General features: G+C 37.5%; 97 protein-coding genes. 11 read left to right on the top strand and 86 right to left on the bottom strand.

Annotation, left to right across the window (positions count from 1 at the left end; genetic code table 11):
* Nucleotides 1-206, bottom strand: a 206-nt coding sequence (locus DEX24_RS09800) for a hypothetical protein (RefSeq protein ID WP_146192981.1), incomplete at its 3' end; no start/stop codon positions are given.
* Nucleotides 207-702: 496 nt separating this feature from the next.
* Complete coding sequence (locus DEX24_RS09795; protein WP_170112907.1) at nt 703-3,744, bottom strand: glucosaminidase domain-containing protein; 3,042 nt, start codon at nt 3,742-3,744, stop codon at nt 703-705.
* A 504-nt stretch (nt 3,745-4,248) separates the two neighbouring features.
* Between DEX24_RS09795 and DEX24_RS09790 the strand changes: the two genes are divergently transcribed.
* On the top strand, nt 4,249-7,257 hold the full coding sequence (locus DEX24_RS09790; RefSeq protein ID WP_109306250.1) for a hypothetical protein: 3,009 nt from the start codon (nt 4,249-4,251) through the stop codon (nt 7,255-7,257).
* A gap of 36 nt (nt 7,258-7,293) precedes the next feature.
* On the opposite strand, the gene DEX24_RS09785 is transcribed toward DEX24_RS09790, so the two are convergent.
* The 3 genes from DEX24_RS09785 to DEX24_RS09775 form a co-directional block, all read right to left on the bottom strand.
* Nucleotides 7,294-8,850 (bottom strand): glucosaminidase domain-containing protein, encoded by a 1,557-nt coding sequence (locus tag DEX24_RS09785; protein ID WP_109306249.1) that lies wholly within the window; start codon nt 8,848-8,850, stop codon nt 7,294-7,296.
* Between the two features lie 211 nt (nt 8,851-9,061).
* Nucleotides 9,062-9,406 (bottom strand): hypothetical protein, encoded by a 345-nt coding sequence (locus tag DEX24_RS09780; RefSeq protein ID WP_109306248.1) that lies wholly within the window; start codon nt 9,404-9,406, stop codon nt 9,062-9,064.
* A 32-nt stretch (nt 9,407-9,438) separates the two neighbouring features.
* Nucleotides 9,439-10,383 (bottom strand): nuclease-related domain-containing protein, encoded by a 945-nt coding sequence (locus DEX24_RS09775; protein WP_109306247.1) that lies wholly within the window; start codon nt 10,381-10,383, stop codon nt 9,439-9,441.
* A gap of 260 nt (nt 10,384-10,643) precedes the next feature.
* Between DEX24_RS09775 and DEX24_RS17015 the strand changes: the two genes are divergently transcribed.
* Nucleotides 10,644-11,369 (top strand): hypothetical protein, encoded by a 726-nt coding sequence (locus DEX24_RS17015; protein ID WP_146192980.1) that lies wholly within the window; start codon nt 10,644-10,646, stop codon nt 11,367-11,369.
* A 33-nt stretch (nt 11,370-11,402) separates the two neighbouring features.
* Here DEX24_RS17015 and DEX24_RS09770 read toward each other — a convergent pair whose 3' ends face one another.
* The 4 genes from DEX24_RS09770 to DEX24_RS09755 all read right to left on the bottom strand — a co-directional run bounded on the left by DEX24_RS09770 (nt 11,403) and on the right by DEX24_RS09755 (nt 15,991).
* Nucleotides 11,403-12,950, bottom strand: a complete 1,548-nt coding sequence (locus DEX24_RS09770) for a glycosyltransferase (RefSeq protein ID WP_109306246.1) — start codon at nt 12,948-12,950, stop codon at nt 11,403-11,405.
* A gap of 22 nt (nt 12,951-12,972) precedes the next feature.
* Nucleotides 12,973-13,764 carry a teichoic acids export ABC transporter ATP-binding subunit TagH gene (tagH, locus tag DEX24_RS09765; RefSeq protein WP_109306245.1) on the bottom strand — a complete coding sequence of 264 codons (792 nt, stop codon included), beginning with the start codon at nt 13,762-13,764 and terminating at the stop codon, nt 12,973-12,975.
* 20 nt (nt 13,765-13,784) lie between these two features.
* Nucleotides 13,785-14,594, bottom strand: coding sequence for an ABC transporter permease (locus DEX24_RS09760; RefSeq protein WP_109306244.1), 810 nt, complete (start codon nt 14,592-14,594; stop codon nt 13,785-13,787).
* Between the two features lie 227 nt (nt 14,595-14,821).
* Entirely contained in the window at nt 14,822-15,991 is a 1,170-nt protein-coding gene (locus DEX24_RS09755) for a CDP-glycerol glycerophosphotransferase family protein (protein ID WP_109306243.1), read from the bottom strand.
* 269 nt (nt 15,992-16,260) lie between these two features.
* On the opposite strand from DEX24_RS09755, the gene DEX24_RS09750 reads away from it, so the two are divergent.
* Both DEX24_RS09750 and tagD read left to right on the top strand, forming a co-directional pair.
* Nucleotides 16,261-17,418, top strand: coding sequence for a CDP-glycerol glycerophosphotransferase family protein (locus tag DEX24_RS09750; RefSeq protein WP_109306242.1), 1,158 nt, complete (start codon nt 16,261-16,263; stop codon nt 17,416-17,418).
* A 74-nt stretch (nt 17,419-17,492) separates the two neighbouring features.
* Nucleotides 17,493-17,891 carry a glycerol-3-phosphate cytidylyltransferase gene (gene tagD / locus DEX24_RS09745; protein ID WP_109306241.1) on the top strand — a complete coding sequence of 133 codons (399 nt, stop codon included), beginning with the start codon at nt 17,493-17,495 and terminating at the stop codon, nt 17,889-17,891.
* Between the two features lie 246 nt (nt 17,892-18,137).
* Here tagD and DEX24_RS09740 read toward each other — a convergent pair whose 3' ends face one another.
* From DEX24_RS09740 to DEX24_RS09700, 9 genes are all read right to left on the bottom strand, one after another.
* Nucleotides 18,138-19,661 carry a glycosyltransferase gene (locus DEX24_RS09740; RefSeq protein ID WP_109306240.1) on the bottom strand — a complete coding sequence of 508 codons (1,524 nt, stop codon included), beginning with the start codon at nt 19,659-19,661 and terminating at the stop codon, nt 18,138-18,140.
* A gap of 12 nt (nt 19,662-19,673) precedes the next feature.
* Complete coding sequence (locus DEX24_RS09735; RefSeq protein ID WP_109306239.1) at nt 19,674-20,840, bottom strand: CDP-glycerol glycerophosphotransferase family protein; 1,167 nt, start codon at nt 20,838-20,840, stop codon at nt 19,674-19,676.
* 12 nt (nt 20,841-20,852) lie between these two features.
* Complete coding sequence (locus DEX24_RS09730; RefSeq protein WP_109306238.1) at nt 20,853-21,977, bottom strand: CDP-glycerol glycerophosphotransferase family protein; 1,125 nt, start codon at nt 21,975-21,977, stop codon at nt 20,853-20,855.
* Between the two features lie 3 nt (nt 21,978-21,980).
* Entirely contained in the window at nt 21,981-23,006 is a 1,026-nt protein-coding gene (locus tag DEX24_RS09725) for a ribitol-5-phosphate dehydrogenase (RefSeq protein ID WP_109306237.1), read from the bottom strand.
* The gene (locus DEX24_RS09720; protein WP_109306236.1) at nt 23,003-23,719 is read right to left on the bottom strand and encodes an IspD/TarI family cytidylyltransferase; all 717 of its coding nucleotides are present in this window, start codon (nt 23,717-23,719) and stop codon (nt 23,003-23,005) included. Before DEX24_RS09720 ends, DEX24_RS09725 begins: the two co-directional genes overlap by 4 nt.
* Before the next feature lie 240 nt (nt 23,720-23,959).
* A complete protein-coding gene (locus tag DEX24_RS09715; RefSeq protein WP_109306235.1) occupies nt 23,960-25,117 on the bottom strand; it encodes an aminotransferase class I/II-fold pyridoxal phosphate-dependent enzyme in 1,158 nt (385 codons plus the stop codon).
* Nucleotides 25,118-25,685: 568 nt separating this feature from the next.
* Entirely contained in the window at nt 25,686-26,414 is a 729-nt protein-coding gene (locus DEX24_RS09710; RefSeq protein ID WP_109306234.1) for an amino acid ABC transporter ATP-binding protein, read from the bottom strand.
* Nucleotides 26,415-26,429: 15 nt separating this feature from the next.
* Nucleotides 26,430-27,095 (bottom strand): amino acid ABC transporter permease, encoded by a 666-nt coding sequence (locus DEX24_RS09705; RefSeq protein ID WP_109306233.1) that lies wholly within the window; start codon nt 27,093-27,095, stop codon nt 26,430-26,432.
* Nucleotides 27,096-27,187: 92 nt separating this feature from the next.
* Nucleotides 27,188-28,006, bottom strand: a complete 819-nt coding sequence (locus DEX24_RS09700; RefSeq protein WP_109306232.1) for a basic amino acid ABC transporter substrate-binding protein — start codon at nt 28,004-28,006, stop codon at nt 27,188-27,190.
* A 311-nt stretch (nt 28,007-28,317) separates the two neighbouring features.
* Between DEX24_RS09700 and DEX24_RS17695 the strand changes: the two genes are divergently transcribed.
* Nucleotides 28,318-28,446, top strand: coding sequence for a hypothetical protein (locus DEX24_RS17695; protein ID WP_281288164.1), 129 nt, complete (start codon nt 28,318-28,320; stop codon nt 28,444-28,446).
* Nucleotides 28,447-28,597: 151 nt separating this feature from the next.
* Here DEX24_RS17695 and DEX24_RS09695 read toward each other — a convergent pair whose 3' ends face one another.
* A complete protein-coding gene (locus tag DEX24_RS09695; RefSeq protein ID WP_109306231.1) occupies nt 28,598-29,041 on the bottom strand; it encodes a transcriptional regulator in 444 nt (147 codons plus the stop codon).
* A gap of 232 nt (nt 29,042-29,273) precedes the next feature.
* Between DEX24_RS09695 and DEX24_RS09690 the strand changes: the two genes are divergently transcribed.
* Together DEX24_RS09690 and DEX24_RS09685 are read left to right on the top strand one after the other, a co-directional pair.
* Nucleotides 29,274-30,848: a hypothetical protein gene (locus DEX24_RS09690; protein ID WP_109306230.1), complete on the top strand. Its 1,575-nt coding sequence runs from the start codon at nt 29,274-29,276 to the stop codon at nt 30,846-30,848.
* Nucleotides 30,845-33,607, top strand: coding sequence for a DEAD/DEAH box helicase (locus DEX24_RS09685; RefSeq protein ID WP_109306229.1), 2,763 nt, complete (start codon nt 30,845-30,847; stop codon nt 33,605-33,607). The genes DEX24_RS09690 and DEX24_RS09685 overlap by 4 nt, the downstream gene beginning before the upstream one ends.
* 357 nt (nt 33,608-33,964) lie before the next feature.
* Here DEX24_RS09685 and DEX24_RS09680 read toward each other — a convergent pair whose 3' ends face one another.
* Nucleotides 33,965-34,360: a single-stranded DNA-binding protein gene (locus DEX24_RS09680; protein WP_109306228.1), complete on the bottom strand. Its 396-nt coding sequence runs from the start codon at nt 34,358-34,360 to the stop codon at nt 33,965-33,967.
* Nucleotides 34,361-34,622: 262 nt separating this feature from the next.
* On the opposite strand from DEX24_RS09680, the gene DEX24_RS09675 reads away from it, so the two are divergent.
* Nucleotides 34,623-35,030, top strand: coding sequence for a YwpF-like family protein (locus tag DEX24_RS09675; protein ID WP_249033885.1), 408 nt, complete (start codon nt 34,623-34,625; stop codon nt 35,028-35,030).
* A gap of 111 nt (nt 35,031-35,141) precedes the next feature.
* Entirely contained in the window at nt 35,142-35,447 is a 306-nt protein-coding gene (locus DEX24_RS17010; protein WP_146192979.1) for a hypothetical protein, read from the top strand.
* 211 nt (nt 35,448-35,658) lie between these two features.
* On the opposite strand, the gene fabZ is transcribed toward DEX24_RS17010, so the two are convergent.
* The 65 genes from fabZ to DEX24_RS09360 all read right to left on the bottom strand — a co-directional run bounded on the left by fabZ (nt 35,659) and on the right by DEX24_RS09360 (nt 98,386).
* Nucleotides 35,659-36,093, bottom strand: a complete 435-nt coding sequence (gene fabZ / locus DEX24_RS09670; protein ID WP_109306227.1) for a 3-hydroxyacyl-ACP dehydratase FabZ — start codon at nt 36,091-36,093, stop codon at nt 35,659-35,661.
* Nucleotides 36,094-36,111: 18 nt separating this feature from the next.
* Entirely contained in the window at nt 36,112-36,399 is a 288-nt protein-coding gene (locus tag DEX24_RS09665) for a DNA-directed RNA polymerase subunit beta (protein WP_246131364.1), read from the bottom strand.
* Nucleotides 36,400-36,423: 24 nt separating this feature from the next.
* Entirely contained in the window at nt 36,424-37,248 is an 825-nt protein-coding gene (locus tag DEX24_RS09660; protein ID WP_109306226.1) for a flagellar hook-basal body protein, read from the bottom strand.
* A gap of 14 nt (nt 37,249-37,262) precedes the next feature.
* Nucleotides 37,263-38,102, bottom strand: coding sequence for a flagellar hook-basal body protein (locus DEX24_RS09655; RefSeq protein WP_109306225.1), 840 nt, complete (start codon nt 38,100-38,102; stop codon nt 37,263-37,265).
* Nucleotides 38,103-38,152: 50 nt separating this feature from the next.
* Nucleotides 38,153-39,145, bottom strand: coding sequence for a rod shape-determining protein (mreB, locus tag DEX24_RS09650; protein ID WP_109306224.1), 993 nt, complete (start codon nt 39,143-39,145; stop codon nt 38,153-38,155).
* A 381-nt stretch (nt 39,146-39,526) separates the two neighbouring features.
* Nucleotides 39,527-40,825 (bottom strand): UDP-N-acetylglucosamine 1-carboxyvinyltransferase, encoded by a 1,299-nt coding sequence (gene murA, locus DEX24_RS09645; RefSeq protein WP_109306223.1) that lies wholly within the window; start codon nt 40,823-40,825, stop codon nt 39,527-39,529.
* 493 nt (nt 40,826-41,318) lie between these two features.
* Nucleotides 41,319-41,561 (bottom strand): DUF1146 family protein, encoded by a 243-nt coding sequence (locus tag DEX24_RS09640; RefSeq protein WP_109306222.1) that lies wholly within the window; start codon nt 41,559-41,561, stop codon nt 41,319-41,321.
* 111 nt (nt 41,562-41,672) lie between these two features.
* Nucleotides 41,673-42,074 (bottom strand): F0F1 ATP synthase subunit epsilon, encoded by a 402-nt coding sequence (locus DEX24_RS09635; RefSeq protein ID WP_109306221.1) that lies wholly within the window; start codon nt 42,072-42,074, stop codon nt 41,673-41,675.
* Nucleotides 42,075-42,098: 24 nt separating this feature from the next.
* Entirely contained in the window at nt 42,099-43,523 is a 1,425-nt protein-coding gene (atpD, locus tag DEX24_RS09630) for a F0F1 ATP synthase subunit beta (protein WP_109306220.1), read from the bottom strand.
* Nucleotides 43,524-43,575: 52 nt separating this feature from the next.
* Complete coding sequence (gene atpG / locus DEX24_RS09625; protein WP_109306219.1) at nt 43,576-44,433, bottom strand: ATP synthase F1 subunit gamma; 858 nt, start codon at nt 44,431-44,433, stop codon at nt 43,576-43,578.
* A 51-nt stretch (nt 44,434-44,484) separates the two neighbouring features.
* Nucleotides 44,485-46,005 (bottom strand): F0F1 ATP synthase subunit alpha, encoded by a 1,521-nt coding sequence (atpA, locus tag DEX24_RS09620; RefSeq protein WP_109306218.1) that lies wholly within the window; start codon nt 46,003-46,005, stop codon nt 44,485-44,487.
* Nucleotides 46,006-46,038: 33 nt separating this feature from the next.
* On the bottom strand, nt 46,039-46,575 hold the full coding sequence (locus DEX24_RS09615) for a F0F1 ATP synthase subunit delta (protein WP_109306217.1): 537 nt from the start codon (nt 46,573-46,575) through the stop codon (nt 46,039-46,041).
* Nucleotides 46,572-47,096 carry a F0F1 ATP synthase subunit B gene (gene atpF / locus DEX24_RS09610; protein ID WP_109306216.1) on the bottom strand — a complete coding sequence of 175 codons (525 nt, stop codon included), beginning with the start codon at nt 47,094-47,096 and terminating at the stop codon, nt 46,572-46,574. The genes DEX24_RS09615 and atpF overlap by 4 nt, the downstream gene beginning before the upstream one ends.
* Before the next feature lie 163 nt (nt 47,097-47,259).
* Nucleotides 47,260-47,475 carry a F0F1 ATP synthase subunit C gene (gene atpE / locus DEX24_RS09605; protein WP_109306215.1) on the bottom strand — a complete coding sequence of 72 codons (216 nt, stop codon included), beginning with the start codon at nt 47,473-47,475 and terminating at the stop codon, nt 47,260-47,262.
* A gap of 81 nt (nt 47,476-47,556) precedes the next feature.
* Complete coding sequence (gene atpB / locus DEX24_RS09600; RefSeq protein WP_109306214.1) at nt 47,557-48,270, bottom strand: F0F1 ATP synthase subunit A; 714 nt, start codon at nt 48,268-48,270, stop codon at nt 47,557-47,559.
* Between the two features lie 34 nt (nt 48,271-48,304).
* Entirely contained in the window at nt 48,305-48,676 is a 372-nt protein-coding gene (locus DEX24_RS09595) for an ATP synthase subunit I (RefSeq protein WP_109306213.1), read from the bottom strand.
* Nucleotides 48,677-49,194: 518 nt separating this feature from the next.
* On the bottom strand, nt 49,195-50,307 hold the full coding sequence (gene wecB, locus DEX24_RS09590) for a non-hydrolyzing UDP-N-acetylglucosamine 2-epimerase (RefSeq protein ID WP_109306212.1): 1,113 nt from the start codon (nt 50,305-50,307) through the stop codon (nt 49,195-49,197).
* Nucleotides 50,308-50,331: 24 nt separating this feature from the next.
* Nucleotides 50,332-50,961, bottom strand: a complete 630-nt coding sequence (gene upp / locus DEX24_RS09585; protein ID WP_109306211.1) for a uracil phosphoribosyltransferase — start codon at nt 50,959-50,961, stop codon at nt 50,332-50,334.
* 344 nt (nt 50,962-51,305) lie between these two features.
* Nucleotides 51,306-51,698 carry a hypothetical protein gene (locus tag DEX24_RS09580; RefSeq protein WP_109306210.1) on the bottom strand — a complete coding sequence of 131 codons (393 nt, stop codon included), beginning with the start codon at nt 51,696-51,698 and terminating at the stop codon, nt 51,306-51,308.
* Nucleotides 51,699-52,100: 402 nt separating this feature from the next.
* Nucleotides 52,101-53,345: a serine hydroxymethyltransferase gene (glyA, locus tag DEX24_RS09575; RefSeq protein WP_109306209.1), complete on the bottom strand. Its 1,245-nt coding sequence runs from the start codon at nt 53,343-53,345 to the stop codon at nt 52,101-52,103.
* A gap of 22 nt (nt 53,346-53,367) precedes the next feature.
* Nucleotides 53,368-53,919 (bottom strand): TIGR01440 family protein, encoded by a 552-nt coding sequence (locus DEX24_RS09570; protein WP_109306208.1) that lies wholly within the window; start codon nt 53,917-53,919, stop codon nt 53,368-53,370.
* A 17-nt stretch (nt 53,920-53,936) separates the two neighbouring features.
* Nucleotides 53,937-54,374, bottom strand: a complete 438-nt coding sequence (gene rpiB / locus DEX24_RS09565; protein ID WP_109306207.1) for a ribose 5-phosphate isomerase B — start codon at nt 54,372-54,374, stop codon at nt 53,937-53,939.
* A 324-nt stretch (nt 54,375-54,698) separates the two neighbouring features.
* On the bottom strand, nt 54,699-55,979 hold the full coding sequence (locus DEX24_RS09560) for a methyl-accepting chemotaxis protein (RefSeq protein WP_109306206.1): 1,281 nt from the start codon (nt 55,977-55,979) through the stop codon (nt 54,699-54,701).
* A 3-nt stretch (nt 55,980-55,982) separates the two neighbouring features.
* Nucleotides 55,983-56,420: a low molecular weight protein arginine phosphatase gene (locus tag DEX24_RS09555; protein WP_109306205.1), complete on the bottom strand. Its 438-nt coding sequence runs from the start codon at nt 56,418-56,420 to the stop codon at nt 55,983-55,985.
* A gap of 159 nt (nt 56,421-56,579) precedes the next feature.
* A complete protein-coding gene (locus DEX24_RS09550) occupies nt 56,580-57,167 on the bottom strand; it encodes a TetR/AcrR family transcriptional regulator (RefSeq protein ID WP_170112906.1) in 588 nt (195 codons plus the stop codon).
* A gap of 145 nt (nt 57,168-57,312) precedes the next feature.
* Entirely contained in the window at nt 57,313-58,347 is a 1,035-nt protein-coding gene (locus tag DEX24_RS09545) for an L-threonylcarbamoyladenylate synthase (RefSeq protein WP_109306203.1), read from the bottom strand.
* A 274-nt stretch (nt 58,348-58,621) separates the two neighbouring features.
* A complete protein-coding gene (gene prmC, locus DEX24_RS09540) occupies nt 58,622-59,485 on the bottom strand; it encodes a peptide chain release factor N(5)-glutamine methyltransferase (RefSeq protein WP_109306202.1) in 864 nt (287 codons plus the stop codon).
* A complete protein-coding gene (gene prfA, locus DEX24_RS09535) occupies nt 59,469-60,548 on the bottom strand; it encodes a peptide chain release factor 1 (protein WP_109306201.1) in 1,080 nt (359 codons plus the stop codon). The genes prmC and prfA overlap by 17 nt, the downstream gene beginning before the upstream one ends.
* A 307-nt stretch (nt 60,549-60,855) precedes the next feature.
* Entirely contained in the window at nt 60,856-61,452 is a 597-nt protein-coding gene (locus DEX24_RS09530; RefSeq protein WP_109306200.1) for a thymidine kinase, read from the bottom strand.
* A gap of 204 nt (nt 61,453-61,656) precedes the next feature.
* Nucleotides 61,657-61,857 carry a 50S ribosomal protein L31 gene (rpmE, locus tag DEX24_RS09525; RefSeq protein WP_109306199.1) on the bottom strand — a complete coding sequence of 67 codons (201 nt, stop codon included), beginning with the start codon at nt 61,855-61,857 and terminating at the stop codon, nt 61,657-61,659.
* A 157-nt stretch (nt 61,858-62,014) separates the two neighbouring features.
* Nucleotides 62,015-62,521 (bottom strand): DUF2165 family protein, encoded by a 507-nt coding sequence (locus DEX24_RS09520; RefSeq protein ID WP_109306198.1) that lies wholly within the window; start codon nt 62,519-62,521, stop codon nt 62,015-62,017.
* A gap of 16 nt (nt 62,522-62,537) precedes the next feature.
* Nucleotides 62,538-62,714 (bottom strand): hypothetical protein, encoded by a 177-nt coding sequence (locus DEX24_RS17195; protein WP_170112905.1) that lies wholly within the window; start codon nt 62,712-62,714, stop codon nt 62,538-62,540.
* 183 nt (nt 62,715-62,897) lie between these two features.
* Nucleotides 62,898-64,184 (bottom strand): transcription termination factor Rho, encoded by a 1,287-nt coding sequence (gene rho / locus DEX24_RS09515; RefSeq protein WP_109306197.1) that lies wholly within the window; start codon nt 64,182-64,184, stop codon nt 62,898-62,900.
* 143 nt (nt 64,185-64,327) lie between these two features.
* Entirely contained in the window at nt 64,328-65,296 is a 969-nt protein-coding gene (gene glpX / locus DEX24_RS09510; protein ID WP_109306196.1) for a class II fructose-bisphosphatase, read from the bottom strand.
* Nucleotides 65,297-65,404: 108 nt separating this feature from the next.
* Nucleotides 65,405-66,685, bottom strand: a complete 1,281-nt coding sequence (murA, locus tag DEX24_RS09505) for a UDP-N-acetylglucosamine 1-carboxyvinyltransferase (protein WP_109306195.1) — start codon at nt 66,683-66,685, stop codon at nt 65,405-65,407.
* Nucleotides 66,686-66,703: 18 nt separating this feature from the next.
* A complete protein-coding gene (fsa, locus tag DEX24_RS09500) occupies nt 66,704-67,351 on the bottom strand; it encodes a fructose-6-phosphate aldolase (protein WP_109306194.1) in 648 nt (215 codons plus the stop codon).
* A gap of 93 nt (nt 67,352-67,444) precedes the next feature.
* Nucleotides 67,445-68,299, bottom strand: coding sequence for a class II fructose-1,6-bisphosphate aldolase (gene fba, locus DEX24_RS09495; protein ID WP_109306193.1), 855 nt, complete (start codon nt 68,297-68,299; stop codon nt 67,445-67,447).
* Between the two features lie 94 nt (nt 68,300-68,393).
* On the bottom strand, nt 68,394-68,753 hold the full coding sequence (locus tag DEX24_RS09490) for a response regulator (RefSeq protein WP_109306192.1): 360 nt from the start codon (nt 68,751-68,753) through the stop codon (nt 68,394-68,396).
* A 161-nt stretch (nt 68,754-68,914) separates the two neighbouring features.
* Nucleotides 68,915-69,571 carry an ABC transporter ATP-binding protein gene (locus tag DEX24_RS09485; protein WP_109306191.1) on the bottom strand — a complete coding sequence of 219 codons (657 nt, stop codon included), beginning with the start codon at nt 69,569-69,571 and terminating at the stop codon, nt 68,915-68,917.
* Nucleotides 69,568-70,488 carry an ABC transporter permease gene (locus DEX24_RS09480; protein WP_109306190.1) on the bottom strand — a complete coding sequence of 307 codons (921 nt, stop codon included), beginning with the start codon at nt 70,486-70,488 and terminating at the stop codon, nt 69,568-69,570. Before DEX24_RS09480 ends, DEX24_RS09485 begins: the two co-directional genes overlap by 4 nt.
* Complete coding sequence (locus DEX24_RS09475; RefSeq protein ID WP_109306189.1) at nt 70,485-71,639, bottom strand: ABC transporter permease; 1,155 nt, start codon at nt 71,637-71,639, stop codon at nt 70,485-70,487. Before DEX24_RS09475 ends, DEX24_RS09480 begins: the two co-directional genes overlap by 4 nt.
* A 73-nt stretch (nt 71,640-71,712) precedes the next feature.
* Nucleotides 71,713-73,188 carry a DUF6583 family protein gene (locus DEX24_RS09470; protein WP_109306188.1) on the bottom strand — a complete coding sequence of 492 codons (1,476 nt, stop codon included), beginning with the start codon at nt 73,186-73,188 and terminating at the stop codon, nt 71,713-71,715.
* A gap of 449 nt (nt 73,189-73,637) precedes the next feature.
* On the bottom strand, nt 73,638-75,230 hold the full coding sequence (pyrG, locus tag DEX24_RS09465; protein WP_109306187.1) for a CTP synthase: 1,593 nt from the start codon (nt 75,228-75,230) through the stop codon (nt 73,638-73,640).
* A 233-nt stretch (nt 75,231-75,463) separates the two neighbouring features.
* Complete coding sequence (gene rpoE / locus DEX24_RS09460) at nt 75,464-76,000, bottom strand: DNA-directed RNA polymerase subunit delta (RefSeq protein WP_109306186.1); 537 nt, start codon at nt 75,998-76,000, stop codon at nt 75,464-75,466.
* 74 nt (nt 76,001-76,074) lie between these two features.
* Nucleotides 76,075-76,233 carry a hypothetical protein gene (locus DEX24_RS17190; protein ID WP_170112904.1) on the bottom strand — a complete coding sequence of 53 codons (159 nt, stop codon included), beginning with the start codon at nt 76,231-76,233 and terminating at the stop codon, nt 76,075-76,077.
* 112 nt (nt 76,234-76,345) lie between these two features.
* Nucleotides 76,346-79,579 carry a fused isobutyryl-CoA mutase/GTPase IcmF gene (gene icmF, locus DEX24_RS09455; protein ID WP_109306185.1) on the bottom strand — a complete coding sequence of 1,078 codons (3,234 nt, stop codon included), beginning with the start codon at nt 79,577-79,579 and terminating at the stop codon, nt 76,346-76,348.
* An 82-nt stretch (nt 79,580-79,661) separates the two neighbouring features.
* Nucleotides 79,662-80,798, bottom strand: a complete 1,137-nt coding sequence (locus DEX24_RS09450; protein ID WP_109306184.1) for an acyl-CoA dehydrogenase — start codon at nt 80,796-80,798, stop codon at nt 79,662-79,664.
* A 27-nt stretch (nt 80,799-80,825) separates the two neighbouring features.
* Entirely contained in the window at nt 80,826-81,956 is a 1,131-nt protein-coding gene (locus DEX24_RS09445; RefSeq protein ID WP_109306183.1) for an acyl-CoA dehydrogenase, read from the bottom strand.
* Between the two features lie 67 nt (nt 81,957-82,023).
* The gene (locus DEX24_RS09440; RefSeq protein WP_109306182.1) at nt 82,024-82,875 is read right to left on the bottom strand and encodes a 3-hydroxybutyryl-CoA dehydrogenase; all 852 of its coding nucleotides are present in this window, start codon (nt 82,873-82,875) and stop codon (nt 82,024-82,026) included.
* 13 nt (nt 82,876-82,888) lie between these two features.
* Entirely contained in the window at nt 82,889-84,073 is a 1,185-nt protein-coding gene (locus tag DEX24_RS09435; protein WP_109306181.1) for an acetyl-CoA C-acetyltransferase, read from the bottom strand.
* A gap of 182 nt (nt 84,074-84,255) precedes the next feature.
* The gene (locus tag DEX24_RS09430) at nt 84,256-86,406 is read right to left on the bottom strand and encodes a (Fe-S)-binding protein (RefSeq protein ID WP_109306180.1); all 2,151 of its coding nucleotides are present in this window, start codon (nt 86,404-86,406) and stop codon (nt 84,256-84,258) included.
* Between the two features lie 233 nt (nt 86,407-86,639).
* Nucleotides 86,640-87,320: an alpha-ribazole-5-phosphate synthase gene (locus DEX24_RS09425; protein WP_109306179.1), complete on the bottom strand. Its 681-nt coding sequence runs from the start codon at nt 87,318-87,320 to the stop codon at nt 86,640-86,642.
* Nucleotides 87,317-87,808 carry an ECF transporter S component gene (locus DEX24_RS09420; protein WP_109306178.1) on the bottom strand — a complete coding sequence of 164 codons (492 nt, stop codon included), beginning with the start codon at nt 87,806-87,808 and terminating at the stop codon, nt 87,317-87,319. The genes DEX24_RS09425 and DEX24_RS09420 overlap by 4 nt, the downstream gene beginning before the upstream one ends.
* 4 nt (nt 87,809-87,812) lie before the next feature.
* Nucleotides 87,813-88,415 (bottom strand): cob(I)yrinic acid a,c-diamide adenosyltransferase, encoded by a 603-nt coding sequence (locus DEX24_RS09415; RefSeq protein ID WP_109306177.1) that lies wholly within the window; start codon nt 88,413-88,415, stop codon nt 87,813-87,815.
* A gap of 17 nt (nt 88,416-88,432) precedes the next feature.
* On the bottom strand, nt 88,433-88,837 hold the full coding sequence (locus DEX24_RS09410) for a bifunctional adenosylcobinamide kinase/adenosylcobinamide-phosphate guanylyltransferase (RefSeq protein ID WP_109306255.1): 405 nt from the start codon (nt 88,835-88,837) through the stop codon (nt 88,433-88,435).
* Nucleotides 88,789-89,382: a histidine phosphatase family protein gene (locus tag DEX24_RS09405; protein ID WP_109306176.1), complete on the bottom strand. Its 594-nt coding sequence runs from the start codon at nt 89,380-89,382 to the stop codon at nt 88,789-88,791. The genes DEX24_RS09410 and DEX24_RS09405 overlap by 49 nt, the downstream gene beginning before the upstream one ends.
* Nucleotides 89,355-90,119, bottom strand: a complete 765-nt coding sequence (cobS, locus tag DEX24_RS09400) for an adenosylcobinamide-GDP ribazoletransferase (RefSeq protein WP_109306175.1) — start codon at nt 90,117-90,119, stop codon at nt 89,355-89,357. The genes DEX24_RS09405 and cobS overlap by 28 nt, the downstream gene beginning before the upstream one ends.
* On the bottom strand, nt 90,116-90,706 hold the full coding sequence (locus DEX24_RS09395; RefSeq protein ID WP_109306174.1) for a bifunctional adenosylcobinamide kinase/adenosylcobinamide-phosphate guanylyltransferase: 591 nt from the start codon (nt 90,704-90,706) through the stop codon (nt 90,116-90,118). Before DEX24_RS09395 ends, cobS begins: the two co-directional genes overlap by 4 nt.
* Nucleotides 90,679-91,764 (bottom strand): pyridoxal phosphate-dependent aminotransferase, encoded by a 1,086-nt coding sequence (locus tag DEX24_RS09390; RefSeq protein ID WP_109306173.1) that lies wholly within the window; start codon nt 91,762-91,764, stop codon nt 90,679-90,681. The genes DEX24_RS09395 and DEX24_RS09390 overlap by 28 nt, the downstream gene beginning before the upstream one ends.
* Complete coding sequence (gene cbiB / locus DEX24_RS09385; RefSeq protein WP_109306254.1) at nt 91,742-92,710, bottom strand: adenosylcobinamide-phosphate synthase CbiB; 969 nt, start codon at nt 92,708-92,710, stop codon at nt 91,742-91,744. Before cbiB ends, DEX24_RS09390 begins: the two co-directional genes overlap by 23 nt.
* Nucleotides 92,711-92,712: 2 nt before the next feature.
* Nucleotides 92,713-94,185 (bottom strand): adenosylcobinamide amidohydrolase, encoded by a 1,473-nt coding sequence (locus DEX24_RS09380; protein ID WP_109306172.1) that lies wholly within the window; start codon nt 94,183-94,185, stop codon nt 92,713-92,715.
* A gap of 8 nt (nt 94,186-94,193) precedes the next feature.
* Nucleotides 94,194-95,180, bottom strand: a complete 987-nt coding sequence (locus DEX24_RS09375) for a FecCD family ABC transporter permease (protein WP_373863550.1) — start codon at nt 95,178-95,180, stop codon at nt 94,194-94,196.
* Complete coding sequence (locus DEX24_RS09370) at nt 95,177-96,133, bottom strand: ABC transporter substrate-binding protein (protein ID WP_246131363.1); 957 nt, start codon at nt 96,131-96,133, stop codon at nt 95,177-95,179. The genes DEX24_RS09375 and DEX24_RS09370 overlap by 4 nt, the downstream gene beginning before the upstream one ends.
* Before the next feature lie 145 nt (nt 96,134-96,278).
* The gene (gene argS, locus DEX24_RS09365) at nt 96,279-97,946 is read right to left on the bottom strand and encodes an arginine--tRNA ligase (protein ID WP_109306171.1); all 1,668 of its coding nucleotides are present in this window, start codon (nt 97,944-97,946) and stop codon (nt 96,279-96,281) included.
* A complete protein-coding gene (locus DEX24_RS09360; RefSeq protein ID WP_109306170.1) occupies nt 97,946-98,386 on the bottom strand; it encodes a YwiB family protein in 441 nt (146 codons plus the stop codon). The genes argS and DEX24_RS09360 overlap by 1 nt, the downstream gene beginning before the upstream one ends.
* Before the next feature lie 215 nt (nt 98,387-98,601).
* On the opposite strand from DEX24_RS09360, the gene DEX24_RS09355 reads away from it, so the two are divergent.
* Nucleotides 98,602-99,684, top strand: a complete 1,083-nt coding sequence (locus tag DEX24_RS09355; RefSeq protein WP_109306169.1) for a GGDEF domain-containing protein — start codon at nt 98,602-98,604, stop codon at nt 99,682-99,684.
* Between the two features lie 447 nt (nt 99,685-100,131).
* Here the strand turns inward: DEX24_RS09355 and DEX24_RS09350 are convergent, their stop codons facing one another.
* Complete coding sequence (locus DEX24_RS09350) at nt 100,132-100,653, bottom strand: YwhD family protein (protein ID WP_109306168.1); 522 nt, start codon at nt 100,651-100,653, stop codon at nt 100,132-100,134.
* Between the two features lie 67 nt (nt 100,654-100,720).
* On the opposite strand from DEX24_RS09350, the gene DEX24_RS09345 reads away from it, so the two are divergent.
* A complete protein-coding gene (locus tag DEX24_RS09345) occupies nt 100,721-100,906 on the top strand; it encodes a 2-hydroxymuconate tautomerase (protein WP_109306167.1) in 186 nt (61 codons plus the stop codon).
* Nucleotides 100,907-101,174: the final 268 nt, after the last annotated feature.

Here is a 101,174-nt window from a genome sequence, read left to right as displayed (position 1 = left end):
AATTTTTTACCGTCTTTGTAGACAAGTTTATTGTATGTTACAAAACCTTTAGCTACTTTACCTGTTTTAGCTACTACTAATTTACCGCTTTTGATCTTGTATTTGCTTGCTGCAGAAGCATCAGTTGGTACGACCACCGCTGATGTAATTACTGAAGCACCAAGTGCTAAAGCTGCTGCTGATTTAACTAGTTTGAAATTTGTCATGTTTTGAAAATCCTCCCTTATTGGATAATGATTAGCATATGCTGTTTTTTTGAACTCGTCAGCTAACCATGCTTAGCCTAATTATCGTCTAACGGCATAAGAATTTCCACTCTTTTTTGTTCCAAAATATTCAACTTTTAAAGGACTATATCATTATATTATCAATAAAATCATTTTTATATTATAGGTAGATACTAGTTAAACATTAATATTATTATGAATGACGGAATATTAATATTATAAATGTGAATTAATTACTATTGATTCATTTTAATGTTTTACCATTTATTTCTAAGTAATTTTCTTTTATAATTCTACACTGTAATATTTGTCATGTTTCTCACCCTGTCCTCATAACCATCCTCTTTAGTTTCTTCCTATTATATAGATCACTTTGATATGACCTATATGCTCGATTATTCACAGTACTGTAATATACAGTGAGCATATATCATAAAAAAAAGAATCTCTCACAAATAGGAGAAATTCTTTTTTTTTATTGAATTTTTATAATTGTGGCACTAATCCAGCCTGTTTTTTTTGTTTTTGGTAGTTGAATTGAGTACCAAATTTGATTGTTGGCATCGATTTTTGTGATGAATTTACCCTGTTGATCGGTCAAAATTTTGATATACGTATTAATTGCTACTGTTTTTAATACTTTTGAACCAACAGTTGTCGCCTGATCTCGTATATTCGCCTCAGTTGTTGTTATAGCCAAATTATCAATTTTCAAACTGTCGCGACTCACCCATGCTTCTTGTCCATTAACGACGACACGCATCCATTTTGAAGCGACATCATTATGCGTACCACTAAGTGTAAGCGTCTGACCGCTCGTATATTTTACTAATTCCTTGCCATATATATAGGGCAGTGCTTTTGCTGCTGTTAATACGGTCGTTTTCGCTGTAATCCCTGCATCAAAATCATGATAAGATGCTGGTTTTAACTGATTAGCTGGAATCGTATTCGTGTAGTTAAAGTTTGGTAATAGCGGATCGATGGTCGATGGTGCCACTTTATCATAGATATTTGCATCATAGGGTTTCATCTCTTGCATAATACGCGCGATTTTTAAAGACCATGTTTGATCCGTAGCATATTTAACATTCATACCGTCTGCTGTCGTACCATTATTGTAAATCGCTCCGACGCGCAAATATTTGCGATAAATCGCATCTGCATAATATTGAATACCATCGGTTCCAGTAGGGAAATACATTGCGCAAGTCATCGCGCAGCTATCATATGCTTGGTAACCAAAGAAATTATTTTTGTATTGCGAAATTTGCGAGCCACCCCAACCGGTTTCCACAATCGCATGCGCCAGCATAAACTGTGCATTGATGCCGTATTTTTTTTGCATATCCAAAAATACTGGAATCGTTTTATACAAATTATTTGTCATAATAATCGATGTTTTTTTTCGTACTAAATACGTTTCCATTTCTTGTTGCGTAATGGGTGATGCTTTTCTCAAATTGACATATTGAAATGGTTCACCGAATTGGTCGGCTCTTAACCAAACGTATTTCGAAGCTAATCGACCATAATAATAGGTGACACCAGCAATCTGCTGTACAGCTGTTGCCGAAAATTGTGCTGCACCATAGTTTGTCAAACTACTATATACGGTATTCGTCGCGCTCGTCGCACTTGGCAAATTCGTCGCGCTCCCTTTACCTGTCAAATAAAGCGTTGTTTTTGTGGTTGAAGCAGGTTTTACTATTGTCGAATTGACAGCCGTAGCTAATACCCAACCGACGACAGTCGTTTTGCCAGCAGTCGATGTACGCGTCAACTCATAGTATTCTTTGCCATTACTTGTCGCAGAACGTGCCATCGAAAATTTTTCTGTCAATTCTGCAGTTGTCGGTACTTTTGTTTGGAGAGTCGTTATATTCGTATACCATAATGTGCTCGCTTTGAGCGTAGCTTGGCGATTATTCGTCGTATAGTTTGGTGTCGTTGGTGCTTCTGGTAACGTTGTCAATGTACGACTTGAAGATACCCATAGTTGTTGACCTGTTGTCGTCGTACCAAAATACCAAGGTGTTTTCCCCACTATTGCCATTTGCGTTACGGTAAATGCTGTATGTTCAAATGCTGTCAGTGGTTTTTGTGTAATATCTTGTGTGCCACCCCATGGAATCGAGTAGCCATAACCACCACCGGTTAAATAGAGATTGCTTTTTTTGGCAGAAGGCGCTTGATAACTATAACTTGTGACATCTTGCTCCGCTATCCAACCCACCTCTTTTATGCCATCCATCAATAAATAATAGTTCTTTTGCTGATAAAATGCTTGTTTTGTCACCGTCAATGAGCGATCAACGAGGGTTTTCGTATCGATGAGTGATTCCGGCTGTTGTATATCACGGAAAATAGCGACCTGTGCCGATGCGATACGTGCAATTTTTGATGTTGCACTTATGACGGGTGCTGCAATTTCTGGTGCTGTCGGTTTATTAGCAGTCGTACGACTTGAAGATACCCACAGTTGCTGTCCTGTCTCTGCTCTACCAAAATACCAGGGCGTTTTCCCTACTGTCGCCATTTGCGTGACAGTAAAAGTAGTATTCTCAAGTGCTGTTAGCGGTTTTAGCGTAATATCCTGTGTACCACCCCATGGTATAGAATAACCATAGCCCTCACCTGTTAAAGTTAAGTTAAGCTTTTTCACAGAAGGCGCTTTATAGCTATAACTCGTGACATCCTCAACCGCTACCCAGCCTATTTCCTGTTTGCCGTCCATCAATAAATAATAGTTCTTTTTATTATAAAGTGCTTGTTTAGTAATGGTAAACGAGCGATTAACTAACGTTGTCGTATTGACCACTGAGTCATTCTGTTGAAGATTCTTTACTAAGCGAACCTTCGTCGATGCAATGCGTGCAATTTTTGATGTCGTTGTTAGCACTGGATCTGGAATCGCTTCAACTGATTGTCGATCAACGAGTGCTGTCGCTGGTAACCAGACAATCTTATTTTTGAATGTTGCTCGATACCAATAGATGGTACCGACCTTCACTGTCATCGTATTGATGAAAGTCTGTTCTTTGTATGCAGCCATATTAGCTAGCAGTATATTACGCGATAAACCACCCGGGCGACTATACCCCGCGCCGGTTCCTTTAATATAACGTGTTTTCTTCGTATTTTTTTGCACTGTATAACTTTGGCGCGTAATGGATTTGGCTTTAATCCAGCCAATAACCGATTGATTGGGGTTCGTTTGGCGACTAATTTGATAGTATGTATCTCCTGTTGGTGCGATAGCTTTCTTCATTATATAAAAGATTTCATGCGTATATTTTGTTGTTGCCGCTATGCTACTTTTTGAGCCCGGTGCTGTATAGATTCTTGAGTTTCCAGATTTTAATTGGCCGAGCTGACTTGTTGCTGATTGTTTATATAGTGTCGTCGCTGCGGTAGCACTGGTTGGTATTGTCTTGTTTATTGGCATAGGTACGACTACACTACTTGTCAATAACGTCAACGATAATGCACCCATGACAAAGCTTTTCTTATTCAAGTTCATCTCTCCTTTTCATTATATGTCGTAATGATAACATAATACGACAGTTTAATAGGTCTTTTGATATTATTTTTTCACATTTATCAGTATTTTTTCAATACTTTAATAGAGTAGGAAGATTATCTAGCAGCACTAGTCGATTTAGTTGAGGTGATTAGACAAGTAGACGTTTGGTCCAACTAGTAAAAGAACTTATAGCTTGGGTAGCGAAATGAGCTATTCTCCTCATCCGTTGTGTAACGCTCATGTTAGACGACTACACTGGTTGAATTTATGTTCAGCAAACGGATCAAATGCACAAATTTGCTTGTATAACAGCTGGTCTTTTTTCACAGTTTCATCGAATATGTCATAACACCATCATTTGACACCCTCCCTATCTTACTACCCATTTAAATAGATGACTAAAAACGCATTAAAATTCTATTTAATGGATTTTTACCTATTTTTCGTTATTTCATTGTATACTAACTAGACAAACAATACTTTTGGAGGTATTATATGATCCGTTATAGGCATTTCAAGCTACGTAAAATGATAGTGATTCCTATTTTAATTATGACAGTGTTTACCTCGGCATCAATTGCTGAGGCAAAAAAAGATACCCCTATCAAAAAATATGATCATCATGTAAAACTCAATGCTAAAAAACAATTGGTTGTTACAAGTAAAAATACCGTCGTAAAAGGTTTTGCACTCTATAAAAAAACACTCTATTATAACGGCACTATTTTCACAGGCACCCTCAACAAAAAGAAATATCATAGGGGTTTCCCTTTCACGGGCCTATCAAAAAAGAAATACTATAAATCCGGTTTTTTAGGTACTGGTCTTTTTAATAAAAAGTACTATAAATCTGGTCTTTTAGGCACTGGTCTTTTTAATAAAAAGTACTATAAATCCGGTCTTTTAGGTACTGGTCTTTTTAATAAAAAGTACTATAAATCTGGTCTTTTAGGCACTGGCCTTTTTAATAAAAAGTACTATAAATCCGGTCTTTTAGGTACTGGCCTTTTTAATAAGAAGTACTATAAATCCGGTCTTTTAGGTACTGGTTTTTTTAATAACTTATTTTATAATCAAGGTCAATTAGTACATGGTTTTCACGATCATACACTGTATATACATGGTGTTGTAGCTACAGGTCTTGTGTCCTTTCATGATTATTGGTACAGTAATTCGCAATTGGCATCTGGTTTTCTTTTATATGGACCACATGACGAGCGTTACTATATAGACGGTTTACACATTACGGATTCCCTTATTATTTTAGACGCACAATTGGCACGTGCACATAAAAAAGCACAGCAATCATTGACGGATTTTGACGTAATCACCAAACAATTGGCTGCTCTAAAAGTAATTAATGAAGAAAGTAATGCCGATAAAAAAGCAGCATTGCTCTCTCTTTTCAATGAGCAATTCCATTTAAATATTACAGATGCCACAGAGATGATTACACAGTTACACATGACCGCACCTCATAGTGCCGATGCTGCTATGCGTGATGTAGTAGCCACATTACAACTGGTCATAGAAAGAAAAAAACAAATTCCTATTTTCTCTAACCAGCAGGAGTTCATTACTTTTTATAGCACGGCCATGCGTGATTTCTTTACACAAATCGGAAAAATAACATACCCTATTGAGCGTAAAGATTTTGATTCCTTAAGTGCCGAACTGGGTCTGACATTAAGCGATCCCTCTTCAGGTGGTGGTTCACCTATTCTTCCATCCACCCCACCTGCTATAAAAAAGAGTTGGGCCGCCATTTTAAATGCTCAAGGTACTTTTGCAGATTTCCAACAAGTTGGCTTAACTAAAGTTCGCGCAATCGACGTTCCACTACTCAATATCCATTTACAAAAAAATCAAGCCAATACCGAAGCTTTAGTCAAAGAACACAGTAAAGTGTTTACATTTGTTCATACGCTCTCTACTATCATCAATTCTTCGACACCCATCACATCAGCGACGGACGTTTCTTCTACTAAAGACTTTCGTTCAGCTGCAATTACTGATGATTTTATGCGTGCATTATTAATCGATATGCGTCTGACAAACACACAAAGTTTTACAGGTCCTTATACAATAGATGCTTTTAAAAAATATTTAGATACACGCTTAACAAAACTTTTAAGCGATACGGAAGCTATGAATACTGTTATATCGTACTATCTTATTAATAATACTAATTTTTTCAATTCTCAAACCAGTATATTGGCTACAGCCGAAGTAATACTCCGTTCACATTACACTGGTTTGTCTCCTATAGAACAGCGCAGCAAGTATTTATCGCTACTGCTCAATTTACAAAACAAGCATTATGACATACGCTTTGATCAGGTAAATAAACATAGCTTGCAAGATTTACCACCGACCGCAAGTCTTTATGCCCTTGCGCAAGAAGCTGCAGTGACAGAACCTATAGACAACACTATTTCGTCACTACTCATTTTAGCCGATGATCAATTAGTATTAGATGCTTATACTGATTTTTCTGTTACAGAAAAAGAAACTTTTTTTAAGGATTTGTTACAATACCACAATCATTTTCAGTATCTACTGGAACAAGTTACAAAAGACCACTTTTACCCTATTAGCGATCTTGCAGCTTATTATGCACAATTTAATGTCGACTCGTTTCACTCTTTTACGGAGGGATTACTACTACAGCAAAATAAATCTATACTCGAATCACAGAAAAATACAATAGAAGAAAATATTATACAAAATAAACTATTTTTTAAAAATTATTCATTGAAGAAAAAACAACATTTATTATTTTATTACAAACATATTAATCCTTTAGAAACAGAAATTAGTAAAATAAATTCTATTTATACTAGAAGCGAAAAGCCCGTACAGATCATTGAAAGATACGGTTATTTTAATAGCGATTATTCATTCAGTATTGACATGCTCGATCAATATAATCCAAAAGCTATTTATATTTCTGATGATCTTTACTGGGTCAATGGTGATATAAACTCTAAACTAACATATGATAAAAAAAATACGCAATTATTCATTCCACCACAATATATTGCTAACGGTACTCTTTTTACAATTATTGATGAAAATGATTATTTCCATACACTCAAGTTAAAGATAATTAATACCACCGAGTCAGCAACACTTTCTTCAGAGATTCGAGCATTTATAAAAAATGTTGAAACATTATCTGCTACTGATTTCTTAACTAAACAAACTTGGGCAGATCATGACTATGTCTATAACTACTCTAACAAGAAAGCATTTAATTTCTTATTTGATGCGAATCCATACGAAAAATCCATACTTGATTCTCTTTTGCAAACGAGTAGAACTGCTTTGCTTAATAAAATAAATACGGTGCCTTCGACTTTAACAATCGAAAATTTTCTTAATGAATTTTCTACTATAACAACGATGTCACCCGCAGATTTCGAGACATTTAAAACAAAGATAGCTCTAGAACAATTTACTACGTACGATGAACTAAAGGATTTTATAAATAATTATTCATAATAAAAACCGTTGAAGACTAGTCTTCAACGGTTTTTATTATTTAAATATAGTGACAAGGTCTGAGCGAATCCAAATCTTTGTTTTAGTAGAACCTGGTTTGTACGCTTGATACCAGATTTTTTTCACCTGATCTTTTTTCGTTACAGGTTTGTCATTTTTTAGAATAAGCTTTATTGCTGTATTTTTCACCGCATTGCCTACCTGTTGATATTTTGTTCCTGCATCGTCACGTAATGTCGCATCAATATTCGTAAAAGCCAGATTGGCAGTCGTTACTTGGTCACTGCGAATCCAACCTTGCCTACCATCAAATGCAATGCGATACCATCTCGATTTACCACCTGTAGCATTGGTAAATTCACGAACATCATGATGATAGGCTTTAATCGTTATTTTTTTGCCTTTTGGATAAGAACCATAACGTGCGCCATATATATAGGGGATGGAATGAACTGTTGCAGCGGAAGCTGTTACTGTTCCAGTCACTGCAGATGGTAACGTGACCATACTGGATGGCTGTGGTTTATTGGCAGGTATTTCACTGCCATAATCAGTCGCCTTGCCCACTTTTTTTATAGAAGATTTTAATTTACTATAGTATTTCGCATCATATGATTTTGTCGATTGCATAATAAAGGCAATTTTTTGTCCCCACTCTTGATCCATTGCATAGCGAACATTCATATCTAATACATTCATACCATTATAATAAGCACCTGTTTTTGTCAAATAGTTATTAACAATTTTTTCAGCATATAATTTTAGACCAGCTTCACCTGTTGGAAAGTATTTTGAACAAGTAATCGGACAAGTGTCATATGCTTGATAACCAAATAAATTATTTTTGTACTGGGCAATTGTTGAGTTACCCCAACCGGTTTCTAAAGCCGCATGTGCAAACATAAATTGTGCATTCACGCCCGTCGATGCCTGTGCTTTTATAAACTCTGGGGCTAAACGATATAAAATATTATCCGGTGATTTTCCTTTTGACAGTAGCAATGCTTGTAAATCTTTTGTTGTCACATTTGACGGTTTCCGAAGATCTAAGCCTACAAAGCCATTATTGGTCAGATTATTATCACGAATCCATCGTGCTTTCGTCGTGCCTGAAATGATTCCTTTATACCAATACGCATTGCCAATTTTTTCATAGCGATTTAATACAACCGTTTTCCCTCTACGAATCTGTAAATTATACGATTGATTGGATGCCGTAGTTGCTGGCATTGTTGATGCAAAATTTGTGCCTAATAAGTACATGGTCTTTTTTTGTGTTGAAACCAGGGTTCTCGAAGTTCGTTTTATATCCTTCGTTGCTACCCAGCCAAGTGATGTTGTCCCTTTTTCAATACGATAATAAGTTGTTTGATCCGCCTTTTTTGATTCTCTCACATAAAATGAACGTTTCAAATCATTGGTAGAAACGGACGTTGCCTGTGATTTTTTAGAAGCTGTTTTATATATTTTTGCTGTTTTCGTTGTAATTGTACCAATTTGATTTACTTTTGCTGCTTTCGCTTCTAACGTATTTGTAGCCACCAAACTTATACCTACGCCCAATATAATTGGTAAAAGCCATTTGAGTTTCATTTTAACAGTCCTCTCTCTTGTACCCTTACCTCATGTATCGGTCAATAGTTCTATACTTTCACATTCGGAATAGGTTTTTTATCATATATTAATGAAATTAACTAACAATCTCTCTTTATAATAATCCCCTATAATTCCTTCTTAAAACTTTTTTTCAGTAATTATCCATCATTTCCATTCATTTAAATCCTTTTATTACTATTTTTAGTGATTATTCAACATGTTCTATAATCACTCGTTCACCTTGTAGCTCCATAGCAACTCGTTCATTTTTTTTCAGATAAATATACATATTGCCCTGTGAATAATCTAAATTCCAACCTTCTTTTTTCAAGATCAGTTTGTACGCGGGATCGATTTTTTTATCTTTCAAATCTTCAATTGTAAAAATTAACTTTTGTTGCTCGACCGAAATCATCTTAGAATTTTTCGGAATTGGAAAATCATCTAACTTTGTTAACTTTGTATATTTTCCATTTAGCTGACTAAACCAAATGAGTGCAGATGCCATTATAATGACGATTAAAACAATTATCGTTTTCATTGATTTTTTCAAAAAAACGCCCCCTCAAATATCCTATTTTTCCATTATATATAATTTCTATGTATATAGCTTGCACTGCGATACTTTCCTAAAGGAATAATTTCTGGTTGCTTCAACAAATGAATCAATTCATTTCTACTTGCATTCACTAGCCATTCTCCAACCTGTTTTTTTGTACAGGCTTTAGGAAAATATAAAAATAATTCATCAATTGCTTCTTTAGCAGCTTCCGAATTTTTCTGTTGGCATACTGTGCAGCGCCATACTCTTTTAATCGGGATCATTGCATTACTATAGCAATAATTGCAAATAACACCATTGGCTAAATCATTTTTCACAAAGGGAAACCTCTTTTGTACATGCACTTTAAAATCATGAATCATTTCATTTTTTAACTGATTTTTCACATATTCAATATGATCGCTATTTTTCAATTCTTCGTGTTTTTTCTCAATAAATTCTTGAATTTCTACTAAGTCGATGATGAACCCTTCGGCATGGTCACCACTAACAATTGAAGAAAGAGCCGGAAAAATAACGATACCATATACGGGCAGCGAGAAATTATTTTGTACAGACCACTTTTCCATCAGTTTAATATATTTATTTATTTGAATGATGGGACTTCTAAATTTATCAACTTTACCATTTACTTGTTTGCGAATCAGTTGCTGTGGGTTTTTAGTTAGCGTAATATGACCAATAATGTTTTTAACTTCTACAATCAATAACATTTTATTCGTTACAATTAAAAAGTCCATTTGAAACAAACCATTCGAGTTCATCATAACGTTATGAAAACAGTGTAAGGTGATTTTTTGAGCAACTTTTTGAATTTGATTAGCGACAATTTTTTCACCTGCATCACCCGCTTCTAAGCGGATAATTTCATTTTGCACCTTGTTTTTCAAAGTCGTATTTCGTAATCTAGCATGAAATTTTTTCAACCTATGTATTTCAGGATTCGGAGTAAAAAGTATATTCTTCATTATCAATTCCCCCTTCTATTCCATGATAGGACGTTTTCAAATTTTTGTAAAATTATCTTTTTTTCACTGAACTTTACTGTCTATCGATTTTTCGATAACTGCTCTGAAATTTACCTTGTCCAGTAGATTTTACAAAAACACCCCTCTATTTATTTTTTTGCGCGTGATCTCAACTTAATAATATATGTCAAAAAATCCTTAATGCCTCCCTTACTCGCGACATCAGTCTTCGTGATCATGCGATTTTTTGCGCGCGGACCATGACGGATACTTTATTTAAAAGTTGTATTTTTAACTTATACAGGTGTTACTTACCGGTTGTGTCGATTTACTTACCGGTTGACCCGCTTTACTTACCGGTTGACCCACTTTACTTACCGGTTAGCCTCTTTTACTTACCGGTTGACCCACTTTACTTACCGGTTGACCCGCTTTACTTACCGGTTGACCCGCTTTACTTACCGGTTAGCCTAACTAGCTTGAATTACTCCCTTACTCGCGGCGACAGTCTTCGTGATCATGCAATTTTTTGCGCGCGGACCATGACGGATACTTTATTTAAAAGTTGTATTTTTAACTTATACAGGTGTTACTTACCGGTTGTGTCGATTTACTTACCGGTTAGCCTCTTTTACTTACCGGTTGACCCGCTTTACTTACCGGTTAGCCTCTTTTACTTACCGGTTAGCCTCTTTTACTTACCGGTTGACCCGCTTTACTTACCGCTTGACCCGCTTTACTTACCGCTTGATCCGCTTTACTTACCGCTTGACCCCATTTACTTACCGCTTGACTCGCTTTACTTACCGGTTAGCCTCTTTTACTTACCGGTTGACCCGCTTTACTTACCGGTTAGCCTCTTTTACTTACCGCTTGACCCCATTTACTTACCGCTTGACTCGCTTTACTTACTGGTTGGCCCCATTTACTTACCGCTTGACCCGCTTTACTTACTGGTTGGCTCGTCTCTAGCTCCGTTGGCATAGAAAAACCCGATCTGGCGTGCAGATCGGGTTGGGTTAAATAATCGTTAGTTTTGGACCTTTGCTTGCTGCGAAGTTCAGTACGTCTTCCCAACGTTTGATATAGGTTTGTTCGTCGAATTGTTCTTCGGCTAATTTTTGAGCTGCTGCACCTAATTTGCTAGCATGTTGTGGATCTAAAATTATCTTTTTCATCGCCTCGGCAAGAGCGTCAATTTGCCCGTTTTCCACGAGGTAACCATTGACATCATTGACGATGTATTGTGCAGGTCCGTAGTTAATATCATATGAAATAACAGGTGTACCATTTAAAAATGACTCTTGCATACAAAGGCTTAAACCTTCTGCTTCAGATGTCATCACTAATGCGGCAGAACTTCGATATATTTCATCTGTTTTATTCGTATAGCCCATTAATTTAACGGCTGCTTCTAGCTGACAATCGGCAATTAATTTTTGAAGATTTTCTTCTTCATCACCAATTCCATAAATAGTCAACTGAATTTCAGGAATGTCCTCAATTAAACTATGAATGGCTTTAATCGCATGTTCAACACGTTTTGCTGGTACTAAACGACAAACCATCGCTAATTGGAATGGATTTTTATCTACCTGCGGTTCGTTTGAATATACAGTATTTGGAATAACATGGATATTACCACGATTCCCGACCTCACTATGAAGATCCTGGCGTTGCGCATCAGTTAGAACAACTGTTGCATATCCCTTTGGAATAGCATCAATAATTGGTTGAATCGCTTTGCGGAAACCGCTACCTTTTGTATAGGGTGCAACGAGATGATTCCCATGAAGGACAAATACTTTGTCGACCAGTTCGTCATCAACTGCTGCTACCCGATCTGCTGTCACAGCCCCATCTACGATAATGATTGGCTTAACTGCTTCTAAGCGACAGAGTTCTGTCAACCAATAACTTTGGAATTCTTGACGATTTTTAAAGTCGAGTGCTTTTGAAAACTTGGGGTCAAATAAGAAAATACGTTGTAAAGCCCCCGTCGTATAGTTAAACCAAAATGTGATAAAACAAAAACCATTTGGTGTAAAATAACGTTCTTGATTTTTTTTGTTATTTGCAGGGTGGAATAAGGTTTCCTTGATTTTGTAACCTGCTATATGAAATTCTTCACGGCTGATACGTACGCGGTTTTCATCAAAATAATCAACAACACGTAAGCTACCATCTTCGTTCCAACGCTTGTATTTTACGTAGCGACCATTGAAGAAATAACGTGCATGGTCCCCAGCATCTTCTACCCAATAGTCGTCTTCAAACTTTTGTCTGCTTTTTTCGAAATGCTGACGCTCTACTTCTGAAATTACGTCCGTGGCAAATTTTTCTCGATAATAATCGAAAATATTGAGAATTTTTACATCAAGATGTAATTGCCCAGTTGCGCGCAATTCATTTTGAATTTCTTTATAGTTTGGTTTATAGTCCATCGTTAGTAAGACTGGTTGATATTTTTTGTTTTTTAGTAAATAGGAACGACGAAGCATTACTTTATTGACGCCACCCTTTTCTACATCCATATCCCACGCAGACATAAATAATGTCTTTTTCATAGAAAATCACGTCCCAACCGTTTTATTGATTCTTACGTTGTGTTGCAAGCTGATCTCTAAATTCTTTTTGCTGATTTGGCGTCAGCTTATTGTAATCTTTCAGAAATGCACTATAGTTGCGCATCACCACATTGGTTGGACCGAATTCACGTAATTTACCGCCTTCTATCCAAGCAATTTTAGTACAGAAATTGCGTACCTGTGATAAATTATGACTGACGAAAAATATGGTTTTTCCTTGTTTTTTGTATTCTAACATCTTGGCTAAGGATTTATCTGTAAATGTTTGATCTCCTACAGATAATGCTTCATCAATGATGAGAATATCGGGGTTAGCGGTTACGCTAATAGCAAAACCCAGTTTTGATTTCATGCCGCTTGAATACTGCTTAACAGGTTGATAGATGAAATCACCTAACTCCGAAAACTCGATAATATCTGGCATAACTTTAGCTATTTTTTCTTTTGAATAGCCCATTAATAAACATTTAAATTCGATATTTTCTGCGCCCGTTAACGCATTATTCAAACCGGATTTAATGGCGATGACATTCACTTCACCATTGACTTCCATTTCACCAGATGTAGCTGGGATGAGACCGCCAATAATATTAGATAATGTGGATTTTCCTGAGCCATTTATACCAACAAGACCTACGACATCGCCTTCCTCCACCGCAAATGAAATGTTTTCGATTGCATGGAAGGAAGAGCCTTTTTTACCTGGGAATATTAAATCAGCAAGTTGCTGTCCCTTTGATTGATACATACGATATGTTTTTGATATGTTTTTTAATACAACTGATTCCGCCATTTTCAGCATCCTCCATAATCTTAAATAAAGTCAGAGAAACGATCTCTAAATTTATAATGAGCTTTTGCTCCAATATATAATAGTACAATAATTAAACCGACATTATACAATGCCAATTGCCAATGATCGACAATATACCATTTTTGCTCTAATAACGCGGCGCGATAACCGTTTGCTAAAAAATAAAAAGGATTAAGTACTAATACTGCTTGTAACCATTCTGGCATGCTACCAGAACGATCCCATAGTATAGGTGAAATAAAAAACATCGCTTGCAAAACAGATTGGATGAGCATTTGTAAATCTCGCACAACGACTGTTAAGGTTGATGTTAATAATGTGATAGAAAAGGCTAATAAATAGGCCATTACTAAGAAGACCAGTAATTCAATATAGTGGATGGATGGATAGTATCCTCCAAAACAAAATAATACAATAAGTGCAGCTAGTAAAACGAGATGTCCATAATATTTCCCCATAATAATATAGCTTGGAATGACCGATAATGGGAAATTCATCTTGGCGACCATCGAATATTTCTGATAAATTGCTTTCGAACCTTGTAGGATTGCTTTGTTAATAAAGAACCAAAAAGAAATACCTGCGAGCATCCAATATACATATGGTATGTCGCCAACTTCCTCATTCCTTCGCATAATATAACCAAATACAAACCAATACATTGCCATTTGGATTGCTGGGTTAATAACTTCCCATAAAAAGCCCAAATAATTGCTTTGGTTGTCGATTCGAAGCTGGAATTTAGCAAGTCGTTGTATGAGATAAAACGAGCTAATTTGCTCCTTCACGATATTAAACATTGCTTTCATTTATAATTCCTCAATTCCGTGTATTTCAATTACTAGTAACGATACATGCAAGAAATAGTTGCATATGTGTCTGAAGCACAAATATATCGTTTATTATATCATATTCGTCACCATCAATAGGTCAAATAAACATGGCTTTCTACTATAATAATGGCGACCTTTTTTATGTGGTATTCACGCGTAAAAAAAGCTCGAGGCATGAAAGTCCTCGAGCTAAAATAATAGTATTATACGACTTCAGATATTTCTTTTTCTGCCATTACGGGCAAGACGGGTGCTGTTTTTGAATAGAGCATACGGTTCACTACACGTTCCGATGAACGGCCATCTTCCCATTCACAGAAGCGGTCTTGGAAACGTTTGAATTGTTCTTCATCAGCATGTCCCTCTTTTAGCGAACGCGTGATTTCGGCGAATAATTCATCTTGCTCTTTCAAAATTTTACCTGGTGCTTCTGCTTCGATATCAAAATAGAAACCGCGTAGGCGATCGCGATAATCTTCTAAATCATACATATAAAATATGATTGGACGATTTAATACAGCATAATCAAAGAATACGCTTGAATAATCGGTAATGAGTACATCACTAATTAAATATAAATCTGCAATATCATAATAGTTAGATACATCTAAAATGAAGTCACCGTATTGTTTGAAGTCAAAGCTTTCGGATACTAAATAATGCATACGCGCTAAAACAACAATATCTTCACCATGTTCTTTTTTCAATTTTTCAATATCAAATTGGAATTCAAAACGATATTTTCCTTTTTCAAAAAATTGATCGTCGCGCCATGTTGGAGCGTATAATACAACTTTTTTCTTGGGATCAATATTCAAGTTTTGACGTATTTTAGCGATTTTTGATGGCTCTGGATTGTTTAACGCATCGTTACGCGGATAACCTGATTCAATAACCGGGCCTTTAAAATGGAAGGCGCGCGCTAAAATTTCTGTTGAGTAAGCATTTGGTCCCACTAAATAACTCCAGTTTTTTGATTCGGTAATAATATTTTTTTTGTATTTAGATGTTTTTGTGCCTGGCATATAGACTTCTTCAATGTCAGTACCTAGTTTTTTCAATGGTGTCCCGTGCCATGTTTGTAAATATGTCGTACCTTTTGGTTTTTTCATCCATTTTGGTAGACGAACATTATTTACCCAATATTGCGCTCGTGGAAATGTTCTCAACCATTTAAATGTAAAACGACGTATATATGGTACGCCCATCTCTTTAAACATCGGTATGCTTCCTTTGTCTACTGACCAAATCAAGTCATATTCCGGACAGTTTTCTTTCATATATTCATAAATTGCCCGTGGATTATCACTGTAACGCTTGCCATGGAAACTTTCAAAAACAACAAGATTTTTAATACGGGGTTTACGTGCCATATAATTGTATCCCTTACGCAGCACTCTTTCTAACTGTTTTTTTATAGACAAAACTCGCTCACTCTTTCATTTATATAATTGGGGTTTTTCAACCTGTTAGTTTAAATTCTCTATTCTTTATAATACCATATTCCTAATGTAACGCTAGATTATTTTTGTGAATTAATGTTGTCAAAAGTCACAATAATTTTTAATCTTATCGAGTCTATTGTCCAGTATGGTATAATATTTAATTATGAATGAAATTTTTCAAAAAATTAGGTGAATATATGACAAAAGAATGGTCTATTAAACTCTTTCTACAAATAAATAAATTACTGTTTTTGACATTTAAATTGCTCCCCATTCGCAAAAAAATGACCTTTATTTGTGACTTTGGTGATAACGCACGTTATACGATAAAAGCATTAAATGACAAGGGCTTCAAAAATATTATTGTTTTGAAAACAACTAAATGCCAGGAAGATTTTAGTGATCTTGATGTGCATGAAGTATTATCTTTTGATTATCAAGATTCGTATGCTTACATAAAAGGAATTTATCATTTAGCTACTTCTTCAAAAGTAATAGTTGACAATTATTTTCCAATATTAAGTACATTACCAAACAATCCAAGAACTGAATGTATCCAACTATGGCATGCAGCAGGCGCTATCAAAAAGTTTGCCTTATCTGATCCAAGTATCGCCTACCGCTCACCATCAGCCATTAATCGTTTTCGTGATGTCTACGAGCGTATGGATAAAATTGTTGTCGGCTCTGAAGCAATGAGTAAAGTCTTCCGTCTTGCTTTTCATAAAGCACCGGACGCTTTTCTGCGCACTGGTATTCCTCGCACTGATTTTTATTTTGACGAAGAAACAATCGCCGCTACAAAACGTCAATTTCTCGAAAGCTATCCGATAATTGACGGTAAAAAAGTTGTGCTTTATGCACCCACTTTCCGAGATTTTGAGTTGCAACAACAAAAGATTCCGCTTAATTTTAAACGAATTGTTCAAGAACTAGGAGCAGATTATCATATTTTGATTAAATTACACCCAGCAGTTGCACAATCGTTCACGCTGATTGACGATGAGCGAATTACAATATTGGAGAATACAGTAGCCATTCATGAAGTTCTGACAGTTACTGATTTCCTAATTAGTGATTATTCTTCGATTCCATATGAGTTTGCTTTCTTCAACAAGCCGCAAATTTTCTATCCCTATGACATCGAGCAATATGCGATGAGCCGTGGTTTTTGGTCAGATTATGCTTCAATGGTACCTGGTCCTGTTGTCGATAGTGATGATGAATTAATTCATACAATTCTACATTTAGACTTTGATTTGCGTATCATTGAAGACTTCTCTGAAAAATGGAATACGTATTCACACGGAACATCTTCTCAAAATTTAGCATCTTATTTATTGCAAAAATCTTAATTATCTTTATTTTTCACTATAGATGTACTATAATTACCGAAAGTATAATACAAAGCTACTTGGAGGCAAATCTAATGAAAACTGTTATTACCTATGGTACGTTTGACCTTCTACATGTTGGTCATATCAACATTCTTCGCCGCGCTAAAGCAATGGGTGACTATCTAATTGTTGCTATTTCATCTGATGAATTTAATGCATTAAAAGGCAAAAAAGCATATTATAGCTTTGCAGACCGCAAAGAAATTCTTGAAGCGATTAAATATGTCGACAAAGTAATTCCTGAAGATAATTGGGAACAAAAAGTGCAGGATGTTCAAAAATACAATGTAGATCAATTTGTGATGGGTCATGATTGGGAAGGTAAGTTTGACTTTTTAGCAGAACATTGCGAAGTTACATACTTACCGCGTACAGAAGGTATTTCAACTACAAAAATCAAAGAAGATTTAATGACACAAGCTCAAAAATAAGGTTCTACGTCAAATGTTGGGGTGGCGTGATTTGGATTTTTCAAATCATGCCACTTTTTGTATTTGTTCATTTCGAACGAATCGGTGGCGTTGTACTTTTTGCGTTACATACCACAAGCACGCGGAAAGTGTCGAACAGAGATGGTATTATTTGAAAACCCCAACAAATCGTATAGAACCAAAAATAATTACTAAAAAACGTCCAATCGGCATATAACCGATTGGACGTTTTTTTAATAACTTAGCTTATTGTAATGTTTGAATCAAATGATGCCACTCATTGTATTGTTTATCGAGCGTATAATTTTCTCGAATAATATTATACGCTTGTTCACCATATTGTTTTACTTTTTCAGGATTATATAACCAATCCGTCATATAAGCAGCCAATTCATCTACATTATTATTCTCAACTAATGCACCGGTTACGCCTTCTTGGTACATTTCTCGAACAAGGTAATTAATTTTAAATGACAGCGCCGCTGTTTTCATCGAAAACGCTTCTAGGCAAGTTAAACTTTGCCCTTCATAGGCTGAAGTATTCACAGTAAATAATGCCTGCGCCAACTTCACTTTTGGTTCAGTCGTATAGCCAATTAAACGTACTTTTTTCGTTAATTTTAATTCTTTTATTTGAGCTAGAAGAGCTGCTTTTTCAACACCTGAGCCGTAAATATGCAATTTTGCGTCTGGTACTTCTTCCGATGTTTTTTTGAAAGCCTCAATGAGTAAATTCAATCGTTTTGCTTTACTCAATCTACTGACAACAACAATCAGATTGTCTTTTTTCTCCACTTCTACTGTTTCTATCGGCATAGCATGTGAAATGACATGAATATTCCATTTCATCTCGGGGAATTGCGCTTCGATATCGATTTTTTGCCTATTTGTCAAAACCACAATTGGCGCTTCTCGATCTTCATTCATTAATACGAGCTCATCATCCGCTTTTAGCTTGCTCCCTAAAGTAAAAGGTTCTTGTAAATGATTGCGATGAATCGTATAAATTTTAGATGCACTTTCTTTTTTCATACGCTGCACTTTTGCACTCGAACCCGGGCCATCGCAAATAACAACCGGTTTCGTATCTTCTGTCGAACAAAGCTCATCTAAAAAATACGAATGAAACTCCAAATTAGTAGAAAATACTCGCGCATTTTGCTTATCTGGACTAAATAACACGACGCGCTGTTGCTTACCGGTTACATGATTAAACCAACGTGATAAGTAACAGAATCCTTCCTTCGTAAAGTAATGCTCCTGGTTAACATTATTATCTGCTGGATGATACGTCATCTTTCTCAACAAATAACCATCTGGATGATATTCTTCTCTTGTTTCACGCACACGCATATCTGAAAAATAATCGACAACAGATAATTTACCATCTTCTGTCCACCGCTTATATTTCACATAACGCCCATTATCAAAATAACGTGCACTCGTACCATCAAAATAAAAGTGATAGCCCGGTTCTTCTTTTTGCATATTTTTATTATAATGTGCGACAATATCCTCATTTATGCCTCCACTCGTAAATTTATTACGATAGAAATCATAAATATTAATAATGGACGATTGCTCATTTAAACGACCGTCATCATGCAATTCACTGACGATTTCAGGGTAATTTAATTTGTCATCCAATGTCACAATATCACTTGAGTAACTGTCGTTATTAAAAAGATGCGTGCGGGAAAACATCACGCTATTAATGCCTCCCTTGTTTACATCAATATCATAAACGACCATAAAAATCTTACGCTTCATTTTACAATCCCCCTATTTACGTTCATGCATGCAAGAGACGATGAGGTCTGCAACTCTTTCAGTCGATTTACCATCAAGATCATCAAAAAATCTCGTGGTGAACTCACTATAATCAACAGAATGATCAATCGTTTTTTTCTGCATCACATCTATTAGCTCCTCCGTATTATACACGATTTCGCCTGGTGTGAACTGTTCATAAGGTATATAGAAATCACGTGAAGAAACATACTCCTCAAGATCAAAGCAATAAAAAATCATCGGTTTATTGAGCAATGCATATTCAAAACATACCGAAGAATAATCAGTAATTAAGATATCGCTAATAAATAACAAATCGTTAACACTTGGATATTTTGTCATATCGATTATTTTATCTTTATATTGCGCAGGTATTTTAAATTTCTTCGACACAAATGGGTGCATTTTGATTAGGAAGAGATCTTGCTCCCCTAAACTATCATAAATTTTAGCTAGTTCTAATTTTTTTTGTGGAAATACTGCACTACTTTGACCATGTCCACGGAATGTCGGTGCATATAATGTAATATGCTTGCCTTCGAATTCTGGGAATTTCGTCATCATTTCTGCATATTTATTTTCCTTATATTGCTCGTCAAAGAAAATATCGGTACGTGGGATTCCCGTTGCCACCACTTTATCTTCCGTAATGCCAAAACCTTCTGCATAAAAAGGCGCGACATACTTAGAACTAACGATGGCTTTCGTATAGTTTTTATGCGCAATAGAAGTTGGTTTTGGGCCACCTGGTTTACCCGAGCGACTAAAGCCAAATGTTTTAAATGCGCCTACTGCATGCCAAATTTGAATAAGGTCCGCATTTTTACGGATTTTTAACGGATAAACCATTGGATAATAATCATCGACTAAAATCACTTTTGCTGTGGCAATATGATAAGCCAGTTTGATTATTTCTATATAACGTTTTCTCGTTTTCACAGATGGTTTTAGTAAAAAGAAATAATCGTAGTTGTCTCTCTTTTGTAATTCCTCATAAACAAAGCGGAAATTATCACTTAGAGAGGCGCGACTGTCGGACAAAATAGCAATTTTCTTTTTCTTTATAGGCATGATTGAAAAGATTTTATAAAGAAGTTGAAAAACCTCTCTCTTGAATTTTTTATCGACGCGTTGTTTGAATGTTAGTTTTTTTACCATTATTAAGAAACCTCACTTTGTTGCAAATATATGCTGAACAATTTTTTGGGATACATCTTCTGTGTTGCCGATATTTTCTTGAACCATATGTGACGTATCCATTTTCTCACCTTTTTTACGTTCAGAGAGCCAAGCAACTAATTGCTGACGATTGGTCAAAATGGCGCCATCTGAAATGTCTTCAATCGGGCGATAAAGACCTCTGTTAGCCATATATTGCTGTAAATCCGGGACATAATTAGCAAGCGGTTTTTCAAATAGGGCATATTCAAAAATGGCTGAGGAATAGTCGGTAACAAAGCAATCTGCATATGGCATCCAATCATTCACATTATGATTGAAATCAATGATAATTTTATCATTTTCCATCAACTTTTCCCATTCCTCTTTTTTAGAATATGGATGTGGAATAATAATCAGTAATAAATGATCGGGAATCTCATCAATTATCGCATTTATTTCTGTCGCCCATTTTAAATCAGATTCACTATGACCTTTTTCAGCACGATACGTAGGGGCAAAAAGCACACTCTGCTTTTGCCTTTGTTGTGTGGTTAGAGGCATTGGTGGTTCTGTTGAGGCTTCCTTTAATTGCTCAATTCTTGGAATACCTAATCCATAAATATCTTCCACTTTCATATTAAATGCTTCCGCAAAATAAATAGCACTTTGTGGAGTTGAGACATATACCTTGGAATAATTACTATGAATTGGAATGATGCTTAAATAGTCATCTGACGGACCAAAATGTGTGTTTTTAGTACTATGGCCAAATTTTTTAAATGCTCCTGCTGCATGCCAAAGTTGAATAATCTCACTTTGTCTACGTGGTTTTATTAAATAACCAGTTAAAAAATAATCATCAATTATTATTTTAGAGGCATCTCGAATCATCCATAATTCTTTAAAAAGACCAAAGCCCATTTTTCTAGATGATTGCCGAACATAATAGTCATTCATTGGCATAGTTGTCGTCATTTCTTTATAAATTTGCAGAAGATTCCCTTCTAATTCGTCCTTTCTATAATGATAAAAAACAATTTTCTGTGGCTTCACTGTTGAAAATATGGTCAAAACTTTATAGAGCGTAGCGACAGTCGCTTTATATATTTTTTGGACGATTCGTTGGATTTTCATACACTATATTTTCCATTCCATCACACTTTTACCCCAAGAGCGCGATAGGTCTTCCTCGAAAGCTGCAATGATATCTTTAACGGTTGTTACCGTTGTAATATTACCGACTAATGTTGATAAATAGTTTGGTATTTCAGGATGTTTTTCATATAAATCCATCGTGTTTTGGAAATCCAAGCTGCCGCTACGGCTACTGCCGAATAAAGTAAGACCTTTTTCCAATACCATACGTGTATTAATTTCGACTGGAAATTCACTGACACCTAGTAAGCCTAATGTACCTTCAGGTTTACAAATGTCGATCATTTGATCAATGGCATATTGACTCCCTTTACCACCTGCACATTCAATTGCATGATCAATTTCATAATCTTGTGGAATATCATTTATAAAAATCGCTTCATCAACAAATGAAAAATGATCCAGCTTATACTGTGTCTTCCCGAAAATAGTAACTTTACACTTTGGATACATGTATTTTAAAAGTAAACATGTAATATAACCTAAATTCCCGTCACCCCAAACGCCAAAACTGCCTCTGCGAGCGATTGCTTTTTTCTCAAAGCGTGAAATAGCATGTGTGGCAATTGTCACCAATTCAGTGAATGCCGCTACCGGCGATGAAATATTATCTGGCACAAATACTAATCGATCACGATTTAAAAAGACATAATCTTGCATAAAGCCGTCATAGCCACTTGAACGAAATTGACTTCCTACACGGTAGTTTTCTGCGACAAACTCATCCTCTTGTGTCGGCATATTTGGTACCATTACTACACGTGTACCTACTGGAATAATATTCTTCGGATCGTAGGATACTTCCCCGATGCCTTCATGAATTAAAGCCATCGGTAGTTTTTTCTTCATAGCTTCTTCTCCACGCTTACCTGTATAATATCGTTGGTCAGCAGCACAGATTGAGAGGTGCGTAGGGCGAACAACTACTTGTTGATCTGTAATTGATCTCTCCTTATAGCTAATCTCAAACTGTCGTGCTGAGACAAGTCTATATATTTGATTGATCATTTTTTATCTAAACTTCCTTTCAATATAGAGTTCGCTACATTTAAATCATAAGGTGTCGTCACTTTAATATTGTAGGTTTCGCCTCTCACTAATCCGACTTTTTCTCCTTTAATAACAAATATTTTTGCTGCATCTGTTAAAATCTCTTTTTCTTCCGAAGTTAAGCCGTCATATAATGATTTTAGTTTCTTAATATTGAATGTTTGAGGTGTTTGTCCTTGATACATTGCACTTCTCACAGGGATATTCGTAATATATTGTCCATCTGTCGATTCTACAATTGTATCGATTGCTTCAATTACAGTATCTACTGCGCCGTTTAACAAACCTTTTTCTATATTTTCTTCAATGATGCGATGTGTTAAAAATGGTCGCACCGCATCATGTGTAATCAAAATATCTTCTTCTGTCGTCTGGAATTCACCTTCGATTGCTTCTATTACTTTCATAATTGTATCATTGCGATCTGTACCACCACTCACAACTGACACACGCGGTATATTTAATTGATGTTTTTTCAATAAATCATTCGTATATTGCACCCAATCTTTTGGCACAGCACAAATAATTTTATCGATTTTACTGTTTAAAATAAATTTTTCAACAGTATGTATGATAATCGCCTTATTTTGTAAAGTTAAAAATTGTTTTGGCATCGGTACATTCCCCATTCTTGTACCTTTTCCACCAGCTAAAATTCCTGCATATATCATACAAAACAACTCCCTTTTAATTTACATTATGACTTCTATTTTCTCATTTTTAGTCATGCAACTGATATTATCATTTTATTAATTTTCCATGAGTATTCGATGAGTTTCGTTACAATCTTCATATTCCCGAAACATTACCGACACTAAACCTTTCCAATATTAATAGAATATATACTTTATGTTACAAAATTAGTGAAATAGTAAAAAACCCACAGTATAAAACTGTGAGGTTTAATCTATTTATATTATTTTTTTCAAAAAAGTTGCCATACGATCCATCGCAACAATCAATGTATCCATTGCATAAGCATACGTTATGCGAATATAACCTTCACCTATTTTTGAAAAAGCCGAACCTGGCACTACACCTACACCGCCCTCTTCCATTAAGCGTGTGGCAAATTCTTCTGAAGTCATACCAAACTTAGTAATCGAAGGGAAAATATAAAAGGCTCCCTGTGGTTTTTGCACGTCAAATCCCATCTCAATAAGACGACCATAAACATAGTCGCGGCGATCAATATAGTCTTTATTCATATCTGCTGGTGTATCTTTTGCAACCGTTAATGCTGCGATTGCCCCATATTGACTTGGGACAGAAGCACATAAAATATTGAAAGCTGATACTTTCACTGTGTGAGCAATCAGGCGCTCATGACCCATCAAGAAACCAATGCGATACCCTGTCATAGCATGTGATTTTGAAAGACCATGGATTAAAAACAAGCGATCTTTTATTTCAGGATAATAACCAAACGAACGATGCTCATGTTCAAATGTATTTTCACTATAAATTTCATCTGAAATAATATATACATCCTGATCTTTTAGAAATTCAACAATTTCATCCATCACGTCATGCGCAATAATTGCACCTGTCGGATTTGTCGGGTAATTAAACATAACCGCTTTCGTATTTGGTGTAATCAACTCTTTTAATCGTTCAACTGATGGTTGAAACTGTGTATCTGTCGTATCCAGATACACGGCTTTTGCACCAAGGCTATCAATTACCGGGACATAACCTGCATACATTGGCGCTGGAATAATCAACTCATCTCCTGGAAGTAGTATCGTCCGTAACACAGCATCCAATGCTTGGCTTGCTCCATTCGTAACCATAATTTCCGTTTGTGGATTATAATGACATTGATATTTATCCTCAAAGAATGTTGCTACCGCTTCACGAAGCTCTAATAATCCCGCATTGCTCGAGTACCCTGTTTGATCGTTGAGTATCGATTGTGCAGCTGCTTCTTTAACCGCCTGTGGTGCAGCAAAATCTGGTTGACCAATTGTTAAATTTAGCGCGTCCGGATAATTCACTAACTTGTTAGAAAATACACGAATACCCGAAATCCCTAAATCTGTTATGCGTTGGTTCATTTGTAATGACATGTACTAGTCCCTCTTTCAATTTTATTGCTTTATAGTTCCTTCATTATACGTCAACCATCGCTAAAAAACATTCATTACTTATCGATTTTCTTGGCAATAGCTACCGTATTCCCTGTAAAGTCAATCTATTCAATCAATCCCAGTCCTTTATCTACTCCCTTGATCGCGACAATATCCTTCGCTATCATGTGATTTGTTGGCGCGGGTGATGGTGATGGTGATGGTTTGATTTAAAAGTAATATTTTTAACTTATACAGGTGTTACTTACCGGTTAGCTCGATTTACTTACCGGTTAGCTCGATTTACTTACCGGTTGGATCGATTTACTTACCGGTTGGATCGATTTACTTACCGGTTGGATCGATTTACTTACCGGTTAGCTCGATTTACTTACCGGTTAGCTCGATTTACTTACCGGTTAGCTCGATTTACTTACCGGTTAGCTCGATTTACTTACCGGTTAGCTCGATTTACTTACCGGTTAGCTCGATTTACTTACTGCTTAGCCTAGATACTTTTTTGATGATAGGAAAAAGCAGCCATTATTGTGGCTGCTTTAGGTGATTATTAATGATTGAGAATTGCTTTGAGGAATTCTTGTGCACGCTCGGATTGAGGGTTCGAGAAAAATTGTGCGGGTGGCGCGACTTCAACAATTTTACCATCAGCCATAAAGACAATATTGTCACAAATTTCTTTTGCGAAACCCATCTCATGTGTTACAACGACCATCGTCATGCCATCATGTGCTAATTTACGAATCGCATCTAAAACTTCTTTTACCATTTCAGGATCTAATGCAGATGTTGGTTCATCAAACAACATCACTTCTGGCTCCATTGCCAATGCACGGGCAATTGCCACACGCTGTTGCTGCCCACCAGAAAGTCGATTGGGAAAAGCATCAAATTTATCTTCAAGACCTAAAGATGTTAATAATTCTTTCCCTCGTTTTTCAGCTTGTTCTTTTGATAGACCCTTCACTTTCATTGGTGCAATCGTCACGTTATCTAATGCGTTCAAAAATGGGTAAAGATTAAAATTTTGAAATACAAAGCCAATATTCGTTCGTGCTATATTAATATTTGTTTGCTTATCATGGATGGAAACACCGTTGACGGAAATTTGCCCGCTATCGATTGTTTCGAGAGCATTAATTGTACGTATTAACGTTGATTTGCCGGCACCTGAAGGACCAATCAACGCAATAACATTTGATTTTGGTACTTCGAGCGTGACATCTGTAAGAACATGATGCTCTCCAAAACTTTTATTGACATTGTTAATTGAAATCATTGTGATTGTCCTCCTCTATTCATTTTTCAACATACGTTTTTCCATAAATCTAATTAACAGCGATAGGCTAAACGTTATGATGAAATAAAGTGTTGCCACAGCAGTCCAAATCTCCATCGGTAAAAACGTACTTGAAACAAGATTTTTTGCTTTTAATGTTAGATCTACACCAGCAATCGTTGACACAAGTGAAGTATCTTTTATTAAGATAATAAATTGTGATGCTACTGGAGGTAATATACGACGAATTGCTTGCGGTAATATAATATAGCGCATTGCTTGGAACTGCGACATGCCAGCTGAACGTGCCGCTTCTAATTGTCCTTTTGGTACACCCTGAACACCCGCACGGAAAATCTCAGCTAAAAATGCACCTTCAAATAGTGCTAAACTGATAATTGACCCCCAGAATGAGCCAACATCAAACATTCTACCTAAACCTAAATAAATCCACATTAGTAAGACTAGAAGTGGTACACCACGCATAATTTCTATGTAGGCGCTTGATAAGAATAATATTACTTTGTTTTTGGAAATTCTTCCGAAACCGAAGATGAGACCGATTGGCAAACTTAGCAACAGGGAAATTGCCGATATTTCTAAAGTCAGTAAGGCACCTTCGAGAAGTATGTCATAGTTGTCCCATATGACACGCCAGTTAAAATTGAAATCAAAATTCATAATAAACCTCCTAAACCTCTGTAACTATTAGTTTTATAAAAGCGAAAAAGAAAGGATAAAATTATCCCTTCTCCTCTGCTAATTAGCAATAATTATTCTGGTTTTTTAACTGTTTTTAACCAGTCACTATCTTCGAACCATTTTTTCTTAGTTGCTATTTCTTCATCAGAGCCAATATATTCTTTTAAGAATTTATTTAATGCATCTAGCATTTTTTTATCATCTTTTTTAATAGCGATACCTAAGCTATCTGTAGCAAGTAAATCTTTTAGCGCTTTGACTTTACCTTCGTTTTGTAAGGCATACACTTTAATTGCTGGTTCATCATAAATGACTGCATCTACTTGGCCTTGTTGTGAAGCGATTGCAGCTGTTGGGAAATCATCAAATTCTTTTACTTCAGCATTTTTGATTACTTTTTTAGCTACGATTGAACCTGTTGTACCAATTTGCACTGCGATTTTAACACCTTTTTTATCGATATCTTCGATTGTTTTGGCATCACTATCTGCTTTTACCATCACTGATTGTCCTGTTTTGTAATACGATTCACCGAAATCCACTGCATTTTCACGCTCTGGTGTAATTGTCATACCCGCAAAAACTGCATCGACTTTACCTGCTTGTAAAGCGGCTATTAGTGAATCAAAGCCATATTGTTTTACTTCTACTTCAGCACCTAATGTTTTTGCGAATGCTTTAGCAACGTCCATATCATAACCGACCATTTCACCTTTTTTATCGATCATTTCAAATGGATAATAACCTGCATTTGTACCGATGACTAATTTTTTCTTTTCTTTTACTTGTTCAACTGTGGAAGTATCTTTACTCGAACCTTTATCTCCCGAGCCACATGCTGTTAACACAACCATCGTTAACATCAAGATAACCGCTAACCATTTTTTCATAACAAAAACCCCTTTTTACTTATTCTCTTACCCTCTATTGTAAGTTGATTATAATTTATTTTTATGCAATTGTCTACATAAAAATAAGGTTTTTCTTATTTTTATACATTATAAAGTCAACATATACCTTAATTTGTATAAAAAAGTACCTTTATATGCATATCCATGTATAAGGAATCTTTTTCTATTCATTGCACCCCTTTCTATAAAAATCGCTTACATACATATTATGTTAAACAACCCAATCATTGCAAAGTTTAAGATGTTTTAAGTTAGTGAAATATATAGATACACGAACAGGAGCTGATAATATGCCTGATAGCAAGGATGATAAACAACGTAAACTCGTTGTTTTTGACAAGGCGATTCTATACTTTGGTATTGTCGTATTAATCGTCACATTGCTAACGTTTTTATTGAAATGGTGGCTCGCTAACTAATGCGCGGTAGTGGACGTTGTATTTCCACGTCTACTCCTGTTCTTACATAGCTATTAACTTCTAAAAAACGACAAAAAAAAGCAGAAGATTGGATGTTGTTAAATCCGATTTTCTGCTCATGGGAATAATGCCATTTGTTATTAACTCCCTCCTATGTTTGAGTAAGTAATTCAAACATTTTTTTGTCGCGATGCTCCAATGCATAATCAATCATGCGCTCACGATTTTCAAGTTCGAGTTCTGCAAATAATTGATTCACTTCTTCATTTACGGCACTATAGGCACTCTCTGTTTCTTTTTCAAGCTCTAAATCGCTTAAAATAATTTGTAAATGATCATGTATATTCGATACGAGCAATAATTGATAAAGTGGTAGGCGAATAAAACGACTGCTCTTTTGGAAAACAAAAACATCAGAAAGATTTTCAATTTGGAGCGTCTTTAAATTTATAATGATTTCTTTACCCTCAACAGGAATAAAGTGAAAAAGTTCATCGTCCTTAAGAATTGAGAAATATTGATATGCAAAGACCAATTTCAGGCGATCACCATCTCTTTTTGTGTAGAATGGCTCAATGCGGCGGATTTTCAACATGATAACCCCTCCTTTTAGGATATAAATTAACTGACTATTAACATCTTCTATCTACTACTATGTTTACCACACCTTAAAAATAACAAACACCCAATATCTCGCAATTTATATAAAAGCGTCTATATAACTCCATTTGTTCACATAAAAAAATATTTTTAGACGAACTATTTCCGTATCTGAGGAAATAGCGATATAATAGAAGGAACGATTTTTTTCGGGAGCGGATGATTTTATGAACATTAATATTGCAGAGATTGCACGAAATCAAGAAGAATATATTCGACACCAAATGGCTCAGTTTTATTCGAGCTTAGACGCTGCTGATTCGAAGACGGATGAGCTTATTCGTCGAGCAGCTTTCCTTGTGCGCCATAACTATGTAAAAGCGCAAGACTATCATTCAGCTAGCGGGCATTTCACACTATCTGTACAAGATGCTAGCTTAGCAAGAGTCACTTTATCTTTCCATGATGATGAACTTATTTGTTCATGTTCCACAACATTCCCATGCCGCCATCAACTGGCTGCTATTTTTTACTTATATCAATATATTGATTCATTATCCTCTTGGTTAGAATCTTTCCGTACACGTGCTACGGCTCAACTGTCATTATTGAAACAGGAACGAACGCCGGAAGCATGGTTACGTTTCGTACAGGACGTCTATAAACGCAATCTTTATCAACAGCAAAATTTAAATCCATATTTACTCGATAGTATCTATTCCGATATGATGGAGCAAATTCATGCGCAAATGCCTTTGGAACGTGAATGGCAACATTTTTATGTTCTCTTTACTCATTTTGCCCTATTATCGCATACTTGGAAACATTTTTCGGCGAATTCATCAGAAGCAGCAACAACATTTTATCGCCATTTTATCGAGGATGAACTTGAGACATTACAGGTTGAAATTACAGCAAATAAACCAAAATCACGTTTATTCGCATTGGATCCTTTTTATAAAGTTTTACGCGAGTTAGCTCATTTCTTCCTATTAAATCAAAATGGTTACGTTGATCAACGTCTCGAAATATATGTTGCATTGTGGAATCTTGTTTTCACTACAAAAAAAGAGCGTGAAGATGAATTGGAGCGTTTAAATACGGCTAGACACTATTCTGAAGATTTATCTTTGGATAGTATTAAAGCTATTTTCCTTGTGATGCTTGAGCGTACGGATGAACTCAATGACTATTTAGTTGATTTACAACCAAAAGATGTTCTATCGTGGATGGATTTAGCTAAAACAGCTGCTTTAAACAATCAACAGACTGTACGTGCTACAATTATTCATCGTATCATACCACTCTTGGAGGAATTCATCACACAATGGTTAGCACCTCAGTTCCGTATGTCCTTTGTCAAACGCTTTGATTTAGAGCGTCAGGGGATTGAACTATCAGAAGAGCAGGAAGAGATGCTCTTTTCTGCGTATGGTAAATATGGTGTACAACCCTATTCCGAATACTTGATTAAGACAGGGCAATATCCAAAATGGGCTGCGTTACATCAACTGTATCCGACATCATTAGCCTTTTTAGAATTATGCGGCTTGAAGACCGTTTTTGAGGACAAGCCAGCTGTATTACTACCACTCTATCATTCCCTTGTTTTAGAAGAAATTAACCAAAAATCACGTCAACATTATAAATCTGCTGTTCGCTTATTAAAAAAAATGAAAGCCGCTGCTAAAAAAAGTGGTAAAAATGAATTTTGGAATGATTATGTTTTAACAATTCGTAAAAATTATAAACGCATGCGTGCGCTACAAGAGGAAATTGAGAAAGGAAATCTGATGCTATGAAGACACCTACTGCTTTCACGAAAAATATTGGTCTGACGATTACTCAAAATCCAAAAGGTTTAATTGAGCTTACTGGTTTCGATGTTCAGGTTGGCCGCCCACTGCGTCTTGATGAATGGACACAACAGCTCTTTTTCGCACACGAACAAAGTTTTTATGGTTTGACGATTAATGCTAAAGACGAAAAAGTTTTTTTAACACCCTTAGAATTTGTTGAAATATTCTCTGAACAATATGCTCATCCCTATGTGAAGTTTAACGGACGCGATGAAGAGGGATCTGCTTGGATTGATGCCGCAAGCATAGCAGCTCGTCACTGGTTTGATAAGGATCTTTGGTCTAAAATTTCCATCGCAGATGACATTGTTTTCAATTTTGAAACCACCTCACAGGTCGAACATTTATTGAAGCTCGCTATCGCTGAAAAACTGCAGGAAGCTGGATTAGGCTTTGAAGATATCCATTCACTCCTACCATTTTTCCGCAACGGCGGTTGGCCCATCACGAAGAAAAATGTGGCGGACGAAGTAATTGTTGGTTTACGTCTACGTGAGCCGGAAGAAGGTTTTGATCATTGGATTTTAGAAACTGTACTACGCAGTACAACAAAAGCAACTTACTGGGCACCACCTCTTCGTAAACGCCCATTACGCATCGAGCATGTACTCCCAACAAAGTGGGTAGAATATGCTGATGGTATTCAAACATTGCAAGAACAAATGATTCACCTACTGGATGCCCATGACTACATGAAAAATGCTGATGAAACTGTGTTATTATATCGCGAACTTGCCGATGCCGATATACGCCAATTTTTACGTAGCGACTTCATGTTACTCCAAGCTTTAGGTTTTGAAATTGTCTTGCCTGCTTGGTTAAAAGAAGTGAAGGAGTCACGTATGAAAGTACGTGCAAGTGCTAGTACTGCTTCCAACTATAAATCTGCAGCCGGCCTTCAAGAAATCCTTACATTTGACTGGAAATTATCGCTTAATGGACAAGAAGTTAGCGTAGAGGATTTTCAACAAATGGTTTCGGATAATCGTGAATTTATCCGTGCTGGGACAGAGTGGGTACGTGTAGATGCTGCATGGATGCATGAAATTCAAAAATTGATGGATAAAGCGGAAAATGAAGACTGGACAGTCAAAGATATTCTATTCCAAGAATTGCCTGCTGAGTTGGAACTCCCGCTCGATGTTGATGATGATGATGATCGTGATGATCCCATTTTACAAATGGAATTACAATCTTCATTACGTGACTATATTCAAAAAATTGTCGATAAAAAAGGATTGCCTGAAGTTCCTATTTCCCCATCATTACAAGCCGATTTACGTCCTTATCAACAAGAGGGCTTTGAATGGTTAGCCTTTATGCGCGAGCAAAACTTTGGGGCTGTACTAGCTGATGATATGGGTCTCGGCAAAACAATTCAGCTCATTTCTTATTTGTTACATGTATACGAAAATAGCGAACCAAACGAACCAACAATCATTATTTGTCCAACTTCGGTACTTGGAAACTGGCAGAAAGAAATTGAACGCTTTGCTCCTTCATTGACGACCCATCTTTTATATGGTCCTAAACGCTTAAAAGGCGCTGCACTAGAAGATTTTATAACAAATACTAATACACAAATTATTTTGACGACCTATGGAACAATTACGCAAGATATTGAAAGTTTAGAATTACTTCATTTTGCGAATATTACATTGGACGAAGCTCAAAATATTAAAAATATGAATACCAAGCAATCGAAGGCAATTCGTCGCTTGCAAGGCTCGCATAATATCGCCTTAACTGGTACACCCGTTGAAAATCGCCTGTCGGAACTTTGGGCAATTTTTGATTTTATTTATCGTGGCTACCTTGGGAGTTTCTCCCGTTTTCAAGAAGAGTATATTGCACCAATCGAGCGCGATGATTCGGAAGTTGTCAAAGAACGTTTACGAAAGAAAATACAACCGTTCTTACTGCGCCGTACAAAACAAGATCCGGCATTACAATTGAATCTACCTGAAAAACTCGAACAAAAAGAATACTGTGCATTAACGGAAGAACAAGCGGTACTTTATGAAAGTTTTATCCAAGAAACCATGCATAAACTCGAAACATTAACCGGCTTTGAACGCAAAGGTCTTATTTTGAAAATGCTCAATAAACTAAAACAACTTTGCAATCATCCAGCTCTCTATTTGAAAGAACCATTTGAAGATGCTTCATCGATGGTGAAACGCTCTGAAAAAATCAAAAATATCGTTTCAATGGGCGCTGAAATTGTGGAAAATGGGGAACAATGTCTCATATTTACTCAATATATCGGTATGGGTCATCTATTGCAGCATTGCTTCTCCGAACTATATGATGTAGACGTGCCATTCTTGACTGGTAGTATGCCTAAACAACAGCGTGATCATTTTGTGGAATCCTTCCAAAAAGGGGAATTCCCCATTTTTATTCTGTCACTAAAAGCTGGGGGTACTGGCCTCAACTTAACTGCCGCTAACCATGTATTACATGCCGATCGTTGGTGGAATCCTGCCGTGGAAAACCAAGCAACTGACCGTGCCTACCGCATCGGTCAAACGCAATTTGTTCACGTGCATAAATTCATTACGACAGGTACTGTAGAAGAAAAAATCGATACTTTGCTAACAGAAAAACAATCGCTTTCCGAAGACCTAATCCAATCTAGTCAATGGATTACAGAGTTAAAGGACGAAGAAATACGCGATTTATTGAGCTTCAACTTTTAACTATACACAACCTACCTCTTTTTATGAGGTAGGTTTTTTTATATAAAATTATCTATCCTATTACTTCTTTTAAAATAATTTTATGGGTTCATTGAAACTATCTGTAGCAAAAGAGGACCGACACCACAATAATCCTTTCTCCTGTCTTCTCTAATAGGATAGAAAAACGAGTATAAAGTAGCCGTATGAGTAAAAAATCAAATACCTCTGTTTATTTCTCATTAGTCCAAAGGCTTTTTTGTGTTTAAAAAGAGGGCTAATCCATAAAAAACCTTGTACTTTACATGCTTTTTTATGGATAGAGGATGAACTAATCATCCTCTAGATCAACAGCATTCCCCCTCAAGATTGCTGTGATTAATCCAATTTCACTTGTTCTGTTAATAATACTGGTAACTCGAAATCAGTCTTTTCAAGCGCTGTAATCTGTTGTGGACTTTTTAAAGAATAAAACTTTACCTCTTCTGCGACGACATCCGTTACATAGACTCTTTTACCCTCGCTGTTATTGTATGACCTCGCATATAAGCGACCGCTCACTCCTATTAATGATCCTTTGCCACAATAGCGCACAATATTTTCCGCAAAACTACCCCAAATTGTACAATAGATAAAATCTGCTTCGACGCCGCCTAATTGATTTTTGAATTTCCTACTAACAGCCAATGTAAAGCTTGTAAGTTTTTTATCGCCTGCTACATATTTCAACTCAGGGTCCTTTGTCACTCGACCAACTAGCGACACATTATTCATGCAATCACCTCCTGTTATTTGATGATATGAGCATATATTTTTTCTGTTTTTTGTGCAAAACCTATTTTTCCAAAAACGGACCCTTATGAGCTTATCATTTTATCAAAACCTACTGTTTCCTATCAAATAGCATAGTCATTATAGAAAAACAGGAAATAAAAATTTCATGGAAATACTTTTTGTAAAAACACAAATAACCCTTATGTTATACTTATCTTAACAACTTCATTTAAGGTAGGTGGACTTTCTGAAAACTTTTAAAATGCTCACTTTAGAACGCTTTGTAGATGACCGTTTTATCTCTTACCCACTCGTTGACGGCATAATTATTAATCAAGAAAATAGCCATCATACATGGATTTTAGAAATGTATGCTGAAGAACAGTACGCTGAAGATTTCAAATCATTCATCGGTACTGACGAGGTAATCGAAGTTCGCGCAATCATTTCATATCCAGACAATGAGCCTGCTGCTTTTCGCGTCGTCGTTAAAGAAATGAAAGTTTTAAACGGTCAAGTTTCCATTTTATTTAAAGGCACATTGAAAACACAACGTCGTCAGTATGCTGAACTACTATTAGAAAAATTAGTTGTCGATGGTTATAGCGGTGAAGATTTAGTAAAACAATTCCGCTCCGACATGATGACTCGCCCACGTATCAAACCATAAAAAAGAACGCTAGCACTAGCGTTCTTTTTTATGGTTTAAAATAAATTCGCTCATATAGATTTATTCTATGTATCTTTTGGTACTACGCATTTTTTAGGATCGGCGATGACGATGATAGGGATTGCTTCATCGAAGTTCGATTACTCCCTTGATCGCGACAATATCCTTCGTTATCATGCGATTTTTTCGGCGTTGGTGATGCTAATTATTTTATTTAAAAGTAATAATTTTAACTTATACAGGTGTTACTTACCGGTTGGGTTGATTTACTTACCGGTTGACCTCTTTTACTTACCAGTTGACCTGATTTACTTACCAGTTGGCCTCTTTTACTTACCGGTTGGCCCAGCTAGCTTGAATTACTCCCTTGATCGCGGCGACATCCTTCGTTATCATGTGATTTGTTGGCGCGAATGATGGCGATGGTTTGATTTAAAAGTAATAACTTTAACTTATACAGGTGTTACTTACCGCTTGGCCTCTTTTACTTACCGGTTAACCTGATTTACTTACCGCTTGGCTCACTAATGCGTCTTAATGGGGGGAGGAGGTGTACTCTTTGGTTGTTGTGGGGTGGACAAAAAGGACAAAAAAAGCTGTTCCGTTGGTGAACGGAACAGCTTGGGTATTATTCTGCTTTGGGTCCGATTGCGAATAAAATATCTGCTTCACATACGAGCTCGTCTCCAACGGTTACTTTACCGTGACCTTTGCCCATGCCTCCACGAATTTTAAGGAATTCTACTTCCATCGTTAAGACGTCACCAGGGATTACTTGGCGTTTGAAGCGGGCATTGTCGATTCCTGTTAGGAAAACGATACGTCCTTTGTAATCATCTGAGCTAAGTAGTGCGATTCCGCCAACTTGGGCCATTGCTTCGATTATTAGAACTCCTGGCATTACTGGATATCCTGGGAAATGTCCCTGGAAAAATTCCTCGTTAATCGTTACATTTTTAAAGCCTTTTGCGCGTTTACCGACCTCTAACTCCGTGATACGATCCACTAATAGAAATGGGTAGCGATGCGGTAAAATTTGTTGAATTTGATCTGCAGTTAACATCTATTTATATCCCCCTTATTACTTATCTTGCGTGCCGTCCATCATATCAAAAACATGTGTCCATGTAGCTGGCTTCAATACATCCATTGCATCGCCATCTCCAATTACACCGTAGCCAATCATCGAGCCAACAATCATCGCGACAAGAACTAGCAAGATTATAGCCACTAGACGTAACAATACCATTTTAATCGATGATTTACTCATCGAAGCTGCAGAGAGTTCCTGTATAACCTCTTTCTGCTCCTTATGTTCTTGTCTCGTTACCGTTGCCTTTTTGTTTTTAGCTTGTCGTCTTTCTGTCATCGATTGGTCTCCTTTAATATGTTATTAGCGTACGCTATTAATTAGTCCGAGCATTTGATCTGCCATCGTAATCGTACGAGCATTAAACTGATACGAACGTTGCGCATTTATCAATTCAGACATTTCCTTAGATAAGTCTACATTAGAAGACTCCAATACGCCACTTTCAACTGCAATATTTGTACGTTCATTATTTGTCATAATATGGGCAATATCATTTTCGTTTGGAAAACCTTGAGCGATATCATCAGCATAACGTAAATATTGGCCGTTATCATTTTTTAGTAGTTGTGGTTTATCAACCTGTACAACTGCTAATTGGCGCTGTGCTGTCGTATTATCTGCATAGGTAACATTCATGATGCCCTCTTGGGTTGTCGTAATCGAAGACACTGCTTTATTGAATGTAATATCATTTCCATTAACATCTGATACTTTATACCCTTCTGCATTTACCAGTTCCGTATTATTGCCTGTCGTTGGTGATAAATAGAAGTTGCCTTGACGCGTCAATAGTAGCTGCCCCTCATTATTCACTGCAAAATACTGATTTTCTTTCGTTAGCGCAAAATCAAGAGCACGTTTTGTTTGTTGCATGCTACCAACCTTGGTATTTAATTGGGTTTGAGCGATTTGTGCCCCTACACCGATACGGATACCAGCTGGTGATTGACGTGGTGCTTTGTCTTTCACATCGTTGTCGAATTGTTGATATAGTAATTCGCCAAACGTGGCATTACGTGCCTGAAAACCTGTCGTGTTGCTGTTGGCAATATTATTGCTGATTGTATCTAATTTATTTTGTAGCTGCGACATCGTATTCGTTGCCGATAACATTGTTCGTAACATTATGTAACGCCTCCTTATACTCTGCCGATTTCATTAACTGCTTTTTCCATGCTACGATCATAAGCTTGCAATACTTTTTGGTTGGCTTCAAAAGCTCTATACGCTGTCATCATATCTGTCATTGTTTGAGCTGAATCTACATTGGATCCTTCCGTATAGCCCTGTTCTGTGCTGAATGAAATATTCGGAACAGTATAAGCGTTTGGTAGATTCGTATTATTTGGTGTGAAAAACAAGCCATTATTTTTTTTCGCTAGTTCATATGGTGTCTCAGAATAGGCGATACCGATGCGTGCCACTCTTTGATTCTCAACGATGATATCCCCATTTTTAGTTACTTTAAAATCATCATTTTGTAATTGAATTCTAGCATTTTCGTCATCTAAAACATAGTTGCCATTAGGCGTCGTCAAAAAACCTTCGCCGTCCAATGTAAAGTTACCGTTACGCGTATATGCTTGGCCACCATCTTCTGCTTGAACTGTGAAAAAGACTGACGCTTGTTCGCCCGTTTCTGCATTCGTTGGAAGATCACCATTTAATAAAGCCAAATCTGTGTTATTTGATGTTTCAACGATAGAACCTTGCATAAAATTAGGTAATGTTTCTTGAAGATAAACACCTGTATTTAGGCCACCAATAGTCTGTATACTACTTGGATTGAAGCCATTTTCTAAAGATGCATTTCCTTTTTTTTGAACGGCTGACATCAGCATATCTGGAAAAGATCGAACGGTGGATTGATCAGCTTTAAAACCGGGTGTATTGGCATTGGAAATATTATTTGATAGCATTTCTGTACGTCTTTGTTGCGCGATCATGCCGCTTGATGCTGTGTAAAAACCTCTAAACATGCATTTCATCCTCTCATTTTTCAATCACTACTATTATTTTCGGCTAAAAGTTATTTATTTGAAATGATATATGCATTATTTAATAGTAATTCCGTACCCTTAATGACACATTCCAACGGGAATTCTGCTCTATGTATGGGCAGTTGTAATTCTTCGGTGAGCAATTCACGAAGACCTGGCATATAAGCGCCACCACCGGTTAGGATGATACCGTGTTCGATGAGGTCTGCTGACAGCTCAGGAGGCGTTATCTCCAGGACACTTTTAATCGCTTGAAGTATGTAGCCAACCTTCTCTTTACAAGCCATATAGACGTCTTGTGATGTGATTTCTGTGCTACGTGGTAATCCACTGACGATATCTCTACCTGTAATTTTTATTGTATCATTTTTTATCCCTAAATAAACCGTTCCTACTTCAATTTTCACTCGTTCAGCTGTTTGTTGTCCAATGATTAAATTCCGCTTCTTTTTGATGTAATTCAGTACATCATTATCAAAATCTGTACCGCCAATTTTCAAGGAAACCGATGAAACAATATCACCAAGCGACAAAATGGCAATATCTGTTGTTCCTCCACCGATATCGATCATCATATTGCCAGCAGACTGACTAATATCAAGTCCTGCTCCGATTGCCGCTACCTTTGATTCACGCTCTACGATGACATCGTTCCGTGCTAGTTTTGCTCCGATATCTTGAATTGTCTTAAATTCTATATTGGTATTATTCGTTGGGCAACAAATTAATACGCGTTTAATTTTACGTTTTTTTATCATGGGTACTTTTGCAAGTAGGGCACTAATGAGTTTTTCCATCATATCTAAATCAGTAATCGCTCCTGACTTTAGCGGACGATATGTTGAGATATTACTAGGAGTTCTCCCTTCCATTAATTTTGCAGCTTCACCGACGGCAATAACTGCTCTCGTCTTGGTGTCAATTGCGATTATGGATGGTTCATTTATGACGATTCCACTCCCCTCTAAATAAACTAAAATATTCGATGTACCGAGATCAATGCCAATATCTTTTACAAACATATTTTTCCCCTTCCTACCTAATAGATTTACTCGAAAACAGAATTTTTTCCGTTTACATTTTTTGATGCACGCTATATTTTAAAGATAGTCGCTTAAAAGCAGTTATTTGCCGCTGTGAGCGCTTTTAATCAATTGATTGAAATAAGGTCGATTCACTATTACAAACTGATTTAAATGCTATTTATGAATGAATTCCGGCTATTTATTCTGTTATCCGGAGGAACAAAGCATTTCCATCAGGTATTGTTTCTTTTCCTATGTCTTTACTATAATCGGCATAGCCTATCAATTATTGATATAAAAAAAGGCAGTAAAGGTTGAAAATCAACCTTTACTGCCTTTTGTATAAGCGAATGAGATAAGTTCATAAGCGTTTTTTAATTAGTTTACTTGAAATTCTTCGACAACTACGTCCTCAGTAGAAACACGTTCGATATCTGCGCCTAATGAAGCAAGTTTTTTGTGGAAGTTTACATAACCACGATCTAAATGTTTCAGTTCAGAAACGCGCGTGATGCCATCAGCTACTAAGCCAGCAAGGATTAATGCTGCTGCTGCACGTAAATCAGTTGCTGCTACTTCTGCACCTTGAATTTCTGATGGACCATCAATAATGACAGAGCGACCATCAATTTTAGCATTAGCATTCATGCGACGGAATTCTTCAACATGCATAAAGCGATTTTCGAATACAGTCTCAGTGATGACACCAGTACCTTTAGCAACTAACATTAATGCCATCATTTGAGATTGCATATCCGTTGGGAAGCCTGGGTGTGGGATTGTTTTAATGTCCACTGCTTTTAATGGATGCGTAGCACGAACGCGTAAACCTTCGCCCTCTTCTGTAATTTCAACACCCATTTCGATCATTTTAGCAATCAATGCTGTCATATGTTCAGCTTCAGCATTTTCTACAAGCACATCTCCACCTGTAATTGCTGCTGCTACCATAAATGTACCAGCCTCAATACGATCGGCAATAATATAATGTGTTGTGCCATGTAATTTTTCAACGCCTTCTATACGAATTTTATCCGTACCAGCGCCAACTACACGTCCGCCCATTTCGTTGATAAAGTTTGCAAGATCAACAATTTCTGGTTCTTTTGCTGCGTTTTCAATGACAGTTGTACCTTCTGCCAGTGCTGCTGCTGTTAAAATATTTTCAGTTGCACCTACACTTGGGAAGTCCAAATAAATTTTTGCGCCTTTTAGACGTCCTTCTGTTCTTGCTTCAACATAGCCATGGCCATTTGAAATTTCAGCACCCATTAATTCAAAACCTTTAAGATGTTGATCGATTGGACGAGATCCAATTGCACAACCACCTGGCATTGCTACGCGAGCATAACCATTGCGTGCTAATAGTGGACCCATAACTAAAATTGATGCACGCATTTTACGTACATACTCAAACTGTGCCTCTGAAGACAATTGTTTTGTTGCATCGATCTCAACCATATTATCTTCGGGAGAGAAAGTTAACTCTACATTCAAGCTTTTTAGTACTTCGTCGATCGTATATACATCTGCCAGGTTCGGAACATTTTTTATAATATTCTTACCTTCTGACGCTAATAAAGTGGCTGCTAAAACTGGTAATACCGCATTTTTCGCACCTTCAACGCGAACATTACCTTTTAAAACGTTGCCGCCTTTGACTATGATTTTATCCATTTTAATATGTCCCTCCAAACTCATATTGTTATCATTTCAGCATTTTTATCTATTTTTAGTAATCCATAAGATTTCTATATTGTATGATGTCATTTTTTAGTAACAAAACAAGTTCAATATTAACCTTTTTTCATTACTTTTACAAGCACCGAATAAACTATTTTCCAAATCTTATTATTGTTACTATAGCCGCTGAAAGGACACCTGAGCACAGCCTCAATTCCCCAATTTAACGCAATACGTATACAGTAAAAATAATACCCATGAAGTAATGACATAAAACTTCTTGCAATTATAGAAAATTTAAATTATTGCCCAGGAAATATCTTATTCGATATGGAAAAATAACAACCTTATTATGACCTAAATTAAGCAATATTACAATTCATTTTATGGTAAATATACATTCATACGTTTTCATATGTCTTATTTAGGTCATATATTATTTACCAAATTACTATATTATTATCTTTTCATATAGAATAAAGTAGCTCTAAAATAAATATTGCAATTGTTGCGACCAGTTAATAAATTGTAAAAAGAAGTTTGATACTGCTGTGCCTAACGCAATACTAACAAAAATCAGTATAATTTGAATATGAAATGTTTTACCCTTTTTAAAGATTTGTTCATAGCGTAAACTTTGTAATGCATAAAAAGATACACCGACAAAAAAGATATGAGAAACTAAACTTAACACTGCATTTGTACCCACCATCGTCGAAATAGAATCCATTGTCATACCCTCCTTATTTAAAAAATGCATATAATCTTATTATCTCAATAAATAGCAAAAAATGCTATTAAAAAAAGCGAGTAGCTAATAGCTACTCGCTTAATTTTGTAATTAGATGTTACCCTCTTTAACGTTGATACGATTCATTGCGCGGTTAAGCGATAGCTTAGCGCGTTGAACATCTGTATTCTCAGAACCTGAAAGGCGTTGTTCGGCACGTTGAAGCGCTTCTTTCGCACGATCAAGATCAATTGAATCAGCAAGTTCTGCAGAAGGACATAAAATTGTAACTTTATCAGGACGGATTTCAACGAAACCGCCTGAAATTGCTACGAATTCAGTTGTCTTATCTTTTTTCAGACGTACAACTCCGATGTTTAACGGTGCTACTGTTGGAATATGTCCAGGTAAAATACCCATTTCACCCGCAGTAGTACGAACGCTAACCATAGAAACTTCTGAATCATATACTGGGCCGTCGGGAGTGACAATGTTGACTACAGTTGTCTTCATATTTTTTCCTCCTCGTCCCTATTATTAAAGCGTTACGCCTAGGCTCTTCGCTTTTTCAATAACGTCATCGATGCTTCCCACTAGGTGGAATGCTGATTCTGGGAATTTATCATATTTACCTTCAAGGATTTCTTTGAAACCAATGATTGTATCTTTCACGTGTACGTAAGAACCTTTTTGACCAGTGAACTGTTCAGCAACGTGGAAGTTTTGTGATAAGAAGAATTGGATACGACGAGCACGCGCAACAGTTTGCTTGTCATCGTCATTTAATTCATCCATACCTAGAATAGCGATGATATCTTGTAACTCGTTGTAGCGTTGTAATGTAGATTGTACTTTACGAGCGATGTCGTAATGTTCTTGACCTACGATTTCAGGCGCTAATGCACGAGAAGTTGAAGCTAAAGGATCTACAGCTGGGTAAATACCCATCTCAGATAATTTACGCTCAAGGTTAGTTGTTGAATCTAAGTGGGCGAAAGTTGTAGCCGGAGCCGGGTCAGTATAATCATCGGCTGGTACGTATACCGCTTGAATAGAAGTAACAGAACCTTTTTTAGTTGAAGTGATACGTTCTTGTAAACGACCCATTTCAGTTGCAAGAGTTGGTTGGTAACCAACAGCAGAAGGCATACGACCTAATAATGCTGATACCTCAGAACCTGCTTGAGTGAAGCGGAAGATGTTATCTACGAATAGTAATACATCTTGTCCCATTTCATCACGGAAATATTCAGCCATTGTAAGACCAGAAAGTGCTACACGCATACGTGCACCTGGTGGCTCATTCATTTGTCCGAAGACCATAGCTGTTTTTGTAATAACGCCTGCGTCAGTCATTTCGTAGTAAAGGTCATTACCTTCACGAGTACGTTCACCAACACCAGCGAATACAGAGATACCGCCGTGGCCTTTTGCGATGTTGTTGATTAATTCTTGGATTAGTACAGTTTTACCTACACCAGCACCACCGAATAATCCAACTTTACCACCTTTAATATAAGGTGCTAATAAATCTACTACTTTGATACCTGTTTCAAGAACTTCAATTGAAGTTGAAAGGTCCTCGAATAAAGGTGCTTCACGGTGGATTGAGTCACGACGTTCAGTAGCAGCAATTTCTGGCTTACCTACTTCTAAATCGATTGGCTCTCCAAGAACGTTGAATACACGACCAAGAGTGATTTCACCAACTGGTACTGTAATTGAAGTACCTTTGTCAGTTACAGCTGCGCCACGTTGTAAGCCATCTGTTGATGACATAGCAATTGTGCGGACAGCATTATCGCCTAAATGAAGTGCAACTTCAAGTGTAAGAACTACTGGTTCTTGGTTAGGCTTTTTAATTTCTACAGTTAAAGCGTTATAAATGTCAGGTAATGTTGAATTGTCGAATTGAACATCGACAACAGCACCCATTACTTGAAGAACGTGTCCTGTTTGCATATACTTTGTCCCCTCCTATCAAAACTTTACAGACGTAATGAAGCAAGCATCCCTATTCTAGGGCTGCTGCTCCACCAACGATTTCTGTAATTTCTTGTGTAATCGCCGCTTGACGCGCACGGTTATACAATACTGTTAAATCGCTAATTAAATCTTTAGCGTTATCTGTAGCGCTTTTCATTGCTGTCATACGAGCAGCATGTTCACTAGCTTTGGCATCTAGTAACGCACCGTATACTAAGCTTTCTGCGTATTGTGGTAACAATACTTGTAAGATTTCTTCGCCTGAAGGCTCGAATTCATACGATGCAGAGTTAGTAGCAGGAGCGATATCAGTGATTGGAAGTAGTTTCTTCTCAACTAAATCACTAGACATAGCACTTACGAAGTGGCTATAGCACACGAATATTTCATCATATATGCCATCTGTGAACATACCAACAGCTTTACGAGCAATCGCTTTAATATCTGAAAATGCAGGTTGATCTGGAAGACCAATCTCCGAATCTACAACTGTATAGCCTGTCTTCTTGAAGAAGTCAGCTACAACGCGTCCTACTGCAAAGATCACTACGTCATCTTTTGTTTGGCCGCGTTTTTCCATACCTTCAAGAGCCTTACGAATAACATTCGTATTGTATGCACCTGCTAAACCACGATCAGAAGTCATTACTAAGTAAGCAGACTTTTTGACTGGACGCTCAACTAACATCGGGTGTGAACCCGCTGGAGTTCCTTGAGCAATAGCAGCTACTACGTCTTGGATCTTCGTCATATATGGAACATATTTTTTAGCATTTTGCTCTGCACGTGCCATCTTAGAAGATGATACTAAATGCATAGCTGATGTAATTTTACTTGTAGATTTTGTAGAGTTAATACGTTGTTTTACCTCGCGTAATGTTGCCACTGGTATTTCACCACCTTACCGTTTATTTTATGTTCAATCGAATACTAAAAATTAAGCTTCAGTTACTGCGAAAGTTTTCTTGAATCCTTCAAGAGTTGCTTTCATATCTTCATCAGCTGGAAGACCTTTAGTATCGCGAATTGTAGCTAAAACGTTTTTGTGGTTTGCATCATTAGCATCTAACCATAGGTTTAATTCTTTTTCAAAACGAACGATATCTTGTACCGGAACGTCATCTAAGAAACCTTTAGTAAGCGCGTAGATAATTGTAACTTGTTTTTCAACTTTAACTGGTTTGTTAAGATCTTGTTTAAGAACTTCAACTGTACGTTTACCGCGCTCAAGTTTAGCTGTAGTAACAGCGTCAAGGTCAGAACCAAATTGAGAGAATGATTCAAGTTCACGGAATGATGCTAAGTCAAGACGTAGCGTACCGGCAACTTTTTTCATTGCTTTAATTTGTGCAGAACCACCAACACGTGATACAGATAAACCTGGGTTGATCGCTGGACGAACACCAGAGTTAAATAAGTTAGCTTGTAAGAAAATTTGTCCATCGGTAATCGAAATTACGTTTGTTGGGATGTAAGCACCGATATCACCAGCTTGTGTTTCAACGAATGGTAAAGCAGTGATTGAACCACCACCGTAGTTTTCGTTAAGACGAGCTGCACGTTCTAATAAACGACTGTGTAGGTAGAATACGTCACCTGGGTAAGCTTCGCGACCTGGAGGACGGCGTAATAGTAATGACAGTTCACGGTAAGCTGCTGCTTGCTTAGAAAGATCATCATATACGATTAGTACATCTTTACCTTGTAGCATTAATTCTTCGGCCATTGATACACCTGCATAAGGAGCTAGGTATAACATTGGTGATGGAGAAGATGCTGCTGCAGTAACAACGATTGTGTATTTTAATGCGTCATGAGCACGAAGAGTTTCTACAACGTTACGTACTGTAGATTCTTTTTGTCCAATAGCAACATAAATACAAACCATGTTTTGATCTGCTTGGTTAAGAATAGTATCGATAGCGATAGATGTTTTACCAACTTGACGGTCACCGATAATTAATTCACGTTGTCCACGACCGATTGGCACAAGTGCATCGATTGCTTTAATACCTGTTTGTAAAGGTTGATCTACTGATTTACGAGCCATTACACCAAAAGCTGGGCTTTCGATAGGACGAGTTTTAGTAGTGTTGATCGGGCCTTCGCCATCAACTGGTAAACCTAAAGTATTTACAACACGGCCAATTAGTTCTTCACCAACTGGAACTTCCATAATACGACCTGTACGACGAACTTCATCGCCCTCTTTGATGCCGGCTGCTGGCCCTAGAATAACAATACCAACATTGTTTTCTTCTAAGTTTTGCGCCATACCAAGAACACCAGTTGAGAATTCTAATAATTCTCCAGACATAACGTTGTCAAGGCCATGAGCACGAGCGATACCATCACCAACAGTGATAATCGTACCGACTTCGCTAACTTGCATCTCAGATTGGAAATTTTCCATCTGCTGTTTAATAAGTACACTGATTTCTTCAGCTTTGATGCCCACGTTTGTCACCTCTTCAAATAAATTTGTGTTTAATTAAGCTAATAATTGACGACGTAAATCGTTCACTTTGCTAACGATTGTGTTATCAAAAATTAGGTTTCCGATAATAACTTTAATGCCACCAATTAATGATGCATCAATTTCGTTCGTAATATTTAAAGAATTCTTGTTTACTTTTGAAGCAAAAGTAGTAGAAATTCTTTGGATTTCTTCGTCAGTAAGTGCTTCCGTTGAGTATACAATTGCATCTTCAACGCCTAATTCATCATTCGCAATACGGATAAATGAATCAATTACACTTACAACTTCATGAATGCGTTTTTTATTCAAAAGAACTTTGAACGCATTAATAATGATTGGCTGTTCTGAGGCAAAAATAGTCGCAATAAGCTCCTCTTTTTTGCTTTGTGAGAACTTAGGATTTTCTAAAAGATTGAATAAATCTTTAGATTGTGTAAAAACAATCTTTGCTTCACGTAGGTCTGCTACTGTTTCTGCAACGACGTTTTTATCCTTTGCCAAGTCGTATAAAGCTTTAGCATAGCGGTTTGCTGCAATGGATTGACTCATCGAGTTTCCCCTGCCTTCGCAATCGTTTCTTCAATAAGAGCACGATTATCTTCTGCTGATACTTCTTTGTTAAGAACTTTTGTTGCTGCCAATACAGAAAGTGAAACCACTTCTTCACGCACAGCTGCGATAGCTTTTTCTTTTTCAGTCTCGATGTCGCGTTTAGCAGATTCTTGTAAACGAACAGCTTCAGCTTTCGCTGATGAAACGATATCTTCTTTTTGAAGATCTGCTTGTTTCTTAGCGTTCTCAACAATCGCTTGTGCTTCAGTACGAGCTTCTTTAAGAAGGCTACGTTGTTCTTCTAATAGTTTACCTGCTTCAACACGATTCTTTTCAGCTGTGTCGATTTCGCTTGCTACTAGTTCTTCACGTTCTTGCATAATACCCATTAACGGACCCCATGCGAACTTCTTAAGAAGAAGCATAAGTACGATGAATACTACTAAAGTTGCGATAATATCACCATAGTTCAAACCTTTTGCGCCGGCTGAACCTAGTGTTAAATATTCAAAAAACACGATTGTTTCACTCCCTTCAAGAGCTTAGAGTCAATATTGATTTGTATAATTGAATCTTAGTTAAGATTTGTAGTCTAAAGGAATTTACGTTAGTCGCCTAACATAAAGGAAGGCGAAGTTTCTCATTCAATAAGTCTCCGCCGTTAAAACAATTAAGACACTATTAGTTTTTGTTCATTACGATGAAAGCGATAACTACTGCGATGATTGGTAATGCTTCTACTAAAGCGACACCGATGAACATTGTTGTTTGTAATACTCCACGTAATTCTGGTTGACGAGCGATACCTTCTACTGTTCTACCTACGATAAGACCGTTACCAATACCTGCGCCTAGTGCTCCTAGACCAACTGCGATTGCTGCTGCGATTAAACCCATTGTAAATTTTCCTCCTTGGAAATGTTGCTATATTTTTTTTGTGGTTGTTGCTACTTAACCGAAGTTAAGCAATGTTTATACTTAATGGTCTTTAGTCACTTTATGCGACATATAAACCATTGTTAACATAACGAAAATGAATGATTGGATTGCTCCGATAAAGATTGAGAATGCTTGCCATACCATCATTGGTACTACTGCTGCGATAAAACCTGCGCCCGACCACATAGTAGCCATACCAGCTAATAACCCTAGTAATACTTCTCCGGCAAAAATGTTACCGTATAGACGTAAACCAAGCGTTAATGTATTGGCAACCTCTTCAATGAGTTTAATTGGTAATAAGAATGCCATTGGAGACACGAATGTCTTCAAGTAACCTTTCATACCAAGCTCTTTCGCACCGTAATAGTTCGAAAGTAATAAAATCATTACTGCCAATGTTAGTGTGATAATTGGATCTGCTGTTGGTGATTTCCACCATAGGTACCCATCCCAAGAAATTGAGAACGGAAGCCCTAACATGTTTGCCACGAAGATAAACATGATTAAAGTGATTCCCAACACGTGGAATTTACCACCAGTTTTCCAATCCATGTTGTTGCCGATAATTCCTTTAACGAAATCCATAATCCATTCCATAAAGTTTTGCATACCAGTAGGTTTAAGTTTCAGACTGCGTGTTGCAATCATCGCTATTGCGAAAACGATAACGGCTGTGATGACAAGCATCATTACGTTTGCTGGATTATAAGTGATTCCGAACAATTCCCATTGAGGATTTAAATGATCCACTTTTTAGTTCACCTCTCTTTCAAATGCACTTTGCTTATTTAGTTTTCGAATGAACTATGATCCTATCTACAAAAAGTAGAATGTACGGAATCATTAATCCAATGACAGTACTAGCTACATTAAAGTATTCCGTCCAAGTGATAGCAATTGCTGCCGCAAGGATGGCTGAAGCGTAGCGTATCAGGGTGCCTAAAGATTTAACCTTTTGGCCCTCTCGTGTCTTACGATCAAAGCTTTCCATTCTTCGGATCAGGTTCCAAAAATTAAATAGACCGCAAAGAGCACCTAATGCGAGACCGGCAAACACCACTTGATATGGCGAAAAGCTCCAACCGATTGCACAAACTAATAGCAAGAACAGAATCAACGCGATTTGTCTTTTAAAAATTCGATGCATTTCTACCATTGGTCTTTAATCTCCTGAATCTTTATTTCGAATGATGGATAAAAAAGCTGACCATCGGTTTGGACTTTTCATATATCGTTATTCCTATAACAATATATAAAATGGACACTTTAACTAAGTTAAAAATTGCTTAACTTTTTCAGAATCCTAAATGCGATAATAGCTTGTAAATATGAAGAACCACTGCTTCATGTGTGAACCTTTTAACATAAACACTGTCAAAAGAGTTAAAAGCCATGGGAACGTCCTGTTTTAGACCAAAATCCATAAAAAAATAGGTATGGCTTGATATTCGGACATTAAACCCCTATCATTCTTACCCTTTGTTAGCATACAATAGTGAATATTTCATGTCAATTGGTTATACGGAAAAACTTCACATAGCGTTCACTTTTGTCAAATAGTCGACAAATTTGAGAGAAATGCCGATAAACTTCTGAAATTATATCGATAATCTTTAAATAAACAGACTCTTTCATAACAATTATTCGTAAATAGCTATTTAGCAGAGTTGGTTTTTACTTTTTAAGAAAATCGAGTAATGCATCGACAATTCTTTCAGATGCGTGCCCATCTCCATAAGGATTGGAAGCTTGCGACATATTCGTATAAAGAGTCGCATCATCCAATAATTGCTTTGTTAAAGTATAAATGCTCTCTTCATCTGTACCAGCAAGTTTTAATGTTCCTGCCTCGATGCCCTCTGGTCGTTCCGTTGTATCTCGCAAAACGAGTACTGGCTTCCCAAGTGAAGGTGCTTCTTCTTGCACGCCACCTGAATCGGTTAAAATCATATAGGCACGTGAAGCGAAGTTATGGAAATCGAACACTTCGAGTGGTTCTATTAAATGCACACGAGGGTCAGCACCTAAAATAGCATGTGCGATTTCACGTACTGCTGGATTTAGATGCATCGGATACACGACTTGCACATCTTTATATTCCGCTAAAATACGTTCGATTGCATTGAACATATTACGCATAGGATCGCCTAAATTTTCTCTGCGGTGTGCAGTTAATAAAATCATACGGTCATCGCCAATTTTATCGATAACATCATGTGAATAGTGGTCTGCAACGGTTGTCTTCAATGCATCAATCGCTGTATTCCCCGTCACATATATACTATTTACGTCTTTATTTTCTTTCAAAAGATTCTGCTTAGATTGTTCGGTCGGTGCGAAATGAATATCTGCGATGACACCTGTCAACATGCGATTCATTTCCTCTGGATAGGGAGAATATTTATCGCCAGTTCGTAAACCTGCCTCCACATGACCTACTGCAATTTGATTGTAAAACGCTGCGAGGCTCGCTACAAAAGTGGTTGATGTATCGCCATGTACAAGAACGATATCCGGTTGTGCTTCCTTCATAATACGATCCAAACCTTCCAAACCACGCGTAGTCACATCGATTAATGTTTGACGATTCTTCATGATATTCAAATCATAATCTGGAACGATTTTAAAAGTTTCTAACACCTGATCCAACATTTGACGGTGCTGTGCGGTAACGGCCACAATCGTCTCTATTTGATCCGATCTTTGTTGTAATTCTTTTACTAGTGGAGCCATTTTTATCGCTTCTGGTCTCGTACCAAATACTGTCATTACCTTCAACTTTTTCATCTCTATCCACACCGCCCTGTTAAATTATTTTGTACCGAATAAACGGTCACCCGCATCGCCAAGGCCCGGAACAATATAGCCGTGGTCATTTAATTTTTCGTCTAGAGCAGCGATGTAGATATCGATGTCTGGGTGCATTTCTTGAATTGCTTGAACGCCTTCTGGAGCAGCGATTAAGCACATGAAACGAATGTTTTTAGCGCCGCGTTTTTTAAGTGAATTAATTGCTTCGATAGCTGAACCACCTGTAGCCAGCATCGGATCGACAATAATAAATTCACGCTCTTCGATATCAGCAGGGAATTTTGCATAATACTCTACTGGTTTTAAAGTTTCAGGGTCGCGATATAAACCAATATGAGCTACTTTTGCAGCCGGAATTAGTTTTAACATACCATCTACCATACCCAAGCCTGCACGTAAAATTGGTACGATCGCCATTTTTTTACCTGATAAAACTTTTGTTTTTGTCATCTGAACTGGCGTTTGAATTTCCACTTCTTCTGTTTGTAAATCACGTGTAATTTCGAATGCCATAAGCGTTGCCACTTCGTCAACTAACTCACGGAATTCCTTCGTACCTGTTTTCACATCACGAATAAATGATAGTTTGTGCTGAATTAATGGATGGTCGAATACGTATACTTTGCCCATTTTGAATCTCTCCCTACATTTGTTTATCTAAACTATTATAACAGATATCAATACATTCACCATGTCAATATTTTCATACAAATTCTTTTCTTTCTTTTTTTCACGTCTATTCTTTCTTTTTTTAAACCATCACAAAATATTCATTTAAATAGAAGAAAGTCGTATTAAAAAGAAAAAAGTATACGTAAACAGAATATTTTTTCTTTTAGAAAACATGAATATTGACGATTTTTAAAACTTTTTTAATGACATGATGAACAGGTTGCTACGCTTAACTTTTCTTCTACATAGTAAAAAACACTCCGCCCTTTAATATGCAGAGTGTTGGTCATGCACTTATATCATTACGTTTCTTGATGATCCTTGGCATGCATGAATAGATTCACCGTTACTAAAAGAATACCAATAATAAAAACAGTACCTCCACCATCTACAAAAATCCTCATATATGGACGCAATGGTTTGGAGTAAATTGAATACATACCTAGCAATAAGAATGGTAAACCGATGTGATAAAACCAAAAAGATAATCGTGCGAGTAAATGAGTCGCAGCTTCTTCATAGCGCGCATAGATCAGCCCAATAACCACTGTCGTCAACCATCCGACTACTAAAATATGCGCATGTGTAGCCTTCCATTGAAGCTGAATTGTTAAATGCATATAAACACCAAAAGTTAAACCAACCAGGAAATAAATCATTGAAATCTTAACCCATAATGCTGAGAAATTTTTCATAATTCTTCTCCCCCTCTTTTAAATGTATAATATTTCCATACAATTCGATTATAGATGTATTACCACTTAATGGAAAGTATTTCGCACTATAATCCTCCATTCATTAAAATAGTGTACGGTCACTCGTTTTTTAACAAGCCTTGCCTTGCTTTCTATTTCCTTAAAATACTGAAACAATTTATTTCCCAGGCAATAAAAAACGAATGCTCCTAAAAAAGCCTATGTCATTCGTATATTTTATACAGCTGACTTGATTCTAAGTGCAATGATACATCATAGTATTATTACGGATTATAGAGCGTATGAACTGCACACTCAACTTGCATCAATATTATGTAGAGAATCCAAACAAAAAAGTAGCAGCACAATTGCTTGTGCCGCTACTTTTTGTTTATTTATTCATTAATCAACATAAATTGGATGCGCTGCAGTCAATGCTTTAACGCGTTGACGAGCTTCCACTTTAGCTGCTTCGTCTTCTGGATTCTTAAGAACTAATGCCATGATTGAAGCAATCTCTTTCATGTCTTGTTCTTTAAAGCCACGAGAAGTAATCGCTGGTGTACCAATTCTTACACCCGATGTTACGAATGGTTTTTCAGGATCGAAAGGAATCGCATTTTTATTTGCTGTAATTTGCACTTCATCAAGAAGAGCTTCAGCAACTTTACCCGTTAAGTTTAGCGAGCGAACATCCACTAGTAGTAAGTGGTTGTCAGTACCGCCGGAAACTGTGCGGATACCTTCTGCTTCGAGTGATTCACCTAACACTTTTGCATTGGTGATTACTTGTGCTGCATACTCTTTGAACTCCGGTTGTAAAGCTTCGCCAAATGCTATTGCTTTAGCAGCGATTACATGCATTAATGGACCACCTTGAATGCCTGGGAAAATTGATTTGTCGATTTTCTTAGCCCATTCTTCTTTACACATAATCATACCGCCACGAGGGCCGCGTAATGTTTTATGTGTCGTTGTCGTTACGAAATCCGCATACTGTACTGGATTTTGGTGAAGACCCGCTGCTACAAGACCAGCGATATGAGCCATATCAACCATAAATAATGCGCCTACTTCGTCAGCGATTTCGCGGAATTTAGCGAAGTCGATTGCACGAGGATAAGCCGATGCTCCCGCTACGATTAGTTTAGGTTTGTGCGCCAATGCTTTTTCGCGAACATCAGCATAGTCGATAACATTTGTATCTTCTGTCACACCGTATTCAACAAAATTGTATTGCACGCCTGAGAAGTTTACTGGACTACCATGCGTTAAGTGTCCACCGTGAGAAAGGTTCATACCTAGTACAGTATCCCCTTGTTCAAGAACAGTGAAATAAACTGCCATATTCGCTTGTGCACCTGAGTGAGGTTGTACATTGACATGTTCTGCGCCGAAAATTTCTTTTGCACGATCGCGCGCGATATCTTCGATTACATCAACATGCTCACAGCCACCATAATAACGTTTCCCTGGATATCCTTCAGCATATTTGTTTGTTAAAACTGAACCCTGTGCTTTCATTACCGCTTTTGACACGATGTTTTCTGAAGCGATTAACTCGATATTTTCTTGTTGACGAGTAAATTCTAGTTCGATTGCGTCAAATACTGCTTTATCTAGATCTAATGATGCAAGTTTTTCCATTTCTCTTTCCCCCTAAATTCTACTAGTCTATCGTATATACAGCTCGTTCTCCGCCTATACGCTTCGGACGAGTGCTTGCAACTGTAACGATCGCTTCACCAATTTGTTTGATAGAAGTTCGTACAGGAACTGCCACTTTTTTTAAATGCATACCAATTAATGTCTGCCCAATATCCACCCCGGCATGACCTTGTGCTTCTTCAACAACGATGGGATCATCCAGCTGATTATACGCATATGTGGACATAGAACCACCCGCTGTTACTACTGGAATCACGGCTACTTCCTCCAAATCATAACGCGCTGCTGTCGCTCTCTCCATCGTTAGTGCTCTATTTATATGTTCGCAACCTTGAAAGGCCAAAGCAAGATCATATTCCTTGGCAAATACTGATAGCGGTTTATACAGTGCCTCTGCAATCTCCAGACCACCCGCTGTACCAATTTTTTTGCCCTTCACTTCAGATGTTGAACAACCAACGATAAACAGCTGACCTTTTTTAAGCGGAGTTTGCTGTGCAAATTCGGACAATAAAGTCGTTAAGTCACGCGTAACTTGCTGTAAATTCTCCATAGCTATTCGCTCCTTCGTTATTCTTCTAAAGCTGAAATTTTTTCGATTCGACGTTCATGACGACCGCCTTCAAAATCCGTTTGTAACCACGCTGAAACAATTTCACGTGCAAGGCCAGCGCCAATAACGCGTTCGCCCATCGCAATAATATTGGAGTCATTATGACAACGAGTTGCTTTAGCCGAAAAGACATCATGTACTAAAGCACAACGAATACCTTTTACTTTGTTTGCTGCGATTGACATACCAATACCTGTTCCACAAATTAAAATCCCTTTATCAAATTCCCCTGTTGCCACACCTTGTGCTACTGGTAAGGCATAATCAGGATAATCTACTGAGCGATCGTCTTTTGGACCAAAGTCTTCATACGTAAAGCCTAGTTCTTCTAAAAGCTCCATAATTTCTTTGCGTAGGTTATTACCACCGTGATCGGATGAAATTGCGATTTTCAACGTAAATCCCTCTTTTCAATTGTTTAAATTCATCATTAGTGTACCATTAATAAGCCTATAAAGACATAATTATTAGCTCAAAAATACGTTTAAATAGCTGAAAGACGAACTTTAATAACGTTTAATATGTATATAGTTAAGAAGTAAATCGCTTTCAGTAATTTGAATCGTGTTATACGATTCACAATTGCTATTTTACCGAACTTTACACTGTATTACAACAATATAATTTTTATATTAAGAGGAATTCATTGCATTGTATTGAGAAATAACACTAAAAAATGCCATACACAACGAGGATTCGTGGCATGGCATTTTTTAGCATTAGTTAAATTGTTGAATTGTTTTATGCAACTCTTTAGATTGTTGTTGCAAATGACGTGATAACTCTTCCATTTGTGAAATAGAGCGCACTTGCTCATCTGTTGAACTGCGTACTTCTTCTGCCCCTGCAGATGTTTCTTCCGCAATGGCTGCAACTTCTTGTGATTCATGTGCTGTTCTCTCAATATTATTGAATTGTTTTTCGACGAATTGTGAAATTTCATCTACTGAAGCCGCCATCTGTTTCACCGTTGAATTCATGCCATCAACAGCTTTCGTCGTATCGGATACCCGCAACATCTCATGTTCGGCAATTTTCACTTGTGTTGTCATCTGATCGACAACCCGTACGACATCTGCCTGCATCACTTGAATTAACTGGGCAACTCCTTTTGCAGCATCTGCACTGCCATCGGCTAACTTGCGCACTTCTTCTGCTACGACTGCAAAACCCTTGCCATGTTCGCCTGCACGCGCTGCCTCGATTGAAGCATTTAATGCCAATAAATTGGTTTGCTCTGCAATTGAACCAACTAATTGGATAATATTTTCTACTTCATTGGCATTATGCTCTAGTTGATGGATGTCTTTTAAAGCTTTTTTATTACCACTCGCTATTTCTTCAATACCGTTTACTAACTCACCAATCACGGTCGTTGTTTTTGTCAATTCAGTAATCATTTGATTAGAGTAAGTCGACGATTTTACCGCATGCTTATTGACCTCTACAGCTAATTCTCGTACATCTTCCATCGATTCTGCCGTATTTTGAATTGCTTCTGCTGAACCAATAGCTCCTTCAGAGATTTGTGCGATTGTCTGCGCAATTGCATCGGATTGTTGAAGTGCTTCCTTTGATTCCTTGGACAATGATTGTACGGTGCTATTCGTCTGTTGAAAATTATCATCAATGCTGCTGACCATCTGACGAAGATTAGCTAACATTGACTCAAAAGCTACAGCCAAAGATCGAATTTCATCATGTGATTTAGGTAGATTAATGGTTTGATGAATATTACCTTTTGCAGCTTCTAAAGCAACCTTCTCTAATTGTTGAAGGGGCTTAACAATAAAGAACGCTAACACGCCTGCAAGAATCCCCGACCATAATATACCTAAGCTAAATGTAATCACAGCAAATGTTAATGTACTAAAATGCGGGAAAAATTGTGGCTGGATGTATTCGATAAAAACTAAACTTGTGCCATATGTTATGACTGCCAATACGACAACAAAAAGAATAAGTTTTTTTCTAAGACTAAAAGAATGTGTGTTTTTCATAGATTACTCCTCCAAAATTTTCAATTGGAGTGCGTCAATAAGTTGCTGAAGCTCCTTAAAGGTTTGTCGATACACTTCTACACTGCCGCCATATGGATCTGACACATCATAGTTTGATGCATCGACGTATTCTTTCAATGTAAATGTTTTGTCAGCTACTGCTGGATATGCTTGCAAAACAGCCTGTCTATGCCCGAGCGTCATCGTTAAAATCAAATCGGCTTTTGCCAATTTTTCTGCATCGATTGCGGACGTCGTATGATCAACTTCTATATCATTTTGCATTAAAACTGTTTGTGCATTGCGAGAAAGCTCGCCCCCATCTTGAGCAAAAACACCGGCTGAAGAGACTTCAACATTTTGAAGATTTTTATTTTTAAGGATGGCCTCCGCCATAGGACTTCTGCATGTATTACCTGTACAAATAAAATAAATATTCATTGTGCACCCCTCTATAGTTAAATTATACTTCAACATACAGTATAAATGATACATTTTTTAAACATAAATAATCATTTTTCTATATCTAAAGAATTACTAACGACATAATTATCAAGATATTACTATTAATAATAGGCGTGATTTCTAACTTTAGCATGGTCATACAAATACTTGGCGAACGGTAAATGACCACAGCTCTTTAGAATCCATCCCCAAACCTAATGTATGATAAGACTGGATATTATCTAACATTAAAGCCATTGTTTGTGCGCGTAAAATAATATGTTCTTCTTTTATTAAATCGAATTCCTCCGCTTGTTGCAAGATTTGTGCAAAGCCTGTGATAAACGATTGATGTGATTGTTTAATTTTTTCCATATAGGTCTCATCTTTTTCTTCCATACGTTTAGCATACAAAGTAAATTCATTTAATAAATTTAATATAATATTTTGTTCTTCTATTTCTTCTATAAATTGATGGCCTCCACCAATTAAATAAGCTTCAATTGTCGTTTGTGTTAATTTTTCTTTTTCAAAATAAGCATCAAATGAATAATCATCAAAAATATAATCGAACACTTTATGCACAAGTTCTTCCTTCGATTTAACATAGTAGTAAAGCGATGGCTTCGTCATTTTAAGCGCATCTGCAATTTTAGAAAAACTTGTTTTATGAATACCGTCTTTCGCGAAAAAATAAATGGAAACATCGAGTATTTTTTGATAGGTTTCCTCACCCTTTGACATTGTCATCACTCCTTTTTTACCTAGCGTTAAGTAATTTAAACATGTTTTTCACTTTTTTGTCAATATAACTTGCCCGCCCAGCACAAAGTAAAAAACTCAAGTACAACGCACTATATGCGCTACACTTGAGCTGTTCATCTGCTAATTAATCTATCGCATGAAACCATTGATTGCCTGCTGCTTTTTCAAGTCGATTCATAATTGCTGAACCCATACCATCTAAAGAAGTAACTGTCGCGAGAACGAGATCGACTGTCGTCGCATCGCAAGCACGTAATGCTTGAAATAAATGTGCTGCCATATCCGCTTGCGTATCTTCGCCAAAAGAAAAGAAATAGTCAGCCTGTTCATTTGCATATAATTCTGGGGCTAATAGCGCTACCGTTTTATGTTGCGCATGAATTTTATCAATTGCCTCTTTAATGGCTGCCTCATTTTTTTCAATTAAATAAACAGGTGCATCTGGTGAATAATGTTTGTATTTCATACCAGGTGCTTTTGGCGCGCCCTCTTGTTGCTCTATATGATTTGGTTCATTTACTGGACCAATCACAGCTTCAATCATATCCTTTGTCACGCCTCCCGGACGTAAAATTGTCGGTATTTGTAACGTCAGATCAATCACCGTTGATTCTACACCAATGCCCGTTGCACCACCATCTAGTATGAGTGGTATGCGCCCGCGAAGATCCTCTTCTACATGAATACCTTCAGTCGGACTCGGTTTGCCACTCCGATTGGCAGATGGCGCTGCAATGGGTTCACCAAGTGCACGTAATAAGCCTAAAGCTACTGGATGATTTGGCATACGTAATCCAACAGTTTTTAGTCCAGCTGTTACTTTTGTCGATAAAACATTCTCTTTCACTTCACAAATAATTGTTAATGGACCTGGCCAAAAAGCTGCCATACATTGTTTCGCCTGATCACTAATATTCGTCACATAATGTTCTACTTCTTCAATGGTACCAATATGGACGATTAATGGATTATCTGATGGACGTCCTTTTGCTTCATAGATTTTTAGTACAGCTGCATCACTCGTCGCTATACCACCTAAGCCATAAACCGTTTCTGTTGGAAAAGCGACAACTTCACCCGATTTTAACAAATCCACAGCCTGTTGATAATTTTTTACATTATTCACATCTTTATCCATATTTTTTCGTATCGTGTCCATTGTTTTACCTCCCTAGCAGAGCAAGTTTTCAGAAAGTTATACACAACTGTATATGTTCTAACCATTTTTGTGGATAATTCAAGAAATTTTGTGCATAACTTTTTATTTTTCACTCTTTATATTTCATTATTTATATTTTTTATTCTAAAATGAGTCCTTTGAACCCTTTACAAAGCTTGTCAATACGCCATTTTTAGCAATATAGAGCGTTTACCCCTCAAATAATTATGGTATTATTTTTCGTAAAGGAAATCTCCTTTACAGCTGTGGATAACTATTGCAATTCACAGAAAACCATTCGATTATTCCCATTTAAATCGGCTAAAATCTCTACTTTACCTGTTGGGAAATGACTTTTCAACAGGTTTTCCACAGCCGGACCTTGTAAATAGCCAATCTCAAAACCTATTAGTGCTTTATCGTTTAAAATTGTAGCAAGTTGTTCACAAAGTTGGCGGTACAACTGCAATCCATCTTCCTCCGCAAATAAAGCACCATGTGGTTCATGCTCCAAAACAACATCATCCATTAATTTTGCTTCATCAAATGCAATATACGGTGGATTAGACAGTACAATATCAAATTTCTGTCCTTGAAGAGGTGCTGTTAGATCACCTTGCAAAAAATGTACCTTAGCCTCTAACTGTGTTGCATTTTCACGTGCAACAACAAGTGCCTCTGCACTTAAATCCGTTGCCGTGACATCGAGCTGCGGTAATTCTTTTTTCATCGACACAGCAATCGCACCACTACCTGTCCCGATATCAGCTAAAGCCAAGTTCTCTTCATTACCAAAGAGTAACGGTATACGACGTAATGTTTCTTCGACAAGTTCTTCTGTTTCAGGACGTGGAATAAGTACCGACTCTGTGACATAAAACTTACGACCATAGAATTCCTCATACCCCATGATGTATTGCGCTGGTTTTCCCGCTGCATGTTCTGCAATATAATGCTGAAACCTGCTAAAATCCTCTTTACTAATCGGTTCCTGCATCTTGAATACAAGACCTGTATAATCGACATTTAGCACATGCTGAAGTAGTAAGCGTGCAGCATTTGCCTCACGATTTTGTTCCTCTAAATAAGAAGAAGCCCATTTAAGGGCCTCAAAGACAGTATTACATTCTTGGTTCATTTAATTGATCCAGCTTCTCTGCTTGTTCTTCCATGATTAATGCATTGATAATTTCATCGAGCTTACCTTCGATAATTTGATCCAATTTTTGAATTGTTAAACCAATGCGGTGATCCGTCACGCGGTTTTGTGGGTAATTATATGTGCGAATACGTTCAGAACGATCACCTGTACCAATAATTGATTTACGCTCAGCATCGATTTCACTTTGTGCTTCTTGACGTAATTTATCAAATACACGTGTACGTAAAACTTTCATCGCTTTATCGCGGTTTTTCAATTGCGAACGTTCATCTTGCATAGCTACCACTACACCCGTTGGAATATGTGTCATACGTACGGCAGATGCTGTTTTATTGACGTGTTGACCACCAGCGCCTGATGCGTGATAAATATCTACACGAATATCTTTATCTGCTAATACTAATTCTACTTCTTCTGCTTCTGGCATAACAACAACTGTAGAAGTTGATGTATGCACACGACCTTGTGATTCTGTTTCGGGTACGCGTTGTACACGATGAGCGCCACTTTCATATTTAAAACGGGAATATGCACCCTGTCCTGAAATCTGGAAGACAATCTCTTTATAGCCGCCAAGCTCTGTCGGGTTGGCATTCATAATTTCAATTTTCCAGCCCTGCGTTTCCGCATACTTGCTATACATACGGAATAATGAGTTAGCGAATAATGCTGCTTCGTCGCCACCAGCAGCGCCACGAATTTCCATAATCACGTTTTTACTATCATTAGGGTCTTTGGGAATAAGCAGAACTTTTAATCTTTCTTCAAATGCCGGAATTAATGCTTCAAGTTCTTTTAATTCTTCTTTTACCATATCCTTCATATCAGGATCTAATTTTTCATTTAGCATTTCTTTGGCTTCGGCAATTTGCTCTTTTGTTGATTTGTATTCACGATACACTTCTACTGTATCAGAAATATCCGATTGCTCTTTCGAATACTGTGCTAATTTTTTATTATCCGATACAACATCCGGGTCACTTAATAATTCATTTAATCTTTCATATCGATCTTCAACTGCTTGCAGGCGATCAAACATGTAATTCACCTTAACCTTTCTTATTTCGCTATCTATTTTATCTTGTCTTTACGAGTTTATATATGTTCCTATAATAGTATAAAGAAAAAGAGAGCCTCTTGCTACTCTAATGAAAAAATTCTTTTAGAAATGAGACATTTCCTACAAATAAAGCATATGCTTTTTTCATAGCGATGTCTTTTATAGTCGCTCAACCAAACCTCCGATTGATTCGCTTTATTTATTTCAAGTTGTTCTATGATACACAAAAATAGTAGCTATCTTCTAAAGATAACTACTACTGCTCTTTATGCTAATTAAGTTGCCACTATCCTTTTACTTCTGTCACACCAAGAGGTACAGAATGATGATGACGGCATCTCGGCTCATAGGCTTCCGATGCACCAACTAAAATAATTGGATCGTCAGATTTTGCAGGTTCGCCATTGATCAATCTTTGCGTACGACTAGCAGGTGAGCCACATTCGCTACAGACAGCTTGTAACTTCGTCACTTGTTCGGCAATTGCCATTAATAAAGGCATTGGCCCAAATGGCATCCCTTTGAAATCTTGATCAAGACCAGCCAAAATTACGCGAAAACCATGATTCGCTAATTTTTGTACCGTATCGATAATATCTTCTCCGAAAAATTGGGCCTCATCGATTGCAATGACATCATATTCATCTGAAATATATTCCCACATTTCTTCTGTTCGTTCAATCGGATGCGCAATCACCGTTGTCCCATTATGGGATACGACCGCTTCCTCGCTATAGCGATTATCTATTTGTGGTTTAAATACAGCAATACGTTGTTTTGCAAACTGCGCACGTCTAACTCTACGAATAAGTTCCTCTGATTTACCTGAGAACATACTACCGCAAATGACTTCAATCCAACCGTTTTGGTGAGTGTAGTACATCGTGACTGACCCCTTTCAACTTCTCTATATTATATTAACGAATTATACAGCAATTCGCCTAATTTTAGGAAAAAATACGTCCTCATTAAGTAATTCCTCACTTAAACAACGTGATTTATACTACACGAAATTCGGTTTTTAGGCAAGAAAAATACCTGCTAAGCAACGAATCGCTTAGCAGGCATTTTAACAATTCTATTCGAATTATTTAAGACCGTATTTTTTGTTGAAACGATCAACACGTCCGTCAGCAGACGCGAATTTTTGGCGACCAGTGTAGAATGGGTGGCACTCGTTACAAAATTCGATAACGATAGTTTCTTTTACTGAACCAGTTTTGAACGTATTACCACATGAGCATGATACTGTTGCTTCTTTGTAGTCTGGGTGAATTCCTTGTTTCATAGTATATTTCTCCTCTCGCCCTGAACCATCTGGAACAGAGTACTTTGTATCAACCTATTGCCTTACACAACCCAATTAAGTTGTCGCATATGCAATACGTATTGATAGCATTATAATACAGAGTATAACAAATTCCTTATGTCTTCGCAATGTTTTTTTACTCTTTTGCCTGTAAATCATCGTCTTTTAATGCTAGTAGTAGTGCAAAGACTGTCCACAATAAGACAATATTCATCGCGGTATCTTTCCCGTTCCATGATTCCGATTGCCACATCGCAAACCACTCGTTACCAATAACGATGAAACCTAGGAACCAAATGATGAAACCTAAGAAAAAAGCATAGTAACCATAACGTTTTGCTTCATTAAATTTCAAACCTGATTGCTTACTATTTAACAACATATGATAGGCGCCAAATAATGCTGTTAATGTGAAAATCACTTCTAATAAGATTAAAATCCAATACGCTACCATGTGAGCATTTGGTGAGGTGATGGCACGCCACATGAGCTTATTTCCTTCAAAGGTCGTATCCATGCTTAAGACGTGCTTGACGAATTGATAGTTAGAATCGTAATCAAGTAAATTGCCTAATACGACGAAAAAACCGAATAAACCCGCCAATAAAACAACGAATATTTTTAGATAACGCAATGCTAACATGGATTTTCTCCTCTCGTCAATTCTTTTGTTTTTCAAATACTAATTCACAAAATGTATTATTATATTGAATAAATTGAATGAAACGATAGCCATCTAATGCATACTTTTGAATTATTTCTTGATAATTACGGCTTGGTTCAATACCCTCTCGGTAGTTATGAAATAACACCCGTTCAAAATGGTATTCAAACATATATGGATCACTCTCCTCTACCATTCAATTCACTAATGAACGAAAAACAGTCTTTAAGTAATTCAATACCCTACCGCTTTATATACAAACGTGGTTTTACAAATCTATTGTCATGAAGGAATCATATGGTTCTCTTTTCACCACAAAAAAAGCATGAACAATAAAAATGTCCATGCTGTGTCATCAATCTATTAAACCTTTACCGTTACGTGCTGATTTCATACCCGTATCTAGTTTTTCAAAAAATTCTTCATTTGATTTTGTCGTACGTAATTTTCGAAGGAATTTATCCGTGAAATCATGCGCATCTGCAAATGTTTTGCGAATACCCCAAAGTTTTGTCAGTTGTGCAGTTGGTATAAGTAGTTCTTCTTTACGTGTACCCGAGCGACGAATATCAATAGCAGGGAAAATACGGCGTTCTGCCAAATTGCGGTCTAAATGAAGTTCCAAATTACCGGTACCTTTGAATTCTTCATAAATTACTTCATCCATACGTGAGCCGGTGTCGATTAAAGCAGTCGCTAAAATCGTCAAGCTACCGCCTTCCTCAATATTGCGTGCGGCACCAAAGAAACGTTTTGGACGATGGAAGGCTGCGGGATCAATCCCGCCCGATAAAGTTCGACCACTCGGTGGAATAACTAAGTTATAAGCACGCGCCAATCGCGTAATGGAATCCATCAAAATAATCACGTCACGCTTATGTTCTACTAAACGCATCGCACGCTCCAATACCAATTCGGCAACTTTGACATGATTTTCTGGTAACTCATCAAATGTCGAACTGACAACATCTGCTTTTACTGATCGTTCAATATCCGTTACCTCTTCTGGTCTTTCATCTATTAATAATACGATTAATTCAGAATCTGGATATTTCTCCGTAATGGCATTTGCAATTTCTTTGAGCAATGATGTCTTCCCTGCTTTAGGTGGCGCAACAATTAGTCCACGTTGGCCAAAACCAACTGGTGCGACTAAATCCATAATACGTGTTGAAAGTCGGTCAGGCGTCGTCTCTAGCTTAATATGACGATCTGGATAAAGGGGTGTCAGTGCAGGGAAATGAACACGTTCCTTCGCTGTTTCTGGATTTTCACCATTCACTGCTTCAACATGTAATAAACCATAATAGCGTTCATTTTCTTTAGGTGGACGCACTTTCCCCGTTACTTTATCGCCATTTCTTAAACTAAAGCGACGAATTTGTGATGCAGAAATATAAATATCTTCGGAACTAGGTGAGTAGTTGATTGGACGTAAGAAACCAAAACCCTCTTGTGAGATAATTTCAAGAACACCTTCCATAAAGAAAAAGCCCTCTAATTCTGCACGAGATTTTAAAATTGCAAAAATAAGCTCTTTTTTTGTTAACTTTCCATAATAGGAAATTTTATATTCGCGAGCTAGCGTATATAAGTCTTTGAGTGTCATTTCCTCAAGCTGAGAAATGGTAATTGAAGGCATAAATAAACACCACTTTTTAAATTATTTTGTTGTAACTTTTTGTACTATTTTTTGTTTCAAGGGATATTTAATGGGTTGTTAAAAAAGAAGAAGACGCCCGACAAACTGGTTGCCGAGCGTATATATATAGTAGAGTGTGAAGATTAATCTTGCATATAAAGATTTGGTTTTTTCGCAAGACTATGACGACCTTCAACGAAACGTACAGTACCTGATTTAGCACGCATTACCACCGATTCAGTTGTACAGTGACCACCTTTAAATTGGACACCTTTTAGTAATTCGCCATCTGTTACACCTGTTGCTGCAAAGATTGCGTCATCACCTTTTACTAAATCATCCATGTGTAAAACAGTGTTCACTTTAATACCCATTTTTTCACAACGAGCAATTTCTTCGTCGTTAGATGGGATTAAGCGTCCTTGGAAATCTCCGCCTAGACATTTAAGCGCTACTGCTGCGATAACACCCTCTGGTGCACCACCTGTACCGAATAAAATATCTACACCTGTTTCATCAAATGCTGTGTTAATAGCTGCTGCTACGTCGCCGTCACTAATGAATTTAATACGAGCGCCTGCTGCGCGGATTTCGTCTACGATTGCTTGGTGTCGATCACGTTGTAATAAAGTCGCTACGACATCTTCAATATTTTTACCTTTAGCTTTTGCTACTGCTTCTAAATTCTCAGTAACTGTTGCATCAATACTGACTTTACCAGCTGCTTCTGGTCCAACTGCAATTTTCTCCATATACATATCTGGTGCATGGAGTAGATTTCCTCTATCAGCAATTGCCAGTACAGTTAGCGCATTACCACTACCTGCTGCTACGATATTCGTACCCTCAAGTGGGTCAACTGCGATATCAACTTGGGGACCATTTTTATCTGATCCTAGTTTTTCGCCGATGTAAAGCATTGGAGCTTCGTCCATTTCGCCTTCACCGATTACTACTACTGCGTCCATAGGAATTGAATCGAAAACTTGGCGCATAGCTGTTGTAGCTGCGTCATCTGCTTCCATTTTTAATCCTCGGCCCATCCATCTTGCTGATGCAATTGCCGCTGCTTCTGTTACACGTACTACTTCCATTGATAAACTGCGTTTCATCGTTTACTGTTCCTCCCGTTTGCCACCTATTTTGTAGTGGAATGGTTTAAACCAAATCTATTGTAGCACAGTGAAAAAATTATAGGGCGTTTCCAGCGAATTTTATAACTATTTTCCGTCCCTCGATAGTGGGTTAGAAATTGTCTTGCGCTCAATATTTGCTCCTAATAATTTTAATTTGTCAATTAGATCACTGTAGCCTCTTTCAATATGATAAACGTCATGAATTTCTGTTTCACCTTGCGCTACTAATCCTGCAATGACAAGAGCGGCTCCTGCGCGTAAATCAGTTGCCACAACAGATGCTGCCGTTAATGGTGTCGCCCCATTAATAATAGACGTGCGCCCCTCAACCTTCCCTTTTGCACCCATGCTATTTAACTCAGCGATATGTTTGAAACGTGCCGAGTAAATTGTATCTGTCACAACAGACATACCCTCTGCTTGTGTTTGCAAGACAGAAAAAGGCTGTTGTAGATCAGTTGGGAAGCCGGGATAGACAAGTGTTTTAATGTCAACTGCCTTCAGTTTTTCAACTTTTGGAATATGAATTTTCTCTTCAAACTCTTGTACTTCAACGCCCATTTCACGCAACTTCGCAGTAATCGGTTCTAGATGCAATGGAATAACATTATCAACTGTGATACCGTCGCCAATTGCGGCAGCCATAATCATGTATGTACCTGCTTCGATACGGTCTGGAATAATCGTATGTTGGGTACCATGAAGTTTATCAACACCATCGATGCGGATAACATTTGTTCCTGCACCTTTAATGACTGCACCCATACTTGTTAATAAGGTCGCAACATCAATAATCTCTGGTTCTTTAGCAGCATTTTCAATAATTGTTTGGCCTGTTGCAAGAACGGCAGCCAACATAATATTAATCGTTGCTCCTACACTGCTGACATCTAAATAAATTTTTGCACCTTTTAGTTCGTCTGCACGTAAATAAATAGCTCCATGCTCATTTGTCACTTTTGCTCCTAGTGCTTCAAACCCTTTAATATGCTGATCAATTGGGCGTGGACCTAAATAACAGCCTCCTGGAAGACCAATAACTGCTTGTTTGAATCGACCAAGCATTGCACCCATTAAATAATACGATGCGCGTAGCTTTTTGACATTCCCATTTGGTAACGGCATATCAATCATCGCTGTAGGGTCAATCGACATTTTGCCATCTTCAAATGTCACTTGTCCGCCAATTTCTTCTAATAAAGATTTTAACGTCCACACATCAAGAATTTCTGGTAACCCTTCAATTGTAACTGGAGAAGATGCCAAAATTGATGCAGGTATGAGTGCAACGGCGCTGTTTTTAGCTCCGCTGACTTTGATCGTACCTTGCAGACGTTTGTGACCATTAATTTTATAAACGTCCATTATTAAATTGCTCCTTGCTTATTGATCTTTTTTTGCCCAATCTGACATGAAACCTTCAATCCCTTTATCAGTAAGTGGATGTTTGAACAATTGTGCCAATACTTTATATGGTGTTGTTGAAATATGTGCACCAGCTAATGCAGCTTGAGTGACATGTTGTGGATGACGGATTGATGCAGCAATAATTTGCGCAGGAATTTCATGAATAGCGAAGATTTCAGCAATTTCACGGATTAATTCAACACCATCTTGACCTAAATCATCTAAGCGACCGATGAATGGTGATACGTAAGTTGCGCCAGCACGTGCAGCTAATAAAGCTTGGTTTGCTGAGAAAATCAATGTTACATTCGTTTTAATATTTTGTTTTGATAATGTAGAACAAGCTGTCAGTCCTGCAGGTGTCATCGGTAATTTAACTGTGATGTTTGGAGCAATTTTAGCAAGCTCTAAACCCTCTTTAATCATACCTTCTGCATCTAGTGAAATCACTTCGCCACTTACTGAACCATCGACTAATGTTGCAATTTCTTTCAAACGTTCGTGGAAAGAGATATTTTTTTCTTTTGCTACTAGTGATGGGTTTGTTGTTACGCCTGAGATAATACCCCATGCATGTGCTTCTTTAATTTCGTCAAAATTTGCTGTGTCTATGAAAAATTTCATTGTGTTTTCCTCCTGAATTATGAAAAGAGAAGTACGAAATTATAAATAATTCATACTTCTCCATTAATTATTTATTGTTCATTTTAAATTAAATTAAGCTTTTTGATTACTACCGAATTCGATAATTTTACCAGTGACAGTCGCTTTGATTGCTTCGCGTGCTGGTCCTAGGAATTTACGTGGATCATACACTTCTTTATCATTTGCTAAAATATCACGAATTGCTTTTGTAGCAACGATTTGATTTTCAGTGTTAACGTTGATCTTCGCAGTTCCTAATGAAATAGAACGTTTAATATCATTCGTTGGGATACCTGTACCACCATGTAATACTAAAGGTAAATCAGCTAATTTTGAAATAGCTTCCATTTCAGCAAAACCTAAGTTTGGTTCGCCTTGGTATGGTCCATGAACAGAGCCAAGAGCTGGTGCTAAGCAATCGATATCCGTTGCTTCTACCATCTTACGGCATTCTTCTGGATCGGCATACATAATACCGCCAATTACGCCATCTTCATCTCCGCCGACAGTTCCTAATTCAGCTTCAACAGATACGCCATTAGCGTGAGCATATTCAACTACCTTATGCGTAATTTCAATGTTTTCTTCGAATGGATGATGAGAAGCATCAATCATGACAGAAGTAAATCCTGCATCAACCGCTTCTTTACATTTATCAAAGCTTGAACCGTGGTCTAGGTGGATCGCTACGGGTACCGTTGTACCGTAAGAAGCCATTAAACCTTTAACCATGTGAACAACAGAAATGAATCCGCCCATGTATTTTGCTGCGCCTTCAGACACACCTAAAATTACTGGAGATTTTTGTTCCTCTGCTGCTTGAAGAATTGCTTGTGTCCACTCAAGATTATTAATATTGAACTGACCTACTGCATACTTTTCTTCTTTTGCCTTGATTAACATTTCTTTCATTGAAACTAAAGCCATAATATAATATCCTCCTTCAGGAATTATGCCCGTTGAACAGGCATGCTCTATTGTTATTTTATCAAAAATTAGCCGTTTTTACTACTATCCCCACTTAATCTTTAAACAAATTATTGACGGTGTTTCGAACCTCAAAAATATCGAATGGTTTCGTGAAATAGTGAATAACACCAAGGCTTTTCGCTTGTTCAACAAGCGCCACCTCACCATACGCAGTCATCATAATGATGGGCATCTTTTGTCCCATTTCATGCATATGTTGTAATATTTCAATACCATTCATCCCTGGGATTTTCATATCTAGTAGCATGCAATCAATCATAATGTTTTCGATGAAGTGAATCGCTTCTAAACCATTTGCAGCCAAATACGTTTCATACCCTTCTTTTTTAAATACTTCATTTAGCAGTAAACGTATTCCTTGCTGGTCATCTACGATTAATATTTTTTTCATAATTTTGCCCCTTACAGCTACTCATATTAGTATTCCCCAAATTCGATCATTCAGTCGTTCAATTTCGATTATTCACTTATTTATTTCATCGCTTCTCTAGTTTATCGTATTTATGAATAAAAAGGTCCGAAACAACGTAAAAAATGGTTTTATTTTCTAGTTCATTTGTAAAAAGACATATTCTTAGCTGTTAACACATCACTATAAAATGGATCTTTGCCGATCACTGCAATTTGATCGGCGACGGATTCTAGTTCATCAATATGATGCGTTGTCATAATAATCGTATGTGACTGCTTCAAATGCCGTAACAGTTGGTGAATTTCATAGCGTGATTTTAAATCAATTCCTACAGTTGGTTCATCTAAAATCAAGAAGTGGGGCGCCGCAAGTAAACCGACAATAATATTCGCCTTGCGTTTCGTCCCTCCTGAAAGTTGACTAACGGGCTGATGAAGATCAACTAAATGAAGTTGCTCATAATAATCATTAATTTGTTGTTGAGAGATTGGTTGCTTAATCAGACTACGGAAAAACTGTATATTATCCTCTATCGATAAATGCTCCCAAAGGGCGATATCTTGGGGGACATAACCAACAAAATCTTTTAAATCCTTTGCTGTTTTACGCTCCTCAAAGTAGAGGATTTCACCACTATCCGCTCGTTCAAGACCAGCTAATATTTGTAATAACGTTGACTTTCCTGCACCATTTTCTCCGAGTAACACTGTAATTTGATAGGCAGCAATAGGAAGCGATAGCTGTTCAAAAAGACTTTTCTTGCCAAAACGTTTTGATATATTATTTAGTAGAATCATAAAATCCCTCCTTGCAATTGGCTAAATAGATAAAATAATGTATAAGCAAGTGACCAAACAATGACCATAAATAGAGCATGACTTGTCGTTGTCACTTTGAAAAAAATCAGTGCTACAACGACTTCAAAAACAAAAAACCATATGAAGATGCTTAGTAAATCAAGTGCTTCATGCCCTACTAAAGAGAGGAGACTATGGACAAAAACAAAACAGAGCGTTACAAAAAGTGTATAGCTCCAATATAGCCACGCATAGGAAGAACCAAATAGTTTTAAGCGTTGTAATGCAAGTGGTTGGCGTAAATTTCGGAAAAATAATAACTGAGATGTTGCCAAGACAAATAACAGTGCTGTCGCTAAAAGCATTCGCGGCGTTCGATTATGCTCGGCTGTTTTCAACGCCGTTTTTTTCAGTTGATTCACGGGCATATTTTTTATATAGTGTGCCGCCACTTTGTCATACGTTACTTTATCGTCAAGATGCTTCGCGACAATCAAAGGAATTTGTTGTTCATATAAGGATTGACTGACCGTTTCCAATGCTATATCAGCCATAAAACTCGATGATTTATAGACAGTAATCGATTTTCTCGTTTTACCATCGCTAACGTTTTCTTGAAAATCCTTTGGAATAATGACACTGATTGTCGCTCTTTGAGCAGCCACTTGCTCTTCAGCAGAAAGAGTCGTTTCTAACAAATCTAACACTTCAATATATTTCGAGTGTTCAAGTGATGCGATCAGTTGATGAGATGCTGCACTATTATTCAAGTCTGTTACTGCAATAGGTATTTTCAGCAAGCTATTATTACGCTCAACAAGACCTAACAATACGGCTATAACTGCATATAAGACAATAATTAGTAGCAGGAAGGGCTTCTTATTTTTAGTCAGTAAAAATAACCAAATAGACTTCATCGACGATACCTCCAAACGATTAACAGTATAGTCACAACTAATACACTTACGATTTGCCAATAAAAGGATGGTGTAAAGTCACTTATATAATTAGCCGTTACAAGCTCCAGTAACGCATGGTAAAGCTGTGTGAAAAATAATTCATCAATAGGGTTTCCTAATAAGTGACGTAAATAAATTATCGGAATCAACGCCCCAGAAAAAAGCAAAACAGCACCCGCAATTATTAATTTCACAAACCTTACAGCGATTATTTCGCTCATAATATGCACCGTATAGATCAATGCTAAATAGTAACCTGTAGCACGAATAATATAGGGAATATTATAATTTTCAAATGGCATATCCGTCGCTACCAATATAGTAGAAAAACTCAAAATAGCAAATAATAATGTATAAAACAACGCCAAACTATGGCGTACAATCATTAATTTTTCTAGAGCAAAATGATAGCTTTGTAAGCGTTGCTTCATCGCCCGATCCTCGTTCATACGTAACAAAGTTACCAGGGATATAAAAAACAAATAAAGTGCGATCCAATACAAACTTACAACGATGTAATCGCTTGTTTGTATCGTTTTAACCTCTTGTATATCAAAAGCTGCCATTCGATCCAAACCAGTAAATAGCAATTCCGTCATCATGACAATTAGCTCGTCTTGCGTTGCCGTTTGATGAAGCTGACCATATGTTAAAATCCCGGCCTCCGATAACATCAGTCGACTGTAAACAGAATCCGTTAATTGGTTGATGACAATACTAGATAAAGAAGTTTGATCATATGTGTGAACGGTAATTGGTAACTGACCATTCCGATAAAATGCTTGTGTCATTCCTTTTTCAAAAGAGATAAATCCAGCTATTTTACGATTTTTCAGCTCTTTTTCTGCTTGTGGCCCAGTCATTTTTACAAGGCTAATTTTTTCCGATAATGAATCATTGTCTTGAACTGCCGATAAAATCAGTTTTGTTTCTGTCGTTTGGTCACGATCAACAACGGCAATTTCAATACCATCTTCCCGCTGTGAAAAATGAGAGATTGTCGCTGCAGCAATGATGACTGCACTAAATAATAAAACAATATAGACGAATAAATACCACTTTTTAATTAAAAAAGAGTGGTAAATGTTAAACAACTTTAGCGTTGGCATTTACTCACTCTCCCATTTTTTATGTATAAAAAGAACGGTATAGGTATTTAACCATATACCGTTCTTTTTTCTGCTAAAATCCGCCGGCAATACCCATAAATAACTCTGTAACTTTTTCCGTCACATTTGATTGTAATTTATTTATTTCTGCTTTAGACATTTTATTAACATCTTGTGCGTCTTTCACATCCACTTTTACATCTGCTTTAATCTTTGTTTCTGTATCAAGTAGTAACTTCACTTCTTGACCTTCCACTTCAAAAACAACAGTACCAGTAGATTTTTGCATATTATTTTTCGCATCTGTCAACAGATCTTGTGTATAGTTCGCTTTGAACATCGTATCGCTTCCATCACCGATATCAAATGTCATATTATCTGTACGTGTTTTATCTTTTATTGTTTCCTTGTTATCAAACTTCACGACAATTTTTTCAATATCGTCATTAAATGTAGCTGTATAGTTATCGACTACATCTTTAGTTCCCTTAGAGCTACCCTCGATTACTAAAGCTTCTTTATTTTCTTTGTTATCACCGAAAGCTGCTTTAATTTGCATATCTTTATCAATCATTGTATCCAATGTAACGATAAATACTTCATCTTCTGAAGACGTAATAGTAAGATCACGTTTTTGAATATCTTTACCATCTACGTGAATAACGGATTTGAAACTTGGGAAATCATTTGAGTCTTTTAATGTCTTAATCAAATCATCGAGTTCTTTTTTATAATCTAGGCCTGGAGATGATTTTACTACTAAATTTTCAACATCTTTATCTTGTTTTGCTTCCTCTGCAACTGCAATCACGAGTTTTTTAACATCTGATTTACTTAAAGTAAGCGTCACATTATCAAGCTTTTTCTTATCGCCTAAAATCGTTACTTGCCCACTACCTTTTTTAAACTTATCTTCATCGATATGATCGATGATAAATTTCAAGTAATGATCCATTATTTTATCCATATCTGTTTTTGATACTGCTGAACTTAAAATCGTATTTAAATTCAATGTATCATTTGTTATTTCTGAAGTAAATTGACTATCCATTTTTTCGTCACTTAATTTTTCAAGACCAGCAATAATTTCATCATTTTTGAATAATAATGGTTTAGGTAAAATTGGTGCTGTAATATACTGATTATTTTTATCTGCGCTCCATGACATTTCGCCGATTTCAGAATCTGCTATTGTTGGATTCATATAAATAGTTGAAACTTGCGCCTTGGGATCATGTTTCGCACCAAAAATAATTTTCGACGCATTAATCATACTTGCAGGAATTCCTAAGTTTTCTGCCATTTCCTCAGAAACATCTGCACCTAATGTTACTTTAGTGTCATATGAATTATCGACAAGTGCATTTTGCATGTCCATTTCAGACTCAAAGCGATTTGTAAAATAATTATCAATCGCATCAATTGATTGTTGTTCGCTCAATAGATATTTGTTTTTAGGCGTGTTTGTAACTAAGAAATAGGCTGCTGCTCCGCCACCTCCTAAAACGACAACGATTGCTATAATTGCTATAAGAACTTTTTTCGACAAAATTTCCACCTCATTTTTTTAATAATTAAATCATACCGAACATTATCTTAATAGGAAAACACATTTTAAGTATTACAACGAAATAAATGACATATCCTAGCAAATAACATTTAAAATAGAGTTGAAATAGTCATTTATTACTTTTCATTAAATCTCTATTTATTCCAAATAATCACATTTTTTCATCTTATTTTACTAAAACAATGCCATTAGAGCTAACTACACACCATTCACTTATTTTCTCCAGCTTTGTGATGATTACATCTTTAAATCCGATGAATGTTCTATTAAAATCCATGGCGTTTAAACGCAGAGAATTAGTTGAGACGAGGCTCGCGGAAAGCGTCAAGCAGAGGAGGTATTGTTTGAAACCCCCACCAAATAGTATAGAACAAAAAAAACTAGCAGAACCCTTCAAGTGAAGAGGTTTCGCTAGTTTTTTAATCAGATTATTTTACTGCTGCGCCTATAAAGTCGCGGAAAAGTGGTTGTGGACGATTTGGACGTGACACAAACTCCGGATGGAACTGGGCTGCAATATAGAATTTTTTCTCTGGTAGTTCAATAATTTCTGCAAGACGACCATCTGGTGATGTACCAGAAAATACAAGACCTTCTGCCTCCATTGCTTCACGGAATTCATTGTTGAACTCATAGCGATGACGGTGACGTTCGTAAACTAACTCATCGCCATACGTTTGTGCTGCACGAGAACCTGGTGTTAATTTACATGGGTATAAACCAAGACGTAAAGTGCCACCCAAATCTTCTACTGATTCTTGATCTGGTAGTAAATCAATAATTGGATATATGGTTGTTGCATCTAATTCTGTTGAATGAGCGCCTTTTAAATTTAATACATTACGTGCAAATTCCACTGTAGCTAATTGCATACCTAAACAAATCCCTAAGAAAGGTACATCATTTTCACGGGCATATTGTGTAGCAAGAATTTTACCTTCCACTCCACGATCACCAAATCCACCCGGTACAAGAATTCCATCCGCATTTGATAGTAATTCTTTGACGTTTGATTCATTTACATGCTCGGCATTGATCCAATCAATCTCAATTTGTGAGTCATGCGCATATCCTGCATGTTTAAGTGCTTCTGCAACAGAAATATAAGCATCTTGTAATTCAACATACTTACCAACAAGAGCAATTCTCGTTGTTTTAGATAGATTATTTACGACGGATACAAGTTGTTGCCATTCTGTCATATCAGCAGCAGGTGCTGTGATACCAAAATGATCTATTACAATATCATCTAAATTTTGTTGTTGTAACGCTAAAGGAATATCATATAAACTATCCGCATCTACACATTCGATTACTTCATGTGCATCCACATCACAGAAGAGAGCAATTTTTTCTTTCATATCCTGTGGTACTGGACGATCCGAACGAACAACTAAAATATTTGGCTGAATACCTAATGAACGCAATTCTTTTACTGAGTGTTGTGTTGGTTTAGTTTTCAATTCACCAGAAGCCGCGATATAAGGTACTAAAGTACAGTGTAGGTATAAGACATGATCACTTCCCAAATCACGTTTTAATTGACGAATTGCTTCAAGAAATGGCAACGATTCAATGTCTCCTACTGTACCACCAATTTCAGTGATGACAATATCAGCATTTGTTTCACGACCTGCACGTTGAATCCGTTCTTTAATTTCGTTTGTAATATGGGGAATTACTTGCACTGTGCCACCATTATAATCACCACGACGTTCTTTTTGAAGAACAGTTGAGTAAATACGACCCGATGTGACAGTTGAATGTTTTCCTAGATTAATATCGATGAAACGTTCATAATGGCCTAAATCTAAATCTGCCTCTGCACCATCATCCGTTACAAAAACCTCACCATGTTGATAAGGACTCATTGTACCTGGATCAATATTAATATAAGGATCGAATTTTTGAGTTGTAATTTCTAAACCGCGATTTTTTAATAAACGACCTAATGATGCCGCTGTAATCCCTTTACCCAATGATGATACAACGCCGCCTGTAACGAAAATATATTTAGTCAAGTTGACTACCTCCTGTTATGATCAATTATTTTTTAAAACATAAAAAAGCGCTCCTCCTGCAGTTATGCAGAGGGAGCGCATTGTTATATACGGTCATTCTCCTTTTTAAGGGAGCCCAAGTAAAAGATTATATCTTTTGACTAGGTAAGTCAAGATTTATTCGAATGATAAAAGAACATTTATCATTAAAAACTGTTGAGACGGCAAGCGCCTCAACACTTTTTACTCATAAATTATTTAAAATCTTTGTCGTCCTCTTCTTCATCTTCATCTTCATCATCAAGATCGATTTCGATTTCGATTTCTAAATCTTCATCTTCATCGATGTCATCTACAACGTCTAGTCCAGCTAGCTCATCATCTTCTTCATCGTCACCGTTTTTAACGATTGGTTCATACGTATCAAAGTCTTCAACAAGTTCTAATTCAACTTCATCAATTTCTTCTTCTTCATCGTCAACTTTAGCTTTTTTCTTACGTGCTTTAACTGTAGGAGCAGTTTCTTCTTCTACTTGGTCAATTGCGTACCATTCACGTAGACCCCAACGATTTTCAGCTAAAATAATAAAACGTCCATCGATGTTTACATCCGTATAAAACTGATTTAAACTCCCTTGGATTTCTGCATCCGTACGAGCTTTTAATTTCTCGATTTTTGTAATAATATCGCGGAAAGCAAGTGGTTTGCGTTGCTCAACCAAAATACCATACGCTAGGTTAATAAGCGATTCTTCTGTTAGTTGTTCTTGAGTTAATTCACGAAGATTCAAGTTCGTGCACGTCCTTTCTTAAGTACATAAGCATTGTTACTATTATATACACAGTATACTCTATTGTGCCACAATCATTTGCTCTTGTCATTCACTTTCATACGAGAATAAACAACATAAAATAAATAGATTGCAAGTAGTAAGATAGGTATTGCGCCCAATTGCTCATTATACATGACATACGTTGTGCAGAGTAAAGCGACAATAACTACTAAATGAATAATTTTTTTCATATTTTCTGAGCTCCTTGCAAAATTGCTCTTTAGAAAGTATTATACAAAAAAATCGCCAAAGAGCCTAATTATTTAAATTGGACTCTTTAGCGACTTGAAATGTTGCAGCCTTTTACATATTACGTCTGTACTGTCCGCCCACTTCATATAAAGCATTCGTAATTTGACCTAAACTCGCGTATTTAACGGTTTCCATCAACTGTTCAAAAATATTGCCGCCTGATTTTGCCACATCTTTTAAGCGTTGCAGTTGATCTTCACAATACGCATGATTATTTTTTTGGAACTGACGTAAATTTGTTAGTTGATGTTCTTTTTCTTCTTTGGTTGCCCGTGCTACTTCCATCGTGTCAAAAGAATTTAGATTTAGTTCATTGGGATTCAAATACGTATTCACGCCAATTATCGGTAACTCACCAGAGTGTTTTAGGTGTTCATAATGCATCGATTCTTCTTGTATTTTACCTCGTTGGTACTGTGTCTCCATTGCACCAAGTACACCACCACGATCGTCAATACGATCAAATTCTTGCAGTACGGCTTCCTCGACTAAATTCGTTAATTCTTCCACGATATAGGCCCCTTGGAGTGGGTTTTCATTTTTAGATAAACCATGTTCCTTTGTAATGATCATTTGAATAGCCATCGCTCGACGTACGGAACCTTCAGTCGGCGTTGTAATTGCTTCATCGTAGGCATTCGTATGCAAGGAATTACAATTATCTTGCAAAGCCATTAACGCTTGTAATGATGTTCGAATATCATTGAAGTCAATTTCTTGTGCATGTAAACTACGTCCAGATGTTTGGATATGATATTTCAATTTCTGACTGCGTTCATTTGCGCCATATTTGTCGCGCATCGCCATCGCCCAAATACGGCGTGCTACACGACCAATAACTGTATATTCTGCATCTAAACCGTTGGAGAAAAAGAATGATAAATTGGGTGCAAAATCATCAATATTCATACCACGGCTCAAATAATATTCAACATAGGTAAAGCCGTTAGCTAAAGTGAATGCTAGCTGCGAAATCGGATTGGCACCCGCTTCAGCGATATGATAGCCAGAAATTGATACCGAGTAATAATTTCGCACTTGATGATCGATAAAATATTGTTGAATATCCCCCATCATACGCAGTGCAAATTCCGTAGAAAAAATGCAGGTATTCTGCCCTTGATCTTCCTTCAGTATATCGGCTTGTACAGTACCACGCACGACATTCATCGTCGCAGCAGATGTATCATTGAACTCTTCTACAGTTAAATTACGCCCTAATTCTTTTTCACGTAATGTCACTTGCTGATCAATTGCGGTATTCATAAACATCGCTAAAATTATGGGCGCAGGTCCGTTAATCGTCATTGATACAGATGTGGTAGGTGCACAGAGATCAAAGCCGGCATATAGTTTTTTCATATCGTCCAATGTACTAATGCTGACACCTGATTCCCCAATTTTACCGTAAATATCTGGTCGTTCTGCTGGGTCTTCTCCATATAAGGTTACCGAGTCAAATGCTGTCGATAATCGCTTAGCATCATCATCTTTTGATACATAGTGAAAACGACGATTCGTACGCTCTGGTGTCCCTTCCCCTGCAAATTGACGCTTTGGATCTTCCCCTTCACGTTTGAACGGAAATACACCCGCTGTATAGGGGAAGCTACCTGGAACGTTTTCACGATAGACAAAATTCAAAATTTCACCATAATCTTTAAAATTCGGCAAGGCAACCTTTGGAATTTTCGAACCGGATAATGTTGTTGTCGTCAACACTGTTCGCAATTCTTGATCACGCACTTTAGTAACAAGTAGGTCCCCTGCATAGTCGTCTTTTAATTGCTGCCAATTTTCAAGGATTTTTAATGAGTGATTTGATAATTGTTGTTGTGTATCGCGCGCTAAATCTTGCAATGTTGCAATGGCTTGTTCGTGATCAGCTGTTTCTTGCAAGGCAGCAATTGCACCCTCTAGATTAAAGAGCTTACGTGCATAATCAGCTTGTCGTGCACTATTGCGATGATAGCTACGCACACTCTCTGAAATTTCGCGTAAATAATAACGGCGTTCATTTGGAATGATAATATTTTGTTTTTGTGTTTTCACAAATTCTTCATAGGATGTTTGCCAAGTCAAATCGAGCTTGTCGTTTAATACATGAACGAGTGCAGCGAATAATGAATTCGTCCCTTTGTCATTGAATTGACTAGCGATGGTCCCATATACGGGCATTTTATCAATCGGCTCATTAAAGCGTTCATGGCTCCTTTGGAATTGTTTTTGCACTTGGCGTAGCGCATCTTCAGAACCTTTGCGCTCAAATTTATTGATGACGATCAAATCAGCATAATCGATCATATCAATTTTTTCTAATTGTGTTGGCGCACCAAATTCACTCGTCATCACATACATTGCGACATCTGAAATCGTCGTAATTTCATTGTCTCCCTGTCCAATGCCCGATGTTTCAATAATAATCAAATCGAAGCCAGCAACCTTTACAACATCCAACACATCGCTAATAGCATGTGACAATTCGGTGCGTGATTCACGTGTAGCAAGTGAACGCATATAGATTCTGTCATCGAAAATAGCGTTCATTCGAATACGGTCACCGAGTAACGCGCCGCCTGTTTTTTGTTTTGTTGGGTCGATTGATAAAATAGCAATTTTTTTATCGGGAAACTCTGTTAGGAAGCGGCGGATCAGCTCATCTGTTAGCGAACTTTTCCCGGCACCTCCAGTACCCGTGATACCGAGTACGGGTGTATGCTGTGTTTTTTCTTGCGCCCTTTGTAAAAATGATTCCGTTGCACCATTTTCAGCATACGTAATAAGTTTCGCTAGTATTTCTGGCGTATCGGTTGTGATGCAATCCAGTAAACTATTCACATCTTCTGTAGTTGGTGGATAGCTACTGCCTTCAATCATTTGCTGAATCATGCCGACCAACCCTAGTTTACGCCCATCTTCAGGTGAGAATAATCCAGCGATACCGTAATCCTGTAATTCTTTGATTTCGGCAGGCAAGATCACCCCACCACCACCACCCCATATTTTAATAGCAGGTGCTCCTTTATCCTGTAATAAATCATGCATATATTTAAAATATTCTACATGACCTCCTTGATAGGACGATAAGGCGATGCCATTTGCATCCTCTTGGATCGCTGCATTCACCACTTCTTCAACCGAGCGATTATGCCCAAGGTGAATGACCTCTACTCCCTGTGCTTGCAAAATACGCCGCATAATATTTACCGAAGCATCATGCCCATCAAAAAGACTGGATGCTGTGACAAAGCGTACAGGACTTGTTGTTTTACTGTTTGTGACCATTCGAAGACCCCCTTTAAATTAAATAGAAATAGTGAAAATTTTGCTCCCCCAAAATTATTCGTTCCATTAAATTTTTAGCTGCTTACTTCGTTAACATTCTTGAAATGACCATACGTTGAATTTCTTGTGTACCTTCATAAATTTGTGTGATTTTTGCATCACGCATAAAACGTTCAACAGGATAGTCTTTTGTATAGCCGTAGCCCCCAAAAATCTGAACTGCCTCTGTCGACACGTTCATCGCCGTATCTCCCGCTAATAGTTTTGCCATCGCAGATGCTTTACCATATGGTAATCCTTCGCCTTCTAACCATGCTGCTTGATAGGTTAATAAACGTGACGCCTCAATACCTGTTGCCATATCTGCTAATTTGAAACCGACACCCTGATTCTCGGCAATTGGTTTACCAAATTGCACGCGTCCACTCGCATATTTTACCGCTTCATCCAAAGCACCTTGAGCAATACCAACAGCCTGTGCAGCAATACCATTGCGACCGCCATCAAGCGTCGTCATAGCAATTTTAAAGCCCTGTCCTTCTTCACCTAAGAGATTGGCTTTTGGAATCACACAGTTCTCAAAAATCAATTCAGTCGTTGGTGATGAACGAATGCCCATTTTGTCTTCTTTTTTACCGACAGAAAAGCCTTCAAAGCCGGATTCCACGATAAATGCTGATGTACTGCGACGATCATTTGGATCTGTTAACGCAAAGACGATGTATGTATCTGCTACACCACCATTTGTAATGAAAATCTTTGAACCATTCATAATATAGTTTTCACCTTGCAAAATGGCTGTTGTTTTCATTCCACCAGCATCCGAACCAGATGCTGGTTCTGTTAAACCATATGCACCAATTGTTTTTCCTTCAGCTAACGGGCGTAAGTATTGCTGTTTTTGTGCTTCTGATCCATATTTATATAATGGCCAACCAGCTAAAGAGGTATGGGCAGAAATTGTCACACCTGCCGAAGCGTCAACTCGTGATAATTCTTCTACTACAATGCAATAAGCTAAAAAGTCCATACCTGCACCGCCATACTCTTCAGGCCATGGAATTCCTGTTAGTCCTAGCTCTGCCATTTTATCAAAATGACTGCGGTCAAAACGTGCCTCTTCATCGCGAATTGCTGCTGTTGGTGCAATAACTTCTTCAGCAAAATCACGTACCATTTTTCTTAACATGTCATGTTCTTCCGATAGTTTAAAGTGCATTTTCATTTCCCCCTAGGTTGTTTTTACTTACAGTTCCTTTGAAATCACAAGTTTTTGAATTTCACTAGTACCCTCATAAATTTCTGTAACTTTAGCATCTCTAAAATAACGCTCCACTGGATATTCTTTTGAATAACCATAACCTCCGTAAACTTGTACCGCTTCAATTGCTACTTGTACAGCCGTTTTTGATGCGAATAATTTTGCCATTGAAGCTTCTTTTCGACAAGGTTGGCCATCGCCATGTAATGCAGCTGCATGATACACAAGATGTTTTGCTGCTTCAACAGAAGTCGCCATGTCCGCTAATTTGAAGGAAATTCCTTGATTATGCATAATCGGTTGGTTGAATTGTTGTCTTTCTTTAGCATAGTCTACAGATGCCTCTAAAGCGGCCTCAGCAATTCCTAGAGCTTGTGCGGCAATACCGATACGACCGACGTTTAAATTTGCCATAGCGATTGTAAAGCCGCCTCCTATTTCACCTAAAACATGATCAGTTGGTACTATCATATTTTCAAAAGTCAACTGTACTGTACTCGAGCCATGTAAGCCCATCTTCTCTTCGTTTTTACCAATGATTAATCCTGGTGTATCGCGTTCGACAATAAATGCACTAATGCCCTTTGTCTTATGTTGTGGATCAGTGACAGCAAAAATGATGAAAATAGATGCATGACCACCATTTGTAATGAATAATTTAGAACCGTTTAATGCATAGCCACCTTCTACGGCTTTTGCTGATGTACGAATAGAACCTGCATCCGAACCTGCTGAGGGCTCCGTCAAACAAAATGCGCCTAAATGTTCACCACTTGCTAACTTTGGTACAAATGTTTCTTTTTGTTGCTGCGTTCCAAATTTTAAAATTGGATTCGTCGCTACTGATGTATGGACAGATAGGATGACCCCTAATGTTGCACTGATTTTGGATAGCTCATGAATCGTCATAATATACGATTGGAAATCCATATCGGAACCACCATATTGCTCAGGAGTTGTCATGCCCATCAATCCTAAATCGCCCATTTTCTTCAGTAATTCCGTTGGAAATTCACCATTCTCCATATTTGGTACAAAAGCAGCTACCTCCGTATTCGCAAAATCTTTCACCATTTTTTTCAGCATCATTTGTTCTTCTGTAAGTTCATTCAACATCCTGGTAATCCCCCATTTGAAAGTCGATTTTTTCATCCATAATCTAAGTTGTACAAGCTGTCATCCATTATTCGTAGACGTAAAACCCTCGACCGCTCTTTTTCCCTAACCAACCAGCAGCTACATATTTTCGTAATAGTGGGCATGGGCGGTATTTACTATCACCAAAACCTTCATGTAAGGTTTCCATAATATATAAGCAAGTATCCAAACCAATGAAATCAGCTAAGGTCAAGGGCCCCATCGGATGATTCATTCCTAACTTCATCACATCATCAATCGCTTCAACCGTCGCAACGCCCTCGTACAATGTATAAATGGCTTCATTGATCATCGGCATTAAAATACGGTTGGCGACAAAACCTGGAAAGTCATTTACTTCAACAGGTGTTTTTTTCAATACATGCGTTAAATTTTCAATCGCTTGATATACTTCATCTGTTGTTGCTAAACCACGAATAATCTCCACAAGTTTCATAACTGGTACAGGATTCATAAAATGCATGCCAATTACTTGCTCGGGACGCTGCGTCACTGCCGCTAACTCTGTAATCGGTAATGACGATGTATTCGTTGCTAAAATAGCGTGTGCTGGCGCTAATGTATCCAATGATTTAAAAATGGACTGCTTTACCGCCATATTTTCAGTCGCTGCTTCAATAATTAAATCAACCGAAGCTGCAGATGATACGTCTGTTACTAAAGTGAATTTTGCAAGTGCCGCTTCTTTTGCTTCTTCTGTCATACGTTCCTTCGCTACATTTTTCGTAAGATTCGCCGTTATTTTAGCAAAACCGTTCGTTAATGCTTCTTGTGATAAATCACATAAAACAACATCAAAACCAGCTGTTGCACAAACTTCTGCAATACCGCCACCCATTTGACCAGCACCAATTACCATTATTTTTTCAATCATCAATTGAATACCCTCCTTATACTTCAATCATGATGGCATCGCCTTGACCGCCACCAGAACAAATCGCTGCAATACCAATACCGCCACCACGACGTTTCAGCTCATGCGCTAATGTTAAAACAATGCGACAACCAGATGCTCCGATTGGATGTCCAAGCGCAACCGCGCCGCCATTCACATTGATCTTGTCTGCATCCAGACCAGCTATTTGCTTCGATGCTAACGCTACGACTGCAAAAGCTTCGTTAATTTCAAAAAGTGTAATATCTTCTACTTTTTTCTGTGTTTTTTCCAATAATTTACGAATGACTAAACCGGGTGTTTGTGGGAATTTGGCTGGTTCGATTGCTACTTCCGCATGGCCAATAATTGTTGCTAATGGCTGTAAACCACGCGCTTGCGCCTCATGCTGCCCCATAACTACCACAGCTGCCGCTCCATCATTTACACCAGGTGCATTACCTGCTGTAATCGTACCGTCCTTACCAAATGCTGGTTTCAAAGCTGCTAGCACTTCTTCCGTCGTGCCAACACGCGGCGCTTCATCCTGTGATACGACTACTGTAGGTCCTTTTCTTTGTGGAATTTCCACAGCGATTATTTCATCTGCAAAAATACCATTTTCGATTGAAGTTATCGCTTTTTGCTGACTTGCTGCAGCCCATTGATCTTGTTGTTGTCGTGAAATATTCAGTTCATCTGCCGTCGCATTACCATACGTCCCCATATGTACATGCTGTGCATCAAAAGCACATGATAGACCATCGTAAACCATGCCATCTACTAATGTTGCATCCCCCATTCTTAACCCCCATCGTCCATTAGGTAAATAATAGGGTGCATTGGACATCGACTCCATACCACCTGCAACGATTATTTTTTCATCACCTAGTCGAATAAGTTGATCAGCCAATGTAATACTGCGCAATCCAGATGCACAAACCTTATTAATCGTTTCAGTTTTCACAGACCATGGTAATCCTGCTTTATTTGCAGCCTGTCTTGATGGAATTTGTCCTTGACCGCCTTGTAAAACAGTGCCCATAATCACTTCATCAACATCCGTTACTGCAACGCCGGCTTTATCCAACGCGCCCTTTATTGCTGCGCCACCTAAATCACTCGCTGTTAGCGAACTAAATGCGCCACCAAATTTACCAAAAGCTGTTCGTGCACCTGCAATAATCACCGCTTTTTCCATTGTGAATTCCTCCTTTTAAATATAAGAATACGCTTTCATTTTATTAAAAAAGAAAGAGAGTGGGTCACCCGCACTCTCCTCTAAAACGATATGATTAATACATACCATTGCTGTCAAAATCATTGCTTGGTAATGCTCTATATTGATAATTATAGTATAAATGTATTTTTAAGGAAAGTATTTTATTGTGTAACTTCCTCAACTACTGGCGGTGTATATGATTCGCCAAAGATTGAACGCTCTAAAAGCTCTGCTACATCATACGTACCTACTTGATCTTCCACTTCAATCGCCTTCGTTCCATCGGATAACATCGTTAAGCAATATGGACAACCCGATGAAATAATATCCGGTTTAACAGCCAATGCTTGCTCCGTACGGGCAACATTGACACGATTACCGACATGTTCTTCCATCCACATTAAACCACCACCTGCTCCACAGCACATTGCATTTTCACGATTGCGCTCCATCTCAACAAGTTTCACGCCAGGAATCGCTCGCAACAGCTCGCGTGGTGCGTCATACACTTCATTGTAACGTCCTAAATAACAAGAGTCATGGAATGTAATCGTTTCATTGATTTCATGTTGTGGTTTCAGTTTTTTGTGCATAACAAGCTGATATAGTAACTCTGTATGATGATATACTTCGCCCTGCCAGCCAAAATCAGGATATTCATTTTTAAAAATATTATAAGCATGTGGATCGATTGTTACAATTTTTGTCACGCCTGCTTTTTCAAATTCTTTACTATTTGCCTCTGCTAATTCTTGGAATAAAAATTCATTGCCTAAACGGCGTGGTGTATCACCTGAGTTCTTCTCCTTATTGCCAAGAATCGCAAATTTCACACCCGCTTCATTCATTAAGTGCGCAAATGATAGTGCAATTTTTTGAGAGCGACTATCAAATGATCCCATCGAGCCGACCCATAATAGATAATCAAATTCTTCGCCTGCTTTTGCTACTTCTTTCACCGTTGGAATCTTGATATCTGGACGTTGATCTCGCCAAGCTTCTTTTTCCTTGCGGTTAATGCCCCACGGATTACCTTGACGTTCAATATTAGACATTGCACGCTGTGCATCCGGGTTTACTTTACCTTCTGTCATCGTTAAGTAACGACGAAGGTCGATGATTTTTTCAACATGTTCATTCATAACTGGACACTGATCTTCACAGTTACGACAAGTTGTACAAGCCCAAATTTCTTCCTCTGTAATAACATCTCCGATTAATGAAGGGCTATAAATATCTTCAATAACAGCTCCTTCTGCACCGGCAGCCATTACGAGTTGATTGCCCTTTGATTTATTGAATAAAAATCCTGGTACCCAAGGTTTTTGACTTGTTTGCACGCTACCTTTATACGTCAAATGGTCTCGTAATTTTGTCATAAGATCCATCGGAGATAACATTTTACCTGTGCCGCTTGCTGGACACATATTCGTACAACGTCCACATTCCACACAAGCATATAAGTCGATTAATTGTAGTTGTGTGAAATCTTCAATTTTACCAACACCAAAAGATGGTATTTCTTCTTCTGCACCTTCTTCATCTGCCTCTTCCATCGCATCAAAATTAATAGGCGTTAGCTTGCCCACTTGCCCGATACGGTTGAAGTATACATTGATTGGTCCCGCGATTAAATGCGCATGCTTTGATTGTGGCACATAGATTAAGAAAGTTAAAAGAATCAATAAATGAATCCACCACATCGTATAAAACACGACCGCAGCTGCTGTAACTGGTAGGAAACTGAATAATGCAGCAATTCCAGATGCAATTGGTTCTGTCCATACTCCAGCTTCGCCGTGCCAGATAAGACCCATACCATTCCCCATTAATACCGTTACCATTAGACCACCAATAAAAATTAATACGAGGCCCGATTTAAAATTCCGTTTTAACCGTACAAGCTTCTCTACATATCTTCTATAAAATGCCCATACGACAGCTATTAAAATAACAACTGTGACAATTTCTTGGAAAAACGTAAAATAAGGATAAACAGGACCAAATGGAAGATGTGAACCTGGTTTTAACCCCTTCCAAATAAAATCAATCGCCCCAAACTGTACGAGAATAAATCCGTAGAAGAACATCATATGCATGATGCCACTTTTCTTATCCTTCAATAATTTTTTTTGTCCAAAAACCATCACCCATATTTTCTTCAATCGCGCTTTCACATTATGATCAAAATCAGTTTTTTTACCTAATTTAATAAAGTCATAACGCGTTTTAAGCAAATAAAGAAATAGATAACCGGCATAAAGAACAACTGCAAAAAACAGCACCCAGTTGACCACTAGTAACCCATTCATTTGTTCTTCCCCCTTTATGGCATTAAGAAAAATAATTTTTATTGCCATATTTATGTGTATTTAAAACGCCTTCAATACTAGTATTGTAGTTTATGAATAGCTATTCAGTCAATGAATTTCCATTATATGCTCATTAATCTTTTATTTATGCTCGAAGTTATCAATTTTCCTTTTAAATCAAATAAAAAAAGACATTAGTTTTCTTTTTCCTAATGTCTTTCATTTTTTCAATATTATATCAATCTGTGTAAATACGCTGGAAATTGTTGCTCGATTAAAGTTGCTGATTGCTTTTTTAAACCTAAAATAACAACGGTTGATGGCCCAGCAGAGGCATCGATATTAAATGGTAAATCACCTTGCTCTAGGTTCACATCAAGCAATTGCTTGATTTCATATTTTATGCCTTTGGAACCAACAGGAATTATTTGTTCAATTATATCATCTTGTAATGCTGCAATAATTGTTTTGATACTTGCACTAGCATCCACATGCTCTAAAAGTTGTTGCCCAACAAGCGGTATACCATAGCTATACCACTGTAAGTCTACGAAATCGTATGCGGTTTTTTTAAAGACTCGTCGACCAATCATCGTCAAACCAATAGCGGATTGTAACGTAGGAATATTCGATTCCGTACTCCCTTGAATAGTAGGTAATGGCAGGGACAACTCACTAAATAAGCGTTCAATACCTACTATATAACGAGGCCACGCTTCCACACTTGAAAAATTCAACATAATAATAGTATGAGGTAGCGCTCCTGCTGCTAATTGTTCGAGCAGTGTGACACGAGCAGAATAGTAACTCGTCACATCATCAGGTACCTGCACCACATCCAAGTCCTTTTGACCAATAGCACCGGCATTATCAGATGTTATGACAAGCTCGTCGATGACAATCGCATTTCTCATAATATATTTGCTCCTCTGCGTTGAAAAACTTTCTGCAGCATCGGCATTGCAAGGACCGCTACTCCAACATTGATGAGTGTGGCCATCAAAATACCTGGCGCGATGGCACTATAGATTGCCTTTGATAAAATAAAATAAAAAGGCAGGGGCGATAAAATACCATTTGCAATAATAATCCACAACCAAGCTATTTTTTTCATACCCGCACGATATAATAATGCCGCGCCAAGTACGACGATCCCCATTTCAGCTGCAATTAAAAGATGCAACGGCAATGTTAATGGAAATCCTGATGTTAGCGCTGTTGCTAAATGCCCAATAATGCCTGCTGCTGCTGCAAAGGGTGCTGGTAAAAAGGCGATACTCAAAAAGGCAGGGGCCGCATCTAATGCGGGTGTCCCCGGTGGAACAGGTATCTTAATAAAGGAACCAACGACACATAAGGCCGCAATCAAAGCAGTTGTCGTCAATAATTTTGTTTTAGCCATGCCTTTATTTGTCTTCCTGTGATTTTTTAGAACGTCCACCGTCCTTAAATACGTTGGCACTTCTTGCATATTCAATATCAGCAACATCGACACGTGAATTCGCGACGCGCGCTGCGGCAAATAAATAATCTGATAGACGATTTAAATAACGTTGCACGACCATCGGTACTTCGCCTTCTTCATGCTGTTTAAAAAGAGTCACCATTTGACGTTCTGCGCGACGTGTAATCGTACGAGCAATATGCAGTGTTGCTGCAGCTGGCGTTCCTCCGGGTAAAATGAATTTTTCCAACATTGGTGGCTCATCCATCAAAATATCAATACGCCCCTCCATTACTTCAATCGGTGCATCGGTCATTTTGTACTGGCGTTCCTTCATAACATTTGCTAAATCACCACCACAATCAAACAACTCATTTTGAATAGCCTCTAAATCGACGAGCATATCCTCAAAAACTTGTGGATCCAATTCTGTTATTGCTTTACCGATGAAAGAGTTTAACTCATCAATCGTACCGTAAGCCTCAATGCGAGCATCATCCTTATCCACTCGCCCTCCGATTAAACTTGTCTTTCCTTTGTCACCCGTACGTGTATATAAATTCATTTTTATCCTTCTCTCTACTATTTTATTTGTTGTGGAATGCCATACCATAGACGTGTAATGTGTTGTGCATATTGAAATAACATTTGGTTTAATCGTCCTTGCACATCGCGTAGTTGACGCTGTTTTATATCAATGGGCACAATACCACGACCGATATCTTCTAAAATAATATAGACCGTTGGTAACACATGATCTATCGCTACTAACTTCTCAAAAATCTGTTGGGCAAGTACTAACTCATCACTAGATGTTGTCAGTTGATTCTCTACATAGCTCTCAATCTCGCTAATAACAAGTACATCATAATGAATCTGGCAGCTTCCCAACTGCTGTAAGTTTATATAATGCACCAAATCTTCACTAAGTACAGTCCTTATATATCGTCCTTTACCATTAAAGGCTCCACCGATAATGATATGCATCGCTGTCCCTCCTTAAATGCCTGAAAGCTTGACCAACGTAACTTATATTGCTCATCATGCTCAATTTGCCATTGCCAAAAGTCTGATAATTGCGGTGAAAATTGTATAAGCACTGCACGCAACGAGCCGCCATGTAACAGAATGGTGGCATGTGATGATTCCGTGATATTGCGTAATCCTCGCCGTACACGTGCGATTAACTGCACTAATGTCTCCCCATTGGGTGGCGCTCTATACATTGGTGCATCAATCCAATTTCTGTATTGTGGTCTAAACTGTAAATCTTCATATGTACAACCTTCGAAATCCCCAAAATTCGATTCACGAAAATCAGTGATGGCACGGTAGGTTGCGTGTGGAAAGTAAGCAGCTGCTGTTTGTTGGCAACGTTTCAAATCGCTGCCATATACAAGGGGCAACTCCTGATCTATAAGGGGTAAACACTGTTGTAAAATCGCTTCATCTGTCCATCCTAAATAACGTCGTTCCACATTACTTTTTGTTTTAGCATGACGTATTAGAGTAAGCATAAAAGGCTTAGCCATAATACTACCTCCATCCCTTCAATAAAAGCACCAAATAAATCGCCAGAGCTACCATTAAAATTTTTCTTTGTCCAATACCGAAAAAAATAACTTGCAGCAAGTGTAAGGCCTACTAAGATAAGGGGAATCACACTATTTTCACTCCACCCTATTAGGCTAATTGTACCGATTGCGAGCGATAATAGCGTCATACTTATAAATGGCGATCTAGCAATCTTTCCTTTAAAAAATGCGCCCAGACCATCCGAACGTGCAGCTGGCGTTTGTATTAAATAGAGCGCCATGCCACTGCGAGCAAGAAACGGAATAAAGAGCAGCCAATACCATGTTAACTGCTGCTGTTGCAATAGTTCAATGATGATAATGATTTTGGCTAAGACAATAAATAATAGCGCCATGGCACCAAAAGCACCGATGCGTGGATCCGCTAATATTTGCTGTCTTTTTTCCATACTACGATACGAAAAATAAGAATCACTCATATCTACAAAACCATCTAAATGAAGTCCTCCCGTCATAATGACGAAGAAAAAAACGATTAAAAAGCCCGTTAAGAGTGGAGAAAAATCCAAATAATTTTCTGTCAGCCACCATAATACTGCCGCTAGACAACCAATCAAAGCACCAATATAGGGTAATAGACAGAACATCGTAGTAATATGTCGCTTCGTCATCGGTAATTCCTTATGAATTGGTATAATGGTAAAAAATTGTAATGCCAGTAACAAGCCCTTCATAAAACGTCACCATCCTTTTTCCAATAATAAGGAAGGGAATAATCCATTTCAATTGCTTGTGTACTTAGCGCAACAAGCCACTGATGAAATTGGCCCAGTTGCTGTTGAAAAAACAAGACTTCTCGTGACCGACTTATCCGCTCATCTAGCACTTCATTGGATACGATAACCAATGGAATTTGTCGCGATTGGAGCAGCATAATAAAGTGCTTCGTGCGTTCAATCATCCCTGCAAAATGATGCGGGTTCTGCCAAGCGACGGAAGCAGAGTCACTGGCTCTCACATAGAGTTCATTCGTCAACCAGGTCGTCACGCAATCCCATAAAACAAGATCACAATCTTGCAATTTTTTAGCAAGTGTTGGTAGCTGGCTCGATTGTTCGATTGTTCGCCACCCATCATCCTTTCGCTCCAATTTGTGACGCTCGATTCTTGCTGTCATTTCAACATCAAATGATACCGCTGTCGCCAAATAGACGAGATTACGTCCCTGCTTTTTGGCAATAGTATGTGCTTGCTGTTCTGCAAAATGACTTTTACCACTGCGCACACCACCTGTTATAAAAATGATTGGTGAGTGAGCCATTGCGTCATCTCCATTTCAAGTAAGGCCATTTGTTCGCTCGTTTTCATACCAATTCTAAACCATTGACCATCAAGACCACGAAAATTTTCAGTATGACGTACGATGATGCCCTTTAGTAACATATCCAAGTAGAAAGTTTGTGATTTTTCTGGTTGAGGTAACTGAAAACAAATAAAATTTGTGCAGCTATTTGTCGTTATACATCCATTTTTCTGTAAAAATTCTGTAAAATAGCGACGTTGCTTCGTACATTGTTCAATCGTCGCCGCAACATACTCTTGCTCACCCAAGCATTGCACCCCGATTACAGCTGATAATGCGTTAACATGCCACTGACTAGCATATTTCCCCATCTCTGTAACAAGTGCTTGTGACGTCACTGCATAACCTAGGCGAAGACCCGCTATACTATACATTTTTGTCATCGAGCGTGTAATACATAAATAGTCATTGTTTGCTACTTGTACAATAAGTGATTGCTTTTCATCAACCCAATCGATGAATGCTTCATCCAAAATAACAAGACATTGTTGTTGTTGACCCCATGCCAGTAATTCAAGTAATTGTTGACGCGGTGGTAAAACACCTGTTGGGTTATTTGGCGTACATAAAAAGAGTGCATCTGCCTTGATCATCTGACGTTTCAAACGTTCTATTGGCAATTGCCATTCAACGATATTTTCCACTGTTATATGAATTATTTCAGCATGATGAGCTTTCAGTGCTTGCTCATATTCCGAAAATGTTGGATGAACGATGATTACTTTTTTATGTGCTAATACATTGGCGAGTAAAGTGAAAATTTCAGCCGCACCATTTCCAACGAAGACATTCTTTTTTTCAATGGCATGATAATCAGCAATCGCTGATCGAAATGGTTCACCATCTGGATGTGGATACTTTTCAATTAGAGGTAACAGCTCATTCCATCCTTGTTGGATTGTTTGAGGTATACCTGCAAAATTAATATTTTCACTAAAATCATTTATATGAGTTGGTAGCGGTATTTTCAATTTTTCGAAAATTAATTGTGGATTAGCTCCATGGTTGGGTAACATAAATAATGATGCCTCCTACACTTGTTAATACGCACCAAAAAGCAAAAACCACTTGATGCATTTGTTGAATAACTGCTTTAATATGTCGATGAGACAAGATGCTCACAGGTTGCCCCATCGTCGCACGATGTGATGCAATTCCTTCATAGTAGTTGATGCCACCTAGCTGAATACCCAATTGATAGGCTGTCGCTGCTTCTAAATAACCGCTGTTTGGACTTGGGTGTTTTGACGCATCGATGGCCCAATTTTTCAAACGCTCCTTCAATGAATATTCAGATGTATGCCGCGTACATAAAATAATGAGAAAACCGGTCAAACGACTTGGAATATAGTTTACGATATCATCTAATTTTGCAGAACATTTACCAAAGTACTGAAAACGTTCATTTCTATACCCGACCATGGAATCCAATGTGTTGATTGCTTTATAGACCCATAAACCTGTCGCTCCAAAAATAAATGCCCAAAATAATGGAGCTGTTACACCATCGCTTGTGTTTTCCGACACCGTTTCAACGACACCTCGTGTAATATCGGCTTCATTTAATTGCGCTGTATCGCGTCCAACAATCCATGATAACTTGTCGCGCGCTTCGACAATATGCTTGTCGAGTAATGGTTCATACACTGCTAGTGCAGCTTCGGCTAATGATTTTTGCGCGAGACCAATCATGATAAAAATAGTTTGGACGACTAGATAGAGCAACCAATGAATACGATATGTTATGACACTGATGACAAGCACGATGATGAGCACCGACCCTACGACAATCGTCGTTAATAATACACCTTTGAAAAAACGTCGTGTACCATTGTTTAAACAGTGTGTTAATGCTTGAATCGCCGTGCCAATCCAACGCACGGGATGTGGTAACTTTGGTGGATCGCCAATTACTCGATCCAGTAGTAAACCAAGCGTGCTAGCAATCAAATGATAGATGATAATCACTCAATCATTCCTTTCGCTCGTTTATAATCGCGTAACGCTTCTACGGTTGCCTCGTAAACACCACGCCCAATAAGGCGTCCAACCTTCGTCACAGTACCAGCATATTGCTGCATTTCACCTTGTTGTGTCGCGGCGATGAGCAAACTATCGGTTGATGTACCTGTCGCAATCGTTTGCGCGATTGTATCCATAATTTTTTCGTCAGCCATTGCCTTCACCTTAGCTTCCGTAGCTGTCATCATCGCTTGTAACAAAGATTCATCTGTCAGTATTGCATTGATAAACACCCAAATATTGATTGTACCAATATGCCAAAGGGGCTGACGTAAGTATGATTTTGACGCATCAACGGCGTTGCCCACTCCTGCCGTTACGACAACGACAATCGACAATCCATCTTCTTCATATTCCTTAATAATAGCGTGTTTCACAGCAACTGCCGTCATCATTGCCACTGTTTTCGATGGTATAAATCCAGCTAATTGAATATATCGCTCCATTTCTTCATGCGCATCCGCACACATATAATATTCGTCGACTGTACGATTCATAAACGTATCGTACCAACCAATACCAGCATTATGTAATGACGAGGATACGACTTTTAATGGCTCAGGTGTTTGTACTAATACATAGTCACTCAATATGTTGATATGCTGTGCTGACACTACTGTCGCTTTTTGACTGTAGGAGCTAGGTAATAAAGAAATTTGTGGCTTTGGAATAACTGGATGTGAAATTCGAGCTATTTTCGTATGATATACTTTCTCGACTTGTTTTTCTTTCAGCACTTCATGTGGCTCACCCTGCGCAACAATGTGACCAGCTTCCAACAAAATTAGCTCATCGCAATAAAGTGCAGCTAAGTTCATATCATGGAATACCGATAAAACAGTCAGACCATGTGTTTTCACTTCAAATTGAATCAAATCCATCAACTGTTTTTGATGTTCAATATCAAGATGATTTGTTGGTTCATCTAATAACAATAATGCTGATTTTTGTGCTAATGCTTGTGCAACAAATGTTCTTTGTTGCTCGCCACCCGATAAATAGGTAATATCTTCTGTCGCATATTTTTCGATGCCTGTTTGACGCATCGATTCAACGACAGCATTTTCGTCTTCTTGACTCCAACTTGAGAAAATACCTTGTTGATAAGGATAGCGACCAAGCGCTACTGTTTCACGTACCGTATGTGAAAATGAATGATTATGTAATTGCGGTAATACGGCCATTTTCCGCGCTAATTCTCGCGATGAATAACTTTGCGCTACTTTATGATCAATACGAACTGAACCATTTTGCAAAGGTAATATACCGCTGATTAATTTTAATAGCGTCGATTTTCCACAACCATTTGGACCTAAAATGCCGATCATTTTCCCTTTATCAATTGTGAACGTCACATTTTTGATAACTGGATGTGCGTCATCATAGCCACCAACTACATCATTTAACTGTAGCATAGTTTCTATCATCCTTTCTTTCTTCGTTGTTTAAAGAAAATATATGCAAATACTGGTGCGCCAATAAATGATGTGATGACACCAATGGGTAATTCAGTCGGCGCGATGATCGTGCGAGAAATAATGTCACAAATGATGAGCAGTGTTGCACCGTTTAATACGGATAACAGCAGTAAATGACGATGATCTGTCGTAAATAACATGCGTGTCATATGGGGTACAACTAAACCAACAAAGGCAATCGTGCCTGAGACAGATACTGCAGCACCAGTCAACATAGCACCACCAATTAGAATCATCCACTTACTTTTTTTAACGTTGACACCTAAATATTTCGCACGTTCTTCACCAAATAACATGGCATTCAATTCGCGCCGATTAAGCCAGATCAGAATACCCCCAAGTGTTATAAATGGCCAAATCATTTTGACATATGGCCACCCACGCATAGATACACTTCCCATTAACCATGTAATAATCTGGCGAATTTCATCACCGGATAATGCAATCATTAAAGAAATCATCGAACCCAAAAATGAACTAACGATAATACCAGTTAATATTAATGTTTCCATTTTCATTGAACGATCGACGAGTTTCGCAAATGCGAGGACAATAATTAATGAGACTCCTGCACCTATCATACCAAAAAATGGCAGTGTAAATAGTCCGAAAATTGAACTGCTAAAACCAAAGTAAATTGTCGCAACAGCTGCTAATGATGCACCAGAAGATACACCTAAAGTATAAGGATCTGCTAATGGATTTTTTAATAACCCTTGAAATGCCGCTCCAGCAAGCGCCAACGCTGCTCCAACTAAACCTGCCAATAAAACACGTGGAATTCGTATGGACCATAATATATTCGTTGAGCTTTCGTTTGACGCATCCCATAATGCAGAAATTGGAATCATTACTGCACCGATTGATACACCAAGCGCAATGCTTATAAGGAGTGCGACAAGCGATAGTATATAATTCCGTGTCATTGTCATTTTTTAAATGCCTCTGGATAGACCGCTTTCGCTATTTCTTCTAAACCATCTACTAGCCGAGGGGATGTTCGACTAATGGTATCAGCATTTATTTGCACGACGCGATTATTTTTAACAGCTGAAATTGTTTGGAAACCATGGCGTTTCTTCACCTGTTCAATGATTCCCGGAACAGAATCATGCATAATTAAAATAACATCAGGGTCACTTTTTATAATAGCCTCTGAACTAATTTGATACCAACCTGATTTTGTAGCACTATTTTTAATCGATAATAGGTCAAACATTTCTTGGACAAACGTATCATGTCCTGCCGTGTAAATCTCTGGTTCATCTGAAGTTTCTATAAATGCTGAACGTTGACTATTCACGCTCTCTACTTTTTTTTGGATATCTTCCACTTTTGCTGTCATCTCATCAACAATTGCTTTTGCTTTTGTCGTACGATTCATAATTACGCCCATTTCCATAATGGTATCGTAAGTTTCTATGAAATTTCTTGCTTCTTGAACGACAAAAATTGGAATACCTAAATCACGCAACTGTTGCATACCCGTTTGTGATGATTTTGCCATCGTTTCATGGGCAAACACTAGATCAGGCTTCATACTAATAATTTTTTCAATATTAAATTCCATGCCACCGATTTTATCAATTGTTTTGACGCTTGCAGGATAATCATCTAGGTCAGAAACACCAATTAATTTTTTCTCAACACCTAATGCTGCCAATGTTTCTGTATTACTTGGAATAAGTGACACAATTTTTTGAGGTTCTTCTTTAATTTCCACAGTATGACCTGTTGCATCTTTAATTTTTAGTGGATAATGCTTCGTTTGTTCTGCTGTTTGTGGTGATTCATTTTTATTGTCGGTCGTTTGTGATGTATTGCATGCCGTTAACATCAATAAAGCGACGATGAAGAGCGCGCTCATAGTAATGATTCTTTTCAATGAAAACCCTCCCATTGCTGTAATAACTCTATTTTGCCCTATTTTCACTATACCCTAAAGCGACAAGTCATAAAAGACGAGCAATAGGTATAAAAAAAGCTACTTTGATACGAATTGACGTATCAAAGTAGCTTTTATTTTGATCTTACATTTTTTCAGGTGATGAAACACCGATTAAATGTAGTGCGTTTGCTAACGTTTGTTTCACTGTTGAAATCATGGCAATACGCGCTTCTGATCGTTCACGATTATCCAAATCTAATACTTTTTCAGCATTGTAGAAACTATGGAATGTAGCAGCAAGTTCTTGGATATAATTTGTAATACGGTGTGGTGCGCGTGCTTTTGCAGCATCTGCAACAACTTTAGGGAAATCCCCAACTTTTTTCAGAACACTAATATCTTTATCAGTCACTAATAGTGACATATTTTCTGTTGAAAGTGTAAAGCCTTTTTCTTCACCTTGACGTAGAATTGAGCAAATACGTGCGTGCGCATACTGTGCATAGTAAACTGGATTTTCATTTGATTGTTTAACTGCTAAATCCAGATCGAAGTCCATGTGAGAATCGCCGGCGCGCATAGCAAAATTGTAACGCACTGCGTCTAGACCAACTTCTTCTACTAATTCACGAAGTGTAACCGCATTACCTGTACGTTTGGACATTTTCACTTTTTCGCCATCACGTAATAAGTTAACCATTTGAATTACTTCTACTTCCAGTGTATCGCGATCATACCCCAATGCCTGAATTGCCGCTTTCATACGTGGGATATAGCCGTGGTGATCTGCACCCCAAATATTGATTAGTTTATTGAAACCACGACGAAGTTTATCTTCATGGTACGCAATATCTGGTGTTAGATACGTGTAAGTACCATCTGATTTAATGAGTACACGGTCTTTGTCATCACCAAAAGTAGTTGAGCGGAACCATGTTGCACCGTCTTCTTCGAAAACATGACCATTTTCTTTTAATTTATCGATTGCAACTTGTACCTTACCTTCTTTATATAGTGAAGTTTCAGAGAACCATACATCAAAATGAACACGGAAATCCGCTAAGTCTTTTTGTAATTTACCAAACTCATGTTTTAAACCATGTGTGCGGAAAAATTCGAAACGTTCTTCATCTGATTGGGCAAGAATTGCTTCGCCATATTCAGCTGAAAGTTCAGTAGCAATAGTAATAATATCTTTACCGTGGTAACCGTCTTCCGGTACCGCTGCTTCTTGTCCCAATGACTGACGGTAGCGTGCTTCAAGTGATTTAGCTAATTTTGTAATTTGGTTCCCAGCATCATTAATATAGTATTCGCGTGAAACATCATGTCCTGCAAATGCTAAAACATTACATAATGAATCACCAACAGAAGCACCACGTGCATGACCTAAATGTAAATCGCCAGTAGGATTAGCTGAAACGAATTCAACCTGCACTTTTTGTCCTTCTCCAAAATTTGAGCGACCATAATCAGCACCTTGTGTCAGAACAGTAGGTACAACTTGTGCTAAATAATCTTTTGCTAATGTAATATTCATAAAACCTGGACCCGCAATTTCTACTTTTTCAATATTTGCTGAAGCGGTATCTAAATTTTCTAAAATTGCTTCTGCAATAACACGTGGTGGTTTTTTTGCCAATTTCGTTAATTGCATAGCTATATTTGTTGCATAGTCACCATTCGCCTTACTTTTTGATGCTTCTAAATGGATCTTTAATGCACTTGTATCTTCGATTAATTGTGCTTTTGTAATAGCCTCTAGAAATGCTGCTTTGACCGCCTGTTGAGCTTGTTCGATTGCGTTCATTATATTCCCTCCGAATAAGTAAATTCTAATTGATAATCGCCAACTATTTTATCATCGATAATCATGTCGTATTGAATGAAAAATTCACCGTTGTTTGAGCCATCAGCTGCTTCTTTAAACGTCATTTTTTTCGTATGTGTCAGAAGTGGGATCGTGCCAAATGCCGCTTCATAATGACCACGTTGAAGTGCATCTAAAACGAATGGTAAACGCATTTTGATATCACCGTTGCGCATAATAATTGCATCCGTATGACCAAAACGCAAAGTTGTTTTCATTTTATGCTCTTCCAACACTTCTTCATATTGTATATACACCTGATCACGTTTTCTCATAATTGTCCCTGTCGACCATAGTTCAATTACCTCAGGTTTTTCATCTGGTTGCGTGATTGTTGTAATCAACTTTAGCTTAATTGGTGCAGTTGGTAGTTGTGTCATTCATCCGCACCTCCGCTTCTTTTTTATATAACCTTCTTATTATAGGATATATAGGGGCTATTTTTCAAGACAGTAATTGCCATTGCCAAACTGCTAGCAAGCTTTTCGACAAAGGAATACCTATTTCATCGTTTTATAGTCCAAAATATTTTTTCTTTTAGCCATGCGTACAAATGTTATAATACAAACAGTAAAAAATCTATAGGAGTTATTATATGATTATTGGCATACTTATCAATTTTTCCATTCTCTTTACATGTATCATTTTAACGTACTATATTTTCGAATTAACACAAGTACATCGTCTGTATCACAAAGAATACCAACCGTATGTAATTGGTGTAATTGCCACTGCTATTTCAATCATACTCATGAAAACATCCGTACCTTTTGACAACGGCATTATCGGCGACTCTAGAAATATTTGCATTTTATTTTCTGGTCTTTTAGGTGGTCCAATTGCTATTCTGATTTCTTCCACATTAGTTGGCCTGTTCCGTATATTCGCCTTCGATCTTTCAATGACAAGTTTCATTTCTGGTATAAACTTGATTGCTATCGGTCTCGTTATGGCTTTTTTCACAGCAAAAAAACCGATGACTCAACGTAATATTCATTTTTATTTACTATTCATTGCCATTGAAATTATGATTGTGTTATTTATTCTTCAGCCAAATACAATTCCAGCCATTCGTCTTACTATTATTTTCTTATTTACGATTATTTCTGGATTTTATATAACATTTGCTGTTATGAAATTATTTCACGCTCAATTTGAACGCATTCGTACGATTGAAAAACTAGCAGAAACAGATTATGTGACAAATTTACCTAATGGTCGTAAATTTCAAGAAATTTTCCAACTTGCTCTCATCGAACAGCAACCTTTTTCCATACTTATTATTGATATCGATCAATTTAAACGCTTTAATCGTATTTATGGCCATTCTTTTGGCGACGAAATATTGTTAAACTTAGCGAATCATTTAAAAATCTTTGCCGCAGCAAATAATGGCTATGCTGCACGAGCGAGTGGCGAAGAATTTTATTTACTTTGCTATGATGCACCACCAGCAATCGGACTCCACTATGCAACAATCTTTACACATGAAATTTCAGACATGCCGTTCACGCTATCCAATAACACCATCGTTGATGTCACCATATCCATCGGCATCTCTTCTTTCCCAGATAACGGAAAATCAATTCCTGAGCTGACTCAGGCGGCTAACCGTGCAACAGAATTTGCTTCGCGCAATGGTATAGCTCAAATTAGCCATGCCAATCAAATTAAATAATAACCATGAAGCGAAAGAGAGATAGTTGACCAGTATAAAACCCCGTATGATTTTTCCATCATACAGGGTTTTATATCATTCAAATTCCAACTCATATGACGCCATGAAAAGGTCATTCCTTCCCTTTCAATGAAAGCTTATTCGTCTGTGATCATCAACTATTTTACTCTATGTACTTATGCGAGCGAACAATAAAAAAACCTTCGCCGCAACTGGAGTCCGTTAAAATCCAGTATGGCGAAAGCTTATTTTAGTGTACAAACGATTAAATATCGCATCATGTATGGCTTGGGTTGTAAGGTTCATACACTTTGCGACACTCCTTGTTATACGAGTGTACAATTTGTCCTAGCTTACATTTGTAAGCTTTAACACAAGTGTACTTCCTTTCAACGTCAGTTTCAACCATGTTCTTTTGCATAAAACTATTATTCACAGAGAATTCATTTAATCGACTTTATTTAAGGCATCATGAAGCTCTTTTTCTGATAAATTCCACATATCTTCATTAAAGTTTTGCAAGTAATTGCGTAATACTTCTTTTGAAGATGCATCCATTTCATCAACTATTATTTTACGCTTCATTGATTTATCCATTTTATTGACGTGATCTGCTAACACTTTATAGCCACGACGTTTTTCTTTATTGACGACCATTTCACAAGCCGTTACACCTGCATAGTAAGCGCCTTCTGCTTTTTGATCAATCGTAATCCAGACTAACCAAAATGCTTTACCGCCCTCAGAATCTTCGCGATTTGTTGTGAACTTCACGCCACGTTCAAATGAACTTCGTGCGTGCATCCCACCGATATCGACCTCAGCTGATTTTTCTGCTACATCTATAAAAAGGGGCGACACATTTTCTAAGGAGATTGAACCAATGCCGTATCCTTTATGTCCATCAGTTGGTGCATTTTTTATAATGGTGAATTCCATTTTTTTTGGTGCTTTATTGTCGTTTTCCATTCGCTATTTCACTCCGTTCTGTTATCATTACGAATATACACTATATTATAGCTGAGGAGGAATAATTATGCCTATCGTAACGATTAAATTGATTGAAGGACGCACAGATGAGCAATTACGCAACCTAGTAGAAGAAGTCACTACTGCCGTGTCTCATACTGTTGCTGCCCCTAAAGAAGCTGTTTCTATCATTATTGAAGAAATGAAAAAAGAACACTATGCAACTGGTGGCGTTCGTAAATCTGATCAATAATCTTTTCTTCAAAAAGCTGTCCTGTAAAATGGGAGGGCACTGAAAAACTTACGTTTTTTATGACGAGTTGATTTGTTAGATAAAAATAAGGCACTTTCTGTTCGATTTGAACAGAAAGTGCCTTATTTCATTGTCTATTTTTTACTCTTTTTCATTTAGCAGTTTTAATATCCGCTTAAGATTGACAGCGAAAATTGGTGGAATCGCATTTCGACCATTATCCAAACAGTATTTTGATTTTAATTCGTCTATAATAAATGAAAAATCA

The organism is Kurthia sibirica, from assembly GCF_003143975.1.
Lineage (GTDB): Bacteria > Bacillota > Bacilli > Bacillales_A > Planococcaceae > Kurthia > Kurthia sibirica.
This window is presented reverse-complemented; position numbering and strand designations above follow the sequence as displayed.

Coding starts and splice junctions, on each gene's coding strand:
- DEX24_RS09790 (WP_109306250.1), top strand. CDS start 4,249: ATGATCCGTTATAGGCATTTCAAGCTACGTAAAATGATAGTGATTCCT.
- DEX24_RS09785 (WP_109306249.1), bottom strand. CDS start 8,850: ATGAAACTCAAATGGCTTTTACCAATTATATTGGGCGTAGGTATAAGT.
- DEX24_RS09775 (WP_109306247.1), bottom strand. CDS start 10,383: ATGAAGAATATACTTTTTACTCCGAATCCTGAAATACATAGGTTGAAA.
- DEX24_RS17015 (WP_146192980.1), top strand. CDS start 10,644: ATGACGGATACTTTATTTAAAAGTTGTATTTTTAACTTATACAGGTGT.
- DEX24_RS09770 (WP_109306246.1), bottom strand. CDS start 12,950: ATGAAAAAGACATTATTTATGTCTGCGTGGGATATGGATGTAGAAAAG.
- tagH (WP_109306245.1), bottom strand. CDS start 13,764: ATGGCGGAATCAGTTGTATTAAAAAACATATCAAAAACATATCGTATG.
- DEX24_RS09760 (WP_109306244.1), bottom strand. CDS start 14,594: ATGAAAGCAATGTTTAATATCGTGAAGGAGCAAATTAGCTCGTTTTAT.
- DEX24_RS09755 (WP_109306243.1), bottom strand. CDS start 15,991: ATGGCACGTAAACCCCGTATTAAAAATCTTGTTGTTTTTGAAAGTTTC.
- DEX24_RS09750 (WP_109306242.1), top strand. CDS start 16,261: ATGACAAAAGAATGGTCTATTAAACTCTTTCTACAAATAAATAAATTA.
- tagD (WP_109306241.1), top strand. CDS start 17,493: ATGAAAACTGTTATTACCTATGGTACGTTTGACCTTCTACATGTTGGT.
- DEX24_RS09740 (WP_109306240.1), bottom strand. CDS start 19,661: ATGAAGCGTAAGATTTTTATGGTCGTTTATGATATTGATGTAAACAAG.
- DEX24_RS09735 (WP_109306239.1), bottom strand. CDS start 20,840: ATGGTAAAAAAACTAACATTCAAACAACGCGTCGATAAAAAATTCAAG.
- DEX24_RS09730 (WP_109306238.1), bottom strand. CDS start 21,977: ATGAAAATCCAACGAATCGTCCAAAAAATATATAAAGCGACTGTCGCT.
- DEX24_RS09725 (WP_109306237.1), bottom strand. CDS start 23,006: ATGATCAATCAAATATATAGACTTGTCTCAGCACGACAGTTTGAGATT.
- DEX24_RS09720 (WP_109306236.1), bottom strand. CDS start 23,719: ATGATATATGCAGGAATTTTAGCTGGTGGAAAAGGTACAAGAATGGGG.
- DEX24_RS09715 (WP_109306235.1), bottom strand. CDS start 25,117: ATGTCATTACAAATGAACCAACGCATAACAGATTTAGGGATTTCGGGT.
- DEX24_RS09710 (WP_109306234.1), bottom strand. CDS start 26,414: ATGATTTCAATTAACAATGTCAATAAAAGTTTTGGAGAGCATCATGTT.
- DEX24_RS09705 (WP_109306233.1), bottom strand. CDS start 27,095: ATGAATTTTGATTTCAATTTTAACTGGCGTGTCATATGGGACAACTAT.
- DEX24_RS09700 (WP_109306232.1), bottom strand. CDS start 28,006: ATGAAAAAATGGTTAGCGGTTATCTTGATGTTAACGATGGTTGTGTTA.
- DEX24_RS17695 (WP_281288164.1), top strand. CDS start 28,318: ATGCCTGATAGCAAGGATGATAAACAACGTAAACTCGTTGTTTTTGAC.
- DEX24_RS09695 (WP_109306231.1), bottom strand. CDS start 29,041: ATGTTGAAAATCCGCCGCATTGAGCCATTCTACACAAAAAGAGATGGT.
- DEX24_RS09690 (WP_109306230.1), top strand. CDS start 29,274: ATGAACATTAATATTGCAGAGATTGCACGAAATCAAGAAGAATATATT.
- DEX24_RS09685 (WP_109306229.1), top strand. CDS start 30,845: ATGAAGACACCTACTGCTTTCACGAAAAATATTGGTCTGACGATTACT.
- DEX24_RS09680 (WP_109306228.1), bottom strand. CDS start 34,360: ATGAATAATGTGTCGCTAGTTGGTCGAGTGACAAAGGACCCTGAGTTG.
- DEX24_RS09675 (WP_249033885.1), top strand. CDS start 34,623: ATGCTCACTTTAGAACGCTTTGTAGATGACCGTTTTATCTCTTACCCA.
- DEX24_RS17010 (WP_146192979.1), top strand. CDS start 35,142: ATGATAGGGATTGCTTCATCGAAGTTCGATTACTCCCTTGATCGCGAC.
- fabZ (WP_109306227.1), bottom strand. CDS start 36,093: ATGTTAACTGCAGATCAAATTCAACAAATTTTACCGCATCGCTACCCA.
- DEX24_RS09665 (WP_246131364.1), bottom strand. CDS start 36,399: ATGACAGAAAGACGACAAGCTAAAAACAAAAAGGCAACGGTAACGAGA.
- DEX24_RS09660 (WP_109306226.1), bottom strand. CDS start 37,248: ATGTTACGAACAATGTTATCGGCAACGAATACGATGTCGCAGCTACAA.
- DEX24_RS09655 (WP_109306225.1), bottom strand. CDS start 38,102: ATGTTTAGAGGTTTTTACACAGCATCAAGCGGCATGATCGCGCAACAA.
- mreB (WP_109306224.1), bottom strand. CDS start 39,145: ATGTTTGTAAAAGATATTGGCATTGATCTCGGTACATCGAATATTTTA.
- murA (WP_109306223.1), bottom strand. CDS start 40,825: ATGGATAAAATCATAGTCAAAGGCGGCAACGTTTTAAAAGGTAATGTT.
- DEX24_RS09640 (WP_109306222.1), bottom strand. CDS start 41,561: ATGGATTCTATTTCGACGATGGTGGGTACAAATGCAGTGTTAAGTTTA.
- DEX24_RS09635 (WP_109306221.1), bottom strand. CDS start 42,074: ATGAAGACAACTGTAGTCAACATTGTCACTCCCGACGGCCCAGTATAT.
- atpD (WP_109306220.1), bottom strand. CDS start 43,523: ATGCAAACAGGACACGTTCTTCAAGTAATGGGTGCTGTTGTCGATGTT.
- DEX24_RS09615 (WP_109306217.1), bottom strand. CDS start 46,575: ATGAGTCAATCCATTGCAGCAAACCGCTATGCTAAAGCTTTATACGAC.
- atpE (WP_109306215.1), bottom strand. CDS start 47,475: ATGGGTTTAATCGCAGCAGCAATCGCAGTTGGTCTAGGAGCACTAGGC.
- DEX24_RS09595 (WP_109306213.1), bottom strand. CDS start 48,676: ATGGTAGAAATGCATCGAATTTTTAAAAGACAAATCGCGTTGATTCTG.
- wecB (WP_109306212.1), bottom strand. CDS start 50,307: ATGAAAAAGTTGAAGGTAATGACAGTATTTGGTACGAGACCAGAAGCG.
- upp (WP_109306211.1), bottom strand. CDS start 50,961: ATGGGCAAAGTATACGTATTCGACCATCCATTAATTCAGCACAAACTA.
- DEX24_RS09580 (WP_109306210.1), bottom strand. CDS start 51,698: ATGAAAAATTTCTCAGCATTATGGGTTAAGATTTCAATGATTTATTTC.
- glyA (WP_109306209.1), bottom strand. CDS start 53,345: ATGGAAAAACTTGCATCATTAGATCTAGATAAAGCAGTATTTGACGCA.
- DEX24_RS09570 (WP_109306208.1), bottom strand. CDS start 53,919: ATGGAGAATTTACAGCAAGTTACGCGTGACTTAACGACTTTATTGTCC.
- DEX24_RS09560 (WP_109306206.1), bottom strand. CDS start 55,979: ATGAAAAACACACATTCTTTTAGTCTTAGAAAAAAACTTATTCTTTTT.
- DEX24_RS09555 (WP_109306205.1), bottom strand. CDS start 56,420: ATGAATATTTATTTTATTTGTACAGGTAATACATGCAGAAGTCCTATG.
- DEX24_RS09550 (WP_170112906.1), bottom strand. CDS start 57,167: ATGTCAAAGGGTGAGGAAACCTATCAAAAAATACTCGATGTTTCCATT.
- DEX24_RS09545 (WP_109306203.1), bottom strand. CDS start 58,347: ATGGACACGATACGAAAAAATATGGATAAAGATGTGAATAATGTAAAA.
- prmC (WP_109306202.1), bottom strand. CDS start 59,485: ATGAACCAAGAATGTAATACTGTCTTTGAGGCCCTTAAATGGGCTTCT.
- prfA (WP_109306201.1), bottom strand. CDS start 60,548: ATGTTTGATCGCCTGCAAGCAGTTGAAGATCGATATGAAAGATTAAAT.
- DEX24_RS09530 (WP_109306200.1), bottom strand. CDS start 61,452: ATGTACTACACTCACCAAAACGGTTGGATTGAAGTCATTTGCGGTAGT.
- rpmE (WP_109306199.1), bottom strand. CDS start 61,857: ATGAAACAAGGAATTCACCCAGACTACAAAGAAGCAACAGTATCATGC.
- DEX24_RS09520 (WP_109306198.1), bottom strand. CDS start 62,521: ATGTTAGCATTGCGTTATCTAAAAATATTCGTTGTTTTATTGGCGGGT.
- DEX24_RS17195 (WP_170112905.1), bottom strand. CDS start 62,714: ATGTTTGAATACCATTTTGAACGGGTGTTATTTCATAACTACCGAGAG.
- rho (WP_109306197.1), bottom strand. CDS start 64,184: ATGCCTTCAATTACCATTTCTCAGCTTGAGGAAATGACACTCAAAGAC.
- glpX (WP_109306196.1), bottom strand. CDS start 65,296: ATGAAACGCAGTTTATCAATGGAAGTAGTACGTGTAACAGAAGCAGCG.
- murA (WP_109306195.1), bottom strand. CDS start 66,685: ATGGACGTTTATAAAATTAATGGTCACAAACGTCTGCAAGGTACGATC.
- fsa (WP_109306194.1), bottom strand. CDS start 67,351: ATGAAATTTTTCATAGACACAGCAAATTTTGACGAAATTAAAGAAGCA.
- fba (WP_109306193.1), bottom strand. CDS start 68,299: ATGGCTTTAGTTTCAATGAAAGAAATGTTAATCAAGGCAAAAGAAGAA.
- DEX24_RS09490 (WP_109306192.1), bottom strand. CDS start 68,753: ATGAAAAAAATATTAATCGTAGATGACCAGCAAGGAATACGTTTACTG.
- DEX24_RS09485 (WP_109306191.1), bottom strand. CDS start 69,571: ATGATTCTACTAAATAATATATCAAAACGTTTTGGCAAGAAAAGTCTT.
- DEX24_RS09480 (WP_109306190.1), bottom strand. CDS start 70,488: ATGAAGTCTATTTGGTTATTTTTACTGACTAAAAATAAGAAGCCCTTC.
- DEX24_RS09475 (WP_109306189.1), bottom strand. CDS start 71,639: ATGCCAACGCTAAAGTTGTTTAACATTTACCACTCTTTTTTAATTAAA.
- DEX24_RS17190 (WP_170112904.1), bottom strand. CDS start 76,233: ATGAAAAAAATTATTCATTTAGTAGTTATTGTCGCTTTACTCTGCACA.
- icmF (WP_109306185.1), bottom strand. CDS start 79,579: ATGGTCACAAACAGTAAAACAACAAGTCCTGTACGCTTTGTCACAGCA.
- DEX24_RS09450 (WP_109306184.1), bottom strand. CDS start 80,798: ATGCACTTTAAACTATCGGAAGAACATGACATGTTAAGAAAAATGGTA.
- DEX24_RS09445 (WP_109306183.1), bottom strand. CDS start 81,956: ATGTTGAATGAACTTACAGAAGAACAAATGATGCTGAAAAAAATGGTG.
- DEX24_RS09435 (WP_109306181.1), bottom strand. CDS start 84,073: ATGGAAAAAGCGGTGATTATTGCAGGTGCACGAACAGCTTTTGGTAAA.
- DEX24_RS09430 (WP_109306180.1), bottom strand. CDS start 86,406: ATGAATGGGTTACTAGTGGTCAACTGGGTGCTGTTTTTTGCAGTTGTT.
- DEX24_RS09425 (WP_109306179.1), bottom strand. CDS start 87,320: ATGAGAAATGCGATTGTCATCGACGAGCTTGTCATAACATCTGATAAT.
- DEX24_RS09420 (WP_109306178.1), bottom strand. CDS start 87,808: ATGGCTAAAACAAAATTATTGACGACAACTGCTTTGATTGCGGCCTTA.
- DEX24_RS09415 (WP_109306177.1), bottom strand. CDS start 88,415: ATGAATTTATATACACGTACGGGTGACAAAGGAAAGACAAGTTTAATC.
- DEX24_RS09410 (WP_109306255.1), bottom strand. CDS start 88,837: ATGCATATCATTATCGGTGGAGCCTTTAATGGTAAAGGACGATATATA.
- DEX24_RS09405 (WP_109306176.1), bottom strand. CDS start 89,382: ATGGCTAAGCCTTTTATGCTTACTCTAATACGTCATGCTAAAACAAAA.
- cobS (WP_109306175.1), bottom strand. CDS start 90,119: ATGAAGGGCTTGTTACTGGCATTACAATTTTTTACCATTATACCAATT.
- DEX24_RS09395 (WP_109306174.1), bottom strand. CDS start 90,706: ATGGCTCACTCACCAATCATTTTTATAACAGGTGGTGTGCGCAGTGGT.
- DEX24_RS09390 (WP_109306173.1), bottom strand. CDS start 91,764: ATGTTACCCAACCATGGAGCTAATCCACAATTAATTTTCGAAAAATTG.
- DEX24_RS09380 (WP_109306172.1), bottom strand. CDS start 94,185: ATGCTACAGTTAAATGATGTAGTTGGTGGCTATGATGACGCACATCCA.
- DEX24_RS09375 (WP_373863550.1), bottom strand. CDS start 95,180: ATGACAATGACACGGAATTATATACTATCGCTTGTCGCACTCCTTATA.
- argS (WP_109306171.1), bottom strand. CDS start 97,946: ATGAACGCAATCGAACAAGCTCAACAGGCGGTCAAAGCAGCATTTCTA.
- DEX24_RS09360 (WP_109306170.1), bottom strand. CDS start 98,386: ATGACACAACTACCAACTGCACCAATTAAGCTAAAGTTGATTACAACA.
- DEX24_RS09355 (WP_109306169.1), top strand. CDS start 98,602: ATGATTATTGGCATACTTATCAATTTTTCCATTCTCTTTACATGTATC.
- DEX24_RS09350 (WP_109306168.1), bottom strand. CDS start 100,653: ATGGAAAACGACAATAAAGCACCAAAAAAAATGGAATTCACCATTATA.
- DEX24_RS09345 (WP_109306167.1), top strand. CDS start 100,721: ATGCCTATCGTAACGATTAAATTGATTGAAGGACGCACAGATGAGCAA.